General features: G+C 55.0%; 74 protein-coding genes, 1 rRNA gene and 1 riboswitch. Of the genes, 26 read left to right on the forward strand and 49 right to left on the reverse strand.

The features are described from left to right. Positions 1–46 precede the first annotated feature (46 nt). Genes H7A81_RS00880 through H7A81_RS00895 form a run of 4 tightly spaced genes read right to left on the reverse strand, consistent with a single transcriptional unit; the run spans position 47 to position 4106 of the window. Positions 47–1318 carry an MFS transporter gene (locus tag H7A81_RS00880; RefSeq protein WP_182056444.1) on the reverse strand — a complete coding sequence of 424 codons (1272 nt, stop codon included), beginning with the start codon at positions 1316–1318 and terminating at the stop codon, positions 47–49. Positions 1319–1366: 48 nt separating this feature from the next. Further along, positions 1367–2224, reverse strand: coding sequence for an NAD(P)-dependent oxidoreductase (locus H7A81_RS00885; protein ID WP_220458098.1), 858 nt, complete (start codon positions 2222–2224; stop codon positions 1367–1369). 20 nt (positions 2225–2244) lie between these two features. Next, a complete protein-coding gene (locus H7A81_RS00890; RefSeq protein WP_182056446.1) occupies positions 2245–3249 on the reverse strand; it encodes a transketolase family protein in 1005 nt (334 codons plus the stop codon). Continuing rightward, the gene (locus tag H7A81_RS00895) at positions 3246–4106 is read right to left on the reverse strand and encodes a transketolase (RefSeq protein WP_058960071.1); all 861 of its coding nucleotides are present in this window, start codon (positions 4104–4106) and stop codon (positions 3246–3248) included. The genes H7A81_RS00890 and H7A81_RS00895 overlap by 4 nt, the downstream gene beginning before the upstream one ends. Positions 4107–4289: 183 nt before the next feature. Between H7A81_RS00895 and H7A81_RS00900 the strand changes: the two genes are divergently transcribed. Next, positions 4290–5183, forward strand: a complete 894-nt coding sequence (locus tag H7A81_RS00900; protein ID WP_034826948.1) for a LysR substrate-binding domain-containing protein — start codon at positions 4290–4292, stop codon at positions 5181–5183. Between the two features lie 119 nt (positions 5184–5302). On the opposite strand, the gene traF is transcribed toward H7A81_RS00900, so the two are convergent. Continuing rightward, positions 5303–6553 carry a conjugal transfer protein TraF gene (gene traF / locus H7A81_RS00905; protein ID WP_182056448.1) on the reverse strand — a complete coding sequence of 417 codons (1251 nt, stop codon included), beginning with the start codon at positions 6551–6553 and terminating at the stop codon, positions 5303–5305. A 452-nt stretch (positions 6554–7005) separates the two neighbouring features. Here traF and zur point away from each other — a divergent pair, with 452 nt between their 5' ends. Further along, a complete protein-coding gene (zur, locus tag H7A81_RS00910) occupies positions 7006–7527 on the forward strand; it encodes a zinc uptake transcriptional repressor Zur (protein WP_034826958.1) in 522 nt (173 codons plus the stop codon). A 65-nt stretch (positions 7528–7592) separates the two neighbouring features. On the opposite strand, the gene H7A81_RS00915 is transcribed toward zur, so the two are convergent. The 4 genes from H7A81_RS00915 to H7A81_RS00930 form a co-directional block, all read right to left on the reverse strand. Beyond that, positions 7593–7805: a CsbD family protein gene (locus H7A81_RS00915; protein WP_034826959.1), complete on the reverse strand. Its 213-nt coding sequence runs from the start codon at positions 7803–7805 to the stop codon at positions 7593–7595. A gap of 163 nt (positions 7806–7968) precedes the next feature. Continuing rightward, entirely contained in the window at positions 7969–9291 is a 1323-nt protein-coding gene (gene dinF / locus H7A81_RS00920; protein WP_182056449.1) for an MATE family efflux transporter DinF, read from the reverse strand. Between the two features lie 126 nt (positions 9292–9417). Continuing rightward, positions 9418–10032: a transcriptional repressor LexA gene (gene lexA, locus H7A81_RS00925; protein ID WP_034826962.1), complete on the reverse strand. Its 615-nt coding sequence runs from the start codon at positions 10030–10032 to the stop codon at positions 9418–9420. Between the two features lie 105 nt (positions 10033–10137). Then, complete coding sequence (locus tag H7A81_RS00930; protein ID WP_034826963.1) at positions 10138–10506, reverse strand: diacylglycerol kinase; 369 nt, start codon at positions 10504–10506, stop codon at positions 10138–10140. A gap of 127 nt (positions 10507–10633) precedes the next feature. Between H7A81_RS00930 and plsB the strand changes: the two genes are divergently transcribed. Then, entirely contained in the window at positions 10634–13057 is a 2424-nt protein-coding gene (gene plsB / locus H7A81_RS00935; RefSeq protein ID WP_182056451.1) for a glycerol-3-phosphate 1-O-acyltransferase PlsB, read from the forward strand. A 63-nt stretch (positions 13058–13120) separates the two neighbouring features. On the opposite strand, the gene ubiA is transcribed toward plsB, so the two are convergent. From ubiA to H7A81_RS00955, 4 genes are all read right to left on the reverse strand, one after another. Next, on the reverse strand, positions 13121–13987 hold the full coding sequence (gene ubiA, locus H7A81_RS00940; RefSeq protein ID WP_182056482.1) for a 4-hydroxybenzoate octaprenyltransferase: 867 nt from the start codon (positions 13985–13987) through the stop codon (positions 13121–13123). Positions 13988–14011: 24 nt separating this feature from the next. Then, the gene (gene ubiC / locus H7A81_RS00945; protein WP_034826968.1) at positions 14012–14530 is read right to left on the reverse strand and encodes a chorismate lyase; all 519 of its coding nucleotides are present in this window, start codon (positions 14528–14530) and stop codon (positions 14012–14014) included. Positions 14531–14620: 90 nt separating this feature from the next. Next, the gene (psiE, locus tag H7A81_RS00950; RefSeq protein ID WP_034826969.1) at positions 14621–15031 is read right to left on the reverse strand and encodes a phosphate-starvation-inducible protein PsiE; all 411 of its coding nucleotides are present in this window, start codon (positions 15029–15031) and stop codon (positions 14621–14623) included. A gap of 70 nt (positions 15032–15101) precedes the next feature. Continuing rightward, positions 15102–15800 (reverse strand): UTRA domain-containing protein, encoded by a 699-nt coding sequence (locus tag H7A81_RS00955; RefSeq protein ID WP_182056453.1) that lies wholly within the window; start codon positions 15798–15800, stop codon positions 15102–15104. 223 nt (positions 15801–16023) lie between these two features. On the opposite strand from H7A81_RS00955, the gene H7A81_RS00960 reads away from it, so the two are divergent. The 6 genes from H7A81_RS00960 (at position 16024) to H7A81_RS00985 (ending at position 22456) form a co-directional block, all read left to right on the forward strand. Further along, the gene (locus H7A81_RS00960) at positions 16024–17085 is read left to right on the forward strand and encodes an ABC transporter substrate-binding protein (protein ID WP_034826973.1); all 1062 of its coding nucleotides are present in this window, start codon (positions 16024–16026) and stop codon (positions 17083–17085) included. 124 nt (positions 17086–17209) lie between these two features. Further along, a complete protein-coding gene (locus tag H7A81_RS00965) occupies positions 17210–18019 on the forward strand; it encodes an alkaline phosphatase family protein (RefSeq protein WP_034826975.1) in 810 nt (269 codons plus the stop codon). Continuing rightward, positions 18019–18867: an ABC transporter permease subunit gene (locus H7A81_RS00970; protein ID WP_166933937.1), complete on the forward strand. Its 849-nt coding sequence runs from the start codon at positions 18019–18021 to the stop codon at positions 18865–18867. The genes H7A81_RS00965 and H7A81_RS00970 overlap by 1 nt, the downstream gene beginning before the upstream one ends. Before the next feature lie 3 nt (positions 18868–18870). After that, a complete protein-coding gene (locus tag H7A81_RS00975) occupies positions 18871–19656 on the forward strand; it encodes an ABC transporter permease (RefSeq protein ID WP_034826980.1) in 786 nt (261 codons plus the stop codon). A gap of 2 nt (positions 19657–19658) precedes the next feature. Next, on the forward strand, positions 19659–20651 hold the full coding sequence (locus H7A81_RS00980) for an ABC transporter ATP-binding protein (RefSeq protein ID WP_034826982.1): 993 nt from the start codon (positions 19659–19661) through the stop codon (positions 20649–20651). A gap of 179 nt (positions 20652–20830) precedes the next feature. Beyond that, on the forward strand, positions 20831–22456 hold the full coding sequence (locus tag H7A81_RS00985) for a Na/Pi cotransporter family protein (protein WP_182056454.1): 1626 nt from the start codon (positions 20831–20833) through the stop codon (positions 22454–22456). Between the two features lie 162 nt (positions 22457–22618). Here H7A81_RS00985 and gntU read toward each other — a convergent pair whose 3' ends face one another. From gntU to H7A81_RS01005, 4 genes are all read right to left on the reverse strand, one after another. Beyond that, positions 22619–23959, reverse strand: a complete 1341-nt coding sequence (gene gntU / locus H7A81_RS00990; RefSeq protein WP_034826986.1) for a gluconate transporter — start codon at positions 23957–23959, stop codon at positions 22619–22621. 2 nt (positions 23960–23961) lie between these two features. Further along, complete coding sequence (gene gntK, locus H7A81_RS00995; protein WP_034826988.1) at positions 23962–24498, reverse strand: gluconokinase; 537 nt, start codon at positions 24496–24498, stop codon at positions 23962–23964. Positions 24499–24638: 140 nt separating this feature from the next. Next, a complete protein-coding gene (gntR, locus tag H7A81_RS01000; protein WP_182056456.1) occupies positions 24639–25634 on the reverse strand; it encodes a gluconate operon transcriptional repressor GntR in 996 nt (331 codons plus the stop codon). A gap of 179 nt (positions 25635–25813) precedes the next feature. Continuing rightward, entirely contained in the window at positions 25814–26509 is a 696-nt protein-coding gene (locus H7A81_RS01005; RefSeq protein WP_182056458.1) for a pirin family protein, read from the reverse strand. 363 nt (positions 26510–26872) lie between these two features. Here H7A81_RS01005 and H7A81_RS01010 point away from each other — a divergent pair, with 363 nt between their 5' ends. Further along, on the forward strand, positions 26873–27364 hold the full coding sequence (locus tag H7A81_RS01010) for a GNAT family N-acetyltransferase (protein WP_058960055.1): 492 nt from the start codon (positions 26873–26875) through the stop codon (positions 27362–27364). 67 nt (positions 27365–27431) lie between these two features. Here the strand turns inward: H7A81_RS01010 and ggt are convergent, their stop codons facing one another. Further along, positions 27432–29183: a gamma-glutamyltransferase gene (gene ggt, locus H7A81_RS01015; RefSeq protein ID WP_182056460.1), complete on the reverse strand. Its 1752-nt coding sequence runs from the start codon at positions 29181–29183 to the stop codon at positions 27432–27434. Positions 29184–29385: 202 nt separating this feature from the next. Between ggt and H7A81_RS01020 the strand changes: the two genes are divergently transcribed. After that, positions 29386–29664 (forward strand): DUF2756 domain-containing protein, encoded by a 279-nt coding sequence (locus tag H7A81_RS01020; RefSeq protein ID WP_058960053.1) that lies wholly within the window; start codon positions 29386–29388, stop codon positions 29662–29664. Here the strand turns inward: H7A81_RS01020 and ugpQ are convergent. The 10 genes from ugpQ to H7A81_RS01070 form a co-directional block, all read right to left on the reverse strand. After that, positions 29661–30404: a glycerophosphodiester phosphodiesterase gene (gene ugpQ / locus H7A81_RS01025; RefSeq protein ID WP_160868401.1), complete on the reverse strand. Its 744-nt coding sequence runs from the start codon at positions 30402–30404 to the stop codon at positions 29661–29663. The two genes, H7A81_RS01020 and ugpQ, sit on opposite strands and share 4 nt — an antisense overlap. Next, positions 30401–31474, reverse strand: a complete 1074-nt coding sequence (locus tag H7A81_RS01030) for a sn-glycerol-3-phosphate import ATP-binding protein UgpC (protein WP_058960051.1) — start codon at positions 31472–31474, stop codon at positions 30401–30403. The genes ugpQ and H7A81_RS01030 overlap by 4 nt, the downstream gene beginning before the upstream one ends. Beyond that, complete coding sequence (gene ugpE / locus H7A81_RS01035; protein WP_182056462.1) at positions 31475–32320, reverse strand: sn-glycerol-3-phosphate ABC transporter permease UgpE; 846 nt, start codon at positions 32318–32320, stop codon at positions 31475–31477. After that, positions 32317–33204 (reverse strand): sn-glycerol-3-phosphate ABC transporter permease UgpA, encoded by an 888-nt coding sequence (gene ugpA, locus H7A81_RS01040; RefSeq protein WP_034827026.1) that lies wholly within the window; start codon positions 33202–33204, stop codon positions 32317–32319. Before ugpA ends, ugpE begins: the two co-directional genes overlap by 4 nt. Positions 33205–33265: 61 nt before the next feature. After that, positions 33266–34582 (reverse strand): sn-glycerol-3-phosphate ABC transporter substrate-binding protein UgpB, encoded by a 1317-nt coding sequence (ugpB, locus tag H7A81_RS01045; protein WP_034827028.1) that lies wholly within the window; start codon positions 34580–34582, stop codon positions 33266–33268. 285 nt (positions 34583–34867) lie between these two features. Beyond that, positions 34868–35581, reverse strand: coding sequence for a high-affinity branched-chain amino acid ABC transporter ATP-binding protein LivF (livF, locus tag H7A81_RS01050; protein ID WP_034827030.1), 714 nt, complete (start codon positions 35579–35581; stop codon positions 34868–34870). Position 35582: 1 nt separating this feature from the next. Continuing rightward, on the reverse strand, positions 35583–36350 hold the full coding sequence (livG, locus tag H7A81_RS01055; protein ID WP_034827032.1) for a high-affinity branched-chain amino acid ABC transporter ATP-binding protein LivG: 768 nt from the start codon (positions 36348–36350) through the stop codon (positions 35583–35585). Then, positions 36347–37618, reverse strand: a complete 1272-nt coding sequence (locus H7A81_RS01060) for a high-affinity branched-chain amino acid ABC transporter permease LivM (protein WP_182056463.1) — start codon at positions 37616–37618, stop codon at positions 36347–36349. Before H7A81_RS01060 ends, livG begins: the two co-directional genes overlap by 4 nt. Further along, positions 37615–38541 carry a high-affinity branched-chain amino acid ABC transporter permease LivH gene (gene livH, locus H7A81_RS01065; RefSeq protein WP_166933945.1) on the reverse strand — a complete coding sequence of 309 codons (927 nt, stop codon included), beginning with the start codon at positions 38539–38541 and terminating at the stop codon, positions 37615–37617. The genes H7A81_RS01060 and livH overlap by 4 nt, the downstream gene beginning before the upstream one ends. A 157-nt stretch (positions 38542–38698) precedes the next feature. Beyond that, on the reverse strand, positions 38699–39826 hold the full coding sequence (locus tag H7A81_RS01070) for a branched-chain amino acid ABC transporter substrate-binding protein (protein WP_045815772.1): 1128 nt from the start codon (positions 39824–39826) through the stop codon (positions 38699–38701). 404 nt (positions 39827–40230) lie between these two features. On the opposite strand from H7A81_RS01070, the gene panM reads away from it, so the two are divergent. Next, positions 40231–40617: an aspartate 1-decarboxylase autocleavage activator PanM gene (gene panM, locus H7A81_RS01075; protein WP_058960046.1), complete on the forward strand. Its 387-nt coding sequence runs from the start codon at positions 40231–40233 to the stop codon at positions 40615–40617. Between the two features lie 147 nt (positions 40618–40764). Here the strand turns inward: panM and rpoH are convergent, their stop codons facing one another. The 4 genes from rpoH to ftsY form a co-directional block, all read right to left on the reverse strand. Further along, complete coding sequence (gene rpoH / locus H7A81_RS01080; RefSeq protein ID WP_034827057.1) at positions 40765–41622, reverse strand: RNA polymerase sigma factor RpoH; 858 nt, start codon at positions 41620–41622, stop codon at positions 40765–40767. 239 nt (positions 41623–41861) lie between these two features. Continuing rightward, complete coding sequence (gene ftsX, locus H7A81_RS01085; RefSeq protein ID WP_058960044.1) at positions 41862–42848, reverse strand: permease-like cell division protein FtsX; 987 nt, start codon at positions 42846–42848, stop codon at positions 41862–41864. Beyond that, positions 42838–43506, reverse strand: a complete 669-nt coding sequence (gene ftsE, locus H7A81_RS01090; RefSeq protein ID WP_034827061.1) for a cell division ATP-binding protein FtsE — start codon at positions 43504–43506, stop codon at positions 42838–42840. The genes ftsX and ftsE overlap by 11 nt, the downstream gene beginning before the upstream one ends. 5 nt (positions 43507–43511) lie before the next feature. Then, positions 43512–45152 (reverse strand): signal recognition particle-docking protein FtsY, encoded by a 1641-nt coding sequence (gene ftsY / locus H7A81_RS01095; RefSeq protein ID WP_182056465.1) that lies wholly within the window; start codon positions 45150–45152, stop codon positions 43512–43514. Positions 45153–45382: 230 nt separating this feature from the next. Here ftsY and rsmD point away from each other — a divergent pair, with 230 nt between their 5' ends. Continuing rightward, on the forward strand, positions 45383–45982 hold the full coding sequence (gene rsmD / locus H7A81_RS01100; protein WP_058960042.1) for a 16S rRNA (guanine(966)-N(2))-methyltransferase: 600 nt from the start codon (positions 45383–45385) through the stop codon (positions 45980–45982). After that, entirely contained in the window at positions 45972–46241 is a 270-nt protein-coding gene (locus H7A81_RS01105; protein WP_034827067.1) for a DUF1145 family protein, read from the forward strand. Before rsmD ends, H7A81_RS01105 begins: the two co-directional genes overlap by 11 nt. A gap of 27 nt (positions 46242–46268) precedes the next feature. Here H7A81_RS01105 and H7A81_RS01110 read toward each other — a convergent pair whose 3' ends face one another. After that, positions 46269–46625 (reverse strand): DUF2500 domain-containing protein, encoded by a 357-nt coding sequence (locus H7A81_RS01110; protein ID WP_160834062.1) that lies wholly within the window; start codon positions 46623–46625, stop codon positions 46269–46271. A gap of 162 nt (positions 46626–46787) precedes the next feature. Between H7A81_RS01110 and H7A81_RS01115 the strand changes: the two genes are divergently transcribed. After that, positions 46788–47417 (forward strand): lysoplasmalogenase, encoded by a 630-nt coding sequence (locus H7A81_RS01115; protein WP_182056467.1) that lies wholly within the window; start codon positions 46788–46790, stop codon positions 47415–47417. Between the two features lie 92 nt (positions 47418–47509). Further along, positions 47510–49786 carry a zinc/cadmium/mercury/lead-transporting ATPase gene (locus H7A81_RS01120; RefSeq protein WP_182056468.1) on the forward strand — a complete coding sequence of 759 codons (2277 nt, stop codon included), beginning with the start codon at positions 47510–47512 and terminating at the stop codon, positions 49784–49786. Here the strand turns inward: H7A81_RS01120 and tusA are convergent. Then, positions 49783–50031 carry a sulfurtransferase TusA gene (gene tusA / locus H7A81_RS01125; protein ID WP_034827082.1) on the reverse strand — a complete coding sequence of 83 codons (249 nt, stop codon included), beginning with the start codon at positions 50029–50031 and terminating at the stop codon, positions 49783–49785. The genes H7A81_RS01120 and tusA overlap by 4 nt on opposite strands. 307 nt (positions 50032–50338) lie before the next feature. Between tusA and H7A81_RS01130 the strand changes: the two genes are divergently transcribed. Further along, positions 50339–51004 carry a 7-cyano-7-deazaguanine/7-aminomethyl-7-deazaguanine transporter gene (locus H7A81_RS01130; RefSeq protein WP_034827083.1) on the forward strand — a complete coding sequence of 222 codons (666 nt, stop codon included), beginning with the start codon at positions 50339–50341 and terminating at the stop codon, positions 51002–51004. Between the two features lie 125 nt (positions 51005–51129). Continuing rightward, entirely contained in the window at positions 51130–51687 is a 558-nt protein-coding gene (locus H7A81_RS01135) for a DcrB family lipoprotein (protein ID WP_034827084.1), read from the forward strand. Between the two features lie 88 nt (positions 51688–51775). Here H7A81_RS01135 and glgP read toward each other — a convergent pair whose 3' ends face one another. From glgP to asd, 6 genes are all read right to left on the reverse strand, one after another. Next, on the reverse strand, positions 51776–54223 hold the full coding sequence (gene glgP, locus H7A81_RS01140) for a glycogen phosphorylase (RefSeq protein ID WP_182056470.1): 2448 nt from the start codon (positions 54221–54223) through the stop codon (positions 51776–51778). A 21-nt stretch (positions 54224–54244) separates the two neighbouring features. Further along, positions 54245–55678 carry a glycogen synthase GlgA gene (gene glgA, locus H7A81_RS01145; RefSeq protein ID WP_160868394.1) on the reverse strand — a complete coding sequence of 478 codons (1434 nt, stop codon included), beginning with the start codon at positions 55676–55678 and terminating at the stop codon, positions 54245–54247. Between the two features lie 73 nt (positions 55679–55751). Beyond that, positions 55752–57035, reverse strand: coding sequence for a glucose-1-phosphate adenylyltransferase (glgC, locus tag H7A81_RS01150; RefSeq protein ID WP_034827087.1), 1284 nt, complete (start codon positions 57033–57035; stop codon positions 55752–55754). A 10-nt stretch (positions 57036–57045) separates the two neighbouring features. Then, on the reverse strand, positions 57046–59025 hold the full coding sequence (glgX, locus tag H7A81_RS01155) for a glycogen debranching protein GlgX (protein WP_182056472.1): 1980 nt from the start codon (positions 59023–59025) through the stop codon (positions 57046–57048). Then, the gene (gene glgB / locus H7A81_RS01160) at positions 59025–61211 is read right to left on the reverse strand and encodes a 1,4-alpha-glucan branching enzyme (RefSeq protein ID WP_182056473.1); all 2187 of its coding nucleotides are present in this window, start codon (positions 61209–61211) and stop codon (positions 59025–59027) included. Before glgB ends, glgX begins: the two co-directional genes overlap by 1 nt. 359 nt (positions 61212–61570) lie before the next feature. Continuing rightward, entirely contained in the window at positions 61571–62680 is a 1110-nt protein-coding gene (gene asd / locus H7A81_RS01165; RefSeq protein ID WP_097118913.1) for an aspartate-semialdehyde dehydrogenase, read from the reverse strand. 321 nt (positions 62681–63001) lie between these two features. Between asd and H7A81_RS01170 the strand changes: the two genes are divergently transcribed. Beyond that, positions 63002–63595, forward strand: a complete 594-nt coding sequence (locus tag H7A81_RS01170) for a YhgN family NAAT transporter (RefSeq protein ID WP_034827091.1) — start codon at positions 63002–63004, stop codon at positions 63593–63595. A 15-nt stretch (positions 63596–63610) separates the two neighbouring features. Beyond that, on the forward strand, positions 63611–63934 hold the full coding sequence (locus H7A81_RS01175; protein WP_182056474.1) for a DUF805 domain-containing protein: 324 nt from the start codon (positions 63611–63613) through the stop codon (positions 63932–63934). 39 nt (positions 63935–63973) lie between these two features. On the opposite strand, the gene panS is transcribed toward H7A81_RS01175, so the two are convergent. The 3 genes from panS to lysC form a co-directional block, all read right to left on the reverse strand. Continuing rightward, positions 63974–64897 carry a ketopantoate/pantoate/pantothenate transporter PanS gene (gene panS, locus H7A81_RS01180; protein ID WP_034827093.1) on the reverse strand — a complete coding sequence of 308 codons (924 nt, stop codon included), beginning with the start codon at positions 64895–64897 and terminating at the stop codon, positions 63974–63976. 181 nt (positions 64898–65078) lie between these two features. Further along, complete coding sequence (aqpZ, locus tag H7A81_RS01185) at positions 65079–65771, reverse strand: aquaporin Z (RefSeq protein ID WP_166933964.1); 693 nt, start codon at positions 65769–65771, stop codon at positions 65079–65081. Positions 65772–66036: 265 nt separating this feature from the next. Then, complete coding sequence (gene lysC, locus H7A81_RS01190) at positions 66037–67392, reverse strand: lysine-sensitive aspartokinase 3 (RefSeq protein WP_034827106.1); 1356 nt, start codon at positions 67390–67392, stop codon at positions 66037–66039. A gap of 109 nt (positions 67393–67501) precedes the next feature. Next, positions 67502–67696, reverse strand: a riboswitch (Lysine riboswitch). 394 nt (positions 67697–68090) lie between these two features. On the opposite strand from lysC, the gene pgi reads away from it, so the two are divergent. The 5 genes from pgi (at position 68091) to H7A81_RS01220 (ending at position 74059) form a co-directional block, all read left to right on the forward strand. After that, complete coding sequence (gene pgi, locus H7A81_RS01200) at positions 68091–69737, forward strand: glucose-6-phosphate isomerase (RefSeq protein WP_182056476.1); 1647 nt, start codon at positions 68091–68093, stop codon at positions 69735–69737. 524 nt (positions 69738–70261) lie between these two features. Continuing rightward, entirely contained in the window at positions 70262–70510 is a 249-nt protein-coding gene (gene yjbE / locus H7A81_RS01205; protein WP_182056477.1) for an exopolysaccharide production protein YjbE, read from the forward strand. Between the two features lie 77 nt (positions 70511–70587). Then, on the forward strand, positions 70588–71235 hold the full coding sequence (locus tag H7A81_RS01210; RefSeq protein ID WP_166933966.1) for a YjbF family lipoprotein: 648 nt from the start codon (positions 70588–70590) through the stop codon (positions 71233–71235). Next, positions 71232–71969, forward strand: coding sequence for a capsule biosynthesis GfcC family protein (locus tag H7A81_RS01215; protein ID WP_182056478.1), 738 nt, complete (start codon positions 71232–71234; stop codon positions 71967–71969). The genes H7A81_RS01210 and H7A81_RS01215 overlap by 4 nt, the downstream gene beginning before the upstream one ends. Further along, on the forward strand, positions 71969–74059 hold the full coding sequence (locus H7A81_RS01220) for a YjbH domain-containing protein (protein WP_182056479.1): 2091 nt from the start codon (positions 71969–71971) through the stop codon (positions 74057–74059). Before H7A81_RS01215 ends, H7A81_RS01220 begins: the two co-directional genes overlap by 1 nt. Positions 74060–74178: 119 nt before the next feature. Here the strand turns inward: H7A81_RS01220 and metH are convergent, their stop codons facing one another. Beyond that, positions 74179–77862, reverse strand: coding sequence for a methionine synthase (gene metH / locus H7A81_RS01225; RefSeq protein WP_166933970.1), 3684 nt, complete (start codon positions 77860–77862; stop codon positions 74179–74181). Positions 77863–78060: 198 nt separating this feature from the next. Between metH and iclR the strand changes: the two genes are divergently transcribed. Further along, the gene (gene iclR, locus H7A81_RS01230) at positions 78061–78891 is read left to right on the forward strand and encodes a glyoxylate bypass operon transcriptional repressor IclR (protein ID WP_182056480.1); all 831 of its coding nucleotides are present in this window, start codon (positions 78061–78063) and stop codon (positions 78889–78891) included. Here the strand turns inward: iclR and aceK are convergent. The 5 genes from aceK to rrf all read right to left on the reverse strand — a co-directional run bounded on the left by aceK (position 78888) and on the right by rrf (position 85372). Next, positions 78888–80621 carry a bifunctional isocitrate dehydrogenase kinase/phosphatase gene (gene aceK, locus H7A81_RS01235; RefSeq protein WP_166933974.1) on the reverse strand — a complete coding sequence of 578 codons (1734 nt, stop codon included), beginning with the start codon at positions 80619–80621 and terminating at the stop codon, positions 78888–78890. The genes iclR and aceK overlap by 4 nt on opposite strands. Positions 80622–80754: 133 nt before the next feature. Next, the gene (gene aceA / locus H7A81_RS01240; protein ID WP_058960030.1) at positions 80755–82056 is read right to left on the reverse strand and encodes an isocitrate lyase; all 1302 of its coding nucleotides are present in this window, start codon (positions 82054–82056) and stop codon (positions 80755–80757) included. A 16-nt stretch (positions 82057–82072) separates the two neighbouring features. After that, complete coding sequence (gene aceB / locus H7A81_RS01245; protein ID WP_166933976.1) at positions 82073–83671, reverse strand: malate synthase A; 1599 nt, start codon at positions 83669–83671, stop codon at positions 82073–82075. Between the two features lie 271 nt (positions 83672–83942). Further along, positions 83943–84872, reverse strand: a complete 930-nt coding sequence (metA, locus tag H7A81_RS01250) for a homoserine O-succinyltransferase (RefSeq protein WP_034827128.1) — start codon at positions 84870–84872, stop codon at positions 83943–83945. A 384-nt stretch (positions 84873–85256) separates the two neighbouring features. Beyond that, positions 85257–85372: ribosomal RNA gene (gene rrf, locus H7A81_RS01255) — 5S ribosomal RNA — on the reverse strand. Positions 85373–85374 lie beyond the last annotated feature (2 nt).

Raw genomic sequence — 85374 nt, forward strand, 5'->3', positions numbered from 1 at the left:
GTACATGTCACTCCCCGCGATCCCTTACTTAAGCGACCTTCTCTCCCTAATATACGCACTTCCGCTCTCTCCAATGCCCCAAACCCCACGACCTACTCTCTTCCCCCACGCGCCGCACCGCCGGTCCGATCCAGCCGACCATGCCATACACGCCTGTTGCGATGAACGGCAACAACCCCGCCACCACGGAAGCGCCGTTGTAGCCCAATGAGATACCCGAGGAGCGGACGTTAGCCGGAAACTGTTCGGAGAACCAACTCGACTCTACGGCAAATATCGGGTCATGGCTAAAGAGCAGAGACATAGCGACAGCGACAATCACCATCATCACTGCACCGGTGTTGATCAGCATAAACATAGGAATGCCAAACAGAATGGTGAAGATGGCGCCAATCAGGAATATTGGGCGACGTCCCACCTTATCACTTAGCGCGCCATACAGCAGATGGCTGCCGAGCCCCAGCGCTGAACCAATCAACGTGCCCCATAACACATGGCGCGTATCTGTGATTTCCGCCAGCACCACATAGGACAACATAAAACTGGTCGTGATGTAGTAGCCACCCGTCTCTGCCAGGCGTAGCCCCATAATTTTGACGATGGTGCGCCAGTCGCGACGAATCACTTCCAGCGCGGGCTGTTGCACAATCTGCTTATCTGCTTTGGCTTTCTCGAATTCAGGCGATTCCGCGACCTGCATTCGAATAAAGATGCCGATGGCCACCATCACAAACGAGATCAGGAACGGCATGCGCCACACCCAATCACCTTCAAACAGTGCCGCAGAGAGCAGGAAAGAACCATTCGCCAGCAGCAGGCCGAGCGGTATCCCGAGTTGCGGTACTGCACCATAGAAACCGCGCTTTTTCACGGGCGCATGCTCAAATGCCATTAACACCGCGCCGCCCCACTCTGCGCCGAATCCGATCCCCTGGATCATGCGTAATAAGATCAACAAGATCGGTGCCAGCACGCCAGCCTGCTCATAGGTTGGCAACGCACCGATCAATACGGTGGCACCGCCCATGGCCAGTAATGACCAGAACAGCACGGTTTTTCGGCCATAGCGATCGCCGAAATGACCGGCGAGGTAGCCGCCAAACGGACGCATCAGGAAGCCGACCGCCAGGGTGGCGAATGCCGCCAGAATGCCGACGATAGGCTCTTGCGTGTGGAAAAAGATTTTGCCGAACCAGGCTGCAGCGGCGGTGCCATAGATAAAGAAATCATAGCTCTCCACCGCTGAGCCAATCATTGAGGCGAAAGAGACTTTCGCCGCATTGTCGCGGGTGTTTGCAGGTACAGAAGTCGTGTTCATGTGTTACCCCGGTATTATCGTATTTTTCGGGCAGCAGTGATGGAGCGGTTAATTTGCAGGTTTGCTCCAGGTCTCGATCACTCTGCTGTCATCACGTTGCCCCAATCCGGCTTCTGCTGCCGCCAGATAACGAGCATGAGCGACCTGTAACAGCGGAACCTCAGCGTGGCAGGCGGTCGCCGCCTCTGCCACTAACCCGCTATCTTTGACAAAGATGTTGATGGCGCTGGAGAGCGAGACATCGGTCCCCTCCAGCATGCGCGGACCACGATCTGACAACATCCACGATCCCGCCGCGCCGCGCTCGACCAGTTTCAATACCTGAGCGGGTGCTAGCCCCAGCGACTGTGCCAGACTTAGCGCCTCCGCGGCTGCCACAATATGCACCGAGCAAAGGTGCTGATTGATCACCTTGATCCCCTGCCCCTCGCCAACCTCGTCACCCACGATCGACACCGATCCCATGGTTTTGAGTACCGGCTCAACAAAGGCAATGGCGGCAGGTGCGCCGGAGGCAAAAATCACTAACTCACCGGTGCTGGCGCGGGCGGTTCCGCCCGTGACCGGTGCATCCACGACCTGCGCACCGGCAGCAATCAGTGAAGAAGCCGCCTCACGTACCGCCTGCGGCCCGACAGTGGACATGATGACCCAGTGCTGACCAGTCACCTGCGGCAGCGCTTCCGCCACCAGCGCCTGCAGCTGTTGTGGCGTGGCGACCATCACCACCACTACATCCGCTTCAGGTGCTTCTGCAATGCGGCTAACCGCTTCAATCCCCTGCGCCTGAGCACGCTGGCGCGACGCTTCAAACACATCCACTCCGATTACCGCATGCCCTGCACGCTGAATCTGGCAAGCCATAGGAACACCAATTGCCCCGGTGCCGACAAATATCACCTTCATGCTGTTCTCCTTTCGCGCCGTTATGCCAGCCAGACGCGAATCGCGCTGACCATCGCTTCTGTGGAAATGCCGTAGCGGTCGTGCAAAGTGGGCAACGCGCCCGCATCCAGGAACTGATCGGGCAAGCCGATTTGACGAAACACGGGCATGACCTGCGCATGCATTAACGTGGTCGCCACCGCCTCACCTAAACCGCCGACCAGGCTATGGTTCTCAACCACCACCACTAAACGCCCGTCACGGCGGCACTGGGTGATAATGGTTTCAGTGTCCAGAGGCTTGATGGTCGGTACGTGCAATACCGCAACATCGACGTTATCGGCTGCCAGCGCTTTTGCTGTCTCCAGTGCTCGCATTGTCATAATCCCACTGGAAATCAGCAGCACATCACGGCCATCGCGCAGCAATTTGGCTTTGCCCAGTTCGAATTGATAATCGTATTCGTTCAGCACCAGCGGCACCTTACCGCGCAACAGACGCATATAAACCGGCCCCTGATGATCGGCTATTGCGGCAACGGCTTGTTCCGTGTCCAGCGCATCACAAGGATCCACAATGGTCATGCCCGGAATACCCCGCATCAGCGCGATATCTTCAGTGGCCTGATGGCTTGGGCCGTAGCCGGTGGTTAACCCCGGCAGCGCAGCACAGATTTTCACATTCAGCTGCTCTTCCGCGATCACCTGATGGATAAAGTCGTAGGCACGACGCGTGGCAAACACCGCATAGGTGGTCGCAAATGGCGTCATGCCCTCCTTCGCCATGCCACCGGCTGCGCCCATCAATAGCTGCTCTGCCATGCCCATCTGGAAATGACGTTCTGGATAGGCCTGGGCGAAGATATGCAAATCGGTGTATTTTGACAGGTCGGCAGTCAACCCAACGATCGACGGCCGGGTCGCTGCGGCTTTGACCAGCGCATGACCAAAGGGCGCAGCAACCGTGGCTTGTCCTTCTGCGGCAATTGAGGCAATCATCGCCGACGTTGTCAGGCGTGGCTTTTTCTCTGTGGTGATGCTGCTCATTGCGTGGCCTCCTGAGCCTGATCGAGGATGGTGATGGCCTGTTGCCACTCGTCAGCATCCACACGAATAAAATGATTCTTTTCACGCGCTTCCAGGAATGGCACGCCTTTACCCATTAGCGTGTCCAGCAGAATGACGCGCGGCTTGGGTTCGCTTAATGCGCGTGCCCGATCAAATGCCTGCTTCACAGCAGCAATGTCATTGCCATCCACACGCTGTACATGCCAGCCAAATGCCTGCCACTTATCTGCCAGCGGTTCAAATCCCATAACCTTGCCAGAGGGGCCATCTGCCTGCTGCTGGTTGATATCCACCATGACGATCAAATTACTCAGTTGATGATGTGCCGCCCCCATCGCAGCTTCCCAGGTTGCCCCTTCATCCAGTTCGCCATCAGACATCGAGTTGTAAACAAAAGCCGGATTTCCTTTATGACGCAATGCCAATGCCATACCGACACCAATCGTCAGCCCCTGTCCGAGCGATCCGCCTGAAATTTCCATGCCTGGCGTGTAGGTCGCCATGCCAGACATTGGTAAGCGACTATCATCAGATCCATACGTTTCCAGCTCCTCCACAGGAATCACGCCCGCTTCAATCAACGCCGCATAAAGTGCAATCGCATAGTGGCCGTGGGAAAGCAGAAAACGATCGCGGCCTTCCCATTCGGGTTCTTCCGCGCGGTAATTCATCGCATGGCACCATGCCACGGCCAGCATATCAGCCAGTCCCAGAGCCTGGCCGATATAGCCTTGCCCCTGTACTTCGCCCATTTGCAACGCGTAGCGACGAATACGATAAGCGTGCTGTGACAGCCGCTGTGTAAGGCTCAATTCCGGTTCTGCAAGAGTCGTCATATCTGTTCCTGAAAGAAGAGAAAATCAGCAGAGTTGGCAAGCAGAAGAGCGATCTGTCATGGTGAAAGCTGCAGCGGATTCACGTGCCATTTTCACCTGCTTGCCGTTTAGCAGCAGATTACTCAGCCTTGGCGCCTGCCGACAAAAGCAAAAAATGCATCAACTGTTGAATGGGATTCACAAATGACATTATTAAAAAAAGCCCCACTTTCGCTGTTGCGCGCGTTTGAAGCCGCAGGCCGCACAGGGGCATTTACCGCCGCAGCGCAAGAGTTGGATTTGTCGCCTAGCGCCATTAGTCATGCGATTCGTAAGCTGGAGGAGACGCTCGACACGCGCCTGTTTCAGCGCAGTACGCGCGAAATCATGCTAACCAAAGAAGGGGCAATCTTGCTGGAACATATCCAGCGGGGATTTGATGAGATGCAGCGTGGACTTTCGCTCGTCACTGCTGATGAATCGCGGCCACTGCGTCTGCACACCGCGCCAAGCTTTGCCCATCAGTGGCTATTACCCCGCCTGGGAAGCTTTATTGCCGCACACCCACATATTGATCTGCGTCTTTCAGCCAGCACCGAATATGCGCGCTTTGAGCAGGATGACTATGATTTAGATATTGTTTATGGCGAGCCGCGTCCTTCGCCTTACGAGAAAATCCCGCTGGCCGTGGAGGAATTAACACCGCTTTGCTCACCAGAGATTGCCGCACGCATCCGCTGCCCAGAGGACCTCTATCACCAATCGTTGATTCAGTGCGATGTGCAACTCTACCAATGGAAGGGCTGGTTTGAAGCCAATCACCTGACGCCTCCGCGCCATTATGGTTTGCGCTTTGACCGCAGTTTTATGGCGATTGCCGCTGCCGTTGATGGTCTGGGAGTGGTGCTGGAATCCAAATTATTAGCAGAACGAGAGCTTGCCAGTGGGCGCTTAGTTTGTCCGCTGATTGAGACCACCCAGGAGATTCACTATATCGGCCATTACCTGGTGTTCCCACGGCATCAGCATCGCCACTTTGCGTTAGATAGCTTTAAAGATTGGCTACTTTCCCAGTTGAATCTGGCACAGCTTCGCTGATTGATAACGATCACAAATTCTGCGCCCAGGAATGAAACAGGCCGCCAATGGCGACCTGTTTTTGTGAGCATGTTCACGCCATTTCAGGGTGAATGTTAGCGTGATGTGAAATGACGCAATCAGAAGTTAAATCCGAGCTGCAGCATGCCGCCCCAGGTATTATCGTCACCCACTGAACCAGCAAGATCCAGATGCACCGTGTTGTTAAACGGTGAAACGCCCAGACCTGCGGTAAACACATTGGTATCGTTTGATTTCATATCCGCACGATAACCCGCGCGCAGTGCTAACCAATCCAGCACGCGATACTCGGCACCCACTCCCGCATATTGGCTGCTTTCTTCCGATTTGAAACGCTTGGTTTGCGTCAAATCAACATCGCCTGCCAGGGTGAACGCGCCGTAGTTCCAGGCCAGACCTGACGTGACCAGCGGACGGATTTGATAGGTATCGCGGTAGCCTTCCACTGTTTTGGTGTCGATGTCGCGTGAGATCAGGTTCTGCCCTGTCACACCTAACGTCCAATGCTCACCAAAGTCGGTCGCGATGCCTGCATCAATGTTGAAACCGGTGTCGGAACTGCGGTATTGGCTGTTGTTGATATTACTTTTATCAAAGTTATAAATACTGGCGGTGTAGTTATACAGCCAGGTTTTTTGCAGCTTTGGTGTCACGCCCACAGAAACCGGATGGCCAGCGACATCAAATTCATGTGCAACGGAGACGCCATAATCGGTGACTAACGCCGCAAGGCCATTGCCGCTCGAACGCAGGTTATCCTGATCGCCCGGCCTTGGCGTGATGCTCCCATCCGCCACACCACGCAGATAGGTGATGTCGCTATCAACCACATTGGCGCGCACATGTGCTGTACCGTAGGCTTTAGTAATAAAGGCAAAGGGCAGCGTATCGTTTGGAACAGTGACGGCAAAAGCGACTCCCGCAGTACCGTTCGCTTTATTTCCTTTTAAATCTTGAAGCTGATTGGCCATATCGCCTGCCGCAGCCTTAAGCTCCGGGTAACCTCTGAGATAATCAGCAAAGTCGAAATCATCAATCAGTTGCTTATAGCGATCGACACTGTCGGTAATGTCATCAACTTTGTTAATTAATTTGTCTTTGTCGGTAACCTGCACACCGGCTGAAGGGAATATGACGCTGACGTTATCTTCAGGTTTGGCTTTGGTCATCAATGCCGGGTTAGCCAGCACCGCTGAACTCCAGGTTGACGAAGCGACGCCGGTGCCACCCATGGCATCGTTACGCGCGTCATACCATGTACCTGCTGCCAGAGCTGAAGAAGAAAGAAATACTGCATTCAAACCAACAAGATAAGCTACTTTTTTGTGCCTGAATAATGTCTTCACCATGAGCCTGCCATCACCTTTGAAATGTCGCTGAATAACTCAGAAACGAAACAGTTTAGTTAGCCGCTATTCTGAACCCTGGCTAACGCATCATTGCTGTGAATTAAAAGGAAATAGCACTGCTGTTCGCAGAATTGGATACAACCACACCATTCTGCTGTTTAGTTATGCAGAAAAATGAACAAAGCCTAAATTGATGCCAGATATTACTTAAGACCTTTTGAACCTTAGACGCTAACCCGGTGAGTTGCAAAGCAAAAATAGTGTGATAATTACGCTATATGACTGATCTCATAGAGGGTCTGAAATGAGCTGTTTTATCAGCACAACAGGAAGGTTAAGTTAATTTATTGATTAGCGGGATTTTTCCTGGTCTTTAACCGGGTAAAAAGCAATCACAGCAGGGTAAAAGTTTGTGTGATAAAATAACATCGCCTGCAACCTGGAGAACACTTATGTCAAACCTCACGCCCGCACAACTGCTTACTCAGGCAGAATCCCTTTGCCTTGACCGCGGCGTGCGCCTTACCACTCAACGCGCTGAAGTGTTGCGTTTAATGGCTGAGCAGAATGGTTCGATCAGTGCTTACGATCTGCTGGATCAACTTCGCATCAGCGAGCCGCAGGCTAAACCTCCGACCATTTACCGCGCGTTGGATTTTCTGCTGGAGCAGGGTTTTATTCATCGTGTTGAATCAAATAACAGCTATGTGGTTTGCCACCATTTCGATGAGCCTGCGCATACTTCGGTGATGCTGGTGTGTGATGGTTGTGCGGCAGTCAGTGAAAAACACGCACACGGCGTAGAAAAGATTATTTCGGGACTGGCCGATCAGGCCGGATTCTCACTGCGCCACACGGTTATTGAAGCCCATGGTTTGTGCGAGAACTGCGCAGAAGTCGCAGCATGCAATCATCACGATAGCTGCGATCACGATCATGAGATTGATACGAAAAAGAGAGTGAGAAAAGGGTGAGTGGCACTTCCTTGTGCCTTGCCGACGGGTGATCGGCGGGGTAGGAGCATCTTCCTTAATTCCGGTTACCAGCGGTAATCTTTATTGTGACTTTCCCAGTCTTTCACTTCGCTTTCGGCCTGGTCTTTCGCGTAGCCGTAGCGTTCCTGAATTTTACCGACAAGCTGATCGCGCTTACCTTCGATGACCGTCATATCGTCATCCGTCAGCTTGCCCCACTTCTCTTTCATTTTCCCTTTAAACTGCTTCCAGTTACCGCTCGCTTCGTCTTTGTTCATCATAATCCTCCACATCATCCTGAGTGAGATGCGATGATCTCCTGATAAATCAGGTAATCACCCACACAACGCGCTACTCAATTGCGCCGTTTGAGATAATTATAGTAGCCAGATAGGATTACGCAAAAAATACAGAATAATCTGTAGGTTACGCTTCGCTTATTCAAACAGTGAACCAGCTGTCGTGTCGCCAGTGGCGTCGCCACATCCACCAGAGCGTCAAGCCACGCAAGGCAAGAAACACCGTCACCGCCAGCCATAAGCCGTGATTACCGAGCCACGGGAGTGTCAGTAAGGCAAGCCCATAACCCACTGCCGCCATCACCATGCTGTTGCGCATTTCGCGCCCGCGCGTGGCGCCGATAAACATACCGTCCAGCAGATAACACCAGACACCGATCAGCGGCAGAATCACCTGCCAGCCAAGATAGCGATCGGCCATCTCTCGCAGTGGCTCAAGCGAGGTGAGCAACGCCACAATTTGGGGGCCGGTTATCGCATAGATGGCTGCGAACGCCAGGGCAACGATACCAGCCTGACGGCAGGCAGCATGCCAAATCAGTAATAAGCGACTGCGATCTCGCGCCCCCACCGCTTCACCGGAGCAGGCCTCCACGGCATAGGCAAAACCATCCAGCGCATAGGCCGTAAACGTCAGGAACATCAGCAGTACGGCATTCACCGCAACAACATCTGGCCCTAAACGCGCGCCCAGCAAGGTGAGTGACGCGAAACAGATTTGCACCATCAGCGAACGCAGCATGATGTCGCGGTTGAGCCGGAACAGGCGTGCCGCATCACCACGCCAGCTCTGTTTTAGCAGATTGAAAGAAATGCCGCGCAACTTAAGCACACGTACCACCATCCATAACCCCACACCCAGCGTGACGTACTCTGCCACCGCCGTTGCCGCCGCCGCACCTGCAACGCCCCAGTGAAGCTTCAGCACAAACAGGAGATCGAGCAGGATATTCACCAGGTTACCGACAATGAGCAGCACCATCGGCGCTCGCGCATATTGCACGCCAAGCAACCAGCCCAAAATCACCAGATTGGCTAAGGTCGCCGGTGCGCTAAGCCAGCGAATGTTGATAAAAATTTGTGCCTGGTATTGCACTTCCATGCTGCCGCCCATTAATGAGGCGGCGATCAAACTGAAGGGCGCGCGCAGTAATAAAAACAGCACGCCCGCCACCAGAGCGATCAGCAGAGGTTGCGTCAACGCCCGCGCTAAGGCGGTTTTATCGTTCGCGCCAAACGCCTGCGCAGTCAAACCCGTGGTGCTCATGCGCAGGAACAACAGCAACATAAAGATGAAACTGGTCGCCGTTGCACCTACCGCCACGCCACCGAGGTAAATGGGGCTATCGAGATGGCCTATCACTGCCGTATCGACGACACCGAGCAGCGGAACGGTAATATTGGAGAGAATCATCGGCAGCGCCAGCCGCCACAATGCTTTATCTGAAGAGGAAAACAGCCGCATTCGCCCGTTCCATTGTTGCGCTGGTCAATAGGACCATTAACCGACAATCAGCCTGAGGAGGAAAATCAATGTATCAGACTGCGGTCAGCACAGCGACCAACCGCAGCGGGGGAATTCAATGAGAGATTAAAGCCATTCGCCGTTACGTACGATGCCCACAGCCAAACCTTCAACGGTCAGAGCCTGCTCACGGGTATCGACCACAATCGGCTGGAATTCGGTGTTTTCTGGCAGCAAATGCACAATGGCACCCTGCTTTTTCCAGCGTTTGACGGTTACTTCATCATCAATGCGCGCCACCACAACCTGACCATTACGGACTTCCTGGGTTTTATGCACGGCAAGCAAGTCGCCGTCCATAATCCCGATGTCTTTCATCGACATACCACTCACCCGCAGCAGAAAATCGGCGGTAGGTTTAAACAGATTGGCATCAACCTGATAGTGCGCTTCGATGTGCTCTTGCGCCAGCAGCGGCTCACCGGCGGCCACGCGACCGATCAGCGGTAACCCTTCGGAGACTTCTTCTTCCATTAGCAGGCGGATGCCGCGAGATGCACCGGATACAATCTCGATGACGCCTTTACGCGCCAGAGCTTTCAGGTGTTCTTCCGCAGCATTGGGCGAGCGAAAACCCAGTTGCGCAGCAATTTCCGCACGCGTTGGCGGCATGCCGGTCTGGTTAATGTGGTCGCGAATCAGATCATAGACCTGTTGCTGCCTGGTGGTTAACGCTTTCATCCCGCCCCCTGGTTGTTTATACAGTCGCTGTGAGTATATACAGGTATTGGCGAAATGAAAACCAAAACAGAGGGAAAAATCAGCGGTTTGAAGATTCTGGAATACCTATCGCAAATGCGACCAGAGCAGTGCGATCCAGACAAACAGAGCCAGTAAGATAGCCAGCAACACCGCCGCTGAGCCCATATCTTTTGCTCGTCCGGCTAAAGGATGGCGCTCTTGCCCAATGCGGTCCACCACCGCTTCAATGGCGCTATTCAGGATTTCAACAATGATCACCAGCACCACGGAGCCAATCATCAGCACACGGGAAATCGCATCAACATCCAGCCAGCAAGCCACCACAATCGCCACCAGTGCAGCAATGGCTTCCTGACGAAATGCGGCTTCATGTTTCCAGGCGGCGCGCAAGCCCTGCCAGGAATAACCGGCTGCATTCACTATTCTTTGAATACCGGTGACGTTATTTGCCATGCTTTGGAACCCTTGATGTGATTTGGCGTCAATATGTGGGCTATCTGAGGTCGTGTAAGCCACAGATCTTCGTTGCACTTTCTGGTATGCTTGCCGCGCTTTGCTAACAAGAGGCTTTAAGTTGTCTATGTCAGGTTGGCGTAAACTTTATTACAAACTATTGAATTTACCACTCTCTTTTTTGGTAAAGAGTAAGGTCATTCCGACCGATCCTGTCTCAGAACACGGGATCGATCCGACTCGTCCAGTGATGTATGTTTTGCCTTATGATTCAAAGGCTGACCTGCTCACTCTTCGGGCACAGTGCCTGAAACATGATCTGCCCGATCCGCTGGCTCCGCTGGAGATCGACGGCACGCTACTGCCGCGTCACGTGTTTATTCATGATGGCCCACGCGTATTCCCCTATTTCGTTGCCAATCCTGAGTCGGTGAAGCTATTCCACGACTATCTCGATTTGCACCGCAGTAACCCTGATCTCGACGTACAGATGTTACCGGTGGCGGTGATGTTTGGTCGTGCGCCGGGACGCGAAATCCAGGGAGAAGATACGCCACATCTGCGCATCCTTAATGGTGTAGAGAAATTCTTCGCCATTTTGTGGCACGGACGTGACAGCTTTGTGCGCTTCTCACCGACCGTCTCCCTGCGCCAGATGGCGACGGAGCACGGTACGGATAAGTCGATTGCCCAGAAGCTGGCACGCGTGGCTCGCATTCACTTCGCGCGTCAGCGCCTGGCTGCTGTAGGCCCACGTCTGCCTGCGCGTCAGGATCTGTTCAACAAGCTGCTGCAATCCAAAGCGATTGAAAAAGCGGTTGAAGATGAAGCGCGTAGCAAAAAAATCTCGCACGAGAAAGCCCAGCAGAATGCTGTTGAGATGATGGAAGAGGTCGCAGCGAACTTCTCGTATGAGGCCATTCGCGTCACAGACCGCGTGATGGGCTGGCTGTGGAGCCGCCTTTATCAGGGCATCAACGTCAACGGTGGCGAGCGAGTCCGTCAGCTGGCGCAAGATGGCCATGAGATTGTGTATGTGCCCTGCCATCGCAGCCACATGGACTATCTACTGCTCTCTTACGTGCTCTACCATCAGGGGCTGGTGCCGCCACACATCGCGGCCGGCATCAACCTGAACTTCTGGCCAGCAGGTCCGATTTTCCGTCGTCTGGGTGCTTTCTTTATTCGCCGTACCTTCAAGGGCAACAAACTCTATTCCACGGTGTTCCGTGAATATCTGGGCGAGTTGTTCAGCCGCGGATATTCAGTCGAGTATTTCGTTGAAGGCGGGCGCTCGCGCACGGGCCGACTGCTGGATCCTAAAACCGGCACGCTGTCGATGACCTTGCAAGCCATGTTGCGCGGCGGTAGCCGTCCGATTACGTTTGTTCCGATCTACATCGGCTATGAACACGTCATGGAAGTGGGTACTTACGCCAAAGAGTTACGTGGCGCGGCCAAAGAGAAAGAGAGTTTCCTGCAGATGGTGCGCGGGTTACGTAAACTGCGCAATCTTGGCCAGGGCTACGTTAACTTCGGCGACCCCCTGCCGTTGATGAACTATCTAAACAAAAACGTGCCGGAATGGCGTGATGCGATCGATCCGATTGAACCACAACGCCCGGCATGGATGACGCCAACCGTAAATGATATTGCGGCACGTCTGATGGTGCGTATTAACGAAGCCGGTGCCGCCAACGCCATGAACCTGTGCGTCACCGCGCTGCTGGCTTCTCGTCAGCGTTCCCTGACGCGTGAGCAGTTGATTGAGCAACTGGAATGCTACACCCAGCTGCTGCGTAACGTGCCTTATTCACCGGAAGCGACTGTGCCGGAGATGAGTGCTGAAGCGCTGCTTGATCACGCCATGGGCATGAACAAGTTCGAGACGGAACAAGACAGCATTGGCGATATCATCATTCTGCCGCGCGAGCAGGCCGTCCTGATGACCTACTATCGCAACAACATCCACCACATGCTGGTCATGCCATCGCTGATTGCCGCTATTGTGCAGCAGCATCGTGAGATCAGTGAGGCGGAGCTGCTGCGTCAGGTGAGCCTGGTTTACCCGATGCTGAAGAGTGAGCTGTTCCTGCGCTGGGATAACGCAGAGCTGCCAGGCGTGCTGAATGCCCTCTGTGCTGAGATGGCGCGACAAGGCCTGATTACCGAGCATGATGGGCAGTTACGCATGAATCCGGCCCGCCATCGTTCATTGCAACTGCTGGCTGCCGGTATCCGTGAAACGCTGCAGCGTTTTGCCATCACCTTCGCCATTCTGAGTGCCAAGCCGACGATTAACCGCGGCACGCTGGAGAAAGAGAGCCGCACGCTGGCGCAGCGTTTGTCAGTGTTGCATGGCATTAACGCGCCAGAGTTCTTCGACAAAGCGGTGTTTACCGCGCTGGTGCTGTCACTGCGTGATGAAGGCTACATCAGTGATTCAGGCGATGCCGATGCGGAACGCACCCACATTATGTGGCAGATGCTGGCAGAGCTGGTGACCAGTGATGTCCGTCTGACCATTGAAAGTGCTGTAGCCCACGAATAACGTCGGGCATAAAAAACAGAAAGGCGACCCTCAACGGGTCGCCTTTTTTATGGCAGCAACCCCTTAAAACAGGTCAATAAATGGCTGAGTATTGAGAAGTACGCCGATAAACAGCACCAGACCAACGTAGTTATTATTTAGAAAGGCCTGGAAGCAAGGATCGCGTTCACGTTGAGCAATCAGCTTTTGTTGATACACAAAGAAGCCGCCCGCCACCAGCAGTGACCAGTAAAACGCCCCGTTCAAATGCAACATCAATCCGACTAGCGCCATTAGCCCCAGCGTGGCCAACTGCAATAAGCCGATGATCAACTTATCGAAACGACCGAACAGAATCGCTGTGGATTTCACGCCAATCTTCAGGTCGTCATCACGATCAACCATCGCATATTGCGTGTCGTAAGCCACCGTCCAGCAGATATTCGCGAAGAACACCAGCCAACAAACAAGAGGTAAGGACTCACTAACTGCCGCCCAACCCATTGGAATCGCCCAGCCGAATGCCGCTCCCAATACCACCTGGGGTAAATGGGTGTAGCGCTTCATAAACGGATAGACCCACGCCAGTGCCAGGCCACCAAATGACAGAAAAATCGTCATACGGTTCATGGTCAGCACTAGCGCAAATGCCAGCAACCCGAGCACGACAAACAGGATTTTGGCCTCTTTCTCCGTCACCGCGCCGCTCGCCAGCGGACGCGATGCGGTCCGTTTGACATGACCATCCACCTTACGGTCCGCATAATCATTGATCACGCAACCCGCGGCACGCATCACAATGACGCCGAGCACAAATACCACCAGCACAGACAAAGGCGGCACCGCCATGCCTGATAACCACAGTGCCCACATGGTGGGCCACAGCAGCAACAGCGTGCCAATCGGTTTATCGATGCGCATCAGGCGTCGATAAGCCTGCCATTTGGTCATGGTTAAGGTTTTTTCCACAATCCTTTATCCTTGATTCAGCGCGCGGTACAACGGCGACGCTGGTAAAAACAGTTCAGTTAGCAGCAGCGGTTTGCCTGATAAACGCAGGCGCGAGCGACGTCCCCACAGATCATCCACCTGGCCGGGGTCGATAAAATCGCGGCTCAGCGTCGAGGAGGCGAAAAGATAGCGCCCCAGCGGACGAGTGCCAAGATTTTGCAGCATCTGCTCCGGGCCGTTCAACGTGCTTTCTGGCACCACGGTTCGCCCAATCAACCAGGGTTCGCCATCGCCGCACAGCACGATTTCACGTAACCAAAAGCGATCATCGGCGGGCAGGAATTTCGCTTCTGGCGCCATCTCGTCAGCGGTAATAAAGCTTTCGCGGATCAGTTCCACCGTCACCTGCTGGCAATGCTGCTCGAAGCGACGCGTCATGGAGTCTTCCTCCAGCAACCAGTCAAGCAGAGGGGGGGAAAGCAAGGGGGAAGTGGCTGGCAGCCAATGCAGTGCGAGTAACTGGCGCAGCGCGTGATGCGACATCAGGACATCTCCGGAGAAAAAGTTGCCCTAGTTTAACGCAGAGAATCGGGCGTGGCACTGCTGGTTGTGCCACGCCCGATAGAAGGGGGATTATTCGCGCTTTAAGCGATTGCTATTAGCTAACCACAGCGTGACCACCAGAATTAAAATCGCCGCTGAATAATAAAGCGTGTCGAACGGGTTTTTATGGTCAACGATAATCAGACGAATGATTGCGGTGATGCCGATATAGATGAAATAACGCAGCGGGAAGTGATAGCCGGACTGGAAGTACTTCACTATCAGCGCGATAAATTCGAAATAGAGAAAATAGATCACGATGCCTTCGATCAGCAGGTAGGACGACGCCTGCTCACCGGTGCTGAACAGCACATTGGCTAAATGGATTGTCTCTTTACCAAGGAAGACCACCAGGATGACAGCCAGCGTCACCAAACCAATATTCAAAACCCATTGTAAAACAGAAGCAATAAGCTGCCCCATCGCTGATTTTGTTGTCATTTTTATGCGCCTCAAAGTACGGAAACTCTCTGGCGTTATCATGCTGTAGTGTGATCAAAATCACAATATGCTACACGTCAACATCCACACAGAGCGCATCATAGCGCCAGTACTCGCAGTCACAGTCGATCACCCGCTTCTGTTGATCGCGGTTAATGCGTGTAATGAGTAATCCGGGAGTTCCGCTGGCGACATTGAGTGCCGGTGCCGCGCGCGCAGGAAGCGGGCCGGGCAGAATGGTAAAGCGTGCGCCGCCGTAGCGAATTCCATAGCGCTGATCGTAGAGATCGGTAAGTGAGCGGGTCAGGTCTTCCTCTAGCAGGCCGGGAAAAAAGGCCGGATTGAGATAATGCTCCACGTACAACACCGCGCGCCCATCAATACGTCGCAGGCGACGGATGCGAAACACGCTATCCCCTTCCAGTAACTGCAAATGCCGTGCAATCACCAGCTGTGCCGGGACTTCCCGCGCCTCAATCACTTCTGTGATGGCGATACGACCTTGTTCTGCTGCCATGGCATGAAAGTGGCTGTGATGGGCCGGGTTATACACCAGCCTTGGTGGCGCAAGAAACCAGCCTCGACGCAGTTCGCGGTAGATGATGCCCTGCGCTTCCAGCAAGCCCAGCGCCTCACGCAGGGTAATACGCGTGGTGGAATAATGTTCACTTAAACTGCGTTCTGCCGGCAAACGTCCGCTGGCAAATTCACCGTTTTCAATGCGTTCGCTCAGCGCCGCAGCAATCACATCCACCGTTTTCGACGACATTTTTTAGCCTCATTTTGGGGCAATTCTGCACTATGACAGTTCGATGACTACAATATGACAGGCATATCCCATGCTTTCGCGCGCTGTATCCGCATGTGGAGCTACGCGTCACACCACATTTCACCACCATGGTCATAAAACCTTCATCTGATCGGGCTACATTGGCTCGGTTCTTGCTGGACTAGACCAAGACGTCCCACAACTTACACCCGGAGCAACCGAGATGAAAGCGTTTATCTCCTCTGTAGTAGCCAGTGCCGTACTGCTTGCGCTGCCCGCCGCGCACGCCGCCGATAACGACCTTGCCGCGCTGGAAAAAGCGGCGCGTGCTGAGGGCCAGGTCAACAGCGTCGGTATGCCAGACAGCTGGGCGAACTGGAAAGACACATGGAATGACATCAACAGCAAATATGGCCTGAAGCACAGCGATACCGATATGTCATCGGCGCAGGAGCTGGCTAAATTTGATGCAGAGAAAGAGAACGCCAGCGCCGATATCGGTGATGTGGGCGCCGCGTTCGGTCCGGTTGCTGTGACCAAAGGTCTGGCACAACCGTACAAACCAACGCATTGGGATCAGATTCCAAGCTGGGCGAAAGACAGCGAAGGCAACTGGATGCTGGCGTATACCGGCACCATCGCCTTCCTGATCGACAAGCAGCAGGTTAAAGATGCACCGCACAGCTGGGCCGATCTGAAGAAAGGTAAGTATGTGGTCACTATCGGTGACGTCGGCGTGGCTGCTCAGGCGGCTAACGGCGTACTGGCGGCCAACTACGCGATGGGCGGTGATGAGAAGAACCTGAAGCCAGCCCTGAAATTCTTTGGCGAGCTGGCTAAAGAAGGCCGTCTGGGCGTGACCGATCCGGTGATTGCCAACATCGAGAAAGGTGAAATTCAGGTTGCCGTGGTATGGGACTTTAACGGCCTGAACTACCGCGATCAGATCGACAAAAACCGCTACGAAGTGGTGATCCCTTCAGATGGTTCCGTGATTTCCGGTTACAGCACCATCATCAACAAATACGCCAAACACCCGAACGCCGCCAAACTGGCGCGTGAATACATCTTCTCTGATGCCGGACAGATCAACCTGGCGAAAGGTTATGCACGTCCAATCCGCGCTGAGCATTTAACTCTGCCAGCCGATGTGCAAGCCAAACTGCTGCCGCAGTCTGAGTACAAAAATGCCCGCCCGATCAAAGATCAGGCTGCATGGGATAAGAGCTCGAAAATGCTGCCGCGTCTGTGGCAAGAGAACGTGATTATCAATATGAAGCAGTAATTTGCACACCCCCTGGCGGCGCGATGTCGCGCATCGATCTGTAGCGACAACGCTGCGCATCGATACGCAATACGTTGCGCCGCTAAGCGCAGTGCCCGCAATTTGAATGATGTAAGGAACGGGAATGAAGACAATCCTGGTGGTACTGGATGGCCTGAGTAATCAGGTGGCACAGCATGCGATGGGCTATCTGTTTGCTGAATGCAAACAGGGCAACGGCCAATACTACACGCTGACCTGCGAACTGCCTTCGCTGTCACGTCCGCTGTATGAATGCATTCTGACTGGGATTCCGCCAGTGCAGAGCGGCATTATTCATAACGGCGTCAATCGATTGAGCAATCAGCGCAGCATCTTCCATTACGCCCGCGCCGCCGGTTTAACCACGGCCGCTGCCGCCTATCACTGGGTAAGTGAGCTGTATAACCAATCCCCGTTCAACAATGCGCGTGATCGCCATACCGTCGCCCCCGATTTGCCGATTCAATACGGCCACTTTTACTGGGACGACAGTTATCCGGATTCCCACTTGTTTGAAGATGCTGAGAGCCTGCGTCTGAACCACGATCCGGACTTTTTACTGATCCACCCGATGAATATTGACGATGCCGGGCATAAACATGGCCTGTCATCGCCGCAATACCGCAACCGCGCACGCATGGCCGATGGCTATCTGTCGCAGTGGATGCCCGGCTGGCTGGCCGCAGGTTATCAGGTGATCGTCACCGCCGATCACGGTATGAATGATGACCGCTCGCACGGCGGCATTTTGCCGGAAGAGACGCAGGTGCCGCTGTTTGTGTTTGGTGCGGGCTTCTCCCGTCAGCCCGATCTCGAACCGCAGCAAACTGAACTGTGCGGCATCGTTTGCACGCTGCTGGGCATTGAGCACGATAAACCGGTGTGCCACGGTTTGCTGGCGGAGCCGCGTTAATGAAGGGCAAAACCCTCGCCACGCTGTTGCTGCTGCCGTTCGCCTTCTTTTGGGTTGCCTTCCAGCTCGCGCCGCTGCTGTGGATCGCCATCAACAGCTTCTGGAGCGACATGAACGAGCGTTGGGGTATCGATAACTACACCGATATCCTCACTTCACCGTTTTACCTGCAGGCGTTTCGTCTGTCGCTGGATATCTCCATCTGGTCGAGCATTTACGGCCTGTTGATCTCGTTGATTGCCGGCTATTCGCTGCATCAGCTAGGCAGCGGCCGCTTTCAGCGCTTCCTGATGTCGTTTACCAACATGACCAGCAACTTTGCGGGCGTGCCGCTGGCGTTCGCCTTTGTGATTCTGCTGGGCATGAACGGCTGTCTGACGCTGCTGCTGCGCCACTTCGGCATGCTGGAAGGGTTCAAGCTGTTCTCGCGTGACGGCATGGTGCTGGTTTACACCTGGTTCCAGATCCCGCTCGGTATTCTGCTGCTCTATCCGGCGTTTGATGGCTTACGCAAAGATTGGGAAGAGTCTGCTGCCCTGCTCGGTGCCAGCCGCTGGCGCTACTGGTGGCATATTGGTTTGCCCATTCTGTTCCCGGCGCTGCTCGGCACCTTTGTGATTCTGCTGGCCAATGCGCTAGGTGCTTACGCCACCATTTATGCGCTGACCACCGGTAACTTTAACGTGGTGCCAGTGCGTATTGCCGCGCTGGTGTCGGGTGATATCTCGCTCGATCCGAATACCGGCGGTGCGCTGGCCATGTTGCTGGTGTTCATTATGGCGCTGATTACCGTGGTGCAGCAGTATCTGGTGCGCCGCAGTTATCTCAACGCGAAATCACAGGAGTAGAACGTGTCTCGCGCGGAAAAAATTTATCATCGCCTGATTATCTGGCTGCTGCTGATCATCCTCGCCGCCCCGTTGCTGGCGACGCTGCTGTATGGCATCTCGACTGACTGGAGCGACACTATTCTGCCACAGGGCTTTACCCTGAAGTGGTTGATTGAGCTGTGGAGCGATCCGCGTTTCCTGACCGCATTGGGCCACTCCTTGCTGATTTGCTTTGGCGCGCTGCTGTTCTCATTAGTGCTGGTGCTGCCTGCGATGTTTGTAATCGCTTACTATTATCCGAAGCTGGATGCGGTGATGAACGTGCTGATTCTGATGCCGTTTGCCGTGCCGCCGGTGGTGTCATCCGTTGGCCTGCTGCAGCTTTATTCCTCGTCGCCGCTGATGATCACCGGCACGCCATGGATTCTGGTCGGCTGTTACTTCACCATCGCGCTGCCGTTTATTTACCGTGCTATTGCCAACAATATGCAGGCGATCAATCTGAAAGAGCTGATTGATGCGTCTCATCTGCTGGGTGCCAGCACCTGGCAGGCGGCACTGTTTGTGGTGCTGCCGAATCTGCGCAAAGGCGTGTTTATCGCGGTGCTGCTCTCCTTCTCATTCCTGATAGGTGAGTTTGTATTCGCTAACCTGTTAGTCGGCACCCGCTATGAAACCTTGCAGGTGTATCTCTACAATATGCGTAACGGCAGCGGCCACTTTACCAGTGCGCTGGTGATCTCCTATTTCGCTGTCGTCCTGCTGGTCACCTGGCTGGCGAATGCCCTCAATCCTGAACGAGGCTGACCATGAGTTATCTGAACGTCACCCAGCTGAACAAAAGCTACGGCCCCACCAGCATCTTTGAAAATATCGATTTCAGCGCCGATGAAGGTGAGTTTGTCACCCTGCTCGGCCCGAGCGGCTGCGGCAAATCGACACTGCTGCGCTGCATCGCCGGTTTGACCGATGTCGACAGCGGCAAAATTCTGCTGCAGGGCCAGGATATCGTGCCGCTGCCGCCGCAGAAACGCACCATTGGCATGGTGTTCCAGAGCTACGCGCTGTTCCCCAACATGACGGTGGAGAAGAACGTGGCGTTTGGCCTGAAAATGCAAAAATTGCCAGGCGGCGATATTCAGAAACGCGTTATGGAAGCGCTGGCACTGGTCGAGCTGACCGATTTCGCCCGCCGTTATCCGCATCAGCTTTCTGGTGGACAATGCCAGCGTGTTGCCTTAGCACGCTCCCTGGTGACGCGCCCTCGTTTGCTGTTGCTGGATGAGCCGCTCTCCGCACTGGATGCGCGTATCCGGCGCCATCTGCGCGAACAGATCCGCAACATTCAGCAGGAGCTAAAGCTCACCACCATTTTCGTGACCCACGATCAGGAAGAGGCGCTGACGTTGTCGGATCGCATCGTGCTGATGAACCGTGGCAAGATCGTGCAAAACGGCAACGCTGAAGCCCTCTACACGCAGCCAGCCGACCTGTTTGCCGCCGGGTTTATCGGCAACTACAACCTGCTGAGTGCGGAACAGGCAACGCAGCTCACCGGCCAGACATTCACGGGTCAGGTAGCGATTCGCCCTGAATCGATCCGCTTGAGTGCACCGCAGGATGGCATTCCGGCCACTATTCTCAGTCACAGCCTGCTAGGTAATGTCATTCGCTATCGCGTAGTGGCGAATAGTGTGGAGTTATCCGTCGATGTGCTGAACCGCAGCGTGGCGGATTTGCACCCTGCTGGCATGCAAATTGGTCTACAGTTAGAGATGTCGACGTTGCGCCAGGTCGCTTAAATTTAACGAAAAATGGGCAACGCAGCGCGGCAGCATTCAGCGTTAATGCAGCCTGTTAATCGTTGTCGCGGCGGCCTTTAGGCTGCCCGTGGTCGCACTCCGATGCGCCCGACACGTCGGTAATCTCCCCAGGCTTGCAGTTGGTGCAATGAAAGTCTAAGGATAAGGAACCGCCCGACGTGTTGACCCTGCTCAATCTATTATCTGCCGTGGCCCTGCTGGTATGGGGCACGCATATTGTGCGCACCGGCATCATGCGCGTGTACGGCGCCGATCTGCGGCGCGTGCTCAGCCGCAGCGTGGAAAGAAAGCCGATGGCGTTTCTCGCCGGGATTGGCGTCACCGCGCTGGTGCAGAGCAGCAATGCCACCACCCTGCTCGTCACCTCGTTTGTCGCACAGAATCTGGTGAGTCTGACGCCTGCGCTGGTGGTGGTGCTCGGTGCCGATGTCGGTACCGCCATCATGGCGCGTATTCTGACCTTCGATCTCTCCTGGCTATCGCCGCTCTTCATCTTCTTTGGTGTGGTGTTCTTCCTCAGCCGTAAGCAGACACGGGCCGGACAAATGGGTCGAGCTGCCATTGGCCTTGGCTTAATTCTGTTAGCGCTACAGTTGATCGTGGCCGCTGCTAAACCCATTACCCAGGCGGCGGGCTTACAGGTGCTGTTCTCCACGCTAACCGGCGATGTCATGCTGGATGCACTGATTGGCGCGGTATTCGCCATCATCAGTTATTCCAGCCTCGCGGCGGTGCTGATCACCGCTACACTGACGGCAGCGGATGTGATTTCCTTCAAAGTGGCGCTCTGTCTGGTGATTGGTGCCAACCTCGGCAGTGGTTTACTAGCGATGATTAACGCCAGTGGCTCAAATGCTGCGGGAAAACGCGTGGCGCTGGGCAGCCTGCTGTTCAAGCTCATCGGCAGCCTGGCGATTTTGCCGCTGGTGAATTACATCGCTGATATTCTGGACAAGATGCCGGTCGATGATGAGGAGTTGGTGATCTTCTTCCACGTGTTCTACAACCTGATTCGCTGCCTGATTATGGTGCCGTTCGCCGAACCGATGGCGCGCTTGTGCCGTCGTATGATTTCCGACGAGCCGGAAACCGATGCCCATTTACGCCCTAAACATCTCGACCGCAGCGCGCTGGATACCCCTGCGCTGGCATTGGCCAATGCGGCGCGCGAAACCTTGCGCATCGGTGATGTCGTCGAACATATGATGGAGTCCTTCAATAAAGTGGTGCATGGCGAACTGCGTGAAGAGCGCGCGGTGCGGCGTCTGGATGATGATGTCGATGTGCTGTATACCGCCATCAAACTCTATCTGGCGCGCATGCCGAAGGAGGATTTGGCCGAGGAGGATTCGCGCCGCTGGGCCGAGGTCATCGAGATGGCACTCAACCTTGAGCAGGCGGGCGATATCATTGAACGCATGTGTGCGGACGTGGCGGTGAAATCGCTGAACGCCCGTCGGGCATTTTCCCCCGAAGGGCTGGAAGAGCTGAACACATTGCAGGAGCAGGTACTCAACAATCTGCGCCTCAGTTTGTCGGTGTTTCTGTCGAAAGATATCCCCAGCGCGCGCCGACTACGCCGCTCCAAACACCGTTTTCGCATCCTGATTCGCCGTTTCTCACACGCTCACGTCGAGCGCCTGCATCAGAAGAATGTGCAGAGCATCGAAACCAGCTCCCTGCATCTAGGGTTGCTGGGAGATATGAAGCGTCTGAACTCGCTGTTCTGTGCGGTGGCTTATACGGTGCTGGATCAGCCGGATGATGAGCGGGATGAGGATTAACGAACAGTCTGGTGCGATGATCAACGGCTGCGGGATGCAGCCACATCGTCATACATGCGCGACCAATCGGCTGTGCTATTCGGTCAGGTCGCCATCAATGGCAACCTGCCGTGCGGATAGGTGAATTTTATAGGGTGCCCATTGCGGCGCACCTAAAAATTCTTACGACAGCAGAGTGAACGCGATCATCCCGACAATGGCACCGGTGGTACCCAGAATGGTTTCCATCAGCGTCCAGGTTTTCAGCGTTTCACCTTCCGTTGCACCGGTGAAGCGGCCAAACAGCCAGAAACCGGCATCGTTGACGTGACTAATAATGATGGAGCCACCCCCGATGCAGATCGACAGCGCCGCCAACTGCGCGCCGCTGTAGTGCAGCGGTTCAATCACCGGCATCACCAGGCCCACGGTCGTCAGACAGGCCACGGTCGCCGATCCCTGAATCACACGGATCGCACCGGAAAGGATGAAGCACGCCAGCGCAATCGGCATCCCGGCGCCAGTGAGCGCGTGCCCCAATACCGGGCCGACGCCAGAATCCACCAGCACCTGCTTGAACACACCGCCCGCACCGATCACCAGCAGAATAATGCCTGCCGGTTGCAGCGCACTGCCGCACACCTGCATCACCTTCTCTTTGTCCATTCCCTGGCGATAGGCCAGACCGTAAATCGCTACCAGACACGCCAGCAGGATCGCCGTAAACGGATGGCCTATAAACTCCAGCCACTCGTAGAGACGTGAATCCGGTGTGGTGAAGCGCGCCCCGATGGTTTTCAGGCCCACCAGCAGCAGCGGGAACAGGATCAGTGCCAGGCTGAAGCCAAACGACGGCAGCTTACCCTCTTCCACTTCTGGCTGATGATCTTCCGGCGGCGCACTGAAACTGACATGGCGGGCAATAAAATTGCCAAACAGCGGACCCGCAATGAGCATACCGGGAATCGCTGCACACAGGCCCAGCAGGATCATCCAGCCAAAGTCCGCGTGCATCTGGGAAGCCAGCAGCATCGGGGCCGGACCCGGCAGCAGAAACGCCGCAGAGGCCGCCACACCAGCAAACAGTGGAATGACCAGCTTCACTAAGTTGCCATGGGTACGACGCGCCACGGCAAAGGCGATGCTGATCAGCAAGACCACCGCTACTTCAAAGAACAGCGGCAGCGCGCAGATCAGTCCGGCAATCCCCATCGCGTAGTGCGCCCGGTTTTCACCAAAGGCCTTCAGCATGCGGATAGCGATTTGATCGACTGCGCCGGTTTCATGCAGGATTTTGCCGAACATCGCGCCCAATGCCACCACGATGGCGAGAAATCCGAGTGTGCCACCCATGCCTTTTTGCATGGTGTCAGCAATTTTATCCAGTGGCATGCCAGAGAACAGACCGGCACCAATTGAGACTAACATCAGGGCGACAAAGGCGTGCATACGCGCTTTCATCACCAAAAACAGCAGCAGCAGGACGGAGCCTGCTGCGGTTAACACCAGCGTTGCGGTACTCATTACTAACCCTTGTTGGTTGCTTCCTCAATGGTCGCAACCGTGGCCGCAACGACTTCATCCAGTGAATGATTGATATCAACCACCAGTACATCGGGCTCGTCAGCCCCAGGCTCTTGCAAGGTCTCAAACTGCGTCACCAGCATCTGCGGCTTAAAGAAGTGACCTTTACGTGCTTTCAGACGCGATTCGATGGTTTCGAAATCGCCCTTCAGATAGATGAATTTCAGGTTTTGGTTGCCCTGTCGCAGGATGTCGCGGTAGGACTTTTTCAGCGCAGAGCAGACGATAATCGAAATAGCCTGGGTGCGCTGCATGGCGAAGGCGGCATCATTCAGCGCCTGCAGCCACGGCTGGCGATCGTTATCATCCAGCGGATGACCGTCGGCCATTTTCATGATGTTGCTACGCGGATGCAGGAAATCGCCATCCAGAAATGCCGTGCTCAACTGATGAGAAACCTGATTAGCGACGGCAGACTTTCCGCTGCCGGAAACGCCCATCAGGATAAAGACGTGGTGCGATGGAGATGGCGTGGTCATGGTTTTGCGCTCCGGCAGGTTGACTGCCAATGTTACCGATAACAAATTTGATTATCATTGTCGGAGCCCACTGCGGGACTGGCAACCCTTGTTAGGTGGAAAAGCACGAAAGTGTGAACTGACTCAAATAATCGCCAAAATCAGATGCTGCCACCTTCTGCAATTTCAAACCCGACATCCAGCGGCTCGATCACGCTGCGGTCGCCGCCGATGCGCGCCAGCAGCATCGCAGCCGATTCGCGTCCCATGCGCTCACGCGGGGTCAGCACCGTGGCCAGGCGCGGCGTGACCACTTGCGTAATATCGTGGCCGTGGAATCCGGCAATCGCCATTTGCGCAGGTACGTTTAACCCCTGACGCTGGCACTCAAACATCGCGCCGACCGCCAGGTCATCGTTAGTACAAAACAGGCTGTCGGTTTCGGGATAGCGTTTCTGCGCCTCACGCAGCAGCTGCGCGCCGGCACTGAAGGAGGAAGCATCTTCCATCATCACACTGTGCGGGGTGAGCCCGGCTTCACGCATTGCCTTTTCGTAGCCCTGCTGTTTTTGCAGAGTACGTTCATCCAGACGCGCGCCAAGATAAACGGTGTGGCGGTGGCCTTTTTTCAGAATAGCATGCGTCATCTGGCGCGCCGCTTCGACGTTATCGAAGCCCACCGCCATATCGAGGCACGGCGTCACCGAATCCATCATCTCAATCACCGGAATGCCGGCCACTTCCAGCATACGCAGCGTGCCGGGCGTGTGGGTGCGTTCGGTCAGGATAACGCCATCGATGTTCCAGCCCAGTAACGAACGCAGCTGTAGTTCCTCTTTATCAGCGTTATAGCCAAAGTGCGCCACCAGCGTTTGATAACCGGCCTCATCCGTCACGGTTTCAATACCGCGTAACACATCGGCGAACACCTGGTTGGTGAGCGAGGGCAACAGTACGCCGATAGCGCGACTGGTCGCATTAGAGAGCATATCGGGGGCACGATTGGGGATATAACCGAGTTCATCCAGTGCGACGGCGATCTTATCGCGCAGCGCCGCAGAGACCTGATCGGGGTTTCGCAGGTAGCGACTGACGGTCATTTTTGTGATGCCGACGCGATCGGCAACGTCCTGTAGTACCGGCCTTTTCTTCTTCATCGTATGCGCCTGAGGTCAGAGATACGATGAGTCTATCATTTTTTTGTCAATTTCAGGCTTTGCGGAAAACCATGAATTCCCGCTCTGATTTTGTGCACATCGGTACGCACCCAACGAAAAGTCAGCAAACAATGCAAGGTCGCCATAAAGGCAACCTTGCAAGATTTATTGACAGGCTGTTACACCGGCGGCAGATCAAACAGCAGAATCTCTGCATCGCTGTCAGCGTTGATGGTCAGCGCGCTTTCATCCCAGATCGCCAGCGCATCACTGGTACCGACCTGTTCGCCATTCACGCTCACCAGACCTTTTACCACCTGAATCCACACACGACGACCCGCTTCGACAGTCACCGCGTCGGCTTCGCCCTTAGCAAGCACCCAGCGCGACAAGGTCATGTCCTGGAACACTTTCAGCGATCCTTCACGCTCATCCGGGGACAGGACAAACTGGCGACCTTTCACATCCTCGAAGCGGCGCTGCGCATAGCGTGGCTCAATGCCTTTGCGCTCTGGAATGATCCAGATCTGATACAGATGCAGCGGATCTTTATCACTGGCGTTGTACTCTGAATGGCGCACGCCAGTACCGGCGCTCATGATCTGGAACTCACCTGCCGGGATCTGCTCTTTGTTGCCCATGCTGTCTTGATGTTCCACGGTGCCAGACAACACATAGGTCAGGATCTCCATATCTTTATGCGGATGGGTACCAAAACCCTGGCCGCCATCAATCACGTCTTCATTGATAACGCGTAAGGCCGAGAAGCCCATAAAGTTGGCATCGTAATAGTCGGCGAAAGAAAAGGTGTGCCAGCTATCGAGCCAACCGTGATTGGCGTGACCGCGTTCTTCTGCTTTGCGTACGTAGATCATGTTCAATTCTCCTCAATGTTTTTTACAGTGTGTGCCTGAGAGAGATTGATTGATAGCTGAAAAACTTCACGCCTCTGTTCAAAAATGCTGAACGTTTTAGTGGTGATCGGACAATGAGGATGAAAGAGGCAAATAGCAGGCAAAAAAAAAGCCAGCACCCGAGCTGGCTAAGAAACACTGGAAGCAATGTGAGCAATGTCGTGCTTACCCGGTAGTCAGGAGACGTTCCCGGTCCGCATGACAATAATAATCATTATCATTCGCGTCTGTAAACCCCTTTTGAGAATTATTTTCGATTGACGACTCGCGAGAATTCCTTGATGTTAAAGGGGATTTTATTCACTTTGCACAAGGAGTCGCTTTATGAGTCAGATCGTCATTCGCCACGTAATCCCAGAAGATGCTGCTGCACTAACACGTCTCTACAGCCAACCGGAGACCCAGGCGAATACATTGCAACTGCCACACCAGTCACCCACGCTATGGCAGGAACGCCTTAGCAATCCACGTCCGGGTGTGCATATGCTAGTGGCAATGATTGACGATCAACTGGCTGGGCAAATCACGCTAGAAGTGCAATCTGTCGCACGACGTCGCCATGCCGCTACCTTTGGCATGGGCGTTGATCCCGCCTTTCACCGTCGCGGCGTAGGCTCGGCGCTGATGGCTGCGATGATTGACCTGTGTGACAACTGGCTACAAGTGACACGAATCGAGTTAACCGTGTTCGCTGATAATCATAAAGCGATGGGTCTTTATCAGAAGTTTGGCTTTGAGATCGAAGGGACAGCGAAGCGTTTTGCCATGCGCGACGGCGAGATGATTGATACGCATTACATGGCGCGATTGAAATAACTTGCGCGATGAATCGCGCCGCTACAACTCGTACTGAGGCGGTAGCGGCGCACTTTATTACGCTAAATTAATAACCGGCACTCAAATCATCCACCGAGCGCGGATCCGAAGCACCGTAACGCATGCCGTCCGGCCCAATCATAATGCTCTGCGTGCTGCCCATCGCGGGCATCACTTTTACATGCTGACCTTTAGCTTCCAGCAAACGCAGCGTATCCGGGCTAAAGCCTTTCTCCACGCGTAGCTGATCCGGTAACCACTGATGGTGGAAACGCGGCGCATTGGTCGCTTCCGCTACGTTCATACCAAAATCGATGCTGTTCACCACCATTTGCAGTACGGTGGTGATGATACGGCTGCCACCAGGGCTGCCCGTCACCAGCCAGGTTTTGCCGTCTTTGGCAATGATAGTCGGTGACATCGATGACAATGGACGTTTAGCCGGTTGCACCGCATTCGCCTCGCCGCCCACTAAACCATACACGTTTGGTGTGCCCGGCTTAGCGGAGAAGTCATCCATTTCGTTGTTCATCAGGATACCGCTCTGCCCGGCGACAATGCCGCTACCGAAATAGGTGTTCAGCGTGTAGGTCACGGCGACCGCATTACCGTCTTTATCCACCACCGAGAAGTGGGTGGTTTGATTACTTTCGTACGGCTCAAGCTTACCCGGTTTGATTTCGCTGGAAGGACGCGCTTTGTTGACGTCAATCTGCTGCGCCAGGGTTTTGGCGTAGGCTTTGCTGGTCAACGCCTGCTGCGGCACTTTGACGAAATCAGGATCGCCAAGGTATTCCGAGCGGTCGGCATAAGCGTATTTTTCCGCTTCCGCCATCACCTGCATAGCGTCCGCACTGCCAAAGCCCCACTTCGCCAGATCAAAGTTTTCGAGGATATTCAGGATCTGCACGATGTGAATCCCACCTGAAGACGGTGGCGGCATTGAGAACACTTCATAGCCGCGATAGGTGCCGCTGACCGGTTTACGCTCTACCGCGCGATAGGCGGCCAGATCCGGTTTGCCAATCAATCCGCCATGCTGTGCCATTTCTCCAGCGATCTCATCGGCAATGTTGCCTTTGTAGAACGCATCCGGCCCTTGTTGAGCAATCAGTTGCAGGCTGTGCGCGAGGTTTTTTTGCACCAGACGCTCACCTTTTTGATACGGCTTGCCGTCTGCCTTGTAGAAAATCGCCCGGCTGTTGTCGTGATTGATCAACGTCTCTTTGCCGTAGGTCGCCAAATCGTCCGCCAGCGCATCGTTAACGATGATGCCCTCACGCGCCAGTTTAATCGCCGGTGCCAGCAGTTTACTCAGCGGCAGCGTACCGTATTTTTGTGCCGCCAGCGCAAAACCAGCAACAGTGCCCGGTGTGCCCGAGGCTAAATGGGACGTGAGCGACAGTTTAGGGTCAGCATTACCCTGCTTATCGAGGAACATATCGCGTGAGGCACGCGCCGGCGCCATTTCACGAAAATCGATCGCCGTGGTGCGTCCCGAGGCGGTACGCAGCATCATAAAGCCACCACCGCCGAGATTACCGGCTTGTGGATGAGTGACGGCTAATGCGAAGCCCACTGCAACGGCCGCATCCACGGCATTACCGCCCTGCTTCAGAATATCGACGCCCACCTGGGTGGCTATCGCATCCACCGACGCCACCATACCGTGCTGCGCCTTCACCGGATGGAAGGTGTCACTGTCCACGCCGTATGACACCGGTGGCGCGCTGGCGGGCGCAGCAAACGCCCCCTGTACCACGGTAAAACTCATCAATAATGCCCAGCCAACCTGGCGCACGCTGCCCTTTAGTCTCATTTGCGATCTTCCTTTGCGGTTATTTACATTTGTTATTTTTTGATGCAAGTGTTTGCAAACACGATAAAAAGCGTAGCAGTAAGCCAAATTCGGCGCACTCCTGGTTCAGGACTTTGTGACATCGCATAAACTTATGACAGCAGCCTTGGTTGCCAGATCATCGGTAACCACACACAGCAGGCTGCATTAATGGAGGAAGACCATGAAAAAATGGCTAATTGTGATTGCCGCATTGCTGCCACTGAGCGGCATGGCGAACATGCTCAACAATACGAATGAGCCTTTTAAACCCGGCTATAACCCGAGCCAGCAGCGGATGCAAACGCAGATGCAGGTTCAGCAACAGCAGCAGCAGCAAAAACTGCGTCAGGATCAGCAGCAGCAGAATCAGGAATTACAGCGGAAAATGCAGGAGCGAAGGGATAGCGCCCAGCAGCGCATGATTCAGCAACAGCCGGGCCAGCAACAAAACCAGAATTAACGGAAGTCGGGACCGATAATGTCGATGCGGTCAGTACAGATGGCATCGACGCCCCAGTTCAGCAGCTCGCGCGCTCGCGCGGGCTGATTCACCGTGTACACCAAAATATGCAATCCGGCGGCTTTCAGCTGCGTGGTGCGTTCGGCATCCAATAATTTATGGTTCAGATGGATGGAGACGCAACCCAGTGCACTCGTCAGCGCCTGCCAGTCATCGTGCCACTCATCCAGCAATAATCCGCGTGGCAATTCAGGCGCCGCCTGCATCGCTGCTTCCAATGCTTCATAAGAGAAGGAAGAGAGCAGCGGCGCCGTTTGCCCCTGCCACAGTTCTCGCGCGGCCAACGCCACATCGCGTCCGGTTTCCACCTCTTTGCCGGTGGTCGGCTTGATCTCAACGTTCGCCATCATCTGATGCTGGCGGCAGCGATCGGCCACGTCACGCAGCAGCGCCAGCGGCTCGCCTTCATACTCACGGCTGTACCAACTGCCCGCATCCAGCTGCGATAGCTTACTCCATGAGAGATCGCCCGCCACACCCCAGCCGTTGCTGGTGCGATCCAGCGTATCGTCATGCAGCAGGAATACCTGTTTATCATCCGACAGCTTGGCATCAAACTCGATCATGGTATGACCGTACTGCGCACCGACATCTATCGCCGCCAGCGTATTTTCCGGTGCCAGTTTACCGCCGCCGCGATGGGCGACGATCTGTGGGTATGGCCAATTTTCTACACTCATTCCAGACGCTTTCCATGGGTTGAATCGAAGAAGTGTAACGCATCTGGCGGCAGTTGCAGCCATAAGGTGCTGCCCGATTGCGGACGTTCACTGTGCGGCAAACGCACCACCAGACGGGTATTACCGATGCGGCCGTGCGCGAGATTATCCGCACCCAGCATCTCCAGCGTATCGACCACTAATGGAATGCCGCCCGCTGCTTGCGAGCTGAGCACCAGATGCTCAGGACGGATGCCCAACGTAAGGGGACGATTCGCCCACTTCGCTTTGCTCTCGCCCAATGGCAAGCTATTAAGCGCATCGAGCGTAAAGCGCGTGCCGTCGCTGTTGATTTGGCCTGGCAGCAGGTTCATTGCCGGCGCACCGATAAACGACGCCACAAACTGGCTCGCCGGGCGCTCATACACTTCAACTGGCGTGCCCACTTGCTCGACCACACCTTTGTTCATCACCATCACGCGCTGTGCCAACGTCATGGCTTCTACCTGATCGTGCGTCACATACAGACTGGTGGTTTTCAGGCGACGGTGCAGTTGTTGCAGCTCAAGACGCATCTGCACACGCAGGCGCGCATCCAGGTTCGACAATGGCTCATCGAACAGGAACACCGCTGGTTCACGCACGATGGCGCGGCCCATTGCCACACGCTGGCGCTGTCCACCGGAAAGCTCACGCGGACGACGTGACAGCAGGTGATCCAGTTCCAGACTGCGCGCGGCTTCCATTACGCGTTGATCGATCTGCTCTTTACCCATGCCGCGAATTTTCAGGCCATAGGCCATATTCTCACCCACGGTCATGTGCGGATAAAGCGCATAGTTCTGGAACACCATGGCGATGCCACGATCTTTCGGTTCCATGTTAGTGACGCGTTTGTCGTCGATGTAGATATCGCCGGAAGTCACACGTTCCAGGCCAGCCACCATGCGCAGCAGCGTCGACTTGCCGCAGCCGGAAGGGCCCACCATCACCATAAATTCGCCATCGTTGATGGTGATATTCAGTGGCTGAATGATCTGATTTTTGCCGTCATACGATTTGGTGACGGTCTGAAGGGTTACGCCTGCCATTTATTTATCACTCTCCACCAGGCCACGCACAAAGGCACGTTGCATCACGAGTACCACCACCACCGGTGGGATCAGGGTTAATAACATTGCCGCCATCACTTCGTTCCACTGCGTCGGCCCACCGCTGGTGTTGATCATACTTTTCACCCCGGCGACCGCGGTGCTGAGACTGGGATCGTTGATGATCAACAGCGGCCACAGATACTGGTTCCAGCCGTAGATAAAGGTGATCACGAACAGTGCGGCAAGGTTGGTCTTTGACAGCGGTAAAACGATATCCCAGAAGAAGCGCATCGGGCTGGCACCATCAATACGCGCCGCTTCAATCAGCTCATCCGGCAGCGACATAAAGAACTGGCGGAACAGGAAAGTTGCCGTTGCTGAAGCCATGAGCGGCAGGGTTAAGCCACTGTAGCTGTCGAGCATGTGCAGGTTTGAAATCACTTCTACCGTCGGGAAGATACGCACTTCTACCGGCAGCATCAGCGTAATGAAGATCAGCCAGAAGAACAGTGAGCGCAACGGGAAGCGGAACCACACCAGTGCAAACGCGGAAAGCATCGACACCGCGATTTTTCCCACGGTAATGCCCAACGCCATGATGAGGCTGTTCATCATCATCATGCCGAATGCCGGGCCACTGCCGTTGACGCCCTGGGTCCAGATGCGCGAAATGTTGTCCCACAGATGGGTGCCGGGCACTAAGGTCATCGGCACCTGATACACCGCTTCGTTATCCAGCGTGGCGGCGACTATCGCCACGTACAGCGGGAACAGAATGGTCAGGACACCGAGCACCAGCAGGGTATGGCTGAAGATGTCCAGCCCGCGTCGATTCTCAATCATTGGTATTGCACCTTACGCTCGACAAAGCGGAATTGCAGGATCGTCAGGCCAATCACCAGCAGCATCAGCACCACGGATTGCGCGGCAGAGGATGAGAGATCCAGACCGGTAAAGCCTTCGCGATAAATTTTGTAGATCAGCGTGGTAGTGGCCTGCACCGGACCGCCGCCGGTCGCGGCATCGATCACCGGGAAGGTGTCGAAGAAGGCATACACCAGGTTGACCACCAGCAGGAAGAAACTCACCGGGGTGATCAGCGGCAGTGACAGATTGAAGAAACGGCGCACCGGTCCAGCACCGTCAATCGCCGCCGCTTCCACCAGCGATTTGGGGATCGACTGCAGTGCGGCAAAGAAGAACAGGAAGTTGTAGCTCATCTGCTGCCAGATGGATGCCAGCACGATCAGGAACATCGCCTGACCGCTGTTTTGCGCGTAGTTCCAGTTATAGCCAATCTGGTTCAGCAGATGGCTGAACAGGCCGAGGCCAGGGTTGAACAGGAACATCCACAGCACGGCAGCGACCACCGGTGCAACGGCGTAAGGCAGCAGCAATAGCGTTTGGTACAGTTTTTTCAGACGCACCACGTAGTCGACCAGCGCCGCCAGCAGCAGCGAGAAGGTCATGCCGCACACCGTAACCAGTGCGCTGAATTCGATGGTGGTCCAGAAAGAATCCAGGTAATAGCTGTCGCTGAACAGGCGTTTGAAGTTATCCAGCCCGACGAAGGTGCTGGAAATACCAAAGGGATCGATACTTTGCAGCGAATACCACAGCGCTTCACCGGCCGGCCACAGGAAGAAAATAGCAGTAATGACCAGCTGTGGTGCCACCAGCAAATAGGGCAAAAAACGGGAGCGAAAAACGGGGCGTGATGAGGACATAGCAGACTCGCCAAAAGAGAAATCGGGGCTGACGCCATGCGCCAGCCCCGAGACAACGGAATTACTTCACTTGCTGTTCAAAACGACGCAGCAGTTCGTTTCCGCGCTTCACAGCGTTATCCAGTGCAGCCTGTGGAGCCTGTTTGCCCGTCCACACGCCTTCCAGCTCTTCGTCCACAATGGTACGAATCTGTGGCATGTTGCCCAGACGCATGCCTTTGGTGAACGGCAGTGGATCTTTGTTCAGCATCTGACGCGTGGCGATGTCTGCGCCTGGGTTCTTGTCATAGAAGCCCTGTTGCTTGGTCAGCTCATATGCAGCAGTGGTGATTGGCAGGTAACCGGTCTTCTGGTGCCATTCTGCGGCGATTTCTGGCTGAGCCAGGAACTTCATGAACTCTGCTACGCCCTTGTAGGTGTCGGCATCTTTGCCTTTCATCACCCACAGGCTCGCGCCGCCGATGATGGCGTTCTGCGGTGCGTTAGGCACAGTTGAGTCATAAGGCATCATGCCGACGCCGAAGTTGAACTTAGCGTAATGCTTGATATCCGCCAGAGAGCCGGAAGAAGCCGTGGTGATGCCGCAATCGCCGTTGTAGAACTTCGCGGTGGATTCATCTTTACGACCGAAGTAGGTGAAATCACCCTTCTTGTTCATGTCTTCCAGCATCTGGATGTGGCGCACCTGAACCGGCTTGTTGAATTCCAATACCGCGTCGGTACCGTCAAAGCCGTTGTTTTTGGTGGCAACCGGCAGTGCATGCCAGGCGCTGAAGTTTTCGATTTGAATCCAACCCTGCCAGCCGCTGGCGTAACCACAAGTCATGCCCGCTTTACGCAGTGCGTCGGCGTCTTTTGCCAGTTCCTGCCAGGTTTTAGGCGGCTGGTCTGGGTTCAGACCGGCTTTCTTGAAGGCATCTTTGTTGTAGTACAGCACTGGGGTTGAGCTGTTGAACGGCTGAGAGATCAGCTGGCCATTGCTGTCGCTGTAATAACCTGCAACCGCTGGCACGAACTGTTTTGGATCCATCTGCACGCCCGCGTCTTTGAACACGTCATGCACAGGCACGATAGCTTTTGAAGCCATCATGGTCGCCGTACCCACTTCGTAAACCTGCAGAATCGCCGGTGCTTTACCGGTACGCACAGCAGCGATACCCGCTGCCAGGCTCTGCTCGTAGTTACCTTTGTAAGTCGGTACGATTTTATATTCTGGGTGAGCCTGGTTAAAACGTTGTGCCAGAGAATCGACTTCTTTGCCTAACTCGCCTTCCATTGAGTGCCAGAAAGGAATGTCAGTGGCAGCCAGCGCGTTACCACTGAGCGCCAGACCAAGCAAAACACTCATCAGGCGGGGACGAAGCGTAAAAGCGGACATAAGTTTTTTCCTGTGCTGTTAGGTACGCGCGATATCACGCATTTTTTTGTTCGCGAAGTAACATGACACGGGGAAATGACGGATTAATAACAGGTTTATGACGGGAATGTGACGGAGATTGCGCGTATTAGAAAGTTTAAAGTGGCACAAGTTATCTCAAACTTGAGCCACTGTTTAGACCGCCAGCGTTGCAGTCAGACCGTCGGCGGCGCAGCCACCGGAACGTACTCTTAGTACGTGAGGATGGCGAGCACTGCCCAACCGCAAGCTGGCAAGTAAGCCAGGTCAGGCGCCGAGGTAAGCGCTGCGTACCGCTTCGTTGGACAGCAACGCTTCACCACTGTCTTCCAGCACCACATGACCGTTCTCCAGCACGTAGCCGCGATCGGCGAGCTTCAGCGCCTGGTTGGCGTTTTGCTCCACCAGGAAAATGGTCATGCCCTCTTTACGCAACTGTTCAATCGTATCGAAAATCTGCTGAATAATAATCGGCGCTAAACCTAAAGAAGGTTCGTCGAGTAACAGCAAACGCGGCTGACTCATTAGCGCACGACCGATCGCCAGCATCTGCTGTTCACCACCGGACATGGTGCCCGCGCGCTGCACTTTACGTTCAGCCAGACGCGGGAACAGCTGATAAACCCGCTCAATGCGCTCCTGATACTGCTGGCGCGTGGCAAAGAAACCGCCCATCGCCAGGTTCTCTTCCACCGTCATCCGGGAAAACACGCGGCGGCCTTCCGGCACAATCGCAATCGCTTCACGCATGATTTTGGCGGTTTGCCAGTCGGTGATCTCTTTGCCGTCGAAGATAATAGTGCCACTGGTGGCACGCGGTTCACCGCACAGGGTGCCGAGCAACGTGGTTTTACCTGCGCCGTTAGCCCCAATCAGGGTGACAATTTCACCCTGACTGATGTGCAGGTTAATGTTGTGCAGTGCCTGAATTGGGCCGTAATGGGCACTCACCCCTTGCAACGTTAAAATTGGGTTTGCCATATTACGCCTCACCTAAATAAGCACGGATCACATCCGGATTGTTACGCACTTCTTCCGGCGTACCGTTAGCCAGCGGTGTGCCCTGGTTCACCACATAAATGCGGTCAGAAATGCCCATCACCAGCTTCATATCGTGTTCGATTAACAGCACCGAGACCTTATGCTCACCGCGCAGTTCGGCAATCAGTTCGTCCAGTTCGTGGGTTTCGCGTGGGTTAAGTCCTGCGGCAGGCTCATCCAGCATCAGGATTTCCGGACGCGTCACCATGCAGCGCGCAATCTCCAGACGACGCTGCTGGCCGTAAGCGAGGTTGCCCGCCTGGCGATTGGCCAGCTCCAGCAGGCCGATGCGATCCAGCCAGGTGGCAGCACGATCCAGCGCTTCACTCTCCCCGCGACGGAACGCCGGGGTTTTGAACAGGCCGGAGAACACGCCACTTTTCAGGTGCTGATGCTGCGCGACCAGCAGGTTTTCAATCACCGTCATCTCACGGAATAGTCGCACGTGCTGGAAAGTACGCACGATGCCCATACGCGCAATCTTCTGGCCCGGCTGGCCCTGCAACTCCTGATCGCGCAGTTTGATGGTACCGCCGGTCGGCTTGTAAAAACCGGTCAGGCAGTTGAACACCGTGGTTTTACCGGCACCGTTTGGCCCGATCAGTGACACGATTTCCTGGGGATGCAGTTCCAGCGCCACATTGTTGACGGCCAACAGCCCGCCAAAGCGCATCATCAAGCCTTCAACGGCTAACAAAGGCTGACTCATGCCTGCTCTCCTTGTTTACTGCTTTTCAACTTCAGGTGTGGACGCTTCATCGGCAACAATCCTTGCGGACGCCAAATCATCATCAGCACCATCAAACCACCCAACACCAGCATGCTGTACTCGTTCAGATCACGCATCAATTCGCGCGACACCACCAGCAGCACGGCCGCGAGGATCACCGCAAACTGCGAACCCATGCCGCCCAGTACCACAATCGCCAGCACAAAGGCTGATTCGACGAAGGTGAAGGATTCCGGGCTAACAAAACCCTGACGTGCGGCAAACAGCGTGCCAGCAAAACCGGCGAACACGGCGCTGATGGTGAAAGCGGTCAGCTTGATGCGTGTTGGGCTGAGCCCCAATGAACGACAGGCGATCTCATCTTCACGCAGCGCTTCCCACGCGCGACCCAATGGCATACGCAGCAAACGGTTAATCACGAACAAGGTCAGCACCACCAGCAGCAGCGCCACCAGATAGAGGAAGATTACACGATGATTCGGATCGTACTGCAGGCCCGTCAGCTCATGGAAAGTGGTCCAGCCGCCTTCACTGACACGACGTCCAAACTCAATGCCAAACAGGCTTGGTTTAGGAATCTGCGCGATACCGTTTGGACCGCCGGTAATAGAGGTGCTGTTGAGCAGCAGAATACGCACGATCTCACCGAAGCCGAGCGTCACAATCGCCAGATAGTCACCGCGCAGGCGCAGTACCGGGAAGCCGAGCATCAGGCCAAACGCACCGGCGACAATCCCCGCCAGCGGCAGGCTTTCCCAGAAACCAAAACCGTAATAGTGATTGAGCAGCGCAAAGGTGTAAGCGCCGATGGCATAGAAACCACCGTAGCCCAGCACCAGCAAACCAGACAGGCCGACCACCACGTTGAGGCCGAGACCGAGCATCACGTAGATCAGCGTTAATGTGGCGATATCGACACTGCCGCGCGACACCAGAAACGGCCACAGCACCGCAGCAACAATCAACAGCGCCATCACCAGCTTTTGCTTTGGCGTCGAACCATCGAAGCCCGGCAGCACAAAGCCTTTACCGCTGCGTTTGAACTTTCCATGGAACAGCGGGCGCAGCAGCTGGAAGACAAAAACCACCGCACAGCCGGTGAAAATCCAGTTCCAGCGCGCCGCGCCAGCGTTAGCCACCACCAGTTTGGTGCCATCAAGATCAAGACGGACGCCCATAAAGAAAGTGGCGAGAATCAGTAACATCACCGTTGAAATCACGGCATTGACCAGACCGAGGCGTTTCATACTTTCTCTACCTCCGGGCGGCCCAGAATGCCGGTAGGCATCACCAGCAGCACCACAATCAGCAGTGCGAATGACACTACATCTTTGTATTCGGTCGACAGATACGCCGAGGTCAGCGCTTCAGCGATACCGAGCACCAGACCACCAATCATCGCGCCAGGAATACTGCCGATGCCGCCTAATACCGCAGCGGTAAACGCCTTCATCCCGGCCATAAAGCCGATGAACGGGTTAATGGAGCCGTAGAACTGGCCGAGCAGCACGCCCGCCACCGCCGCCATCGCCGCACCAATAATGAAGGTCAGTGAAATCACGCGGTCAGTGTTAATTCCCAGCAGACTGGCCATTTTCAGGTCTTCCGCACAGGCGCGGCAGGCGCGGCCCATACGTGAATAACGAATAAACAGCGTCAGGGCCAGCATCGTGAGGAAGGTCACGACCCAAATCACCAGCTGCATGGTGGAGAGCGTGGCAGCAAAGCCGTTGCTCTCGCCCAGCGTCCACTGGCCGGTAATCAGGCTTGGCAACGCCAGATCGCGCGAACCTTGCGTCAGACTGACGTAGTTCTGCAGAAAGATCGACATCCCAATAGCCGAAATCAGCGCGATTAAGCGCTTAGAGGAGCGCACGGGTTTATACGCCACGCGCTCAATGCTCCAGCCGTAGGCGCTGGAGATGATCACCGCCATCACGAACCCGGCGGCAATCATCAGCCACGTGGTATCGATACCCATCATCATCAGGGCGGCAATCACAATAAAGGAGACATAACTGCCGATCATATACACCTCGCCATGGGCGAAGTTGATCATGCCGATGATGCCGTAAACCATGGTGTAACCAATGGCGATCAGCGCGTAAGTGCTCCCGAGGGTGACCCCGTTGAACATCTGCTGAATGAAATAGAGAAACTGCTCGGACATAGTGAGGACCTGCATGTGGACTAAAAATCCCCTCTCCCTTTTGGCAGAGGGTTAGGGTGAGGGAACAGGCGCGCGGGATCTCATCAAGACGGTACGCGCTGTCCCTCCCCCAGCCCTCTCCGGCAAGAGAGAGGGCCAATCTATTTAAGCTTGGGAATTACTTAACAGCGGTAGAAGAACCGTCTTTGTGCCATTTGAAGACACCAAATTCGAAGCCTTTCAGGTCGCCTTTCTGATCCCAGTTCAGGTTGCCCATCACCGTTGGAACCGCTGCGCCCTCTTTCAGGTTTTTAGCAATGGCATCTGGCTCAGCGCTCTTGCTACGTTCAATACCGGCCACCAGCGACTGAATGGCCGCATAGGTGGTCCAGACGAACGGACCGGTTGGATCTTTACGGTTAGACGCGGTATTGGCTTTGATGGCTTCAACAATCGCCTTGTTCTCTGGCAACTGGTCATAACGTTTCGGCAAGGTGACATACAGGCCTTCAGATGCATCACCAGCGATGTTAGACAGTGAGGCGTTGCCTACACCTTCTGGTCCCATGAAGCCAGCAGTCAGACCGGCTGCTTTTGCCTGGCGCAGAATCTGGCCCAGCTCTGGGTAGTAGCCACCGTAGTAAACGAAATCGACGTTTTCTTTCTTCAGACGCGCAATCAGCGTAGAGAAATCTTTATCGCCCGCGGTGATACCTTCGAACAGCACCACATTGCCGCCTTTGGCTTTCAGGGTTTTCTGCACCGATTCGGCCAGTCCCTGACCGTACTGCTGCTTGTCATGCACCACAGCGATACGTTTTGGTTTGATCTCATTGAGAATGTAAGTTGCAGCGGTTGGACCCTGATCGGAATCCAGACCGGTAGTACGCAGCACATCCGCATAGCCACGCGCGGTCAGCTCTGGTGCGGTTGCCGCTGGGGTGATCATCAGAATGCCTTCATCGTTATAGATGTCGGAAGCAGGCTGAGTAGAAGAGGAGCACAGGTGGCCGATCACATACTTGATGCCGTCGTTAACCACTTTGTTGGCCACTGCAACCGCTTGTTTCGGGTCACAGGCGTCGTCATATTCCACGCCAACCAGTTTGTCACCGTTCACGCCACCTTTGGCGTTGATGTCCTTAATGGCTTGCGCTGCACCGGTGAACTGCATATCACCGTATTGTGCAACCGGACCAGTTGCTGCGCCAACGATGGCAATCTTGATATCTTTCGCCAGTGCCGCGTGGCTCAGCGCCAGCGCAACGCAACCCGCCAGTAATGCGCGTCCTTTACTCATTTTCATGCGAACTTCCCCATCTGTTGTGTCGTGTGTCGTTGTGTTTGGTTTATTTTCTGCCAGTCAAAGAGGAAAACTGATTCAAGAATAATGAGTTAGCGCTCTTTTCTGGCATTTATTGGTAATAAGGCTTTATTTTTCAGGTTATTAAACAGGAACTTTCTTCTGTAAATCAACTGACATATTCAGTATTAGTCGCGTTGCACAGCAGAATCATCTGGTTTTTATGGCCGGTTTTTAGCCAAAATGCCAGCGCGTTATGCTGGCTTTTTCAGCTAACATTGATGACTTCCTCCACAATCCTGGCAAAGCGACTGGCATTTGACCTATTTTCATCGCAAAAAAGTGACAGCACGCTGACTGTCTAAATTCGCTACACTATGGCCTTTCTAGCAGTACAGGTAAGGGTAATGAAGCTCACTATTCAGCGAATCACCGCACTCACGCCGCAGGATCGGTTGGATTTAGCTAAAGTCTGGTCGCAGATCGATATTTCGCAACTTGAGGCTGCATTAAGCGAGACGCAGCGCTTGTATGCGGCAAGGTTTAACGATCGTCTGTTGGGCGGGTTGCAGCTGGAGATTTGTGGCACGCAGGGGAAGATTTCACACCTCACCGTGCGCGAAGTGACGCGCCGCCGTGGAGTCGGGCAATATTTGCTGGAAGAGACTATCGCGCAGAATCGCGCGCTGGCAGATTGGTGGGTAGCCGATGACGGCGACGACGATCAGAGTGTGCGCGCGGCCTTTATGCAGGCCTGTGGTTTTCGCGCGCAGGCCGATGGCTGGGTGCGCTAATTATTGCGGACACGTAATGGCGCGATTTATCGCGCTGTCCTGAAGCGCCAGGGTTGGTGACTGATGCGCAATACATTGCGCGGCTACGGACTGCGGGCAAATAAAAAGGGCGACTATAAAGTCGCCCCGTTTTTCACCTGATGGTTCTCAGGCTTCAATCGCCATACGCAGTTTCTTCATGGCGTTCTTTTCCAGCTGACGCACACGCTCTGCAGAGACGCCATATTTGTCGGCCAACTCCTGCAGCGTGGTTTTGTTCTCATCATCCAGCCAACGGGCGCGGATGATGTGCTGGCTGCGCTCATCAAGGCTCAGCATGGCATCGCTCAGCTTATCAGCAGCGTGCGCATCCCAGTTATCCTCTTCAATGCCGTCGGCAAAGTCTGAGGTTTTATCCTGCAGATAGAGTACCGGTGCCATCGGCTTACCTTCGCCAGCTTCGTCATCCGAAGACATGTCGAAAGTCATATCCTGCGCGGCCATACGAGATTCCATCTCGAGGACATCTTTACTGCTCACGCCCAACTCGCGCGCAACCATCTCCACTTCATCCTGATTAAACCAACCAAGACGCTGTTTGCTTTTACGCAGATTAAAGAACAGCTTGCGCTGGGCTTTCGTGGTCGCGACTTTCACGATACGCCAGTTACGCAGCACGTATTCGTGAATCTCTGCTTTGATCCAGTGCACGGCAAATGACACCAGACGCACGCCAACTTCAGGGTTGAAGCGACGCACCGCCTTCATCAGGCCGATGTTACCTTCCTGAATCAGGTCCGCCTGTGGCAGGCCGTAACCGGAGTAGTTACGAGCAATATGAACAACAAAGCGCAGGTGAGACAGGATCAGCGTCTTAGCTGCATCCAGATCGCCCTGGTAATGCAGTTTCTCCGCTAATGCCTTCTCCTCTTCTGCCGTTAATACCGGCCAGTTGTTGGCAGCCCGGACATAAGATTCCAGGTTACCCAGAGGCGCAATCGCTAAAGTTTGCATTTCTTTGGTCATTCAAACCCTCACAAATTCAATGGACTTGCTGCGCGGTATTTTGCGCAGACGTTACATTATGTCAACGTCGCGAAAAAACCAAAAGCAATCTGTGCTACTTGGACGACAAAGTTATCCACAAGTTCAATATTAGCAGTGAATATTTTACACACAGATGACGGCGGGGAAAATAGGAAGATTCCTCTGCTCCCAGATCGTCGGCAGCAGAGGAAGAGTATATCAAAAAACGTTGCTGTTGGTTACTGCGGCGTAAATCGGCGTAAATGTTGTACAGTGGCTAACCATGCGGCAACCCAGCCAATAATGGCGGCGATGAGCAGCAGTAGCAGCCCTTCGTCCCAGGAAAAACCTTCAAGAACAAAGGTGGTGCCAAACACCGTCGCCACCTGCGCTACGACTGATTGCAGACGCAGTACCAGCACTTCGGACAGCAGCAGTGAAAGCACTGCACCACTGAAACCTAACAGCGCGCCGCCATACAGGAACGGACGCAAGATAAAGCCGTCGGTGGCACCAATCAGCTTTTGCACGTTAATGGTATCGCGACGGGCAAAGATGCTCAGGCGCACGCTGTTACCAATCACCAGGAACACCGCCACCACCATCAGCAGACCAATCATCGAAGCAATTTGCCCTACCAGCCCGGTTAACGCTGCTAAACGGGCAAACCAGCTGTCATCCATGCGCACTTCATCCACACCCTGCACTTTCGACACGCGGTCGCGCAGGTTAGCCATAGTGTCTGAATTCTGGAAATTCAGTTTCGGCGTGATGATGGCCACGGCAGGCAGCGGGTTTTGCTCCAGCATGTCCATTGAACCGCCGAAACCAGACCAGTTGCGGAACTCATTCAGCGCTTCTTCACGGGTCAGATAGTTAACGTTATCCACGCCATCTAACTTTTTCAGCTCAGCAGCGACATTCTCAGCCGCCGTATCATCCAGCGCTTTATCCAGATACACCGTCAACTGCGGTGCCGGATACCACTGCGTCGCCGCCTGGCTGACGTTTTTCCACACCATATAGCAGACGCTCGGCAGCGTCAGCGAGATGGCAATCACCATCACGGTCAGCAGCGTGGCCAGCGGCTGACGCCACATATCCGAGAGCGTACCGCGCAGCGCATAGCGCCACTGCTCCTGCCAGCCGCCTTTCAGCGCCTTACTTTTTGAAGGCGCCTTCGCCGCCTTCGGCGCCGCTGGGCGCTTATTGCGTTTATTGACCATCATGGCCTCCGTGCAGGCGTCCCTGATTCAGCGTCATCAAGCGGTAATTGCGGCGGGCAATCAGCCCGGTGTCATGCGTCGCCATTAAGACGGTCACACCAACGCGATTGAACTCTTCAAACAGGCGCAGAATGTCTTCTGACAGGGCATCATCCAGATTACCGGTGGGTTCGTCCGCCAGCAGCACCGCAGGTTTGTTCACCACCGCGCGGGCAATACCCACACGTTGCTGTTCACCACCAGAAAGCTGGATCGGATAACTCTTCGCTTTGTCGAGCAAGCCGACTTTATCCAGCGCTGCCGATACACGGCGACGAATATCCTCACCGCTGGCGCCGGAAATGATCAGTGGAATCGCCACGTTGTCATAGACCGAACGATCCATCAGCAAGTGGTGATCCTGGAAAATCATCCCGATCTGACGTCGCAGGAAAGGCACTTCGCTGCGACGCAGACGTGAAATATCGTGGCCACTAAACCAGATTTGCCCGGCGCTCGGGCGCTCAATGCCACAAATCAGCTTCAGCAAGGTACTTTTCCCTGCACCGGAGTGGCCGGTCAGGAATGCCATTTCGCCGGGGCGAAGATGGAAATCCACTCCCTGCAGCGCCTGACGTCCTCCCAGGTATGCTTTACTGACCTCTTCAAAGCGAATCATCCCAATCATTCCTCTCGGGCAAACAGTGCCTCAATAAAGTCTGCGGCCTTAAACGGCCGTAAATCCTCGATGCCTTCCCCGACACCGATATAACGAATCGGAATGCCAAACTGATCGGCAACCGAGAAGATCACACCACCTTTGGCGGTGCCGTCGAGCTTGGTCAGCGTGATGCCTGTCAGTCCCACCGCTTCATGGAACAGTTTGGCCTGGCTAACGGCGTTTTGCCCGGTGCTGGCATCGAGGGTTAACATCACTTCATGTGGTGCATCCTCATCCAGCTTTTTCATCACGCGGGTGATTTTTTTCAGCTCTTCCATCAGATGGGCTTTGTTCTGCAGGCGACCAGCGGTATCTGCAATGAGTACATCGACGTTGCGTGACTTCGCGGCCTGAATGGCGTCGAAGATAACGGAAGCCGAGTCAGCACCCGTATGCTGAGCCACCACAGGAATGTTGTTACGCTGACCCCAGACCTGAAGCTGTTCCACTGCTGCTGCACGGAAGGTATCACCCGCCGCCAACATCACTGATTTGCCCTGAGCCTGATATTGACGCGCCAGCTTACCGATAGTGGTGGTTTTACCCACACCGTTGACGCCTACCATCAGGATAACAAATGGCGCTTTGCCGCCCACATCCAGTGGCTGATCCACTTTTTCCAGAATGCCGGCCATTTCAGTTTTCAGCAGTCCGTACAATGCTTCAGCATCGCGCAGCTGTTTGCGGTTAGCCTGCTGCGTCAGATTGGTGATGATGCGGCGCGTGGTCTCTACACCCACATCAGCAATCAGCAACTGCTCTTCCAGCTCTTCAAACAGGTCATCATCGATTTTTTTGCCGCGGAACAGGCTAACAAAACCGGAACCGAGGTTTTCTCGGGTTTTGACCAGGCTGCGCTTGAGGCGAGCAAAGAAGCCCTCTTTGGTCGGACGATCCTGCTCCTGCGTGACCAGCGGCGCTGTGGCCAGCGGTAAATCGCTGACGGTATCCTGCGCTTCGGCTTCAGCGTCTTCCGCATAGGTTTCGGCCAACGCCAAGGCTTCAAGTTCTTCGTCGCTTAACGCGTCGTCTTCCGATTCAACGGCTGCTTCTTCGATTTCCGGCTCATGCTGCGCAACGAGTGGCTCAACAGCCGCTTCCTCGATCTCTGGCTCATGCTGCGCAACCACTGGCTCAACGACCGCTTCTTCGATCTCTGGCTCGTGCTGCGCAATCACTGGCTCAACGACTGCTTCTTCGATTTCCGGCTCGTACTGTGCAACTACTGGCGCAACGGACGCTTCTTCGATCTCCGGCTCGTGCTGCGCAGCAGGCGCTTCAACAATCAGTTCTTCTGCCTGAGGCTCTTCTTCGACAGGTGCTACGTCCGGATGGATTTCCTCCTCCGGTAGCACTTCCTCTTCAATTGCCGTGATCGGCTTGGACACCACCGCTTCCGGCTGTGCCCGTTGTTCTTCGGCTACGTGCTCAGTGACGGCAACCGTCTCTTCCGCCTGCGCTTCGGCGCTTGCTAACGCGCTCTCTTCAGCGATCGGCTGTTGCGCCGCTTCGGCCGGTTGCTGCTCTTCCGCAGGCTGCTGCTTCTCTTCTTCTTTGCCAAAGCCTAGCCAGGAAAAAAAGCCACGTTTTTTCTCTTTTGCCATTGTGTAACCACACTCCTCGATGGCTTATTCCCGGTAGCACGCTGTTCCCAGGGGATAAAAAAGTCAATTTTTTGTTCGTGAGCGGCGTAAAAATCAGGCAATTACGCGCGCCATATCAACTCAGTAGTCTAACACTTTCCAGCCAGCGCACCACAGCACCCTTTTTTACGTTTCTTCTGCCTGCCACGCCCGTTAAACTACGCAACAAATTATGACGAGTTGTGAGCAAAATGAGTAAATCCCCCCGCAGCAGCGGCGCTGCTGGCCAGATTCGTATCATTGGCGGACAGTGGCGCGGTCGCAAATTACCGGTGCCGGATAGCGCGGGTCTGCGCCCGACCACCGATCGCGTGCGTGAAACCCTGTTTAACTGGTTAGCGCCGGATATTCAGGAAGCGCGTTGTCTCGATTGCTTCGCCGGTAGCGGTGCGCTCGGCCTGGAAGCACTGTCACGCTATGCGGCGTCTGCTACGCTGCTTGAGATGGAACGTTCCGTCGCCCAACAGCTGTCGCAGAATCTGCAAACCCTGCGTGCGACGCAAGGCAACGTCGTGCAGACCAATACGCTACAGTGGTTGAGCCAACCCGGAGAGCCGTTCGATGTGGTGTTTGTTGATCCACCATTTCGTAAAGGATTACTGCTGGAGACGCTGACGCTGCTGGAAAACAACGGCTGGCTGGCAGAGAACGCACTGATTTACGTCGAAAGCGAAGTGGAGCACGGCACGCCTGTGGCGCCCGCTAACTGGGACTTGTACCGCGAAAAAATTGCCGGTCAGGTGGCATATCGCCTTTATCAACGCCAACAGGAGACGCACGATGTGGCTTAATCTGGGACGATTACTGATGATTTGCGTCTGGGCATTTCTGCTGCTCAATCTGGTGCATCCTTTCCCGACACCGCTGCGCTACTTTGTGCATGTGGCACTGTTCTTTATGGTGATCATGCACGGCTTGCAGCTGGTGTTGCTGCGCGCTACCCAACCGAAAGAGGCGCCAAAACTCAGTGGCGTCACGCAAGCGAAGATTTTCTTTTTTGGTGTGTTTGAACTGCTGGCGTGGCAGAAAAAGCATTACCCGAAGATGTAACGATACGGGCCGCTGCAGCGGCCCGTTTTATTGCGCAGGCGTGAAACTGACAAAGCGACTGCCCTGCATTTTCAACTCTCCCTTCGCGCCCTTATCGATATGATGATAGTCATCGGCGCTCACCACCACCTTGATATCACTCGCCCCATTGAGTGGATGAAACCAGGCTTCGTACTTCATATCTTCAGCCACAATCTCTTCACGCTGGCGCGAACGGCGATTGGGGGAAGGGAACTCACGTTTGGTTTTCACTTCTACGCTCAGTGAGCGAATCGGTGAAGCATCATTTACCGCGGTTTCACGGCGTTGCTTAATAAACTGACGGGTCGCCAATACGGCAATAATCGCCAGAACGATGAAAAAGATTAGCGGTGGTTTGCTCATGTTTTCTCTCGCACTTTGCGTTAATGTCGGAACAGTAAAAGACGATAAAGCATACAACCAGAGTTGACCGATTGTCACATTCGTCGCCGGTAACTTACACTGAGATCGCGATTTTGGGAAAATTCATGACTCTGAACAGCACGTTCAGAAAAGGGAGAAAACATGCTTTGGTCTTTCCTTGCCGTACTTTTTTCCGGTTGGCTGTACGTTGATGCTTCATACCGCGGCCCGCAGTGGCAACGCTGGCTGTTCAAACCCGTTACCTTGCTGTTGCTGGTCGCCTGGGCATGGCAAGCACCCACACTGAATACCACCGACTATCTGATCCTGGCTGGCCTGATTGCCACTCTGGTCGGTGATGCACTGACGTTACTGCCTCGCCAGCAAATGCTCTATGCACTGGGTGCATTCTTCTTGTCACATCTGTTCTACACCATCAGCTTTGCTGCCCACATGACCATGAGTTTCTTCTGGCCGATTCCGGTCACGCTGCTGGTGATTGGGGTGGTGGTGATTGGCATTATCTGGTCGAAGCTGGAGGATTTGCGCTGGCCGATCTGTACCCTAATTGGGATGACGCTGGTGATGAACTGGATGGCGGCAGAGAATTACTTCTTCCGCCCGACGGATTACAGCTTCTCACTATTGGTTGGCGCCGGACTGCTGCTATTAGGCAACATTATCTGGTTTATCACCCATTATCGCCGCCGTTTCAGTGCCGATAGCGCCATTGTTGCCGCTTGCTACTTCGCCGGCCACTTTATGATTGTGCGTTCGCTGTGGCTGTATTGAAGAAAAGATGACCTTTTGCTTGACTCTGGAGTTGACTCCAGAGTGTAGCATTCGGGATGCGGGCAGTGGCCCGCATTGATCCCGGAGGCTCTATGCACGCCCATTCTCATTCATGCCGTTGTGGAAAATCCCACAGCAAAACCCAGCCGCTGTGCGCCATTCGCAGTGTTTCACCTACGACGCTGAAAATCTCAGCCGCCCTCCCCGCCACACCAGAAAGTGGTTGCGGTTGCTGTGACAACGACAGCGGCAGTCCCGGCGGCGAAAGCGACGCCGAAAGCGACAGGCCCTCATCCACATCTCATCAATTCCGCTGGCAGATTGCCGGAATGGATTGCCCCAGCTGCGCGCGAAAAATTGAAAGTGCTGTACAACAGCTGGCGCAGGTGCGCACCGCTCGCGTGATTTTTGCCAGTGAAAAACTGGTGGTGGATGCCGACCAGGATATTCGCCCGGCCATCGAACAGGCCGTCAAAAATGTCGGTTTTACCCTGACCTCAAACGATCCGCAATCTCAGCCCGCACCGCAACGCCGCTGGCAGGAAAATGCCGGTTTGCTGTTACTGGCGCTGCTGATGCTTGCCAGTTGGCTGCTGAGCCAGGTTTCTCCGGTATGGGGCGATCGCCTGTTTGTAGTGACCACGCTGATCGGCCTGGCTCCGATTGCATTCAGTGCGTGGAAACTGCTGCGAGGCGGTTCACCCTTCAGTATCGAAACCCTGATGACCCTTGCCGCCACCGGTGCGTTGGTGATTGGCGCACATGCCGAAGCCGCGATGGTGCTGTTGCTGTTCCAACTGGGTGAACGGCTGGAGTCATTTGCAGCTTCTCGCGCACGACGCGGTGTGACGGCGTTAATGGCACTGCGCCCCGATACTGCTACGCGTTTGAAAGGCACGCAGCGCGAGCAGGTGGCGCTGGCTGACTTGCATCCTGGCGATACGATTGAAGTCGCGGCTGGCGGTCGTTTGCCGGCCGATGGCGAGCTGCTGAACCAGAGCGCCAGTTTTGATGAAAGTGCGCTGACGGGCGAGTCCGTGCCGGTTGCCCGTAAGCCGGGCGAAACGGTGATGGCTGGCGCCACCAGCGTGGATCGCCTGGTCACGCTGAAAGTCATCTCCGAACCTGGCCAGAGCGCGATTGATCGCATCCTGCAGCTCATCGAAGAAGCTGAAAGCCACCGTGCACCGGTTGAGCGCTTTATCGATCGCTTCAGCCGCATCTATACACCCGCCATTATGTTGCTGGCGCTGTTGGTAATGGTGCTACCGCCACTACTGGCAGGGGCCGCCTGGTTGCCGTGGATTTATAAAGGCCTGACGCTGCTGTTGATTGGTTGCCCTTGTGCGCTGGTGATTTCTACCCCCGCTGCAATCACCTCTGGCTTAGCGGCGGCCGCGCGACAGGGCGCCCTGATCAAAGGTGGCGCCGCGCTGGAACGTCTCAGCCGCATCCAGACCATCGCATTCGATAAAACCGGTACCCTCACACTGGGTAAACCGCAGGTGACCGAGGTCGAATCTTTCAGTGCGATGGAAGCAAATGCACTGCTGAGCATTGCGGCGGCAGTGGAGCAAGGTTCCAGCCATCCATTGGCGATCGCCATCGTGCGTGAGGCCGAAAAGCGCCAGCTCAGGCTACCGCGCGCCCGGCAGCAGCAAACGCTGGCTGGCAGCGGCATCCGTGCGCAGATTGATGGCGTGACCTATCAGCTGCTGGCACCACGCGATGCCAGCACGCTCACGGTCGATCAGCAGCAGGCGATCGCGCAACGGGAAGCTCAAGGTAAAACTGTGGTGGTGCTGTTACAGGATGAGACCGTCATCGGCACCCTGGCGTTGCAGGATCAGCTACGTGAGGAAGCCGTCACGGCGCTGGCGCAGTTGCAAGCGCTGGGCATCAATAGCCTGATGCTGACTGGCGATAACCCCCGTGCGGCGGCGTCGATGGCGGCGCAACTCAACATCGATTATCGCGCCGGCTTGTTGCCTGCCGATAAAGTGGAGATGGTGCGCAAACTGGAGGAGCAGCAGCCGCTGGCCATGGTAGGCGATGGCATTAACGACGCCCCGGCGATGAAAGCGGCCACGATTGGCATTGCCATGGGCAGCGGCACCGATGTCGCGCTGGAAGCCGCCGACGCCGCGCTGACACAAAACCGTCTGGCAATTCTGCCACGCACTATCGCACTGGCCCGTCGCACGCGCGCCATCATCCGTCAAAACATCGCGATAGCGCTGGGGCTGAAAGGCATTTTCCTGATCACCACACTGCTCGGTTTCACCGGTTTGTGGCTGGCGGTGCTGGCAGATTCAGGTGCAACAGCGCTGGTCACAGCCAACGCTTTGCGATTGCTGCGACAGCGTTAAGCCGTGCCCTTCTGAATCAGATACTGGTACGGCAGCGTTTCCGTCTGCTGTGCCAGCAACTGATGTTCCATAAAGCGGCAAAAACCGGGAATATCACGCGTGGTGGCCGGATCATCGGCAATGATCAGTAAGGTTTCGCCCGCCTGCATGGTGCGCACGGTTTTGCGCACCATCATTACCGGCTCAGGGCAGCGCAGGCCAAGGGCATCAAGCTTGTGGTCCGGCGCAGAAAAGGGATCGCTCATGATTCTCTGTCTTCATTCAAGATGGGCGCTCATTCTAGCGCGCTAAATGCACAGCGCAAGGCGATAACGATTGCGTTAAAATTAACCATTGCATTAATTGCGCAACGCGCTAAGATGCCGCCGTTTTTTTACCAAATTGCTTAATCCTCGAAATAATTCGCGTTTTAGCAAGGCGGCAAGTGCGTGTATCCCCAGGAGCTTACATAAGTAAGTGGCTGGGGTACGCGAACGTAGCCAACGAAGCGACAACGCAAAGTATGAAGAGGATTGTTGGGTTCCCTCACCCCATTACTCAAAAAGGTCAGACATGATTGATTTCTCTGCACGTCAGCGCATGCATGCGCTGTTTTGGCTTTCCCTATTCCATCTGCTGGTGATCACTTCCAGTAACTATCTGGTCCAGCTGCCGGTTTCCATCTTCGGCTTCCACACCACCTGGGGTGCCTTTAGCTTTCCATTTATCTTCCTCGCTACCGATCTCACCGTGCGCATCTTTGGCGCGCCGTTAGCCCGTCGTATTATTTTGGCGGTGATGATCCCGGCGCTGTTTATCTCTTACGTGGTGTCCTGTGTGTTTTACCAGGGCGAATGGCAAGGATGGGCATCGCTGGAACAGGTGAATCTGTTTGTCGCACGTATCGCCAGTGCCAGCTTTATGGCCTATGCGCTCGGTCAGATTCTGGATGTCCACGTTTTTAACCGTTTGCGTCGTTTACCGCAGTGGTGGATCGCCCCTGCTGCAGCCATGTTCCTCGGCAATATCAGCGATACGCTGGCCTTCTTTTTCATCGCCTTCTACAAGAGCCCGGACCCGTTCATGGCCGCGCATTGGGTGGAGATCGCACTGGTGGATTACAGCTTCAAAGTGCTGATCTGCATGATTTTCTTCCTGCCTGCTTACGGTGTGTTGCTGAACAGCCTGCTAAAACGTCTGGCAGAGCGCTCGACACAGCGTCAGATCAATTTCGGCTAATTGCACATAGACGAAACGTCGCAGCGCGCTAAGATTTCCTGACAAACCGGCGGTTGCTTTTGACCGCCGATTCCGTTTTTATACCGGGTAGAAAGCACCTGACTGGAATCATCAAAGGGAAAAGAATGCGTAACTTAGTGAAATATGCGGGTATTGGTTTGTTGGTGTTAGGTCTTGCGGCCTGTGATCAGAAGAAAGAAGATGCGGCGGCAGGCAGCAACGGTGCCAGCGCCAGCCAGTCAGCCCAGACGGTGAACCTGATGGACGGCAAACTGAGCTTCAGTCTGCCGGCGGGCATGTCTGATAAAAGCGGTAAACTCGGTTCTGAATCTACCAATATGCATGTGTACGCCGATGAAACCGGCCAGCGCGCGATTATTGTGATTGCGGGCGATCCGACCAACGAAGCGCTGGATGCCTTGTCACAGCGTCTGGAACAGCAGCAACGCGGTCGCGATCCGCAGTTGCAGGTCGTTTCTAACAAAGCGGTGACGCTGAAAGATCAGCCAGCTCAGCAGTTGGATACCGTGATTTCGGCCAACAACCAAACCTCATGGTCTTCCGTGATTCTGGCAAAAGTGGATGGCAAATTGCTGACCCTGCAGATCACTCTTCCAGCCGACAATCAGCAGCAGGCACAGAGCGATGCTGATGCGATCGTGAAAAGCATCACTCTCAAGTAATGCTTTATAGGTGCGCATAAAAGCGCACCCTTCGAAAATCTCATCCATTGCGTTCAGGGTCGCCTTTAATGGCGACCCATTTCATACCTTACAATCTCACCGGCGAAATATGCCAAATCTCATCCGCGTACTCCTGGATCGTCCTGTCTGCTGAGAAGTAGCCCATGTTGGCGATATTCAATGCCGCACGGCGCTGCCACTCATCCGGCTGACGATAAAGCTTGTCCACCTTATCCTGCGCATCCACATAGCTGCGATAATCGGCCAGCAGCTGATAGTGATCGCCGAAGTTCACCAGCGCATCAAACAGATTGCGATAGCGACCTGGCTCTCCCGGGCTGAATGCACCACTGGCAATTTGCGTTAGCGCCTGGTGCAGCTCGGCATCTTCCTCATAATATTTACGCGGGTTGTAGCCATCCTTGCGCAACTGCTCGACCTGCGGTGTGGTGTTGCCGAAGATAAAGATATTCTCCGCACCCACATGCTCGCGCATCTCGACGTTCGCACCATCCAGCGTGCCGATGGTCAACGCGCCATTGAGGGCAAACTTCATGTTACTGGTGCCGGACGCCTCGGTACCCGCTGTAGAGATCTGCTCGGAGAGATCCGCCGCCGGAATAATGATCTGCGCCAGGCTCACGCTGTAGTTAGGAATAAACACCACCTTCAGCTTGTTCTTCACCTGCGGATCGTTGTTGATCACGTTGGCAACATCGTTGATCAGATGGATGATGTGCTTCGCCACGTAATAGGCCGATGCGGCTTTACCGGCGAAGATATTGACGCGTGGCACCCAATCCGCGGTGGGATCGGCTTTGATGCGGTTATAACGGGTGATGACGTGCAGTACGTTAAGCAGCTGACGCTTATATTCATGGATACGTTTGATCTGCACATCGAACAGCGCATGCGGATCCAGCACGATATCCATGTTCTTCGCCACCCAATCCGCCAGACGTTTTTTATTGGCGAATTTGGCGTCGGAAATTTGCTCGATAAAGGCCGGATAATCAACGTGTGGCGTCAGATCACTCAGCTGACTGAGGTCGGTTCGCCAGGTGCGACCAATCGTCTCATCCAGCACATCAGAAAGCGCCGGGTTAGCCAGCGCCAGCCAGCGACGCGGCGTCACGCCGTTGGTTTTATTACAGAAACGCCCCGGGAACAGGCGCGCAAAATCAGCAAACAGCGACTGCACCATCAGATTGGAATGCAGCTCTGAAACGCCATTCACTTTATGGCTGACCACCACCGCCAGCCACGCCATGCGCACCTTACGGCCGTTGTTTTCGTCGATGATCGAGATGCGTGACATCAAATCCCAATCATCCGGATAGTATTCCTGGATGGTTTTCAGGAAGTAATCATTGATTTCAAACACAATGCTGAGGTGGCGCGGCAGAATCTTGCCGAACATATCCACCGGCCAGGTTTCCAGCGCTTCACTCATCAATGTGTGGTTGGTGTAAGAGAACACCTGGCAAGTGACCTCAAAAGCGTCATCCCAGCTGAACTTGTGATCGTCGATCAACAAGCGCATCAATTCAGGGATGGCTAAAACCGGGTGGGTGTCATTGAGATGGATAGCAATTTTATCCGCCAGGTTGTCCCAGGTTTCATGCATTTGCCAGTGGCGACTCAAAATATCCTGCACCGTGGCGGAGACGAGGAAATACTCCTGACGCAAACGCAGTTCACGACCAGAATCGGTAGAATCATCCGGATAGAGCACGCGCGATACGTTCTCTGAATGGTTTTTATCTTCCACCGCCGCAAAGTAATCCCCCTGGTTAAACTTGCCGAGGTTGATCTCATTGCTGGCCTGCGCGCTCCACAAGCGCAGCGTGTTGGTGGCATCGGTGTCGAAACCCGGAATGATTTGATCGTAAGCCGCCGCGATAATCTCTTCGGTTTCCAGCCAACGTACGCGCGCACCTTCATGCTGCAGACGGCCACCAAAGCGGACTTTGTAGCGGGTATTGAAGCGCTGGAACTCCCACGGATTGCCATATTCCAGCCAGTAATCCGGCGATTCACGCTGCTGACCGTCGACAATGTTCTGCTTGAACATGCCGTAGTCATAACGAATGCCATAACCGCGTCCCGGTAAGCCGAGGGTGGCGAGCGAGTCGAGGAAACAGGCCGCTAAACGACCCAGGCCGCCATTGCCAAGCCCCGGATCGTTCTCTTCGTCCATCAGTTCACTGAGGTCGAGCCCCATCTCGTCCAGCGCCTGATTGAGATCGTCATAGATGCCCATCGCCAGCAGTGAATTGCCCAACGTGCGTCCCATCAGGAATTCCATCGACAGGTAGTAAACCTGACGCACATCCTGCGACAGCTGCGCACGGCTTGAGCGCAACCAACGTTCCACCATACGATCGCGCACTGCCAGCAAGGCGGCGTTAAGCCACTCATGCTGATTGGCGATCGACGGGTCTTTACCAATAGTAAACATCAGTTTATAGGCGATTGAGTGCTTCAGTGCGTCAACCGTTAGCGTGGGTGAGGCATAGGTGAAAGGTGCATTCATATCCAGTATCCCAATCTCTGATTACAGCAAACGTTGATAAAGATCGCGGTAGGCTTGTGCGGCCACCTGCCAACTAAAATCCATCCCCATCGCCTGCCGCTGAACGTAGCGCCAGAGAGAAGGACGGGACCAGAGGACAAAAGCACGTCGAATCGCCCGCAACAGCGACCAGGCGTTACTGTCTTCAAAACTGAAACCGCTTGCGACCCCGTCAGCGAGGTTCTCCAGCGAACTGTCCTGCACGGTATCTGCCAGCCCGCCGGTGCGGCGCACTAGCGGCAACGTGCCGTATTTCAAACCGTACAACTGAGTTAAGCCGCACGGTTCAAAACGGCTCGGCACCATAATCACATCGGCGCCACCGACAATGCGGTGTGAGAAGGCTTCGTGATAACCGATCTGCACGCCGACGCTGCCTGGATGTTCCGCCGCCGCAGCGAGGAAACCTTGTTGTAACTCTGCATCGCCCTGGCCCAACAGCACCAGCTGGCCGCCTTGCGCCAATAGCCCCGGTAACGCTTCCAGCACCAGATCCAGCCCTTTCTGTTTGGTCAAACGGCTGATGACACAAAATACGGGGACTTTGTCATCCACCTTCAGGCCCATGGCGATCTGCAATTGGCGCTTGTTCTCCGCTTTGCTCTCCAGCGTTTCCCGGTCGTAACGCGCCGTCAGCAGCAGGTCGTGCGCCGGGTCCCAAATGCCTGGGTCAACGCCATTCAGGATGCCACTCAGCCGGCCCTCTTTGAGCCGCTGCTCCAGCAGCGCTTCCATGCCATAACCAAATTCTGGCCGGGTGATTTCCAGAGCATACGTCGGGCTGACTGCCGTAATATGATCGGCATAAAATAATCCCGCCTTGAGGTACGAAATTTGTCCGTAGAACTCCAAGCCATGCATGGTGAAGAAACTGCGCGGGATCTGGATCTCATCCAGATGGCGCGCATTGAACAACCCCTGATAAGCCAGATTGTGCACGGTAAACACCGTTTTTGCCGGGTGTCCACGGGCCGCGATGTAAGCACAGGTTAACCCTGCGTGCCAGTCATGCGCGTGCACCACATCGGGTTGCCAGTAGGTATCCAACCCGCTGGCCAGTTCGGCGCCCATCCAGCCCAGCAGCGCAAAACGCAGATAGTTATCCACGTAGGCAAACTGCGATGTGTCGTGATAAGGGCTGCCGGGACGCTCATACAATCCCGGCGCATCAATTAAATAAATGCCAACTCCATTGAATTGTCCAAATAATAAACGGACCGGGCCAGCAAAAGTATGCAATTCCGCAACGATCTCGGTGTCAGGAATCCCTTTACGCAGATCCGGATAAGCGGGAAGCAATACCCGCGCATCCGTACCACCCGCAATCTGAGCCTGAGGCAATGCGCCGACGACATCAGCTAACCCGCCGGTTTTCAGCAGCGGGAAAAGTTCTGAACAGACATGTAAAACCTGCATCCTGGACCCCTATTGTGTTATCGCGCGCGTTCCCCGCGGCGATTGCCTGTGTGCTTGCTCGTTGCGTTCGTGGTCAGCCAGCCAATTTGGCCAGCATGGCGCGCGTCACCAAAACGATGCCTTCTTCTGAACGGTAAAAACGGCGGCTGTCTTCATCTGGGTTTTCACCAATCACCATGCCTTCCGGAATCACGCAGGCGCGATCAATCACGCAACGGCGCAGACGACAGGAACGATTGATCACCACATCCGGTAACAGCACCGATGAGTCGATATTGCAAAACGAGTTAATGCGCACGCGTGGGAACAACACCGAATTCACCACCACGGAACCGGAGATAATGCAGCCGCCGGAAACCAGTGAATTCATCGTCATGCCGTGGCTGCCCGAACGATCCTGCACAAATTTGGCGGGCGGCAAGGGTTCCATATGCGTACGGATTGGCCAGTCGTGGTCGTACATATCCAGTTCCGGCGTGACCGAGGCCAGATCGAGATTCGCGCGCCAGTAAGCTTCCAGCGTTCCGACGTCACGCCAGTAAGGCTCGGCGTTTTCATCGTTCTGTACGCACGACAACGTAAAGGAGTGCGCGTAGGCTTCACCGCTGGCGACAATTTTTGGCAGTAAATCCTTGCCGAAATCGTGGCTCGATTCAGGGATCAGCAAATCCTCTTCCAATAGCTGGTAGAGGTAATCAGCGTTAAACACGTAGATCCCCATACTGGCTAACGCTTTGGTGTCATCGCCCGGCATCGACGGTGGCTTCGGCGGTTTTTCCACAAAATCCACCACGTTGTTGTCCGCATCCACCGCCATCACACCAAACGCCGTGGCTTCGGCGAGCGGCACCGGTAAGCAGGCGATGGTGCACTTCGCGCCACGTTCAGCGTGATCGAGCAACATCCGCGAGTAATCCATTTTGTAGATATGATCCCCGGCGAGAATCACGATGTATTGCGCTCGATAGCGGCGAATGATGTCGAGGTTCTGCGAAACTGCATCGGCGGTACCGCGATACCAATGCTCGGTGGATGCACGCTGCTGCGCCGGCAGCAAATCGACAAATTCATTCATCTCTTCGTTGAATAACGACCAGCCACGCTGGATGTGCTGCGTTAACGTATGCGACTGATATTGCGTGATCACGCCGATGCGCCGAATACCCGAATTGATACAATTCGACAGCGCAAAGTCGATGATGCGGAACTTGCCGCCGAAATGAACGGCAGGTTTGGCGCGTTTCGCGGTGAGATCTTTCAGACGCGTACCGCGCCCGCCAGCAAGGATCAACGCCACCGTTTGTGTAGGGAGCTGGCGCGCCAGCATCAGTGGATCTGTTCTATCTAACTTAACCATGTCTGACTCCTTATGATTGCTTTAGGAACACACACACGCCGTGTGCGGGCCCGTGCCAGACAGTTGTCAGGATGGGGTTATCTTCCCCGGCGAAAGGAGGAATGGCACGCCACTCTCCGTCTGGTAAGGCAAGGTCACTCACCGATTCCGTGGCGTTGATTGTTATTAACCAGCGGCTGGAGAGCAGGATCTGCATTCTGTGCGCCCCCTGTTCCCACTCCTCATTTCCCAGTGGTTTGCCGCTGGCATTGAACCACTGCACATTGCCATCGCCCTCCTGCCACCAGCGATCCGCTGTCAGTGCAGGAATGCGCTGACGCAGCCGGATTAACGCGGCAGTGAAGTCGACTAGTCCAAAATCATCCTGATGCCAGTGCAACCAGGTGAGTGGGTTGTCCTGACAGTACGCGTTATTGTTACCGTGCTGGCTGTGACCGCGTTCGTCCCCGGCCAGCAGCATCGGTGTACCTTGCGCCAACAGCAGCGTGGTCAGCAGAGCATGCACGCTACGCCGACGACGTTCGACAATATCGAAATTGACCTGTAGCCCCTCTTTGCCATGGTTGTGGCTGAAGTTGCTGCTACTGCCGTCACGATTGTCTTCGCCATTGGCCTGATTGTGTTTATTGTTGAAGCTCACCACGTCGCGCAGCGTAAAACCGTCATGCGCGGTGATCAGATTGATACTGGCGTGCGGCAAGCGTCCCTCTCGCTGGAACACATCGCTGGAGGCGGCAAACCGCCGGGCAAATTCGCCATTATTGAGCTGGCCGTGCAGCCAGTAACGGCGCGCGGCATCGCGGAAATGGTCATTCCATTCCGCGAATCCTTCGGGAAAATTGCCCACCTGATAGCCGCCGGGGCCGATATCCCACGGTTCAGCAATCAATTTGACCTGTGACAGCACCGGACAGGCTTTAATAGCGGTGAACAGCGGCGCATCCTGCCGATAGTCCGGCGTACGACCCAGCACGCTGGCGAGGTCAAAACGGAAGCCATCGATATGGCAGTCCCGCACCCAATAGCGCAGCGCTTCTAATGCCCATTCCATCACCTGCGGATCGCTGAGATTGAGCGTGTTGCCGCAGCCGGTCCAGTTTTGATATTCACCCTGCGCGTCGAGCCAGTAATAGCTGGCGTTATCCACGCCGCGCAGTGAAATGTTGGGGCCAATCTCTTCCAGCTCGGCAGTGTGGTTGAACACCACATCAAGGATCACTTCGATACCCGCCGCATGCAGCGCTTTCACCGCCTGCTGAAACTCCTGCAAGGGCGTTAAACCCTGCTCGCCGGACGCGTAGCGGGGATCCACCGCCCACAGCGCGAACGGGTTGTAACCCCAGTAATTACTCAGCCCGAGTCGTAGCAGACGCGGCTCGCTGGCGAAGTGCGCTATCGGCAGCAGTTCCAGCGCGGTAATACCGAGATGGCGCAAGTACTTCACCATAGCAGGATGGCCCAGTGCCGCATAAGTCCCGCGCAGCCTTTCCGGAATTTCCGGATGTTGCCGGGTTAAGCCGCGCACGTGCGCCTCATACGCCACCGTCTTGCCCCACGGCGTACGCAGTGGTTTCTCATCATCCCAGTCAAAATCTTCAGCGATCACCAGCGATTTGGGCGCAATGGCGGCGTTATCCTGCTCATCCGGCTGCTGCTCACCACCGCTAAAACGCGGATCGTCGGGAATATCCCCCACCACCGCTTTCGCGCAGGGATCGACAAGTAATTTTGCCGGGTTGAAACGATGTCCTTGTTGCGGTGCCCATGGTCCGTGCACGCGATAGCCGTAACGCTGGCCGGGCTTTAATGCCGGAAAATAGCCGTGCCAGATATCCCCACTGCGCGCGGGCAGCGCAAAGCGCCGTTCAACGCCGTGCGCGTCAAACAGGCACAGCTCCACTTGCTCGGCATGGCGGGAAAACAGCGTGAAGTTTACGCCGCGCCCATCATAATGGGCGCCCAACGGCATCGGCTGCCCGGTCTCCAGCATCAGTCGCCCTCCCGCACCAGCCAAATCGTGGCCAGCGGCGGCAAGACCAGGCTAAGCGATTGCGGCCGACCGTGGCTCTCAATCACATCGGTATGCACCACCCCATGATTGCGCACATCACTGCCGTGATAATCCTGTTGGTCGGTGTTCAGTACCTCACGCCAGCCGCCTTGCTGATTAACGCCAAAGCGATAGTCATGGCGCACCACCGGCGTGAAATTACTGGCGACAATGATTTCATTGCCGTCACGATCGCGACGTGCAAACACAAACACCGAGTTTTCATGATCGTCGACCACCAGCCATTCAAAGCCCTGCGCATCGAAATCCAGTTGATGTAATGGCGTGAAGTGTTTATAGCTGTGGTTGAGATCGCGCACCAGACGCTGTACGCCGTTGTGCCAGTTGTCTTCGCCCTCCAGCAGATGCCAGTCGAGGCTCGAATCGTGATTCCACTCGCGGCCTTGAGCAAACTCGTTGCCCATAAACTGCAGCTTTTTACCGGGGAAGCCCCACATCCAGCCGTAATAGGCACGCAGGTTGGCAAACTTTTGCCACGCATCGCCGGGCATGCGATCAAGAATCGAGCGTTTACCGTGCACCACTTCATCGTGCGACAGCGGCAGCACGAAGTTTTCGGTGTAGTTGTACAGCATGCCAAACGTCATCAGGTTGTGATGATAACGACGATGCACCGGGTCAAGCTTCATATAGTCCAGCGTGTCGTGCATCCAGCCGAGGTTCCACTTAAACCAGAAGCCGAGGCCGCCATCTTCAGAAGGGCGTGTCACACCCGGATAATCGGTGGACTCTTCTGCCACGCTGATGGTGCCCGGTGCAGCGCGGCCCAGCGTGCGGTTGGTGTGGCGCAGGAACGATATAGCTTCGAGGTTCTCACGGCCGCCGAAGTGATTGGGCACCCATTCGCCCTCTTTGCGGCTGTAATCGCGGTAGATCATCGATGCCACGGCATCCACACGCAGGCCATCAATGCCAAAGCGCTCCATCCAATACAGCGCGTTGCCGGAGAGATAGTTACTGACTTCGCGGCGACCAAAGTTGTAGATCAGTGTGTTCCAGTCCTGATGGTAGCCTTCACGCGGATCGCTGTGCTCATACAGTTCGGTGCCATCAAATTTCGCCAATCCGAAATCGTCACTGGGAAAGTGGCCCGGCACCCAATCGAGTAACACGTTGAGGCCAGCATCGTGCGCTGCGGCGATAAAGTGGCGGAACTCATCGCGGGTACCAAAGCGGCGCGTGGGCGCATTCATGCCGAGAGGCTGATAGCCCCAGCTGCCGTCAAACGGATGTTCGTTGATCGGCAGCAGTTCAATGTGGGTGAAGCCCATCTCTTTGACGTAAGGCACCAGCTGTTCGGCCAGCTCTTTGTAGCTCAGCCAGAAGTTGTTGTCGGTGTGGCGGCGCCACGACCCCAGATGCACTTCGTAAATCGAGATCGGCTGATCAAACGCATTGGCGGCTTTGCGCTGCGGCTGCATCTCCACTTTCGGCGGCAGGCCGCAGATCATCGAGGCGGTTTGCGGGCGCATCTGTGCTTCAAAGGCAAACGGGTCGGCTTTGATGCGCATCTGCCCTGACGCATCAATAATTTCATATTTGTACAGCTGGCCATTCACCGCGCCCGGCACAAACAGCTCCCAGATACCCAGCTCACGGCGGAAGCGCATCGGATGGCGACGACCGTCCCAGAAATTGAATTCGCCCACCACGGAGACGCGACGTGCGTTCGGTGCCCACACCGAGAAACGGGTGCCGCTGACGCCATCGATGGTCGCGTTATGAGCACCTAGCGTTTCATACGGGCGCAGATGCGTGCCTTCGCCGAGCAGCCAGGCATCCATTTCGGCCAATAGAGGACCGAAGCGATAGGCATCATCGATCAGGTTTTGCTGGCCGTGCCAGGTGACCGCCAACTGATAGCGAAACAGGTTTTTACGGCGTGGGATCACACCGCAGAAGAAGCCGCGTGAATCGAGACATTTAAGCTGCGCGCATTTGCGTCCGGTGTTGGTTTCAATCACCCAGACTTCGGAGGCATCGGGCAGCAGCGCGCGCACTTCAAGGCCTTCGACAGTTTGGTGCATCCCCAAAAAAGAGAAGGGATCGGCATAATTCCCGGCAAAAAGGGCATTGATCGCCTGGCGATCGGGAAGCTCTGACATGACTTTCTTCCTATGATTTTGCGCAGGCGACCGGAGTGGACAACAATGCCGCCTCTGGTGCGCTGCTTTTCATTGAGCCATACGTACACCAGCAAGAGAGGACACCGTCCATGGGAGAAGATCTTTGCCGTGTACAACAACCATTCAGTTCGGAAAGCAAAAACAGTTAACAACCGGCACATCACTGTTAAATCATAGCTTGGGGCTGGCAGAAGCCAGGGGGGAAAGCAAAAAAATCTTGTCGGGCAAGCAAAAAGGGGAAGCGGATCACTTGTCAGGCGCAATTTGGGTTAAGTTTTGCAACCTGGTTGGCATAAAAAAGGCCGGGAAATCCCGGCCTGTCTGGTTTGTCGCTGCGCTTAGTCGATCAGCAAACGCAACATGCGGCGCAGCGGTTCAGCCGCGCCCCACAGCAGCTGATCGCCCACGGTAAAGGCGGAAAGGTATTCCGGCCCCATGTTCAGTTTGCGCAGACGACCAACCGGCGTGGTCAACGTGCCGGTGACGGCCGCTGGCGTCAGTTCACGCATGGTGATTTCGCGGTCATTTGGCACCACTTTCACCCATTCGTTATGAGAAGCCAGCAGCTGCTCGATTTCATTCAGCGGGATATCTTTTTTCAGCTTCAGGGTGAATGCCTGGCTGTGGCAGCGCAGTGCACCGACGCGCACACACAGACCATCCACTGGGATCACGCTGCTGGTGCGCAGAATCTTGTTGGTTTCTGCCTGGCCTTTCCACTCTTCGCGGCTCTGGCCATTATCCAGCTGCTTATCGATCCATGGAATCAGGCTGCCCGCCAGCGGTACGCCGAAGTTGTCGGTCGGCAAAGTGCCTGAACGGGTGAAATCGGTGACGCTGCGTTCGATATCCAGAATCGCCGAAGCCGGATCCTGCAGGGATTTCGCCACGTGGTCGTGCAACATGCCCATCTGGGTCAGCAGTTCACGCATATGGCGCGCACCGCCGCCCGACGCCGCCTGATAAGTAGCGACAGAGGCCCACTCCACCAGATCGTTAGCGAACAGGCCGCCGAGTGACATCAGCATCAGGCTGACGGTACAGTTACCGCCGACGAAGGTTTTGATACCGTTGTCGAGGCCCTGACGAATCACATTGTGGTTAACCGGATCGAGAATGATGATGGCGTCATCTTTCATGCGCAGCGTCGAGGCCGCATCAATCCAGTAACCCTGCCAGCCGCTTTCACGCAGCTTAGGGTAAACTTCACTGGTGTAGTCACCGCCCTGGCAGGTGATAATAATATCCAGCGCCTTCAGCGCCTCGATATCAAAAGCATCCTGCAGCGCACCGGTCGACTTGCCGCCGAATGTCGGTGCTGCCTGACCAAGCTGAGACGTGGAGAAGAAGACCGGATTGATCACATCAAAATCGCGTTCTTCACTCATGCGTGACATCAGCACAGAGCCGACCATGCCACGCCAACCAATAAAGCCTACATTCTTCATTTTCTGTCCGTCCGGGGCGTTTTCACTGTGCCCTTCGTGGTGCGAGGAAAAGACCAAGCGGAATATCCAGTTGATCTGCGTAATAATCAGGTTTACCTGCGACCTCCAACTCTACAAAATGCAGGCTTTCTGGCAAGTGAATTAATTCGATTGCGCCAACTTTTTCAGCAGTACAACTAATACTCCCCTCAATGAATCGAGGTACGTGCAGGCGGAAATTCGGAGTATCTCGATCGGCTACGCGAGTCAGCGCTCCGGAAGCCCATCGCCGCCAACGCACCTCAGTTGAAGAATGAAGGGAACAAGGGATGGCTTTTACCTATGACTGAAATGATATCTGCGACCATATTGCTGCTGTTGATTATGGATCCGCTAGGCAACCTGCCGATTTTTATGTCGGTGCTTAAGCATCTCGAACCCAAGCGCCGGCGCGCGGTGCTAATACGTGAAATGCTGATCGCACTGATCATCATGCTGCTGTTCCTGTTTACCGGCGAACGTATTCTGGCGTTCCTGAATTTGCGCACCGAAACCGTCTCGATCTCCGGCGGCATCATCCTGTTCCTCATCGCCATCCGCATGATTTTTCCCTCTGGCGAAACCAGTACCAGCGGATTACCTGCAGGTGAAGAACCGTTTCTGGTGCCGCTGGCGATTCCGCTGGTTGCAGGCCCTTCGCTGTTAGCCACGCTGATGCTGCTGTCACATCAATATCCCAATCAGATGTCACATTTGGTTGGCGCATTGCTGATTGCCTGGGGCGTTACCGTGGTCATTCTGCTGATGTCAGGACTGTTTTTACGCCTGTTGGGCGACAAAGGCGTTAACGCGCTGGAGCGGTTGATGGGCTTGATTTTGATTATGCTGGCAACGCAGATGTTCCTGGATGGGATCCGCGCTTATCTGAAACTGTAGCCATAGGAAGGGAAGATGCTGTTAACCCGATTTTTTACGATTATCAAAGATGGCTTTCTCAAGACATTTAACTTTTGTGGGCTGGAAAGACGTGCAGGCTACGTGGTGTTCCTCGTGTTTCAGGTGGTTTGGTTTTGCCTCTACCTGCAGCTGTTTGCCATGAAGAGTGGCGAAATTGCTTTCGTGCCGCTGCTGCTGTTTATTCTGCCGTTGCTGTCTTGTGGCAGCCGAAGGATTAATGATGCGGGTTATTCGCGAGGTGTTTTTATTCTCTTGCTCATCGCGCCCTATCTGCTGTTCCCTTTCCTCGCATTCCCTGCTTCGGTAGCGCGTAAGTAAATAGACAGCGGGCGGCACTTTGGCCGCCCGCTCGCAGGATTACTTCTGCTTCTTCTCAATCGGTTTGCCCGACCAGTAACCGGCCAGCAGCGAACCTGACAGGTTGTGCCACACCGAGAACAGCGCACCCGGCAAGGCGGCCAGTGGCGAGAAGTAGAGTTTGCCCAGCGTTGCCGCCAGACCGGAGTTCTGCATACCCACTTCCAGTGCCAGCGTGCGGCAGGTGGATTCGTCAAAGCCAAACAGCTTGCCGCCCCAGTAACCGCCCAGCAGGCCGATGGCGTTATGCAGGATCACCGCCGCAATCACCACCAGGCCGACAGAACCGATAAAGCCCTGAGAACCCGCTACCACTGCGCTGATAATCAGCAGAATGCAGACCATGGAAAATGCCGGCAGATAGGGCTCAACACGGCGCACCACGCTGTTCATTGAGTGGTGGATGATCAGACCCAGACCAATCGGGATAACCACGATTTTAATAATGCTGAGCAGCATGCCGATCACATCGACCTGAATGTGAGTATCGACATAGAAGCGCGTCAGTAGCGGCGTGGCGAAAACACCCACCAGCGCAGACACTGAAGAGATGGTCACGGACAGGGCCACATCGCCCTTCGCCAGATAGATCATCACGTTGGACGCGGTACCGCTGGCCACGCTGCCCACCAGGATCATCCCGGCTGAAAGGTCCGGCGGCATGTGGAATAGCTTAGCCAGGCCCCAGGCGGCGAGTGGCATCACCAGATAGTGCAAAAAGGTGCCGGCGATAACCGGTGCCGGACGTGTCAGCACACGTTTGAAATCATCAATATTTAGCGTCACACCCATGCCGAACATGATCAGCATTAGCAGGTAAGTGACCCACGGCCCAATGCCGAGGAATGTCGAGGGCGAGTAATACGCCGCGACCGAGAGCAGCACGGCCCAGAGCGGGAACAGGCGGGTTAATTTGGCGAGCATGGAGAGACTTCCTTAGATATTTTTTAATTTATTTCATATGCCACAGATGAAGTGCCGCGCGGGGAACGACCACAGCGACGGACGCGGGATCATAACATTTCATTATCGTGACGTAAGGCGGGAAGTCGCTGGCAGGATAAAATGCGGATCGTCTGCGGTCGATCCGCGCTTTGTAGAGAAATTACTCTGCTTTTTCCAGTAAAACGCGGTAGATCACACCACCGATTGCCGCACCGATGATCGGCATCAGCCAGAACATCCAGAGTTGCTGCAATGCCCAACCGCCCTGGAAAATCGCCACACCGGTGCTGCGTGCTGGATTGACGGAGGTATTGGTCACCGGAATGCTCACCAGGTGGATCAGCGTTAGCGCCAGCCCAATGGCAATCGGTGCGAAACCGGCCGGTGCGCGTTTATCGGTCGCGCCCATGATCACCACCAGGAAGATTGCCGTCATCACCGTTTCACAGATCATCCCGGCATGCAGGCTAAATCCGCCCGGTGAATGCTCGCCATAGCCATTCGAAGCGAACCCGCTGGCAGCGGCATCAAAGCCGGGTTTACCGCTGGCAATCAGATACAACACGCCGCCTGCGGCTGCGGCGCCGATTAACTGCACGATGATGTAAGGGATCACCTGAGCGGCCGGGAAACGCCCTCCCACCGTCAACCCTATGGTGACGGCCGGATTAAAATGCCCACCGGAAATGTGCCCTACAGCGAAGGCCATCACCAGCACCGTTAAACCAAATGCCAGCGCCACGCCGGCAAAACCAATCCCCACTTGTGGGAAGGTAGCGGCTAATACCGCGCTGCCACACCCGCCTAACACCAGAACAAACGTGCCTACCCCTTCAGCAACCAATCTTTGCATAGCCATTCCCTCAAAAATTGAATGTTTTCTCATTGGGACAATCGATAAGAGCGATTAAAACGTAACCGCTGATTAGCAGCGTAGTGGGATATGAAGACAATTCCAGTGGGGAAAACGAAGTAAATAGCTATGAATCATGGGGTTATCAAGAAATCACTGGTGCGAAAAATGCGCTGCCGTTTGGCTTAATTTATTGTTTAACGAAATTTATAAAATAAAAAAGCCGGACCAGGTCCGGCTTGATGGATTGCGCTAAAAATTTGCCTTAAGAACCAAAAAGATTCTTATGCAGCGCGCGCACCACTTCTTCTGCGTCTGGCGTTGGCACCAGGAAGCACAGGTTATAGCTGCTGGCACCGTAGCAAATCATGCGCAGATTAAACGGCTCAAGGGCACCAAACACCTCTTTACCGACACCGCAGGCTTTCGACAGGTTGTTGCCGATAATCGCCACCAGCGCCAGGTTCTCTTCCACCTCCACGCGGCACAGTGAAGAGAGTTCGGTCAGCAGTGCTTGCGTCAACAGGCTCTCACCGGTGGTCGAAGAACCGGTGGTATCCAGCGTCAGCGCCACGCTCACTTCTGACGTGGTGACCAGATCGACGGAGATGTTATGGCGAGCCAGAATTGCGAACACTTCAGCCAGGAAGCCGTGCGCGTGCAGCATGTTCAGGCTGTGCAGCGTCATCAGCGTTTGCTTACGACGCAGTGCCAGCGCACGGAACAGCGGTGGATTCTGGGTTTCATTGCACACCCGCGTGCCACCGGCAGCCGGATCTTTGCTCGAACCCACGAACACCGGAATGTCACTGCGCACAGCTGGCAGCAAGGTCGCCGGATGCAGCACTTTCGCGCCGAAGATTGCCATTTCAGCCGCTTCTTCGAAGGTAATTTCTTCGATGCGTTTCGCGGTGGGCACCACACGCGGGTCGGTGGTGTAGATACCGGCCACGTCAGTCCAGATATCCACACGCGACGCCTGCAGGGCTTCTCCCAACAGTGCTGCGGTATAGTCGCTGCCGCCACGTCCCAGCGTGGTGGTGCGCCCTTTGCCTTCGCTACCAATAAAGCCCTGAGTAACGACCAGTGCTTCTGCAACACGTGGAGCCAGTTGCGCGGTGGACAGCTCTTTCAGCGTGGCAACATCAGGCTCAGCACGACCAAAACGGTCGCTGGTGCGCATCACTTTACGCACATCAAACCATTCGGCATTGACCTGACGCTCACGCAGCACTTCCACGAACAGCAGGGTCGACATCAGCTCACCGTGGCTTACCAACTCATCGGTCAGCGCATGTGAGGTCGCCAGCGCAGTCGCTTCCGCCAGCATCAGGATGTTTTCCAGCATGCGATCAATCTCCTGGCGAATCACTTCAGGGGATTGCAGGCGATCAATGATGGCGTATTGAATGTTGCGAATTTCGTCCAGCAGGTGTGCGCGCTGCTCCAGTTCCCGGCCTTCAGCCAGAGAAACCAGCAGATTAGTCACGCCAGCAGACGCAGAGAGCACCACTAAACGGGTATTGGCATCAGAGAGCACAACATCCGCACTGCGGTTCATGGCATCAAAATCGGCAACGCTGGTGCCGCCAAATTTTGCCACGATCAGGTTTTGAGACATGTTACGAACCTCGTGTCAGATTAGCTTTCTCCCGTGGTTAAACGGAAGAGGTGATTTCAGCCTTGGCACAAGAGAAGAGCAGAATTGGACAGACAAGATCAGGAGATGAGTCACCAAAAGCACTTCACCTTGCGAAACGTCCGACTGCGGACGCTTCTGGTGACAACCCAGAGGATTCAGCCCCTGCAGCCGACAGGACAACACTCCGCGTGTTGTTCCATCTCGGCGTCGCACCCCATGATGTGTTGTCGCTGGATACGGATCCTCAAACACACTGCCTGGGCGACGCGCCTCTTCTGGCTTGCACCCAAAGGTGCAAGTCGCGGGCACAAAATACTGATTAATTTTGCTGCTGTCCAGCCTTGCAACACGTTGAAAATTCTTTTTTAGAATTACGCCAGCGCATCGCAGAACAAACGCTGGCAGCCACACCCGCCTAAAGTAGTCAACGGCGCGCAAAAACGCGGCTTTTTGCTGATGCGGCACAGGGAATTTTTTTGCCAGAACATCGACAATCACCGCCGGATTAACCTGAAACCTTGCGGCCACGGTCACAAATTTTTTCCCTTCGTTTGCAACTGTGGTCATACTGAAACCCGTTCGCGGTAGCGTATCAGCCACAAGAAATGCTTAGCACGCTGGGCCAGCAGGACGCGCCCGGCTGGAATGACGGTTCTTATTTCAACAAGAGTGTTGCCATGAAAAATATCAATCCGAAACAAACCGCAGCCTGGAAAGCGCTGCAGCAGCATTTTGACCAGATGAAATCGGTGCAAATCGCCGACCTGTTTAAAGATGATGCCGATCGTTTTGCGAAATTCTCTGCCACCTTCGATGACCAGATGCTGGTGGATTTCTCAAAAAACCGCATCACCCAGGAAACCCTCGATAAGTTACAGGCGCTGGCAAAAGAGACCGATCTGGCGGGCGCCATCAAATCCATGTTCTCTGGCGAGAAGATTAACCGCACCGAAGAGCGTGCCGTGCTGCACGTTGCTTTGCGTAATCGCAGCAACACGCCAATCATCGTGGATGGCAAAGATGTGATGCCAGAAGTGAATGCGGTGCTGGCGAAGATGAAAGGCTTCTCTGAGCGCATCATCAGCGGCGAGTGGAAAGGTTATACCGGCAAAGCGATCACCGACGTGGTGAACATCGGTATCGGCGGTTCGGATCTCGGTCCATTCATGGTGACTGAGGCGCTGCGCCCGTATAAAAATCACCTGAACATGCACTTTGTTTCTAACGTTGATGGCACGCACATTGCCGAAACGCTGAAAGATCTCAGCCCGGAAACCACCCTGTTCCTCGTGGCGTCTAAAACCTTCACCACGCAGGAGACCATGACCAACGCCCACAGCGCGCGCGACTGGTTCCTGAAAACCGCGGGCGACCAGCAGCATGTCGCCAAACACTTTGCTGCGCTGTCGACCAACGGTAAAGCGGTGGGCGAGTTCGGTATCGATACCGACAATATGTTTGAGTTCTGGGACTGGGTCGGCGGTCGCTATTCACTGTGGTCAGCGATTGGCTTGTCGATCATCCTGTCAGTGGGCTTCGAGAACTTCGAACAGCTGCTGAGCGGCGCACATGCGATGGACAACCACTTCGCCAACACGCCAGCCGAGCAAAACCTGCCGGTGCTGCTGGCACTGATCGGTATCTGGTACAACAACTTCTTTGGTGCCGAAACCGAAGCCATCCTGCCTTACGACCAGTACATGCACCGTTTCGCAGCGTACTTCCAGCAGGGCAACATGGAGTCCAACGGTAAGTACGTGGATCGCGAAGGTAACCCGGTGGATTACCAGACCGGCCCAATTATCTGGGGCGAACCTGGCACCAACGGCCAGCATGCGTTTTATCAGCTGATTCATCAGGGCACTAAACTGATCCCTTGCGACTTTATCGCCCCGGCGCAGACCCACAACGCACTGACCGATCACCATCCGAAACTGCTGTCGAACTTCTTCGCGCAGACCGAAGCGCTGGCGTTTGGCAAATCTCGTGATGTGGTGGAGAAAGAGTTTACCGATGCCGGTAAATCCGTTGAGTCTGTTGCCCACATCGTGCCGTTCAAGGTGTTCGAGGGTAACCGCCCAACCAACTCCATCCTGCTGCGTGAAATCACCCCGTTCAGCCTGGGTGCACTGATTGCGCTGTACGAACACAAGATCTTTACCCAGGGCGCGATTCTCAACATCTTCACCTTTGACCAATGGGGTGTTGAATTGGGTAAACAGCTGGCAAACCGTATTCTGCCAGAGCTGGAAAATGAATCGCAGATCAGCAGCCACGACAGTTCCACTAATGGCTTAATTAACCGCTATAAATCCTGGCGTTAATTTTCCTGCCGATACGAATAAGGCGGCTTAATTGCCGCCTTATTTCTATCAAACATGCGATAAACCTCGCAATTTTGTTATTTAGCGATCCCGTTACGGTTAGATAATTCTTAAAATGCGCTAAGGAAAATCGGAGTTTGTTTAAAATGAATAGCATGGCACTCATCAAAAAATGGATCTAATTCGCCCACCAAAAATAAGCATCTATTTGATTAATCTATCATTAAAAATTAAAGCACACTCAGGAAAATCTGATTAATCCCATTCCGTACCATTTTTTAATGCAAAAGTGAAAAATGCTGCCGTGTCAGCCACAACCACTCAAATATCCCGCCACCTGAAAAATATTCATTTAAAAAAAGCAGCTATCGCCAATTCGCCGTATTTATCACCAGAATAACCCCTGTTTTTCACCCTCTTTTACTGGCGATGAACTCTGGTAATTTGTTGCCCTATACTGAACGCGCCCGAAATTAGGGTACATCCTTCATTCATTTGTTTCTAAAAATGCAGGAAACGTTGTTATGAAAAAACTGATGGTTGCCGGTGCAGCCTTACTTTACGTTGCCGTTTCTTCCGCTGCGATTGCCGCATCGGAAGAAGCTGGTGCTGCAGCGGGCGCGCAGGCGGGAGCAATCTCGACCGGTGCCACGACCGCTGTGGGTATCGGCGCACTGGGCGCGTTAGTCGGTCTCGGCATCGCTGCTGCTGGCGGTGGTGACGGCGCAAATACCGGCACAACAACGACCACCACAACGAGCACCACGCGTTGATGTAGCACCTTTAAACATAACCACACAGACGTGTGGTTATTTTTTGCCTGGTTTTATTTTTGACAGGGATATACACAGTGCACCGACTCTCCTTGCTACTTTTCTGCCTGCTGCTGCAGGCCTGCACACAAACACAAAAAGGCCTGGAACAAACCGTGATGCTGGCCGTGAAAGGTCCGGATGATGTCACCGTCACCGATGAGCAGGTTGCCAGTCTCCCTTACGCCAGCCTGTATGCGCGGATTAATGAAGGGCCACGCATTTTTGTGGTGCTCGGTTATGACGAAAACGGCCAACAGAAATGGATCACTCAGGATAAGGCGATGCTGGTGATGCAGCATGGCAGGCTCGTCAAAACACTGGGGCTGGCCAGCAACCTTGATGAGGTCAGCAATCTGGCGCAAGACCCGCTCGCCGATCCACTGCATCTGCAAAACAACGCCAGCTGGACCCGCGTGGTGCAGTGGCGCGAGAAAGATCGCGTGCGCGCCGCGACCGCCGTATCTCGATTTCAGCGCGGCGATGACGCAGTGCTGAATGTGGCAGGCGAACACGTGCCATGTCGCGTATGGATCGAGACAGTCCGCATGGAGAGCCTGGGCGCAGAATGGCAAAACACCTTCTGGATCGATAACCGTGATGGCAGCGTTTTGCAGGCAAATCAAATGCTCGCCGCAGATGCCTTCCCAGTTGAAACCACTATTCTGAAGCCGGCAAAATCATGAAAATAATCTCCCCTCTGTTAACGGCCATCGCGCTGCTGACGGCCGGTTATGCGCTGGCAGATAGTCAGGTAACGGTGCATAACCTGCACAACCAAAACAGCCTGCAGATCGATCATGCGCAGAATCTGGCGCAGCTGGTCACCAACCCGGCACTGCACACCTGGTGGCCCGGTACGGTGATCGCTGAACGTGGCGCAACGGCGGTCGCACAGCAACATCAGCAACAGTTGCTAGCTGATTTACGCACCTGGCAGGCCGAAAGCGGCGATGCGCTGGCAGCGACAATTGGCGCAGTAATCCACCAGCTCAGCGCGATACAAGTTACCGGACGCCAGTTCACTTCACTCGATCCTGACTGGGTACGCCTGCGTCCAGAAGCCAATCGCACGCTACAGGGCAGCTACGACCTCTACACGCTGCCTCAGCCTGACCAGGTGCTGATTCTCGGCGCGCTGGAACATCCCGGCAAAGCAAGCTGGCAACCCGGTCGCACCGTGCGTGATTACCTTGATACCCACGATCGCCTGTCAGGAGCCGAGCGCAGTTTCGCCACGGTGATCTCGCCTTCGGGCCAGATGCAGCAGGTGCCGGTCGCCTACTGGAATCAACGTCACGTGGAAGTGGCACCCGGCAGCATCATCTGGCTGGGCTTTACCTCGTGGAGCCTGCCGTGGGGAAAAGCTGATTTGAATGCGCGCATGCTTTCTGTTCTGACACACCGGATTCCAGACTGATGAAAAAACAATTACTTCTCAGCCTGTTGGCTGCTTCTGTCTCTGCGGCATGCCAGGTGCACGCGGAAACCTGGCCGGAACCCATCGGGCCATCACAATCGGATTTCGGCGGCGTGGGTTTGATGCAGACCCCCACGGCACGCATGGCGAAAGAGGGTGAATTCAGCCTGAACTTCCGCGATAACGATCAATACCGTTACTACTCCGCTTCGTTACAGCTGTTTCCGTGGCTGGAAACCACCGTGCGTTACACCGACGTGCGCACGCGTCGCTATAGCGCAGTTGAAGGCTTCAGTGGCGATCAAAGCTATAAAGACAAAGCCTTCGATGTGAAGCTGCGTCTGTGGCAGGAGAGCTACTGGCTGCCTGAAGTGGCAGTCGGATCGCGTGATTTGGGCGGTACCGGCCTGTTTGACAGTGAATATCTGGTGGCAACCAAAGCCTGGGGACCGTTTGATTTCACCATGGGCATCGGCTGGGGCTACCTCGGTAACAGCGGCAGTATCAAAAACCCGTTCTGCTCCTACAGCGATAGCTTCTGTAGCCGTACCGGCGGTGGCTCGGCGGGTTCTATCAATGGTTCCCAGATGTTCCACGGTCCGGCAGCACTGTTTGGCGGCGTGGAGTATCAAACCCCCTGGCAGCCGCTACGTCTGAAGCTGGAATATGAAGGCAATGACTATCAGGATGACTTTGCCGGACGTCTGGAACAGCGCAGCAAGGTCAACGTGGGAGCGATTTATCGCCTGACCGATTGGGCCGATATCAACGCCAGTTATGAGCGTGGCAACACCTTTATGTTTGGCGTGACCGTGCGCACTAACTTCAACGATTTGCGCCAGTCGCACATTGATAGTGCCAAACCGGCTTATAACCCGCAGCCGCAGGGTGATCTGTTGCAACCGACGGTGGTAGCCAACCAGCTGACCGATCTGAAGTACAACGCCGGATTAAGCGGTCCGCGCATCCAGACCAAAGGCAGTACGCTGTATGTCTCTGGCGAACAGACGAAATACCGCGATACGCGTGAGGGCGTCGATCGTGCCAATCGCATCATCATGAACAACCTGCCGGCCGGCATTGATACCATAGATGTCACCGAGTCGCGTCTCAATATGCCGCAGGTGACCACCCGCACTGATGTCGCCAGTCTGCACAATGCGCTGAGCGGTTACCCGCTGGGTCATGAGCAGCCGCTGCAGCAGACGCGTGAGAATCCGGTCGATCCTGGCGAGACTGAACAAGGCTTCTTTATCCGCAAAGATCGCCTTCACTACAATCTGGCACCGGTGCTCAATCAGTCGGTTGGTGGGCCGGAAAGCTTCTACATGTACCAACTGGGCGTGATGGGCAGCGTTGATTACGCACTGACCGATCACCTGCTGGTTAGCGGCAGCCTGTTTGGTAACCTCGCCAATAACTACGACAAATTTAACTACAACGGCGCACCGGCTGACTCCACCCTGCCGCGCGTGCGTACCCATATTCGCGACTACGTCGAGAACAATGTCTACGTTAACGACCTGCAAGCCAACTACATGGGTTACCTCGGCAATGGCTTCTACGGCCAGGTGTACGGCGGTTATCTCGAAACCATGTACGGCGGTGTCGGCGGAGAAGTGTTGTATCGCCCAATCGACAGCAACTGGGCCTTTGGTGTTGATGCCAACTACGTGAAACAGCGTGACTGGGACAACATGATGCAGTTCACCGACTACAAAGCGCCAACCGGACACTTCACCGCGTACTGGCGTCCGTGGTTTATGCAGGATGTGTTGGTGAAAGCCAGCGTCGGTGAATATCTGGCGAAAGATAAAGGCGTGACGATCGATGTGTCGAAGCGCTTCGACAGCGGCGTGATGGTTGGCTTCTACGCCACCAAAACCAACGTGTCCGCCGAAGCCTATGGCGAAGGCGACTTCACCAAAGGCTTCTATATTTCGATTCCAATGGACCTGTTTACCGTGACGCCAACGCGTGGCCGTGCACAGGTGAACTGGGTGCCGTTAACGCGTGATGGCGGACAGATGCTGGGTCGTAAATATCAACTGTATGACATGACGTCAGATCGTGATGCGCGGTTTAATTAACGACAAGTGTGGAAGGTTGAAACGGCGTTGACCTCCAGGCGCATACCTGGAGGTTTCGGGGCCTTGCCTGGTTGGGCCCCGACTGAATGCTCTGCGTATCCTTTTACGCCATCAGCCCATCAATCCGCGTCATAACCCAGATTCGGTGCCAGCCAGCGCTCAACCTCGCTGACACTCATCCCTTTACGCGCCGCGTAATCTTCCACCTGATCGCGCTGAATCTGCGCCACAGCGAAGTATTTGCTGTCCGGATGGCTGAAATACCAGCCGGATACTGCCGCGCCCGGCCACATAGCAAAGGACTCCGTGAGCTTCATGCCAGTGTGCGTCTCCACATCCAGCAACTGCCAGATTTGCGCTTTCTCCGTGTGTTCCGGACAGGCCGGATAGCCCGGAGCAGGACGAATGCCCTGATAATTTTCGCGAATCAACTCTTCGTTACTCAGGTTCTCATGAGCGGCAAAGCCCCAAATCACCTTACGTACCCGCTCATGCAGATATTCGGCAAAAGCTTCTGCCAGACGATCTGCCAGCGCCTTGACCATGATCTTGTTGTAATCATCATGCTGCTGCTCATACGCTTCGGCCAGCGCATCCTCTTCCAGTCCACCGGTGACAGCAAACGCGCCGAGATAATCGGCTTTACCGCTGGATTTCGGTGCGACAAAGTCAGCTAAGCAGTAGTTGGCGAAGTCGGTTTTCTCGGTCTGCTGACGTAAGTGATGGCTCACACCTATCACCTGATCGCGGTTTTCATCACGGTAGACTTCAATATCGTCTCCGACGCGGTTTGCCGGGAAAATACCGACTACGCCACGCGGATTGAGGGTGCCGGTTTCACTGAGCCTGTCCAACATGGCGTTGGCATCGGCAAACAGGCGTTTAGCCTCTTCACCCACCACTTCATCTTCGAGAATGCGCGGGTATTTCCCCGCCAGCGACCAGGTCATAAAGAACGGCGTCCAGTCGATGTAATTACGGAGGGTGTCGATACTGGCTTCAACCGCGCTGACCCCAAGGCGATGCGCGACCGGCGGCGTATAGCTTTCCCAGTCGATGGCGTAATCGTTGTCGCGTGCGGTTTGCAGGCTGACCGGCGGTGTGCGTGGCTTCTTACGTGCGTGCTGAATGCGCACCGTGTCGTACTCTTTGCGCGTGCGGGCCACAAACTCCTCTTTGAGGCTTTCTGAGAGCAGTGAAGAGACAACACCCACGGTGCGTGAGGCGTTTTGCACATACACCGTTGGACCACTGTAGTTCTGCTCGATCTTCACTGCCGTATGCGCTTTCGACGTGGTCGCACCGCCAATCAGTAACGGGATGGTGAAGCCCTGGCGCTCCATCTCTTTCGCCACGTTGACCATCTCATCCAGCGAAGGCGTAATCAGCCCGGAAAGCCCAATGATATCGGCATTTTCAGCAATGGCGGTTTTCAGGATTTTGTCACTTGGCACCATCACGCCAAGATCGATAATTTCGTAGTTATTACACTGAAGCACCACGCCGACAATGTTTTTACCGATGTCATGCACATCGCCCTTCACCGTCGCCAGCACGATTTTACCGTTGCTGCGCCCGACTTCTTTGCTGGCTTCAATATAAGGTTCGAGATAAGCCACCGCCTGCTTCATCACGCGCGCCGATTTCACTACCTGCGGCAGGAACATTTTACCCTCGCCGAACAAATCGCCGACCACGTTCATGCCGGACATCAGCGGCCCTTCAATCACTTCAATGGGCCTTGCGGCAGCCTGACGCGCCTCCTCGGTGTCCAGCTCAATAAACTCTGTGATGCCTTTTACCAGCGAGTATTCCAGACGTTTAACCACATCCCAGCTACGCCATTCGGCCTGCTGCTTCTCCTGCTCACCGTCGCTCTTGCTACCGCGATATTTCTCCGCCAGCTCCAGCAAACGCTCAGTGCCATCGTCACGACGGTTCAGCACCACATCTTCCACCGCATCACGCAGTTCTGCGGGCAAGTCGTCATAGATCGCCAGCTGACCGGCGTTGACGATGCCCATATCCATCCCATTGCGAATCGCGTAATAGAGGAACACCGCGTGAATCGCCTCGCGCACTGGATCGTTACCACGGAACGAGAACGACACGTTAGACACGCCGCCGGAGATCATCGCATGCGGCAGCTCGCGCTTGATGTCTTCACAGGCGCCGATAAAGTCCATCGCATAGTTGTTATGCTCTTCAATACCGGTGGCGACTGCGAAGATGTTTGGGTCGAAAATGATGTCTTCTGGCGGGAAACCGACCTCTTCCGTCAGGATCTTGTAGGCTCGGCGACAGATTTCGATTTTACGTGCGCGGGTATCCGCCTGTCCGACTTCATCAAACGCCATCACCACCATGGCGGCACCGTAGCGTCGCACTTTACGCGCGTGTTCGATAAATGGCTCAACACCCTCTTTCATCGAAATTGAGTTAACGATGCCTTTGCCCTGAATGCACTGCAGCCCTTTCTCGATCACCTCCCACTTGGAGGAGTCGATCATGATCGGTACGCGCGCGATATCGGGTTCACCGGCAATCAGGTTGAGGAAGCGCACCATCGCAGCTTCCGCATCCAGCATGCCTTCGTCCATGTTGATATCGATAATTTGCGCGCCGCTTTCCACCTGCTGACGGGCCACATCCAACGCTTCGTTGTACTTCTCTTCTTTAATCAGACGCTTAAATTTGGCCGAACCCGTGACGTTGGTGCGTTCACCGACGTTCACAAACAGCGAATCAGCGTGAATATTCAGGGGTTCCAGACCGGACAGACGGCAGGCAACAGGGATTTCAGGCAGCTGGCGGGGGGCAACGCCCTCAACCGCCGCCGCCATCGCCGCGATATGTTCCGGCGTGGTACCGCAGCAGCCGCCGATGATATTCAGGAAACCGGCTCGCGCCCATTCGCCGATCTGTTCAGCCATGGTTGCCGCATCTAAATCGTATTCACCAAACGCATTCGGCAAACCGGCGTTAGGGTGAGCAGTGACATAGCCTTCCGCAATGCGGGATAGCTCCTGCACGTACTGGCGCAGCTCGTCTGGACCGAGCGCACAGTTCAGGCCAAACGACAGCGGCTCGGCGTGACGCAGTGAGTTGTAGAAACCTTCTGTGGTCTGGCCGGAGAGTGTGCGACCCGAGGCATCGGTAATGGTACCGGAGATCATCACCGGCAGCTTCACGCCCATCGCTTCCATCTCGACCTGCACCGCGTAAATCGCCGCCTTGGCATTCAGGGTATCGAACACCGTCTCAATCATGATCAGGTCTGAGCCACCCTCAATCAGCGCATGCGTTGATTCGCGGTAGGCTTCCACCAGCTGATTGAAGGTGACGTTTCGGAAGGCAGGATCATTCACATCCGGCGAGATGGAGCAGGTGCGATTGGTGGGGCCGAGCACGCCCGCAACATAGCGCGGTCGGTCAGGTGTTTTTACCGTCCATGCATCCGCACTGGCGCGCGCCAGTTTTGCCGCTTCAAAGTTAATCTCCGCTGACAAAGCTTCCATCGCGTAATCAGCCATCGCAATGGTGGTGGAGTTGAAGGTGTTGGTTTCCAGAATATCTGCGCCAGCGGCGAGATAGGCATCGTGGATTTCACGGATCACTTCAGGTTTGGTCAGCACTAACAGGTCGTTATTGCCTTTCAAATCGGAGGGCCAGTCGGCAAAACGGCTGCCACGAAAATCGGCTTCGCTGAGTTTATAACTCTGGATCATGGTGCCCATACCACCGTCCAAAATCATAATGCGTTGTGCCAGTTGCTGATGCAGCATTTCGGTTTTATTGCTCACTCTCGCCCCGTCCACGTCATTGCGTTGGCTAATATGCCAGCCAAACATACTGGCATAACTTTCCGGTGAGCAAAAGTCACGACAGATGAGACATTTTCAGCCTGAAAGCATTACAGATCCGACCAGTAAAGCAGCGTTTGCATTCATACGCCCAAAAACGAAAATGGTTTCCAGCATTGATGCGATTGTGGAGACGTTATGGCAACCCCAGTACCGGCGAAACGTGGAAAAAAACCGCGTGCCGCAACAGCCACCAGCGCCCCGACAGGTGGGCAAGTTCAATCCCTGACGCGCGGTTTGCGTTTACTCGAACTGATCGCCGAATCTCACGGCAGCGTCGCGCTGACCGAGCTGGCTCAACAGGCCGGCTTACCGAACTCCACCACGCATCGCTTGCTGACCACCATGCAGCAGCAGGGATTTGTGCATCAGGTTGGTGATCTGGGCTTCTGGACCATCGGCTCACATGCCTTTGTGGTCGGCAGCAGTTTTCTTCAGAGCCGCAATCTGCTGGCGATTGTGCATCCCATCCTGCGTAAACTGATGGAAGATGCCGGAGAGACCGTGAATCTGGCGGTGCTGGATCTCAGCGACTATCAGGCAGTGATTATCGACCAGGTGCAGTGTACGCAGCTGATGCGTATGTCGGCACCGATTGGCGGTAAGCTACCGATGCACGCGTCTGGCGCAGGCAAAGCATTTCTCGCCCATCTCAGCGATGAGCAGGTGACCGCGCTGTTGCATCAGAAAGGATTGCACCACTACACGCCGAAAACTTTGATGTCTCCGCACAGCCTGAAAGAGAATCTGGCGCTGATCCGTAAGATGGGCTTTTCGCACGATGATGAAGAGCACGCGCTGGGCCTGCGCTGCGTGGCGGCACCCATCTATGATGAGCACGGCGAGCCTTTTGCCGCCATCTCGATTTCCGGCCCGATAGCACGCATGACCGACGACCGTGTGACCGAACTGGGCGCGCTGGTGATCCGTGCCGCCAGGCAGGTGACGCAGACCTATTCTGGCCGCTAAGCGGCCACTGATGCATAGCGCGCGCTGAAACGCTGTCCGGCGCGCCAGGCGATCACTTCTTCGATGTGCCCTTCCCGGATGCGCGTTTGCAGCGCGCGCCACCAGCACGGATCAAACAGCTGCGGGTGCAGCGCGAGCAATAACTTACCGGTGCCCGGCTCGCTGCACAGCGCATAGCGGAAAGTTTCCGGGAACACATCATCCGGCCCCACGCTGTACCACGGCTCGGCTTGCAGCTCATCCTCTTCGTAACGTGCTGGCGGCACATCGCGGAACTGCAGTTCGGTCATAGGCCGAATTTCATCGTAGTCGTAAAACACCACGCGACCGTGACGCGTCATGCCGAAGTTTTTAAATAGCATGTCGCCGGGGAAAATGTTCGCTGCCGCCAGTTGGCGAATCGCATCGCCATATTCGCCAATCGCGTGCTGACGCTGTTCTGGTGTGGCCTGCGCCAGCCACAAATTGAGTGGCTCCATACGGCGCTCCAGCCACAGATGTCGAATGATCAGCACGTCGTCACGCAGTTCCATCTTCTCCGGAATATCGCGTTGAAATTCCTCCATCAGCGCTGCCGGAATACGTGCGCGCGGTATCGCGAAATATTCAAACTCTTGCGTATCGGCCATGCGTCCTACGCGGTCGTGCTCTTTGACCATGCGATAGCAATCCCGCACCTGCGCATCGGTGACCTCTTTCTGCGGCGCGAAGCGATCTTTAATCACCTTAAATACGCGATCAAATCCAGGCAGTGTAAACACCAGCATCACCATGCCGCGGATGCCGGGCGCGATAGTGAACTCTTCATCACTGTGTGCCAGATAATGCAGGTATTCACGGTAACATTCGGTTTTACCGTGTTTCTGGCAGCCGATGGCCATGTAGCGCTCGGCGAGAGTTTTTCCCGGCAGAATCGGTTGCAGCCAGGCAACCAACGCCGCAGGCACGGGTGCATATACCATAAAGTAGGCGCGGGCGAAGCCAAACACGATGCTGGCGTCGTCGCTGTCGGTTAAGCAGGTGTCGATCCACAAGCGTCCCGCCTCATCACGCTGGATGGGCAGCAAGCAAGGCACCATGCCATCACTCAACTGTAATCGCGCCACGATCCAGGCGGTTTTATTGCGGTAGAACAGTTCACCGGCGACATCCAGCGTGGCGGTGGCCAGTTGAGCGGGGCTGAACTGTTCATGCAAGTGGCGGACGATCCAGCCGATATCGCGGGTGATATCCTGCCAGGGCAAGCGCAAAGGAATATCGTTCAGAACCTGCCTTAATACTTCATGCCAGCTGCCTTGTGGACGGTACAGCCGCGACAATGGACGTTGTGCCATCGGCGCGGCGACATAGGGCTGCGACGGGAAGATAAACAGCCGATTGGGATCGAGATGGCTGTGCCCCTGCAAGCGACAATAGACGGAATTAAAGAAGCTTTCGGCAATTTCATGGCGCGGATAACCGGGTAGCAGCGTCTCATAGTGGCTTTTTACCCGCAGCCAGAACGCTTCATCCCAGTTTGACACATCATTGAGGATGCGCAGTTGGTTGGTCACCAATCCAACATGGTGATCGTAAAGATGGATACGCGCTTTCATTGCCTGCTGCACGGCATGCCAGTCGGCCTGCTCGAAGCGCTGCTGGGCGCCTGCGGTGATATCCAGAAAGCGGCCATACTGCGCGTCGAAACCTTGCAGAATGGTGTGGGCAATCAGAGATTCTCTTGGTGTCATCGGCAACGCTCCGGCAAAGGGAGCCCATCCATGGGCCAGGCGTGATGAAAGTCCGCGATGCGGTTTTAGTCGCCATCAATGGCGACCCTACGAATGGGTCGTGCCATTTTCGTAGGGTACGCATGCAGACTGATCAGAACTGCGCGGCTTCCGTCGAACCGGTCAGCGCAGTGACTGAGGACTGGCCGCCCTGAATCACGTTGGTGATGCGATCAAAATAGCCGGTGCCCACTTCCTGCTGATGAGAGGAGAAGGTGTAGCCTTTTTCGCGCGCGGCAAATTCCGGCTGCTGCACTTTCTCAACGTAATGGCGCATCCCTTCACCCTGCGCATACGCGTGTGCCAGATCGAACATGTTGAACCACATGCTATGAATGCCGGCCAGCGTAATGAACTGGAAGCGATAGCCCATGTCGCTTAATGCCTGCTGGAAACGGGCGATGGTGCGATCGTCGAGATTCTTCTTCCAGTTGAATGACGGCGAGCAGTTGTAGGCCAGCAACTTGCCCGGATACTGCGCGTGAATCGCGTCGGCAAAACGTTGCGCCAGTTCGAGATCCGGCGTCGAGGTTTCGCACCACAATACATCTGCGTACGGCGCATACGACAAGCCACGGCTGATCGCCTGCTCAATACCGGCGCGAGTACGGAAGAACCCTTCAGCGGTACGTTGCCCGGTGATAAACGGCGCATCGCGCTCGTCACAGTCGGAGGTAATCAAGTCAGCGGCATCCGCATCGGTGCGTGCCAGCAATATCGTCGGCACGCCCATGACATCAGCTGCCAGCCGCGCAGCCACCAGTTTCTGAATCGCTTCCTGAGTGGGCACTAACACTTTGCCACCCATATGGCCACACTTCTTCACCGAGGCCAGCTGATCTTCAAAGTGCACCGCACCGGCACCTGCCTGAATCATCGATTTCATCAGCTCGAAGGCATTGAGCACGCCACCAAATCCCGCTTCTGCATCCGCCACAATCGGCAGGAAGTAGTCAATAAAGCCTTCATCTTCTGGCGACAGACCATTCGCCCACTGAATCTGGTCGGCGCGCTGGAAGCTCTGATTGATACGCTCGACCACATTCGGCACCGAGTTCGCCGGATAGAGCGACTGATCGGGATACATCTGCCCGGCCATATTCGCATCCGCAGCAACCTGCCAGCCGGAGAGATAGATCGCCTCTATTCCGGCTTTGGCTTGCTGTATTGCCTGCCCGCCGGTTAAGGCGCCGAGGCTGTTGATATACCCTTTGGTGGACTCACCGTTGAGCAGCGACCACAGTTTATTCGCCCCGCGCTCTGCCAGCGTGCAGGCCGGATTCACTGAGCCACGCAGGTTGATAACATCTTCCGCGCTGTAGGGGCGGGTAATGCCCTGCCAGCGCGCGTCGTTCCAGCTCGATTCCAGTTGTTTGATCTGTTGGTGACGATTCATAGCGTTATCTCCAGGTTCATGGCAGCAGGCGGTAGCCCGGCAGAGTAAGGAAAGAAACCAGTTCGTTATCCGTGGTGATTTGCGCCATCAGCGCGGCGGCATCGGCAAAGCGTCCGCTACGGAAGCGCTCCTCGCCCAACGTTTGTTGCAGGGCCAGCATCTCTTCATCGAGTAGCCGCTCAAACAGTTCGGCGGTCACCAGTTGGCCATCGCTGAGGATCTGCTTGTGATGAATCCACTGCCAGATGGAGGTGCGGGCAATTTCTGCCGTGGCGGCATCCTCCATCAACCCATCAATCGGCACGCAGCCGTTACCCCCAATCCACGCCTCAAGGTACTGCAACGCCACGCGAATGTTGGCGCGCATACCCGCTTCAGTGCGCAGACCCCGACATGGCCGCAGCAGACGTTCGGCGGTGATGGGTGCATCCTGATCGCGGCTGACCTGCAGCTGATTAGGCTGATTGCCGAGCTGACGGTCGAATTCAGCCATGGCGATATCGGCCAGCCCCGGATGCGCGACCCAGGTGCCGTCATGGCCGTTACCGGCTTCACGCGCTTTGTCTTCTTGTACTTTCTGCATCACCCACGCATTACGCTCGGCATCTTTGCTCGGAATCAGCGCGGACATGCCGCCCATCGCCAGTGCGCCGCGGCGGTGGCAGGTTTTGATCAGCAACCGTGAATAGGCATCGAGGAAGGGCTGATCCATACTGATTTGCTGGCGGTCCGGCAGAATGCGATCGCCGTGCTGTGCCAGGGTTTTGATGTAGCTGAAGATGTAATCCCAGCGACCACAATTCAGGCCGACCACGTGATCGCGCAGCTCCCACAAGATCTCATCCATCTGGAATACCGCTGGCAGCGTTTCGATCAATACCGTGGCTTTGATGGTGCCGCGCGGCAGATCAAAGCGATCCTCGCTAAAGCGGAAGATCTCACGCCACCACGCCACTTCAGATGCATGCTCGGTTTTTGGCAGATAAAACCAGGGGCCATGCCCCTTCTCAAGCAGCGCATCAACGTTGTGGAACAGGTAAAGCGCAAAATCAAACAGCCCGCCGGGAATGGCCCGATCGCGCCACTCAACGTGTTTTTCATTCAGATGCAGCCCACGTACACGACACATCAGCAGAGCAGGATCGGATTTCAGCTGGTAGATCTTGCCCGCTTCACTGGTGAAGTTCAGCGTGCCGTTGACCGCATCCCGCAGTGTCAGCTGGCCATCCATCAATTTCTGCCAGGTGGGTGCCAGCGAATCCTCGAAATCGGCCATGAAGACGTTGACGTTCGCATTCAGCGCGTTGATCACCATTTTGCGATCCGGCGGGCCGGTGATCTCGACGCGACGATCGCGCAGCAATTGGGGAATCGGGCGAACCTGCCAGTCACGTTCACGAATGGAAGTGGTTTCCGAATCAAAGTCAGGTAAGGCACCCTGATCGTAACGCTGCTGGCGCTGCTGACGTGCTTTTAACAGGCGCTCACGTTCCGGTGCAAAACGCGCGACCAGTGTGTGCAGGAAGTCGATGGCTTGCGGGGTGAGCAGCTGCTTTTCCGCGTAGGTAAAGGGCTGAGTGAAGGTCAGCGTATTGTGGATAACCGAATCTGTCATGCGGGCTGCTCCTGTTATGATCCGTCCCCATTTACGGGGATCCGGGTGTAGGGTGATTTTTAACCGGCAAGATCAGAGCATAATGATTTTTATATTGTTTTCAAAAACTATTTCCATTTTTATTTTTAAATCGCCTTATTGTACTGATAAATATGTAATTTAAACTCTCAAATTAAAGGCAATGGATTCCACAAGTTTGCGCAAGGCAAAAAAAATGCCGCGACAGCACGAGGCTGTCACGGCACATTTAACGAGAAAAGCGAGCTTTGCTTTAGTCGAGTGTGGGGTTCATATGACGCAGATCGAACGGTGTAATCTGGTAAACGTAATAGTTTAGCCAGTTTGAGAACAACAGATTACCGTGGCTGCGCCAGGTGGCACGCGGTGGCAGTTCAGGATTGTCTTGTGGGAAGTAGTTAAATGGTACTTCCGGATGCAGCCCGGCATCATAATCACGATGGTATTCACCGGATAACGTCAGCGCATCGTATTCAGGATGGCCAGTTACAAACGCCAGGCGCTTGTCTTTGCTCGCCATCAGGTAAGCCCCGGTGGCGTCAGATTCGGCAAACAACTCGAGATCGGTATAGTCGCGAATTAACTGGCTCGGGAAATCAGCATAACGCGAATGCGGCGCGAGGAAATTGTCGTCAAATCCACGGGTTAACAAAGCATGCGGATGCAGGATTTGATGTTCATACACGCCTGAAAGTTTGTTCTGACGCGTTTGCTTTGGAATGCCGTACAGAATGTTCAGCGCGGCTTGTACCGCCCAACAGACAAACAGCGTGGATGTGACGTGTTCTTTCGCCCAGTGCAGCACACGCTGAATCTGCGGCCAGTATGCCACGTCATTGAAATCCACCAATCCCAGCGGGGCACCCGTAACGATCAGACCATCGAAATTATCGTGCTCAATATCTTCGAAGTTGCAGTAGAAGTTATTGAGATGCTCGCTCGGCGTATTGCGTGACTCACGGCTGTCGATGCGCAGTAGCTGTATGTCGATCTGCAGTGGCGAGTTGGAGAGTAAGCGTAAGAACTGATTTTCCGTTTCGATCTTTTTTGGCATCAGGTTGAGGATCAGTACTTTTAGCGGGCGAATCTCCTGAACACTGGCGCGCGATGAGGCCATGACAAACACGTTCTCATTACGCAAAAAATTCACTGCCGGTAATTCGTCGGGGATTCTGATTGGCATAGCTAACTGACCTCTTACTGATAACCGTATAAACGTTTAGACATCCAGATGCCCGAGGTTAGCCTGGCTTCTGCTGAATGTCGAGTCTTCATGCGGATTATGAAAATGTTTCAGTTTAAAGCGGGATTTGGAGGTCTGATCCGTCTATTTATGCTACATCTTTGCGCGACCAACGCGGTGTTTTATGCGTTTTTTGCATATAGATGAGGCGTAATGACAGTGTTTGAGAGGAAAAATGGGGGACTTTACGGAGCACTTCAAGCTTTTTTCGCAGCGCATTTAGCGGTATTTTGGCGATCTTCGTGGCTGTTAGCATTGATTTCGCCAATTTGCAGACGTAAAAAAACCCTGAACTTTCGTTCAGGGTTTCTTCACTTATTTGATGCCTGGCAGTTCCCTACTCTCGCATGGGGAGGCCCCACACTACCATCGGCGCTACGGCGTTTCACTTCTGAGTTCGGCATGGGGTCAGGTGGGACCACCGCGCTAAAGCCGCCAGGCA

The sequence above is a fragment of the Pantoea sp. ME81 genome (assembly GCF_903970985.1).
GTDB classification, from domain to species: Bacteria; Pseudomonadota; Gammaproteobacteria; order Enterobacterales; family Enterobacteriaceae; genus Pantoea; species Pantoea communis.

Coding starts and splice junctions, on each gene's coding strand:
- H7A81_RS00930 (WP_034826963.1), bottom strand. CDS start 10,506: ATGGCAAATAACGTCACCGGTATTCAAAGAATAGTGAATGCAGCCGGT.
- H7A81_RS00915 (WP_034826959.1), bottom strand. CDS start 7,805: ATGAACAAAGACGAAGCGAGCGGTAACTGGAAGCAGTTTAAAGGGAAA.
- glgA (WP_160868394.1), bottom strand. CDS start 55,678: ATGCAGGTTTTACATGTCTGTTCAGAACTTTTCCCGCTGCTGAAAACC.
- ugpE (WP_182056462.1), bottom strand. CDS start 32,320: ATGATTGAGAATCGACGCGGGCTGGACATCTTCAGCCATACCCTGCTG.
- metA (WP_034827128.1), bottom strand. CDS start 84,872: ATGCCAATCAGAATCCCCGACGAATTACCGGCAGTGAATTTTTTGCGT.
- H7A81_RS01120 (WP_182056468.1), top strand. CDS start 47,510: ATGCACGCCCATTCTCATTCATGCCGTTGTGGAAAATCCCACAGCAAA.
- ugpB (WP_034827028.1), bottom strand. CDS start 34,582: ATGTCCGCTTTTACGCTTCGTCCCCGCCTGATGAGTGTTTTGCTTGGT.
- H7A81_RS00970 (WP_166933937.1), top strand. CDS start 18,019: ATGAAGGGCAAAACCCTCGCCACGCTGTTGCTGCTGCCGTTCGCCTTC.
- lysC (WP_034827106.1), bottom strand. CDS start 67,392: ATGTCTCAAAACCTGATCGTGGCAAAATTTGGCGGCACCAGCGTTGCC.
- H7A81_RS00955 (WP_182056453.1), bottom strand. CDS start 15,800: ATGTCGTCGAAAACGGTGGATGTGATTGCTGCGGCGCTGAGCGAACGC.
- lexA (WP_034826962.1), bottom strand. CDS start 10,032: ATGAAAGCGTTAACCACCAGGCAGCAACAGGTCTATGATCTGATTCGC.
- ftsE (WP_034827061.1), bottom strand. CDS start 43,506: ATGATTCGCTTTGAAGAGGTCAGTAAAGCATACCTGGGAGGACGTCAG.
- livG (WP_034827032.1), bottom strand. CDS start 36,350: ATGAGTCAGCCTTTGTTAGCCGTTGAAGGCTTGATGATGCGCTTTGGC.
- H7A81_RS01215 (WP_182056478.1), top strand. CDS start 71,232: ATGAAAATAATCTCCCCTCTGTTAACGGCCATCGCGCTGCTGACGGCC.
- livF (WP_034827030.1), bottom strand. CDS start 35,581: ATGGCAAACCCAATTTTAACGTTGCAAGGGGTGAGTGCCCATTACGGC.
- H7A81_RS01115 (WP_182056467.1), top strand. CDS start 46,788: ATGCTTTGGTCTTTCCTTGCCGTACTTTTTTCCGGTTGGCTGTACGTT.
- plsB (WP_182056451.1), top strand. CDS start 10,634: ATGTCAGGTTGGCGTAAACTTTATTACAAACTATTGAATTTACCACTC.
- H7A81_RS00900 (WP_034826948.1), top strand. CDS start 4,290: ATGACATTATTAAAAAAAGCCCCACTTTCGCTGTTGCGCGCGTTTGAA.
- glgB (WP_182056473.1), bottom strand. CDS start 61,211: ATGTCAGAGCTTCCCGATCGCCAGGCGATCAATGCCCTTTTTGCCGGG.
- H7A81_RS01220 (WP_182056479.1), top strand. CDS start 71,969: ATGAAAAAACAATTACTTCTCAGCCTGTTGGCTGCTTCTGTCTCTGCG.
- ubiC (WP_034826968.1), bottom strand. CDS start 14,530: ATGTCGCATCACGCGCTGCGCCAGTTACTCGCACTGCATTGGCTGCCA.
- gntR (WP_182056456.1), bottom strand. CDS start 25,634: ATGAAGAAGAAAAGGCCGGTACTACAGGACGTTGCCGATCGCGTCGGC.
- H7A81_RS00890 (WP_182056446.1), bottom strand. CDS start 3,249: ATGAGCAGCATCACCACAGAGAAAAAGCCACGCCTGACAACGTCGGCG.
- yjbE (WP_182056477.1), top strand. CDS start 70,262: ATGAAAAAACTGATGGTTGCCGGTGCAGCCTTACTTTACGTTGCCGTT.
- gntU (WP_034826986.1), bottom strand. CDS start 23,959: ATGAGTACCGCAACGCTGGTGTTAACCGCAGCAGGCTCCGTCCTGCTG.
- ugpQ (WP_160868401.1), bottom strand. CDS start 30,404: ATGAGTGTAGAAAATTGGCCATACCCACAGATCGTCGCCCATCGCGGC.
- aqpZ (WP_166933964.1), bottom strand. CDS start 65,771: ATGCAAAGATTGGTTGCTGAAGGGGTAGGCACGTTTGTTCTGGTGTTA.
- ftsX (WP_058960044.1), bottom strand. CDS start 42,848: ATGGTCAATAAACGCAATAAGCGCCCAGCGGCGCCGAAGGCGGCGAAG.
- livH (WP_166933945.1), bottom strand. CDS start 38,541: ATGTCCGAGCAGTTTCTCTATTTCATTCAGCAGATGTTCAACGGGGTC.
- glgC (WP_034827087.1), bottom strand. CDS start 57,035: ATGGTTAAGTTAGATAGAACAGATCCACTGATGCTGGCGCGCCAGCTC.
- H7A81_RS01010 (WP_058960055.1), top strand. CDS start 26,873: ATGAGTCAGATCGTCATTCGCCACGTAATCCCAGAAGATGCTGCTGCA.
- H7A81_RS01005 (WP_182056458.1), bottom strand. CDS start 26,509: ATGATCTACGTACGCAAAGCAGAAGAACGCGGTCACGCCAATCACGGT.
- ftsY (WP_182056465.1), bottom strand. CDS start 45,152: ATGGCAAAAGAGAAAAAACGTGGCTTTTTTTCCTGGCTAGGCTTTGGC.
- ggt (WP_182056460.1), bottom strand. CDS start 29,183: ATGAGACTAAAGGGCAGCGTGCGCCAGGTTGGCTGGGCATTATTGATG.
- H7A81_RS01030 (WP_058960051.1), bottom strand. CDS start 31,474: ATGGCAGGCGTAACCCTTCAGACCGTCACCAAATCGTATGACGGCAAA.
- aceB (WP_166933976.1), bottom strand. CDS start 83,671: ATGACAGATTCGGTTATCCACAATACGCTGACCTTCACTCAGCCCTTT.
- aceA (WP_058960030.1), bottom strand. CDS start 82,056: ATGAATCGTCACCAACAGATCAAACAACTGGAATCGAGCTGGAACGAC.
- dinF (WP_182056449.1), bottom strand. CDS start 9,291: ATGCGGCTGTTTTCCTCTTCAGATAAAGCATTGTGGCGGCTGGCGCTG.
- H7A81_RS00895 (WP_058960071.1), bottom strand. CDS start 4,106: ATGACGACTCTTGCAGAACCGGAATTGAGCCTTACACAGCGGCTGTCA.
- H7A81_RS01060 (WP_182056463.1), bottom strand. CDS start 37,618: ATGAAACGCCTCGGTCTGGTCAATGCCGTGATTTCAACGGTGATGTTA.
- H7A81_RS01110 (WP_160834062.1), bottom strand. CDS start 46,625: ATGAGCAAACCACCGCTAATCTTTTTCATCGTTCTGGCGATTATTGCC.
- panS (WP_034827093.1), bottom strand. CDS start 64,897: ATGCTCGCCAAATTAACCCGCCTGTTCCCGCTCTGGGCCGTGCTGCTC.
- H7A81_RS01105 (WP_034827067.1), top strand. CDS start 45,972: ATGTGGCTTAATCTGGGACGATTACTGATGATTTGCGTCTGGGCATTT.
- iclR (WP_182056480.1), top strand. CDS start 78,061: ATGGCAACCCCAGTACCGGCGAAACGTGGAAAAAAACCGCGTGCCGCA.
- aceK (WP_166933974.1), bottom strand. CDS start 80,621: ATGACACCAAGAGAATCTCTGATTGCCCACACCATTCTGCAAGGTTTC.
- H7A81_RS01130 (WP_034827083.1), top strand. CDS start 50,339: ATGATTGATTTCTCTGCACGTCAGCGCATGCATGCGCTGTTTTGGCTT.
- H7A81_RS00980 (WP_034826982.1), top strand. CDS start 19,659: ATGAGTTATCTGAACGTCACCCAGCTGAACAAAAGCTACGGCCCCACC.
- H7A81_RS01020 (WP_058960053.1), top strand. CDS start 29,386: ATGAAAAAATGGCTAATTGTGATTGCCGCATTGCTGCCACTGAGCGGC.
- glgP (WP_182056470.1), bottom strand. CDS start 54,223: ATGAATGCACCTTTCACCTATGCCTCACCCACGCTAACGGTTGACGCA.
- H7A81_RS00965 (WP_034826975.1), top strand. CDS start 17,210: ATGAAGACAATCCTGGTGGTACTGGATGGCCTGAGTAATCAGGTGGCA.
- H7A81_RS01135 (WP_034827084.1), top strand. CDS start 51,130: ATGCGTAACTTAGTGAAATATGCGGGTATTGGTTTGTTGGTGTTAGGT.
- H7A81_RS01175 (WP_182056474.1), top strand. CDS start 63,611: ATGCTGTTAACCCGATTTTTTACGATTATCAAAGATGGCTTTCTCAAG.
- traF (WP_182056448.1), bottom strand. CDS start 6,553: ATGGTGAAGACATTATTCAGGCACAAAAAAGTAGCTTATCTTGTTGGT.
- glgX (WP_182056472.1), bottom strand. CDS start 59,025: ATGCTGGAGACCGGGCAGCCGATGCCGTTGGGCGCCCATTATGATGGG.
- asd (WP_097118913.1), bottom strand. CDS start 62,680: ATGAAGAATGTAGGCTTTATTGGTTGGCGTGGCATGGTCGGCTCTGTG.
- H7A81_RS00880 (WP_182056444.1), bottom strand. CDS start 1,318: ATGAACACGACTTCTGTACCTGCAAACACCCGCGACAATGCGGCGAAA.
- H7A81_RS00960 (WP_034826973.1), top strand. CDS start 16,024: ATGAAAGCGTTTATCTCCTCTGTAGTAGCCAGTGCCGTACTGCTTGCG.
- H7A81_RS01170 (WP_034827091.1), top strand. CDS start 63,002: ATGACTGAAATGATATCTGCGACCATATTGCTGCTGTTGATTATGGAT.
- rsmD (WP_058960042.1), top strand. CDS start 45,383: ATGAGTAAATCCCCCCGCAGCAGCGGCGCTGCTGGCCAGATTCGTATC.
- zur (WP_034826958.1), top strand. CDS start 7,006: ATGTCAAACCTCACGCCCGCACAACTGCTTACTCAGGCAGAATCCCTT.
- panM (WP_058960046.1), top strand. CDS start 40,231: ATGAAGCTCACTATTCAGCGAATCACCGCACTCACGCCGCAGGATCGG.
- psiE (WP_034826969.1), bottom strand. CDS start 15,031: ATGACAACAAAATCAGCGATGGGGCAGCTTATTGCTTCTGTTTTACAA.
- H7A81_RS01070 (WP_045815772.1), bottom strand. CDS start 39,826: ATGAAAATGAGTAAAGGACGCGCATTACTGGCGGGTTGCGTTGCGCTG.
- pgi (WP_182056476.1), top strand. CDS start 68,091: ATGAAAAATATCAATCCGAAACAAACCGCAGCCTGGAAAGCGCTGCAG.
- tusA (WP_034827082.1), bottom strand. CDS start 50,031: ATGAGCGATCCCTTTTCTGCGCCGGACCACAAGCTTGATGCCCTTGGC.
- H7A81_RS00885 (WP_220458098.1), bottom strand. CDS start 2,224: ATGAAGGTGATATTTGTCGGCACCGGGGCAATTGGTGTTCCTATGGCT.
- ubiA (WP_182056482.1), bottom strand. CDS start 13,987: ATGACCAAATGGCAGGCTTATCGACGCCTGATGCGCATCGATAAACCG.
- gntK (WP_034826988.1), bottom strand. CDS start 24,498: ATGACCACGCCATCTCCATCGCACCACGTCTTTATCCTGATGGGCGTT.
- rpoH (WP_034827057.1), bottom strand. CDS start 41,622: ATGACCAAAGAAATGCAAACTTTAGCGATTGCGCCTCTGGGTAACCTG.
- ugpA (WP_034827026.1), bottom strand. CDS start 33,204: ATGTCCTCATCACGCCCCGTTTTTCGCTCCCGTTTTTTGCCCTATTTG.